This window comes from Methylobacterium frigidaeris, assembly GCF_022179185.1.
Taxonomy (GTDB): domain Bacteria; phylum Pseudomonadota; class Alphaproteobacteria; order Rhizobiales; family Beijerinckiaceae; genus Methylobacterium; species Methylobacterium frigidaeris.
Genome location: NZ_BPQJ01000020.1, coordinates 1 through 115036 on the forward strand (window position 1 = coordinate 1; position 115036 = coordinate 115036).

Below are 115036 nucleotides of genomic sequence, written 5' to 3' on the forward strand. Positions count from 1 at the left end.
CTGTGTCTCAAGACACGGGAGAGTCGGTCACCGCCAGACCTGCCAAGCACGTCAACGTTCCCTCATCACGAACACACCCTGGCGCGGGGTGGAGCAGCCCGGTAGCTCGTCAGGCTCATAACCTGAAGGTCACAGGTTCAAATCCTGTCCCCGCAACCAAGATCATGAACAAGCCCGTCGGCGAAAGCCGGCGGGCTTGTTCGCGTTCAGGCCAGCGACAGCCGCACGCGGCGGTTCTGCTTGCCCTTCTTCTCGATCGCCGTGACAGTCGCGGTGCCGATCTCAGCCGTACGGCGCACATGAGTACCACCGCAGGGCTGAAGGTCGAGGCCTTCAATCGCCACCAGCCGCACCCGGCCGCTGCCGACCGGCGGCTTCACCGACATCGTCTTGACGAGGCTCGGATTGGCCAGCAGCTCCTCGTCGCTGATCCAGTGCGTCGTCACGGCGGCGTCCTGGCCGATCATCTCCCGCAATCGTGCCGTCACTGCCTCCTTGTCGAGGCCCGCATCCGGAATGTCGAAATCGAGCCGTCCCTCTCCGTCGCCGATCGAGCCGCCGGTGACCGGGTAGGGGAGGGCGACCGAGAGCAGGTGAAGGGCCGTATGCACCCGCATGCGAGCGTGGCGCAGCGGCCAGTCGAGGAGGAGTCGGACCCGCTCGCCCGGAGCCGGCAGGGCCGCGTCCGGCGCGACGCGATGCAGGACCGTGCTCTTCTCGGGACCGTAGACGGTATCGAGGATGGCGATCTCGGTGCCGTCCTCCCGCACCATCCGGCCGCGGTCTCCGGGTTGGCCGCCGCCCTGCGCGTAGAACAGGGTCCGGTCGAGAACGAGACCGGTTATGTCCGCCACGACGATGCGGGCCTCGGCCTCGCGTAGATACGCGTCGTCACGGAAGAGGAGTTCGGTGGGCATGGGTGCCTTCAGGCTCTGATGCAGGGAGCCCGACACTGGCCCGCTGCCGCCGCGCCGTCGAGGTTTGGCGAGCATTAACCATCTCGGTTAGCGAAACCGCAGGGTGGTCGTGGGTAACCTCAGGTGAGTCCTGCGTCCGAGCCCGCGATGATCGCCACCCCGACCTTCCCGGACCTCTCGGCCCTCGTGGTCGACGAGAGCCTCTATATCCGCCGCATCGTGCGCGACATGCTGATGCGGGTCGGCATCAAGCGCCTGCTCGAGGCGCCGGACGGCGCGGAGGCGCTGGGCGTCCTGGCCGAGAGCAAGCCCGATCTCGTCGTGCTCGACTGGGACTTGGCGATCCTCTCGGGCGAAGAGTTCATCCGCCTCGCCCGCACCCCCGCCACCTCGCCGGCGCCGACCGTGCCGATCATCCTGATGCTGGCACAGCCGCGCCGGAACGTGGTCGACCGGGCGATCAATCTCGGGGTCAACGAGATCATCGCCAAGCCATTCTCGCCCAAGACCCTGTGGTCGCGCCTCGACGAGGTCATCAACCGGCCGCGGCCGTTCTCTCAGGTCAAGAGCCTGCTGCGGCCCCAGCCGCGCCTCGCCGCCGCAGCGGCCGTCAAGGGCATGCTCTGAGGCGGTCGGCGGAGCGCAGCGGTTTAATCCGCGAGTCTAAAGTCTTACCTCTCACACGGTAATCCGGCTTTCGGCCGGCTCGACCTTTGTCCAGTATCCCTGACCAAACCGGGCGCCCCAGCCGTCCGGATCGACAGGGAGAGAAGCATGCTCACGCGCCTCGCCGCAATCGCCGCCGTTCTGGCGGCCATCTCCGGCCCGGCCGCCGCCCAAGACGTCGTGCGTCTCGGCAACCTGAAATTCGCGCATTACGGCGCGATCTCCTACATGAAGGAGATCGCCGCGAAATATAACCTGAAGATTGACGAGAAGCAGTTCGCCAAGGGCGCCGACATCTATCCGGCGATGGCGGTGGACCAGATCGACATCGCAGCCTCCGGGGCCGACGGCGCGGTGGCGGCACGCGGCAACGGCGTGAAGCTCCTGGTCGTGGCAGGCTTCGCCAATGGCGGCGTGCGCATCCTCGGCCGGCCCGATCTCGGCGCCAAGACGCTGGCCGAGGTGAAGGGCAAGAAGGTCGCGGTGGTGCGCGGCGGCACCCAGGACCTGATGCTGCTGGCCGAGCTGGAGAAGAACGGCCTGACCTGGTCCGAGCGGCCCGGCAAGGACGTGCAGCTCGTCTACTTCAACAACTACGCCGACCTGAACCAGGCCCTGGCCCAGAAATATGTCGACGTGATCTGCCAGAGCGAGCCGCAATCGACGCAAGCCATCTCGAACGGCTGGGGCTACGAGATCGTCAAGCCCTACGACACCCCGGTCGGTGTGCCCTACCGCCCGCTGGTGATGACCGAGAAGATGTATACCGAGAAGCCCGAGGTCGCTGCCCGGGTGCTGAAGCTCTTCGTCGAGGCGACCAAGACCTTCATCGAGAAGCCGGACCTCGCCGAGAAATACGTGCGCGAGCAGGTCTTCAAGGGCCAGCTCAGCAGCAAGGACTTCCGCGATTCGATGGAGAACGCGGATTACACCTACGACATGCCGGCTGGCCACATGCAGGTCACTGCCGACCTGATGCACAAGTACGGCCTCGGCAAGATGGTCAACCCGCCGAAGGGTGACGCCGAGTGGGTCAAGCTCGACCTGCTCGAGAAGGCCAAGACGGAACTCGGCGCGAAAACGAACTGAGCCCTCACAGTGACCCGCCTCTCCACCTTCCGCGGCGCGCTGCTGCCGGTCGGCCTGCTGATCGTCTGGGAGATCGCCAGCCGGGCCGGCCTGTTCTCCGCCGTGGTGCTGCCGCCGCCGAGCGCGGTGGCGTCGCGCTGGTTCGCAAGCCTCGTCCCGGCCCTGCCCTACGACCCGGCGACGCAGAGCTACGCCGCCTGGCTCCTCTCCGGCGAGTTGCCGCACGACGCGGTGGCGAGCCTCGGCCGGGTGATCGCCGGCTTCGCCATCGGCGTCGGGCTCGCGCTGCCGGTCGGCCTGCTGATGGGCACGAGCGACCGGCTCTACGGCCTCGTCAACCCGCTCTTGCAGATCCTGCGGCCGATCCCGCCGATCGCCTATATCCCGCTCGCCATCGTGTGGTTCGGCCTCGGCAACCCGCCGGCGCTGTTCCTGATCGCGCTCGGCACCTTCTTCCCGGTCCTCGTCAACACGGTGGCGGGGGTGCGTCAGGTCGACTCGATCTACGTGCGCGCGGCGCGCAACCTGGGGGCGAATTCCTGGACGATGTTCCGGCGGGTGATCCTGCCGGCGGCGAGCCCCTTCGTGCTCGCCGGCATGCGCATCGGCATCGGCACCGCCTTCATCGTGGTGATCGTCGCCGAGATGATCGCGGTCTCGGACGGGCTCGGCTACCGGATCCTCGAGGCGCGCGAATACATGTGGTCGGACAAGATCATCGGCGGCATGCTGACGATCGGCATCCTCGGCCTCGTCATCGACGGGGCGATGTCGCGCCTCAACGACCACTTGCTGCGCTGGCACCGCGGCCTGGAGCGCTGAACATGACCGCGACCGCAACGCTCCACCGCCCCGAGCCCGCCACCCGGCCCGCGCCGGGCGCCGCCGAGATCACGATCAGTCATGCCTCGAAGGTGTTCGGCACCGGCGAGGGCGCCGTGGTGGCGCTGGAGGAGGTCACCGCCGCGATCCCGAGCGGGCAGTTCGTCTGCCTGCTCGGGCCGTCGGGCTGCGGCAAGTCCACCCTGCTCAACGCCATCGCGGGATTCTCGCCCCTCACCGCCGGGGAGATCCGCATGAACGGGCGCCCGGTCGTCGATCCGGGTCCCGACCGGGGCATGGTCTTCCAGGAATACGCGCTGTTTCCCTGGATGACGGTGGAGCAGAACATCCGCTTCGGCCTCGACATCAAGGGCGTGGCGCGGGCGGAGGCCGACGCGATCGTCGCCCGCATCGCCGGGACGCTCGGCCTGTCCGACTTCCTCGGCCGCTTCCCCAAGGAGCTGTCCGGCGGCATGCGCCAGCGCGTCGCCATCGCCCGCATCCTGGCGCTCGACCCGCCGGTGATGCTGATGGACGAGCCGTTCGGCGCCCTCGATGCCCTGACCCGGCGCACGCTCCAGGACGAGCTGCTGCGAATCTGGGCCGAGTACCGCAAGACCATCGTGTTCGTGACGCACTCGATCGAGGAGGCGATCTACCTCGCCGATCGCATCGTCGTGCTCACCTACCGCCCGGGCCGGATGAAGCGCGACCTGATCGTCCCGCTCGCGCGCCCCCGTGACACGGCGTCGGCCGAGTTCAACGCGTTGAAGCGCGAGCTCGCCGGGCTGGTGATGGAGGAGCAGCAGCGCTTCACGCAGGCCGAGCTGAAAGGGTCAGCGGTCGATTGATCGCGGAGCCGCCGGCGGTCGATCGACGGCAATCCGTTGGTCGGCCTCCGGATTGCCGCGGCGAGACAGCCGCCGCGGCACGATCGCTGCTTTGCGTTCCGCCCGGAGCCACGTAAGCTCCCCATCATGTGATGGATTGTTCCGGCCCGTGAGGGCGCGGATGTGAGGGATATCGGCCCTGCCGATGAGGGATGAGACGGTGGTCTCCGTGCCGGCGCGCGCCGCGGAGTACGCCGAGACAGCGCGCGCGACCGCGCCTCCGCCCCGTGCGGCGGGGGATGATGTTTCACGCCGGACGGAGCGGCGCGCCTACGCGGCGCTCGATCTCGGCACCAACAATTGCCGGCTCCTGATCGCCGAGCCGGCACCTTATGGGTTCCGGGTGATCGACGCCTTCTCGCGCATCGTGCGTCTCGGCGAAGGATTGGGCAGCACCGACCGGCTGAGCGACGACGCCATCGAGCGCACCGTCGACGCGCTCGCGGTCTGCCTCGGCAAGATGCGGTCCCGCGGGGTGGTGCGGGCGAAGTCGATCGCCACCGCGGCCTGCCGGCTCGCGGTGAACGGCCCGGCCTTCGTCGACAGGGTCCACCGTGAGGTCGGCCTCGACCTCGAAGTGGTGGACCGGCGTACCGAGGCCTACCTCGCCGTCACCGGCTGCGCGGCCCTCGCCGACCGGCACGCCGAGTCGGTGGTGATCTTCGACATCGGCGGCGGTTCGACCGAGATCGTCTGGCTCGACGGCAGCGCCGCGCTCGCCCGCAGTGCCGATCCCACATTGCGCATCCGCGCCTGGGACTCGCTGCCCGTAGGCGTCGTCACCCTGGCCGAGCGCTATGGCGGGGCCGACGTCACCCGCCCGGTCTTCGAGGGCATGGTCGAGGAGGTCGCCGACCGCCTGACCAAGTTCGCGCTGATCGCCGGTGCGGCGGCTCACGCACCGAACTTTCACCTGCTCGGTACCTCCGGCACGGTGACGACGCTCGCCGCCACCCATCTCCGCCTGCCGCGCTACGACCGGCGGAGGATCGACGGGTTGTGGATGCGCGACCGCGAGGTCACCGACGCCATCGACGGTCTGCTCGCGACACGGCTCTCGGACCGGGCGCAGAATCCGTGCATCGGTCGCGATCGGGCCGACCTCGTGCTCGCCGGCTGCGCCATCCTAGAGGCGATCCGCCGCGCCTTCCCGTCCGAGCGCCTGCGCATCGCCGATCGCGGCCTGCGCGAGGGCCTCCTGATGAACATGATGCGCGAGGACGGGGTCTGGCGCCGGGGCGTGCGGCCGGGCTGACGGCTTCCGGGCTTGCGCCCGGGGTCCTGCAAGAAGCTGGCTTGCGCCCGGGGTCCTGCAAGAAGCGGGCTTGCGCCCGGGGTCCTGCAAGAAGCGGGCTTGCGCCCGCATGCCCGGAGCGTCATCTGCCTTGCAGGGATTCGATCCATCGAAGGTCAAGGCATATGAGCGATCGTCGCGGCGGCGGCGTCCGGGGCGACCTGAAGCAGCGGGTGAAGACCGCGCGCGGGCGCACGGTCTCCTCCAAGCTCTGGCTGGAACGCCAGCTCAACGACCCCTACGTGGCCCGCGCCAAGCGCGAGGGCTACCGCTCGCGGGCCGCCTTCAAGCTCATGGAGATCGACGACCGCTTCCGGCTGCTGCGGCCGGGCCAGCGCGTGGTCGATCTGGGCGCCGCGCCCGGCGGCTGGTCGCAGGTGGCGGCCGCCAAGGTCGGCAGCCATCCCGGTGCGCCGTCGCCCCGCGGGCGCGTCGTCGGCATCGACCTCCTCGAGATCGAGCCGATGCCGGGCGTCGACTTCGTCACCCTCGACTTCCTCGATCCGACCGCGCCCGGGCTCCTGACCGAGATGCTGGGCGGGCCGGCCGACGTCGTCATGTCGGACATGGCCGCCAACGCCACCGGCCACAAGAAGACCGACCATTTGCGCATCATGGGGCTCGCCGAGACGGCACTGGCCTTCGCCCGCGAGATCCTGGCGCCTGGCGGCACCTACCTTGCCAAGGTGCTGCAGGGCGGTACCGAGGCCGGGCTGCTCACCGACCTGAAGCGCGATTTCTCCGCCGTGCGCCACGTCAAGCCGGCGGCGAGCCGGGCGGATTCAAGCGAGCTCTACGTGCTGGCGACCGGTTATCGCGGAGCCGAGGCTCAGGGCGGGCCGTATCGCGAGATCGACGACGACCAGGAGAACGGCGACGCGGAAGACGGGGCGTCGGGCTGGCGGCCGTGACGCCGGCGGCGGCCCTCGCGCGGGCCCGGATGCTGCTCCTGGCAGAGGGGTTCTTCGAGGTCGGCCAGGGCACCCGGGGCGAGAGCTTCTATTTCCGACTGCCCGGCGCGGCCGGGCAGCTACGGGTCGCCAATCATGCCCGCACGCCGCGCCAGCGGCTCAAGCACCCGGAGGTGGTGGCCAGTCTCGTCGTTGCGGGGCCTTTGTCGGAGGCGACGCTTCGGGAACGCTTGAGCGCCACCCTGCGGGATTTTCGAGCACGACAGGGGGCAGCCGACGCCGTTGATCAAGATCCCCTGGTGCCTGTGAGATAAGCGTGCATCGCCCCTCCCACGTGGACGAAGAGACGTGGTTCCGACCTCGATCAGCTTGGCTGCATGAGGGGCTGCTCCCGGCCCCATGCAGGACTTCGATCCCAGCACGAGTAAGGACCGCCTGGCAGAGCTGGCTGGCATAGCAACCAAGCCCGAGAGAACCAGCTCACCACCACCCATTAAGCAGGTCGGCGTTGGTGAACCTCTCGTGTCAATATGTGATAGGCCGTTCATGCTCCTGAACTCTGGAGCGGCAACCAAAGCGTGATTTCACATGGCAAGCCTGAGACAGGGGCTGCGAGAGCTTTACGAAGGCAATAGCGACCGAGCCCATCGATTTCGCTACGGTCTCCTCGCTTTTGATCTGACTACCCTGTTGTTCATCGTCTTATCCTCCTTCATGCCGCGCCAGCCGATGGTCGAGGGTGTCGATGTCTTGATCGGTGTCGCAGTGGCTGCTGACTTCCTCTCGCGGTTGGCGATCTGTCAACGACCAGCTCGGGAGTTCCTGCGGCCGACGACTTGGGCGGATCTGGCGGCGATCGGCTCGTTCCTGGCACCCATCGTCGGCGAAGGCGCTGGCTTCCTGCGCATCCTGCGCACGCTACGGCTGTTGCGGACCTATCAGTTGCTCGATCGGCTGCGAGTGGACTTTCCGCTCTTCCGCCGTAATGAGGAAGTGATCATCGCGGTGGTGAACCTCGCGGTCTTCATCTTCATCATGACAAGTATCGTCTACGCGACCCAGCACCGCTCGAACCCGAACATCGGCAATTACGTCGATGCGCTGTACTTTACCGTTACCTCGTTAACGACGACGGGCTATGGCGACGTCACGCTGCAGGGCACGGGAGGGCGCCTGATATCGGTCGTGGTGATGATTTGCGGCGTCACGTTGTTCCTCCGCCTCGCCCAAGTCTTGTTCCGGCCCTACAAGGTGCGCTTTCAATGTCCAGCCTGTGGCCTGCAGCGGCACGAGCCAGATGCAGTACACTGCAAGGCTTGCGGCACCCTGCTCAACATTCCCGACGAAGGTTCGGATTGAGCCGCATCAGCCCCGGTGCATGGCGCGTTTCTCATAGGACGAGAACCTGAACTGAAGCGCGCGGTGGCGTGTCGAGCTCGAGGCTGTCTGAGACGGTTGAGCGATGCGGAGGACCGATGTCTGATTGGCGAGCGCTGTTTGTGCCGGAGCACTCCCTAGTGGAGATCGCCCTGCGCGGCACCCTGATGTACATCTTCCTCTTCCTCATCCTGCGCTTCGTCATGCAGCGCCAAGCCGGTGCCGTGAGCCTTGCCGATCTGCTCGTCATCGTGCTGCTCGCCGATGTCTCGCAGAATGCATTCTCGAACGAGTACAAATCCCTCACCGAAGGCATCCTGCTCGTCCTGACGATCGTTGGCTGGAACTACGGCATCGACTGGCTTGCTTTCCATTTTCCCGCTTTTGAGCGCTTCATCACGCCGAAGCGACTCCCTCTTGTCGTCGACGGCCGCATCTGCTGGCGGAACATGCGCCGCGAGATGATCACCCATGCCGAGCTGATGAGTCAGCTTCGCCAGCAAGGCATCGACGATCCGAGTCTCGTGCGACTTGCCTCGCTGGAGGGTGATGGCAGCATCAGCGTCATCCGTCGCGATGATGAGGACACCGGACCCAAGCCGGAGAACCGCAGAGACCTGGCCTGATGCGGCGCGCACTTCCAGGGGGCAAACTGTCGGACGATCGGCGGTCACTCGTCTGTCGAAGCCGAAAGCCGGCGACGCGTGCGATACGGACAGGAGGATCGTCTCCCTCGAACGGCCGCTCCCCACCGAGACTGTGTGAAAACACAGCGGTTGTAGACGGATCCTGTCCTCATCCACCCTGGGCAGCAGCGGCATAGGCGCCTCGACGGCACCCGATCGCCACCCAGGATCCTCGAATGGCAGCAGCGCGGAAGATTGCTCTGCAAATTCGGCGCGCGCCCGAGTTTTCACGCGGCCTGCACCCTCAGCGGCCGTTCGCACGGTCAAGCTGCCTTGATCTCGCTTCCAGGGGCGAGAGCGTCACGCGTCCGAGTGAAGTGCGCGACGTCGTGCTGGCTGCTCGGCGCTCAAGGCAGGGTTCGGAACCGCGGCCACTTTCACGGGAGACCTTCGATTCCCTACCCGGTCCAGCACGGGGGTGGGGGCCGCGACTTCCGGGATAGCCGGGATCGGTCGCCGACCGAGGACGACGTAAAGCCCGATCACCCTGCCCGCTTCGCCGCATCCGCCAAAAATTCCGCCACCGCCTCGACGAAGGGCTGCCCATAGGCGTCGCGCTTGCGCTCGCCGACGCCGTGGATCGAGCGCAGGGCCCAGAGGTCAACGGGTTTCGAGCGGGCCATCTCGATCAGGGTGCGGTCGGGGAAGATCATGTAGGCGGCAACGCCCTCCTGGCGGGCGAGCGTCGCGCGCAGGCCCCTGAGGTGCTGGAACAGGGCCTCGTCGGCCTCCGACAGGCCGAGCGTGTCGTCGCGGTCGGACGCGGTGCGGCGGCGTTCCTTCGGGGCCTTCGGCTCGGGATCGGGGCGCAACTGCACCGGCTCGCGACCGAACAGGATCGCCTCGCCCTTGTCGGTGAGGGACAGGCCGCCGTAGCCGTCGCCGTTCTCCGCCACGGCGCCGGCCGCGAAGAGCTGGCGCAGGATCGCCCGCCACGCCGCCACCGGCTTGTCGGAGCCGACACCGAAGGTCTTGAGCTGGGAGTGGCCGTTGCGGCGGATCTGCTCGCTCTCCTTGCCGTGGACGAGGTCGCAGATATAGGCCGCGCCGAAGCGCTGGCCGGTGCGCACCACCGCCGAGAGCACCTTCTGCGCCGCCACCGTGCCGTCGATGAGCGAGACGCCGCCGCGGCAGAGGTCGCAGCGGCCGCAAGGCTGGCTCTGCTCGCCGAAATACCCGAGCAGCGACTGGCGCCGGCAACTCGCGCCCTCGCAGAGCGCGATCATCGCCTCGAGCTTGCGGCGCTCGACCCGGCGGCGGTCGTCCGGCACCTCCTTCTCGTCGATCTGGCGCCGGCGCAGCGCCATGTCGTCGAGGCCGTAGAGGGTCAGGGTATCGGCGGGCAGCCCGTCGCGACCGGCGCGGCCGATCTCCTGGTAATAGCTCTCGATCGTCGAGGGCATGTCGGCGTGGCAGACGTAGCGCACGTCCGGCTTGTTGATGCCCATGCCGAAGGCCACGGTCGCCACCACCACGACGCCGTCCTCCTGGAGGAAGGTGTCCTGGTTGCGCATCCGCACGCTCTGCTCCAGGCCGGCATGGTAGGCGAGCGCGTTGAACCCGTCCTGTTGCAGGATCTCGGCGATCTGCTCGGTGCGCTTGCGCGACGAGCAGTAGATGATGCCGCTTTCGGCCTTGCGCGGGCGCAGGAAGCGGGAGAGCTGGCGCGTCGGGTGCTCCTTCGGCGCGAAGGTCAGGCGGATGTTCGGCCGGTCGAAGGAGTGGACGAACAGCTCCGGCTTGCGGCCACGGGGAAACAGCCGCTCGGAGATGTCGGCCCGGGTCGCGGCGTCGGCCGTCGCGGTGAGTGCCACGGTCTGCACGTCGCCGAGCGCCTCGCGCGCGCGCGCGAGGTCGCGGTATTCGGGCCGGAAATCGTGGCCCCATTGCGAGACGCAATGCGCCTCGTCGACGGCGAGCCGCCGCACGCCGGCGCCCTGCAACGCCTCGATCAGGCCCTCCATCAGCAGCCGCTCGGGCGAGACGAAGAGCAGGCGCAACGAGTTTTGGCGGATGCCGCGCCAGGTCTCGCGGGCGCTCGATTCTGACACCGTCGAGTTGAGGGTGCCCGCTGCGACGCCGAAGGCCTCCATCTGCTTCACCTGGTCGTGCATCAGCGCGATCAGCGGCGAGACGACGACGGTCAGCGACTGCTCCACCAAGGCGGGGAGCTGATAGGTCATCGACTTGCCCGAGCCCGTCGGCATCACCGCGAAGACGTCGCGCCCGTCGAGCACGGCGCCGATCACCTCGGCCTGGCCGGGACGGAAATCCTCGTAGCCGAAGGTCTTGCGGAGGGCGGCGCGGGCCTCGTCGAGGCGGTCTGTCATCGTGGTTCTGCGGGCTCGTTGCGGGCGACGATCGAACGGCTTACGAGTGATTCGGATCGACGATAGCACTTCATCGCCGACGCGGGACGCCATCATGACGCTCGACATTCGCGATGAGGACGTGGACCGCCTCGCCGAGACGCTGGCATCGATGGCGGGACTCAGCAAGACCGAAGCGGTTCGTATGGCGTTGGCCAACGAACTGCAACGGCGCGAACAGTCGCTGGCCGAGTTCTGGGCGCGCATCAAGCCGATCCAGGACGCGATCGCGGCCACTCCGTCCACCGGACTGAAGGCGGACAAGGCCTTCTACGACGAACTGAACGGCCAGCCCTGATGTTCGTCGACGCCTCGGCGCTCGTCGCCATCCTGGCCCAGGAGCCGGGCTACACCGCAATCGGGGATCGCCTGCATGCCGCGTCCACCCGGTCGACGAGCGGCCTCGCCGTCTTCGAGGCGGTGATGGCCATCGCGCGCTTGAAGAGGCTGACGATCGCGGCGGCCCAGGCACATGTCGAGGAATTCCTGAACGCAGCGGCCATCGGGGTTGTGCCGATTGCCGACGCAGAGACACGGGAAGCCCTCGCTGCCTTCACGCGCTTCGGCAAAGGCCAGGGGCATCCGGCTCAGCTCAACATGGGCGATTGCTTCGCCTATGCCTGCGCACGGACACGGAGGGCGGAGTTACTGTTCGTCGGCAACGACTTCAGCCGTACCGATATCGTCTCGGTCACACCGTAATCACGTCGTGGCGACCCGGATCGCGCCCTCCGCCACCTGCACCACGTCCGCCCGCCCGCCCAGCTCCCCGAACATCGCCGGATCGGCCCCGGTCATCCAGACCTGCCCCGGCAGGGCCTCCAGCGCGTCGAACAGCCCGGAGCGGCGCCGGGGATCGAGATGGGCCGCGACCTCGTCGAGGAGAACGAGGGGCGCGAGCCCACTCATGCCGGTGACGAGGCGAGCGTGCGCGAGCACCAGGCCGATCAGCAGGGCCTTCTGCTCGCCGGTCGAGGCGGTGGCGGCGGGCACGTCCTTGGGACCGTGGCGCACCACCAGGTCGGAGGCCTGCGGCCCGGCGAGCGTCCGGCCGGCGGCGCGGTCGCGAAAGCGGTTCTGGCGTAGGGTCGCGCGGTAGCGGTCCTCGGCATCGACCGCGGGCCACACCGCCACGAGGTCGTCGATGTCGCCCTCGAGCCGCACGCTCGCCCAGGGGAAGGGCGAGGCCTCGTCGCGGGTGGACAGGATCAGGCTGTCGAGGCGCTCCACCGTCTCGCGGCGCGCCAGCGCCACCGCGACGGCGAGTTCCGCCACCTCGCGTTCGACGGCCTCGAGCCACGGCCCGTCGTCGGGCCGCTCCTCCAGGAGGCGGTTGCGCGAGCGCAACGCCCGCTCCATCGCGCTCACCCGGGCGCCGTGGCCGGCATCGACGGCCAGCACCAGCCTGTCGAGGAAGCGGCGGCGGTCGCCGGCCGGGCCGCGGAACAGGGCGTCGAGGTCTGGGGTGAGCCAGACCACCCGCACCTGCTCGGAGAAGGCCGTGGGGGAGGGAGCGGTTGCCCCGTCGATGCGGCAGAGCCGGCCGCCGCGCTCGTCGCGCCCCCGCGGCGGCTCCCAGGCGGTGCCGATGCGGTGGTCGCCGTTCGGCCCCTCCAGGGTCAGCGAAACCGCGAAGCCGCCGCCCCCCCCCTCGCGCGCCATCACCGAGAAATCCGCCCGGCGCAGGCCCCGGCCGGGGGCGAACAGCGACAGCGCCTCCAGGATGTTGGTCTTGCCGGCCCCGTTCTCCCCCACCAGCGCGACGAACCGGCGGCCGACCGCGAGGTCGAGGTCGGCATGGTTGCGGAAGTCGCGGGCGATCAGGCGGGTGACGCGCAGGGGATCGGGATTCGTCATCCGGACCTTGTGGCCCGGACGTCGGATTCAGACCAGTCCGGGGACGGAGATAACCCCCGCCCTCACACCCGCATCGGCATCAGCACGTAGAGCGCCGGCGCCCCCTCGCGGTCCTGGATCACCGTCGGCGAGCCCGGATCGGCGAGGCGGAACAGGGCGGTGTCGCCGTCGAGCTGAGCCGTGATGTCGAGGAGGTAGCGGGCGTTGAAGCCGATATCGAGGGGGCCGGCCTCGTAGTCGACGTCGAGCTCCTCGGTCGCCGAGCCCGAATCCGGGTTGTTGACCGAGAGCGACAGGCGCCCGTCGGTCATCGCGAGCTTCACCGCCCGGCCGCGTTCGGACGAGATCGTCGAGACGCGGTCGACCGCCTTGGCGAACTGGTCGCGCTCGACCGTCAGGCGCTTGTCGTTGCCGGTCGGGATGACGCGCTGGTAGTCCGGGAAGGTCCCGTCGATGAGCTTCGAGATCAGGGTGACGCCGGACGAGAAGCTGAACCGCACCTTGGCGGAGGAGATCTCGACCCCGACGGTCTCGCCGCCATCCTCGACGAGCTTCTGGATCTCGGCCACGGCCTTGCGCGGCACGATGATGCCCGGCATGCCGCCGCTGCCCTCCGGCGCCTCCATCTGGACGCGGGCGAGGCGGTGGCCGTCGGTGGCGACGGCCCGCAGCTTGAGCGAGCCCTCGGCCTCGATGGTGTGGAAGAAGATGCCGTTGAGGTAGTAGCGCGTCTCCTCGGTGGAGATCGCGAACTGGGTCTTGTCGATCAGGCGCTTGAGGTCGGCGGCCGGCAGCTCGAAGCGGTGCGGCAGCTCGCCAGCGGCGAGATCGGGGAAATCGGCCTCGGGCAGCGCGCCGAGGGTGAAACGCGAGCGGCCCGACCGGATCAGCATCTGACCGGTCTCGCCGCTGGTCTCGAGCGAGACTTGGGCGCCGTCGGGCAATTTCCGCACGATGTCGTAGATGACGTGGGCCGGCACCGTGATGGCGCCGCCATCGACCACGTCGGCGGGAATCGTCTCGGTCACCTCGATATCGAGGTCGGTGGCCTTGAGCTGGAGGCCGTCCGGCCCGGAGCGCAGCAGCACGTTCGACAGGATCGGGATCGTGTTGCGCCGCTCGACGACGCGGTGCACGTGGCCGAGCGACCGAAGAAGGGCCGCGCGCTCGACGGTGACTTTCATCAGGGTGATCCGTGTCTCGTACGACCGGCCGAGCAAGGCCGGCAAAAGCAACCGTGGCCCCGTGCACGCACGGGAGCGGAACTTTGGCGAAGGCGCTCTCCGATGGCAAGCCGGGGGCCCGTCGCCGGGCTCCCGCTCAGTCCTCGGTTCTCTCGCCGCGGTTCTCTCGTCCTCAATCCTGGAGCATGCGCTTCAGGAGCTCGACCTCGTCGCAGAGCGCCGTATCCTCGCCGATCGCTTTCTCGATTTTGCGCACCGCGTGCAGGACCGTGGTGTGGTCGCGCCCGCCGAAGCGCCGGCCGATCTCCGGCAGGGAGCGCAGCGTCAGCACCTTCGAGAGGTACATGGCGATCTGGCGCGGCTTGACCACCGCGGCGGTGCGGCGCTCGGAGAGGATGTCGGAGCGCGAGACGTTGTAGCGGCTCGCCACCAGCTTCTGGATGTCCTCGATCTTGACCCGCTTCGGCTCGCGGTTCTTCACGAGGTCGCGGATCGCCGTCTCGGCGGTGTCGAGGGTGACCGGCGCGCCGGTGAGCGTGGCGTGGGCCAGGAGCCGGTTGACCGCGCCTTCGAGGTCGCGGCCATTGGCGGTGATGGCCTTCGCGACGTACTCGGCCACCGCCGGACCGACCTCGAAGGCCGGATGCGAGGCCCGCACCGCCTCGAGGCGCGATTGCAGGATCGAGGCGCGCAGGGCCTCGTCCAGGGTGCCGATCTCGACCACCAAGCCGCCGGCGAGGCGCGAGCGCACCCGCTCGTCGAGGGATTCGAGTTCCGTCGGCGGCCGGTCGGCGGCCACCACCACCTGGCGCCCGGCATCGATCAGGGCGTTGAGGGTGTGGCCGAACTCGGCCTGGATCGAGCGGCCCTGGATGAACTGCACGTCGTCGAGGATCAGCACGTCGATCGCCCGCAGCTTCTCCTTGAAGGCCAGCGCGCTCTGGGTCTTGAGGGCGTTGACGAAGCCATACATGAAGCGGTCGGCGGTGAGGTAGATCACCCGCCGCCCGGCATTCTTCACCGCATGGCCGATGCCGTGGAGGAGGTGGGTTTTTCCCAAGCCCACGCCGGCATGGAAGTAGAGCGGGTTGTAGAGCGCGGGTCCGCCATCGTGCCGGGCGACTCGCTCGGCCGCGGCATGCGCGAGCGCGTTCGAGCGGCCGACCACGAAGCTCTCGAAGGTCAGGCGCGCATCGAGGGGGGCACCGCCCAGTTCGCCCTCGGGCGCGTTGCCGCGGGCGGCGCGCTCGGGCTCGGGCAGCTCGGCGGCCGGGCTGGCGGGGCTCGCGGCCGGGCGCGGGCCCGGCACCGGCTTCGTCAGCGCGGCGGCGCCCGGCCGGGCCGGCGCCATGGCGCCGCGCACCCCGACCTCCAGGCTCTCGATGCCGTCGGCCTCGCTGCGGAAGGTGGCGAGCACCCGGTCGAGGTAGTGCGACTCGATCCAGCTCTTCAGGAACCGGGTCGGGACGGTGAGGCGGGCGACCCCGCCGGAGACCTCCTGCAGCTCGAGCCGGGCGAACCAGCTCGCGAATACGTCCTCGCCGAGTTCCGCCCGCAGGCGGCGCTTCACCCGTTGCCAGGCTGCCGCGACCTCGCCGTTGCTGCGGCCGTCGTCGCCGTTGCCGCCACGGCCGGAGCCGACCCCTTCCGCCAAGCTGCCGTCCACACGCATGACTGGTCCCTTCTCGGCCCGGTGGCGGCTGCCCGCTCCCGGCCCGTACGCAGATACGCTTGCCGCCCTGGCCCCGGACGAGGGGCCGGGCGGCCGGGTCGAAGGCTTGGGAAGTCAATTCCTTCCCGGCCGTTTTCCCCGTGGTTCGTCCCGGTCTATCAACAACTGGTCTCGTTTCTCTTAAAGACCTCGGATCCCCAAATCCGCGAGGTGCCGCCGCAAGTTGGCGGCACGATGCGGCTGTCCCGCGGGCAGTGCGCCGCGATGTGGCAGGTCGGTCGATGAGAGCGGGACGAGACCCGCGCGAACGGCGGGTACAAGGGGAAAACTAGGCCTTCCCGGGGAAGCTTCGCAACAGGAACGATCGGTGGCAGGGTGAACCGATCGTTACGCCCTTCCATCGCCCACGCCCGATCCACAGCCTGTCCGGCGGCAAGATCCTGGAATCGTGACCGTTTCGTTGAAGTGTGCGTGCCGCTCGTGAAAGATCCGTGCGGGCTCAACGGCTTGTCGAGAACGGGGAGGGCGCCGGGGACAGGTCGGTGGAAACCGCCGCCGTGTCGTCCGCGCACTTGACAGGGGCTTGTCCCGCCCCAGCCCACGGGACCACCGTCAGCTCGGGCCAGAGCGCCCGCACCCGCTCGGCCTTGGCGGCGTAGGTGGGCCCATTGGCGATGGCGGGGTTGGGGCGCAGCACCAGCCCGAACAGGTCGGCGAGGCCGAACGGTGCGGCGATCGAGAGCGTGTCGTCGGGTTCGAGCCGCGCCCCGACCGCGTGGACGACGGCCGCGTATCGGGACAAGGCCGCGTCGGCGCTCGGGAGGGGAGGATAGGGGCTCCCGAAGCGGGCCTCGAACCAGAGATGGACCCGGGCCTGGTTGCGGATCTCGACCGGGCCGGCGCAAGGGCCAAGGGCGGGCACGGCGCGGCGCAGGACCGCGTCCTCGGCCTCCCAGGACAGGTCGGCGGCATCGAAGTAGATCAGGTCGTAGTCGCGGATCCCGTGCCCGCGCGGCCGGCCGGTCAGGACGTTCCAAACCGTCTGGTACAGGCAGCCGGCGACGAGGCGCCATTGCGGCAGGGCGAGGCCGCGGGCCGCGATGAGCAGCCGCATCAGGTCGGGATCGGCCCGGACGATCGCCGCGAGCCGCCGATGGTACACCGCCTCCTCGGCGCTCACGCGCCGGTATATTCCGCCCAGGACATCGGCGTCTCGAACACCTTGACCGAGGACAGGAGCGGCAGGGCCGGCCGGGTCTTCTCCCAGATCCAGACCGCGATGTGCTCGGCGGTGGGATTCTCGAGGCCCGGCACCTCGTTGAGGCAGTAATGGTCGAGGCGTTCGAGCACCGGCCCGAAGGCGGCCTCGACGTCGAAGAAGTCGACCACCCAGCCGGTCTCCGGGTCGACCGGCCCGTCGAGGGTCAGCTCCACCCGGTAGGAATGGCCATGCATGCGGTGGCAGCGATGGGTCGGAGGCACGTTCGGCAGCCGGTGGGCCGCCTCGAACGTGAAGGCCTGGGTGATCTTCATCTGCGGTCGCGTCTGGGGATCGATGTGGGCAGCCCCTTAGCACCGTTGGTCCGGCAGGCGAAACCGCGTGCGACCGGACCTACGGGATCCCGATCAGCTTGTGGGTCTGCAGGCTCAGGCGCCAGCGGGCGTCGCGCAGGCAATGGGCCACCGCCGCGCCGGTGTTGGCGATGCGGTCGGGACCGTCCATCGGCTGGAGCCAGAGGTGGCGGAAATCGAGCTCGGCCAGCGCGTCCGGGTCGAGGCCTGACTGCGGATAGACGAGCTTCAACTCGTCGCCGCGCGTGAGGCGCAACGGCGCGCCGGCCTTGGGGCTGACGCAGACCCAGTCGATCCCCGCCGGCGCAGCTTGCGTGCCGTTGGTCTCCACCGCCGCCTCGAAGCCCCGCGCGTGCACGGCGGCGAGCAGCGCTTCGTCGAGCTGCAGAAGCGGCTCGCCGCCGGTGAACACCACGTAGCGCCGACCGCGGGCCCCGTTCCAGGTCCGCTCGATCGCCTCGGCCAATGCTTCCGCATCGGCGAAGCGGCCGCCGCCGGTACCGTCGGTGCCGACGAAGTCGGTGTCGCAGAAGCGGCAGACGGCCTCTGCCCGGTCGGCCTCGCGCCCGCTCCACAGGTTGCAGCCGGCGAAGCGGCAGAACACCGAGGCGCGCCCGGCCTGGGCGCCCTCGCCCTGGAGGGTGTGGAAGATCTCCTTGACGGCGTAGCTCATGATGTCGGTCGTCGGGCGCCGCCGGTCGTCGGCGTCGCGCGTTGCTCCAAGTTGTTTCGAACGAGCGTCGTTTCGAACGATCGTCCTGCCGTGTCAGATGGGGATCGCGCCGGCAAGCGCACCGGGCGCAAGGCCCCTCCGCTTCTGTGGACGGGCCTGTGGGCGGGCACGGGATGGCAGCGCCGCCATGCTCCCGCCACGGATGGTGCGTTCATGGGTGTATCGCGCGGCGCTGTCAAAAGCTTCGCCGTTGCCCTACAATCACGGTCGGTCTGCCGTGCGGTGCCCGGGGCGGCGTGATCGGACGGTCTCACATCGGAGGCCGGACGGTTGCGGGAGGCGCCGCGGGCGGCACCGGCACGACGGGGACCCATCGGAATGTTCACAGCTGCGCTGCTGCCGCGCCTCGCCGGACGCCTCCTCGGCCTCGGCGCCCTCGTGGCTGCGGGATCCTTCGCCGCCGGAACGGCGGGGGCGGTCACCGCGCCGATGCTGGTCGTCGACGTCGATTCCGGCAAGGTGATCTACAGCCAGGGCGCCACCGATCCGTGGTTCCCGGCCTCGATCACCAAGCTGATGACGACCTACGTCGCCCTCGACATGGTGCGCCAGGGCCGCGCCTCGATGGACCAGCTGCTCACCATCTCGGAGGCCGCCGCCGCCGAGCCGCCCTCGAAGATGGGCTTCAAGCCCGGCACCCAGCTCACCCTCGACAACGCCCTCAAGATCATCATGGTGAAGTCGGCCAACGACGTCGCCTGGGCGATCGGCGAGAATCTCGGCGGCTCGATCGACGGCTTCGCCGCCCAGATGAACGAGACCGCGCAGCGCCTCGGCATGCGCGAGAGCCGCTGGACCAACCCCAACGGCCTGCCCGACCCGCGGCAATGGACCTCGGCCCGGGACATGGCGATCCTCGGCCGGGCGCTCCTGCGCGACTTTCCCGAGAACCGCGACCTGTTCTCGATCTCGGCGATCCAGTTCGGCCGCGCCGTGATGCCGAACCACAACGGCCTGCTCGGCCGCTACGCCGGCGTCGACGGGATGAAGACCGGCTTCATCTGCTCGGGCGGCTTCAACGTGGTGGCGAGCGCCAACCGCAACGGCCGGCGCATCCTCACCGTGGTGATGGGCCAGGCGAGCGCCCGCGAGCGCGACCTGAAGGCCGCCGACCTGTTCGACTACGGCTTCGGCCAGTCGACCTTCGGCTGGGGCGGCCAGACGCTCAACGAGATGCCGACCTCGGCCATCGCGAGCCCGCCGGACATGCGGCCCTATATCTGCGACAAGCGCCGGCCGATGCCGACGGATTCGGATTCCTCCGCCGTGACCGCGGGCGCCGCCGCCGGGGGCAACGCCGACAACGCCAACGCGCAGCTGATGGCCGTGGGCGCGCCGCCCTCCTCGGCGCTCGCCTTCGCGACCATGAACAGCGCCGCCCTGCGCAACCGCGCCCTGCCGCCCCGGGCGCCGCTGCAGCCGGTGCTGGTCTGGACCGGCCGCGACCCGGCGGAGAGCGCCATCGCGGCGACCGACGAAGCGGCCCCGGCCAAGCCCGTCACCCCGCGGGTGAAGGTGGCCAAGCCCGCGCCCCTCAGGCCCGGGCCCCACAAGCCCGCCCCGAGCCGCAGCATCGCGGCGACCGGCGCGACCGTGCCGCAGCCCAAGCTCCTCGCCCGCCAGAAGGGCGCGACGCCGGCCGCGGCCTCGGCCTTCGCCTCCACCGGCCCGGCCACGTCGGTGATCGCCGAGCCGAAAGCCCAGAAGGCCGCCGTGAAGCCCGCGGCGAAGCCGGCCGCCAAGCCGGCGGCGAAGCCCGCGCAGAAGGCCGAGGCCAAACCGGCGCCGAAGCCCGCGGTCAAGTCGGCGCGCAAGAAGGACGACTGAGCCCGTGTCCGCCGCGGCGCCGGTCTTCTGCCCGGACGACGCGCTGGCCTATCGCCGCAGCCGGACCCGCTTCGTGCCGGGCGAGGGGCTCATCCTCGACGAGACCTACCGCCTCGCGCACCTGCCTCTGGTGGCGCCCGATCATCCGGGCGTGATCCCCTCGAAGGAGGGCCGGTCTTACGCGCGCGGACGCCATCCTCGGGTCGTGTCGCTGGTGCTGCCGGTGCCGCATGCGCGCCTCGCCGCCGCCCCGGCCTATGCCGCGCTGGAGCGGGAGCTTCGCGCCGCGCCCTTCGCGCACAAGATCGCCTGGGACATCGCCGCCCGGCGCCGTGATCGCCTGCACGCGACCCTGTGCGGCTCGCTCGCGATCGGGCCCGACGCCGAACCGACGCCGACGCTTGAGCAGCGGGCGGCCCTCGCCACGCTCGGCCCGGTCGCGGTCGAGCTGCGCGGCCTGTTCTCGGGCACCGTCAATGTCGGCCGGCTCTATCTGCGGGTGTATCCCGAGTTTCGCGACGGCGCCGACCGGCTGGCGGAGATCCAGCGGATCATGGGCCGGCCACCGAGCGGCCTCTACGTCGTCGGCCTGCATGCGCTGACCGACGACCTCGACCCGGCGGAGGCCGCGTCCCTCGCCGACCTGATCGAGCGCTGGTGGAACCGGCCGATGCTGCACCTCTCGCTCGATGCCCTGTGGCTGCTCTGGGCCACCGACGACCAGGTGCTCGACGGCGGCGTGCTGGAACGGGTGCCGCTCACCGATGGGGCGGTGCACCGGGATTGACGTTCGGCGGTCGGATGCGCAGTTCGCGGGGAACAGTCCGACGAGACCGCCCGCATGACCGACACCCCCGGCCGCCCGGCCCCGATCCCGCTCACGATCCTCACCGGCTTCCTCGGAGCCGGGAAGACCACCCTGCTCAACCGGCTGCTGCGGGCGCCGGAGCTCGCCGACACGGTGGTGATCGTCAACGAGTTCGGCGAGGTCGGCCTCGATCACCTGCTGATCGAGACCGTGGACGAGGGGATGATCCTGCTCGGGGCCGGCTGCCTGTGCTGCACCGTGCGGGGCGACCTGATCGCGACCCTCGAGGACCTGCTGCGCAAGCGCGACAACGGGCGGATCCAGCCGTTTCGCCGGGTGGTGATCGAGACCACGGGTCTCGCCGATCCGGCGCCGATCCTGCACGCGCTCCTCTACCACCCCTACGTGGCGATGCGATACGCGCTCCAGGGCGTGGTCACCGTGGTCGACGCGATCAACGGCGACGGCACCCTCGACGCGCATCCGGAGGCCCTGCGCCAGGCTGCGGTGGCGGACCGCCTGGTCGTGACCAAAGCCGACCTCGCGGGCGGGCAGGCCGAGGCGTTGCGCGAGCGCCTCGCCCGGATCAATCCGGGCGCCGCGATCCTGGCGCCGGATGCGCCGGCGGACACGATGCTCGGCGGCTTGTTCGACCTCGACGGCAAGGTGGCCGACGTGCGGGCCTGGCTCGGGGCGGAGAGCCGGCACCACGATCATCATCACCATCACGGTCACGACCATCATCATCACGGCCACCACCACCACGACGTCAACCGGCACGACGCGGCGATCCGCGCCTTCCATCTCGTGAGTGACGAGCCGGTGCCGCGGGCGGCGTTCGAGATGTTCCTCGACCTGCTGCGCTCCGCCCACGGCCCGAAGCTCCTGAGACTGAAGGGACTGGTGGCCCTCGCCGACGATCCCGGCCGGCCGGTGGTGGTGCACGGGGTGCAGCACGTCGTCCACACGCCCGCCACCCTGCCGGCCTGGCCCGACGGCGACACGCGCTCACGGCTGGTGCTGATCGTGCGCGACCTCGATCCCGCCTTCGTGCGCCGGCTGTGGGACGCCTTCCTGGGTCGCCCGGCGATCGACGCGCCGGACGCCGCGGCGCTGACCGGCAACCCGCTGGCGATCCCGGGCGGCTGATCGGCGGGGCTGATCCCGCATCGGGCCGGCACGGCGCTTGAAGCGTCCCACCCGGCGCGGCCGCTGGGGCCGCGCCCCTGTCCCGTTCCGGGACGGGTGACCCGGAACGAGGCTGCGATGAGCACTCCCTTCACGCTGATCGAGGGCGGGCTGGCCGGCGCGGTGACCCTGCGGGCGGAGCTGCGCCATCCCTCCTCGCTGCGCGAGCCCGAGGTGGAGGCCTGGCGCAGCCTGATGGCCCGGGCGCTCGAGCCGAGCGTCTACGCCGACCCCGACTTCACCCTGACGATGGCGCAGCACCTCGCCGACGGGCAGACCCTGGCCCTGCTGCTGGTCTGGCAGGATGGCCTGCGCACCCCGATCCTGCGCGGCGTGCTGCCGCTGCGGCTGCCGGCCCGGCAGGGCCTCGCCGGTCGCGCGCGGCTCTGGCGCCTGCCCCTCGCCGGCAGCGCCGAGGCGGCGGTCGATGCCGACCACGCAGCGGCGGTCCTGCGCGCCGCCCTCGACCACTTGCGCCGGTCGCCCTTACGCCTCGTCGACCTGCACTGGCCGGACCTGAGGCCCGATTCGGCGCTCGCGGTCGCCCTCGGCGAGGTCGCGGGCAGCACCGGGCGACGCCTCGCGGTGGCCGACCAGGCCGAACTGCCTGCGCCCGCCCCGGCGCCCCTGACCCTGCCGGCCGGGCGGACCTCGCTGGAGCGGGTGCGCGATCCGGTGCGCCTGCGCGACGCCGTCGAGCATTTCCTGGTGCTGGATGCGCGGCGCGGTCCCGACAGCCTGCTCGCCGATCCGGCGACCGCGACGGCCTTCCGGGTGGTGACCCGGCGCTTCGCCCGCCGGCGGCAGGCCTGGGTCGATCTGGTGCGGCGGGACGGGGAGGTGGTGGCGGCGGCCGTGCACCTCGCGACCGGGCGGCACGACACGATCTGGCGGCAGGCTGGTCTCTGCCTGGCGCAAGGCCCGGCCCCCGCGCCGGCGCCCCGCATCGAGGCCGTGGTGACGGTGGAGGCGGCAGGCGCCGCCCACCCGAAGCCGGAGCGGACGGGCCTGCGCCGCCTGATGCGCCTGCGGGCCTGAGGCCTTCAGCCCTGAAGGTCCCTACTCGTCCTCGCCGAAGCGGTTGGCGAGGAGGGCGGTGATCGCCTCCATGCACGAATCCTGGTCGGGCCCGAGCGCCGTGACCCGGATGCTGGTTCCTTGCGCGGCCCCGAGGGTGAGCAGGCCCATGATCGAGCGCCCGCCCACCGTCTCGCCGCCCCGGCTGACCGTGACCTCGGAGCCGAATTTTTCCACCGTCTGGACGAACTTGGCGGAGGCCCGGGCGTGCAGGCCGCGGCGGTTGATGATCGGCAGGTCGCGGGCGCTGGCGCCCTCGGGAACCGGCGGCAACTCGCCGTCCTCGTCGTCTGTGTCGGCAAAGGGCGTCATTCGTTGGGGTACCTGCTCGGATCCGGTTCAGACCGCGCGCGCGGTCGTCCGGCTCTCTCGCGTATCGTCGGGAATCGGCCGTTACGGTAACCGGGCGTCCGCAGAAAGCTAGAGCGGACGGCGCGAGAATCGAGGTGGGACGCGAGGGCGCGACCACTCGCCCGGCCTGCCTGGCGGACCCGCTTGCTCGCCGGACCTGCCTAGCCGGACCTACTTGCCGGCGAGGACCCGCGAGGCGACGTTGATGTACTTGCGCCCCGCCTCCTGGGCGTGGAGCACCGCCTCGCCCAGGGATTCCTCGTCGCGCACGCTGGCGAGCTTGATCAGCATCGGCAGGTTGATGCCGGCGACCACCTCGACCGAGCCGCCATTCATGCAGGAGAGCGCGAGGTTCGAGGGCGTGCCGCCGAACATGTCGGTCAGCACCACGACGCCGTCGCCGGAATTCACCCGGCACACCGCCGACATGATGTCCTTGCGACGGACCTCCATGTCATCCTCGGGGCCGATGGTGATCGTCTCGAGCTGCTCCTGCGGCCCCACGACGTGCTCCAGCGCGGCTTTGAATTCCGTCGCGAGCAGACCGTGGGTGACGAGCACCATTCCAATCATCGACACGAGTTCCGACGCCCCGTTGGAGCCGAGCCGCCATTTTGTGCAGCGCAAAGGCGAGCGCAAGAGCAATGCGGCGAAATCCGCATCAATCGGTCATCATCATGACACGGAGGCGGCGCCAACGCCACAACACCGTTGTGGCCCGGCCGGGATCCGGCGACAGGACCATTCTCGGCAGCGCCACTCCCTGGAGAAGGATCGTCCCCGTCCCCGCCTCGGGCATCCGCGGGACGGCCTCGGCGAGGTCGACGACCAGGCGCAGGATCGCGGAAGATACCGTGGCGTCAACGGGTTGCAGGCCGAGGCCGCGGATCTCCAGGAGCCCGGCGAGGGCCGGGTGCGGGGCGGCGACGAGGCGCCCATGCCGCTGCGTCAGGGTCACGCGGTCGTCGCCGACCAGCGCCGCGAAGAGGCCCGAGATAGCGCCGAGCCGCAGCAGGTCACGTACCAGTGTCGATTTGCCGCTCCCCGACGGGCCGCGAATCAGGATCCCGTCCTCGCCCAGCACGACGCAGCTGGCGTGAACGGCACCCACGGACTAGCGGCTCTGGGCCGGGATGCGGACGATGAAGCGGGCCCCCAGGACCGCAGGCTCGCCGTCCTCGCCGAGCGGCCCCAGGCGGTTCTCGGCCCGGATCGTGCCGCGATGGGCCTGGACGATCTGGCGCGAGATCGAGAGGCCCAGCCCCGAATTCTGCCCGAAGCCCTGCTCCGGACGGTCGGTGTAGAAGCGCTCGAAGATCCGCTCCAGGGCGTGCGGCGGGATGCCCGGCCCGTCATCCTCGACGGTCAGCTCGACGGCGTTGCGCCGGCGCCGCAGTGCCACCCGCACGCTGGCCCCTTTCGGCGAGAACGAGCGGGCATTGTCGAGCAGGTTGTTGACCACCTGGCCGAGCCGACTGTCGTGACCGAGGATCGCGAACGGGTCCTCGATGCCCGCCGGCGCCGGCTCGACCGCGAGGTCGATGGCGGCGTCGCCCCGGCGCCGGCGCTCGTTGGCGACCGACACCACGGTGGTGATGAGCTTCCTGAGGTCGACCCGGCCCGCCTCGGCCCGGGCGAGCTCGGCGTCGAGGCGCGAGGCGTCGGCGATGTCGCTGATCAGCCGGTCGAGGCGCTTCACGTCGTGCTGGATCACCTGCATCAGCCGGCCGCGCGACTCGTCGGTCTTGGCGAGCGGCAGGGTCTCGACGGCGCTGCGCAGCGAGGTGAGCGGGTTCTTGAGTTCGTGCGAGACGTCCGCGGCGAAATTCTCGATCGCGTCGAGGCGGCGGTAGAGCGCCTGGGTCATGTCCCGGAGTGCGCCCGAGAGGTGGCCGATCTCGTCGGTGCGCCGCGTGAAGTCGGGGATCTCCTGGCGCGACTTGATGCCCGTGCGCACCCGCTCGGCGGCCTCCGCCAGGCGCCCGACCGGGCCGACGATCTGGCCGGCGACCAGCATCGACAGCACCACCATCACCAGGGCCGCGATGATGAACACCTGCAACAGCGAGAACCGCTCCGCCGCGATGATCTTGTCGATGTCGCCTTCCTGGGTCGAGAGCAGCAGGGCGCCGCGGACGGTGCGGCCGCGCTGGATCGGCACCGCCACCGACACGATGGTCTCGCCCGGGCCGTTGCGGCGCACCAGCGTGCCGCGGGCGCCGGCCAGCGCCCGCTGCACCTCCGGCAGGGTGCGCCCGTCGGCCGGGCCCGGCTCGTCCGCCGAGGAGGGTCGGCCGAGGCCCGGCACATGTGTCCGCACGGCGTTCCAGGCCTGCTCGATCAGGCTCGGGCTGTCCTTGCGCGCCGGGGGCGGGTCGCGGCTGAGGTCGCCGCGGATGTAGAGGCCGCGCGAGTCGATCAGCATCGTTCCGTCGCGGTCGTAGACCCGGGCGCGGGTGCCGGTCGGCGTGATGAGGCGGCGCAGGAGCGGGGCCACGCGCTCCGGGTTGAGGGAGAATTCGAGGCCGGACGGAGTCTCGTCGCTGAAGGCCCCGCCCTCGCCGGCCTGGAGCTGGAGCAGGCGGTCGGGGTCGATGGTGATCGCGTCGGTATCGACGGTCGCCGAGGCCGCGATGGCGCCGGCGATGATGTCGCCCTGCGTCAGGAGACTCTGCACCCGGGCCTCGATCAGGCCCTGGCGGAACTGGTTGAGGTAGAGGAAGCCCAGCAGCAGCGCGATCAGCCCGGCGAGGTTCAGGACCACGATGCGCCGGGTCAGGCTCGAGGCGAAGCGCTGCGCGATCCAGCGCCGCACCGTCCGCGGGCCGAACGGCTCGCGCGCGGCCTCCGCGTCCGGGTCGATCTCGCTCGACGGTTTCAGGGCCGAGGCGCCGAGGAAGCGGCCTCTGGCCAAACCCGTGTTGGCAAGCAGGCGGCGCACGGCGCCGAGAGCCGATCCGTCGCTCACGCGGGCAAATCTCTGATGGTCAAGCGTCTCACATTTCCTTGAAGCGGTAGCCGACGCCGTACAGCGTCTCGATCATGTCGAAGCTGTTGTCGGTCACCTTGAACTTCTTGCGCAGGCGCTTGATGTGGCTGTCGATGGTGCGGTCGTCGACGTAGACCTGGTCGTCGTAGGCCGCATCCATCAGGGCGTTGCGGCTCTTCACGACGCCGGGGCGCTGGGCCAGGGCCTGCAGGATCAGGAACTCGGTCACGGTCAGCGTCACCGGCTCGCCCTTCCAGGTGCAGGTGTGGCGCTCCGGGTCCATCATCAGCTGGCCGCGCTCCAGCGAGCGGGCGGCGGCGGCCTCCGCCTCGCGGGCCGAGGCGCCCGGCCCCGCCTCCTTGGCGGCGAAGCGGCGCAACACTGCCTTCACCCGCTCGACCAGCAGGCGTTGCGAGAACGGCTTCCGGATGAAGTCGTCGGCGCCCATCTTGAGGCCGAACAGCTCGTCGATCTCCTCGTCCTTCGAGGTGAGGAAGATCACCGGGAGGTCGGATTTCTGGCGCAGGCGGCGCAGAAGCTCCATCCCGTCCATGCGCGGCATCTTGATGTCGAAGATCGCGAGGTCGGGCGGCGAGTGCTTCAGGCCGTCGAGGGCCGAGGCGCCGTCGGTGTAGGTCTGGATCCGGTAGCCCTCGGTCTCCAGGGCGATCGACACGGAGGTCAGGATGTTGCGGTCGTCATCGACGAGGGCGATGGTCGGCATGGGCATTCCCTGGGGCGCGGGCGTCGCCCGCAGGACATACCGGCCCTGCTGAACGTCACCCGACTGAAACCGGTTCCGGACCCGGCAGATCTTGCGTGCCGCGGTCCCGTCTCCAAAAAGGCTGGACAGTGGCCACGACGCCACGATTCGGACTCCCTTAAGACCATCCCGCCGAAAAAGCGAGCACCCGTGGCGAAGTGGCCACAGGCGGAGCGGGTCCGGGTTCGCGAGCCGCGGCGTCGCGCGGCCTGGACGGGCCTGCGCGCCGGCGTCAAGTTAGGGCGCATCGTGCGCCAGGCGAGGGAGGATGTATGGCCGAGGCAGGGGAGAAGCAGGCTGCGCCGCTGCCGGCCGCCGAGGCGCCGTTCGACGCCGTCGGCCTCGCCAAGGCGCTCCTGCGAAAAGTCCGCTCGGGCGCCCTCGCGACCCTGGAGCGGGAGGGTGGCGCTCCGTTCGCGTCGCTCGTCACCGTGGCGACGGATGTCGACGGAACGCCGCTGCTGCTGCTCTCGCGCCTCTCGGCCCACACCCTCAACCTGGAGGCCGATCCGCGCTGCTCGATCCTGCTCAGCCAGGGCGGCAAGGGCGATCCGCTGGCCCATCCGCGCCTGACCGTGACGGGGAGCGCGGAGCGCAGCGCGGAGCCGCGGCTGCGGGCACGCTTCCTCGCCCGCCATCCGAAGGCCGCGCTCTACGCCGACTTCCCGGACTTCGCGTTCTTCCGGCTCGAGATCCGGGCCGGGCACCTCAATGGCGGCTTTGCCAAGGCGGCGACGCTGACGGCCCAGGAGCTCCGCACCGATCTCTCCGGGCTCGAGGCGCTCGCCGAATCCGAGCCCGGCGCCGTCGCCCACATGAACGAGGACCATGCCGACGCCGTCGCGCTCTACGCCACGCGGCTCGCCGGCGAGGAGCCCGGGCCCTGGCGCCTGACCGGGTTCGATCCGGACGGGCTCGACCTGATGGCCGGCGAGCGCACCGCCCGCGTCGCGTTCCCGGAGCGGCTGGCCAGTCCCGCCGCCTTGCGCCCCGCCCTGGTGGCGATGGCCGCGCAGGCGCGTGCCGTCCCCAGCTCATGACACAAAGTCGAGCGTGTCAGGGGCGTCACGGGCGAATTCGATTGAACCGTGAAGGTTCGCCACCTACTAAAGCAGCCCACCGAGGCCCGTTGATCGGCCTCGGCGCGGGGGCGCGCGACCTGCTAGGACAGGCACGGTCGCCGCGCCGGACGCGAGGGTTAAGTCATTCGGCCCGACCCGGACCGGCAGACGGCCGGGGTTTCCACGGTCGGCGCCAGGAGGAACAGGCGTGAACGACATCGGCGTATTCAACGAGGCGTTCGGCGCCGACAAGATCGGCTTCCGCAACCTCAAGCGCGTCAACTGGAACCTTGAGGCGCCGAGCCTCTACGAGCACGCGCTGCAGCGCGGCGAGGCCCAGCTCGCCGCCGGCGGCGCCCTGGTGGCCGAGACCGGTATCCATACCGGCCGCTCGCCCAAGGACAAGTTCGTGGTCCGCGACGCCGACACCGAGAACGAGGTGTGGTGGGAGAACAACGGCGGCATCACGCGGCCCCAGTTCGAGACCCTGCTGGAGGATTTCCTGGCCCATGCCGAGGGTCGTGAGCTGTTCGCGCAGGATCTCGTCGGCGGCGCCGAGGTCGGTCACCGGGTCCGTACCCGGGTCTTCACCGAGTATGCCTGGCACTCGCTGTTCATCCGCAACCTGCTGATCCGCCCGGAGCGCGAGACCCTCGCCGGCTTCGAGCCGGAGCTGACCATCATCGACCTGCCGAGCTTCCGCGCCGACCCGGCCCGGCACGGCTGCCGCACCGAGACCGTCATCGCGGTCGATTTCTCGCGCAAGATCGTACTGATCGGCGGCACGTCCTATGCCGGCGAGATGAAGAAATCGGTCTTCACCTACCTGAACTACGTGCTGCCGAAGGCCGGCGTCATGCCGATGCACTGCTCGGCCAACGTCGGCCACGAGGGTGACTCGGCGCTGTTCTTCGGCCTGTCCGGCACCGGCAAGACCACCCTGTCCTCCGACCCCAACCGCGTGCTGCTCGGCGACGACGAGCACGGCTGGAGCCCGAAGGGCATCTTCAACTTCGAGGGCGGCTGCTACGCCAAGACCATCCGCCTGTCGCGGGAGGCCGAGCCCGAGATCTACTCCACCACCGAGCGCTTCGGCACCGTGATGGAGAACGTCGTCATCGATCCGGTCACCCGTCAGCCCGACTTCGACGACGCCTCGCGCACCGAGAACACCCGCTGCGCCTACCCGCTGCCCTTCATCAGCAACTCGAGCGCCACGGGCCAGGCCGGGCACCCGAAGAACATCGTCATGCTGACCTGCGACGCCTTCGGGGTGCTGCCCCCGATCGCCAAGCTGACCGGCGCCGAGGCGATGTACCACTTCCTCTCGGGCTACACCGCCAAGGTGGCCGGCACCGAGAAGGGGCTGAAGGGCCCGGAGGCGACCTTCTCGACCTGCTTCGGCGCGCCGTTCATGCCACGGCACCCCTCGGTCTACGGCAACCTGCTGCGCGACCTGATCGCCCGCCACCACGTCGATTGCTGGCTCGTCAACACCGGCTGGACCGGCGGCGGCGTCGGTGTCGGCCGCCGCATGCCGATCCGGGTCACCCGCCGGTTGCTGACCGCGGCCCTCGACGGCTCCCTCGCCAAGGCGGATTTCCGCCGCGACCCGTATTTCGGCTTCGCGGTGCCGACCTCGGTGCCGGGCGTCGAGCCGCACATCCTGTACCCGGTCAAGACCTGGCAGGACAAGGCGGCCTTCGCCGAGACGGCCAAGAGCCTGGTCGAGATGTTCCAGAACAACTTCAAGCGCTTCGAGGCCCATGTCGACGCCGACGTGCGCGCCGCCGAGCCGACCATGTCGATCGCGGCGTGATCGCCGGCGTTCGGTGATCCTGAGGGCCCCTCTCCCCGGAGAGGGGCCTTTTTTGTTGTAGTGTCAGAACGAAGAATCAGGAGGAGCGGCCGATGATGGTGCTCGTCGTCGGTGCCGGCGTGGTCGGCCTCGCGATCGGTCGGGAACTGGCTCTGCGTGGCCACGAGGTGATCGTCGCCGAGGCGGAGGGCGGCATCGGGACCGGCGTGTCCTCGCGCAATTCCGAGGTGATCCATGCCGGGATGTACTATCCGACGGGCTCAGCCCGGGCTCGCCACTGCGTCGAGGGCAGGCGCCGGCTCTACGCCTTCTGCCAGAGCCACGGGGTGCCCCACGCCAAGATCGGCAAGCTGATCGTCGCGGCGACCGAGCCGGAGGGCGCCAAGATCGCGGCGATCCACGCGCAAGGCGTCGAGAACGGCGTCGAGGGCCTGTCGCTCCTCGATGGGACGCAGGCCCGGCGCCTCGAGCCGAACCTGACCTGCAACGCGGCGCTCCTCTCGACCGAGACCGGCATCGTCGACAGCCACGCTCTGATGCTGGCGCTCCAGGGCGACATCGAGGAGGCAGGGGGCGCCCTCGCCTTCAACACCCCGATCACCCGCCTGACCCGCTCGCCCGAGGGGTGGGTCGCGCGCTTCGGCGACGACGAGATCACGGTCGATGCCGTGGTGAACGCCGCGAGCTTCGGCGCGCAGACGCTCGCCCGGGCGACCGAGGGCTACCCGGAGACCCGCGTGCCGCGCCTGGTTCTGGCCAAGGGCAACTATTTCGGCTGCATCGGCCGGCCGGCCTTCTCGCGGCTGATCTACCCGGCCCCGGTCGAGGGGGGGCTCGGCATCCATCTGACCCTCGACCTCGCCGGGCGGATGCGCTTCGGCCCCGACGTCGAGTGGATCGACGTACCCGATTACGAGGTCGATCCCGGCCGCGGCGCCCTGTTCTACGCCGCGATCCGCCGCTACTGGCCCGGGCTCCCCGACGGGGCGCTGGTGCCCGACTATGCCGGCATCCGCCCGAAACTGTCCGGCCCGAGGGAGGGGGCCGCGGACTTTCTCATCGACGGGCCGGCGGAGCATGGCCTGCCGGGCCTCGTCCACCTGTTCGGCATCGAGAGCCCGGGGCTGACGTCGAGCCTGTCGCTGGCTGAGGACGTGGCGGACCGGCTGGGGGCGTGACGAAGCCGGGCCCGGCCCGCAATCGAGGGGATCCGCGGCCGGCAGCCGCCTTGTTGCCGGCCTGGCCCGCTGCTATCTCGCGGCTTCAGATATCCGAGAACCCCCGTGCGCCGCGTCCCCTGCTGCGCCTGCGCGCCGGAGACAGCCCCACGATGACCGCGTCCCCCATCGACAACATCCGCAACTTCTCGATCGTCGCCCATATCGACCACGGCAAGTCGACGCTCGCCGACCGGCTGATCCAGATCACCGGTGCGGTGGCGGCGCGCGACATGAGCGAGCAGATGCTCGACTCGATGGACATCGAGAAGGAGCGCGGCATCACCATCAAGGCGCAGACCGTGCGCCTGGAATACAAGGCGCAGGACGGGCGCGACTACGTCCTCAACCTGATGGACACTCCCGGCCACGTCGATTTCGCCTACGAGGTGTCGCGCTCGCTCGCCGCCTGCGAGGGCTCGCTGCTCGTCGTCGACGCCTCCCAGGGCGTCGAGGCGCAGACGCTGGCCAACGTCTACCAGGCGCTGGACGCCAACCACGAGATCGTCCCGGTCCTCAACAAGATCGACCTGCCGGCGGCCGAGCCCGACCGGGTCAAGGAGCAGATCGAGGAGGTGATCGGCATCGACGCCAAGGACGCGGTGCCGATCTCGGCCAAGACCGGTCTCAACATCGAGGCGGTGCTGGAGGCGATCGTCACCCGCCTGCCGCCGCCGAAGGGCGACCGAACCGCGCCGCTCAAGGCGCTGCTGGTCGATTCCTGGTACGACGTCTATCTCGGTGTCGTGGTGCTGGTGCGCATCGTCGACGGCGTGCTCAAGAAGGGCATGACGATCCGCATGATGGGCGCGGACGCGGCCTACGGCGTCGAGCGCCTCGGCGTGTTCCGGCCGAAGATGCAGGACGTCTCCGAGCTCGGGCCGGGCGAGGTCGGCTTCTTCACCGGCTCGATCAAGGAGGTGGCCGATACCCGCGTCGGCGACACCATCACCGAGGACAAGCGCCGGACCAAGGAGGCGATGTCCGGCTTCAAGCCGGTGCAGCCGGTGGTGTTCTGCGGCCTGTTCCCGGTCGACGCCGCGGACTTCGAGTCCTTGCGCGGCGCGATGGGCAAGCTCCGGCTCAACGACGCCTCGTTCTCCTACGAGATGGAGACGTCCGCCGCGCTCGGCTTCGGCTTCCGGTGCGGCTTCCTGGGGCTCCTCCACCTCGAGATCATCCAGGAGCGGCTCGAGCGCGAGTTCAACCTCGACCTGATCTCGACCGCGCCGAGCGTGGTCTATCACCTCAACATGCAGGATGGGGAGCAGCGCGAGCTGCACAACCCGGCCGACATGCCCGACGTGATGAAGATCGAATCGATCGAGGAGCCGTGGATCCGCGCCACCATCATGACGCCCGACGAGTATCTCGGCGGCGTCCTGAAGCTGTGCCAGGACCGGCGCGGCACCCAGATCGACCTCAACTACGTCGGTAAGCGCGCAATGGTCGTATACGACCTGCCGCTCAATGAGGTCGTGTTCGATTTCTACGACCGGCTGAAGTCGATCTCGAAGGGCTACGCCTCGTTCGACTACCACATCTCGGATTACCGCGAGGGCGACCTCGTGAAGATGTCGATCCTGGTGAATGCCGAGCCGGTTGACGCGCTGTCGATGCTGGTCCACCGCACCCGCGCCGAGCATCGCGGCCGGGCGATGTGCGAGAAGCTGAAGGACCTGATTCCGCGCCACCTGTTCCAGATCCCGGTCCAGGCGGCGATCGGCGGCAAGATCATCGCCCGCGAGACCATCCGGGCCCTGTCGAAGGACGTCACCGCCAAGTGCTACGGCGGCGACATCTCCCGCAAGCGCAAGCTCCTCGACAAGCAGAAGGAGGGCAAGAAGCGCATGCGCCAGTTCGGCAAGGTCGAGATCCCGCAGGAGGCGTTCATCGCCGCCCTCAAGATGGATTCCTGACGCCGCTTGCCGCTCTCAGGCGCGGCGTGCGATGAGGGGACCCCGCAAGACGATGAGCCGCCGCAACGCGGCGGCCGGGATGTGACGACCGTGTCCGTGCTGAGCCTGAAGCCCCGCCAAGAAGACGTCGACGCGCTGATGCGCGAGATCGGCCGGCGCGCCCGCGCCGCCGCCCGTCGGATGGCGCTGGTCCCAGGCCCGGCCAAGGACGCCGCCCTGCGCGAGGCCGCGTCCTCGCTGCGGGCTGCGAGCGCGGCGATTCTGGCGGCGAACGCCGCCGACCTCGACGAGGGCAGGGCCAAGGGCCTGTCCGCCGCCAGCCTCGACCGCCTGGCGCTCAGCCCCGCCCGGATCGACGCGATCGCCGAAGCCCTGGAGAGCATTGCCGGCCTGCCGGATCCCGTCGGGCGCACGCTCGCTACCTACGAGCGGCCGAACGGCCTGACGATCGAGCGGGTGGCGACGCCGCTCGGCGTCGTCGGGGTGATCTTCGAGAGCCGCCCCAACGTGACGGCGGATGCCGGCGCGCTCTGCCTCAAGGCCGGCAACGCCGCGATCCTGCGTGCCGGCTCGGAGAGCCACCGCAGCGCCACCGCCATCGCGAGCGCGATGACCGAGGGGTTGACCCGCCACGGCGTGCCGGCGGACGCGATCCAGCTCGTCCCGACCCGCGACCGCGCGGCGGTCGGCGCCATGCTCGGCGGCCTCGACGGCGCCATCGACGTGATCGTGCCCCGCGGCGGCAAGGGCCTGGTGGCCCGGGTGCAGCACGAGGCGCGGGTGCCGGTCTTCGCCCATCTGGAGGGGATCTGCCATGTCTTCGTGCATGCGGGCGCCGACCTCGCCATGGCCCGCAGCATCGTGCGCAACAGCAAGATGCGCCGCACCGGCATCTGCGGCGCCGCCGAGACCCTGCTGGTCGACCGCGCCTGCGCCGGCACCCACCTCGCCCCGCTGGTGACCGACCTCATCGAGGCCGGATGCGCCGTGCGCGGTGACGCGGCGACCCAGGCGGTCGATCCCCGGGTGACGCCGGCGACCGAGGAGGATTGGCGCACCGAGTATCTCGACGCGGTCATCTCCGTCAGGGTCGTCGACGGGCTGGACGCCGCGATCGACCACATCGAATCGTACGGCTCGCATCACACCGATTCGATCCTGACCGAGGACCGGGCAGCGGCCGAGCGCTTCCTGGCCGAGGTCGATTCGGCGATCGTCGTCCACAACGCCTCGACGCAATTCGCCGATGGCGGCGAGTTCGGCTTCGGCGCCGAGATCGGCATCGCCACCGGGCGGATGCATGCCCGCGGCCCGGTCGGCGTCGAGCAGCTCACCACTTTCAACTACCGGGTCCGCGGCACCGGGCAGATCCGCCCGTGACGGCCTGAGACGGGGGACGGCAGGGTCGGATGCACCCGTGATCGTGCGCCTGCCGCCCCTCGCGCCGGGCTTGCGGGTCGGCCTCTATGGCGGCTCGTTCAACCCGGCCCATGCCGGCCACCGGCACGTCAGCCGGCTGGCCCTGCGCCGCCTCGCCCTCGACCGGGTCTGGTGGCTGGTGAGCCCCGGCAACCCGCTGAAGGACCGCAGCCACCTGCCCGACGCCGCCTCCCGCGCCGAGGGCGCCCGGGCGGTGGCGCGCGATCCCCGGATCGCCGTCACCGACTTCGAGGCAGCTCTGGAAGTCCGCTACACCGTCGAGACCCTGTCCTGGCTGACGGACCGCCACCCGGAGATCCGCTTCGTCTGGATCATGGGCGCCGACAGCCTGGCGAGCTTCCACCGCTGGCGCGGCTGGCGCGAGATCGCCGCCCGGATGCCCTTCGCGGTGATCGACCGGCCGGGCTATACCCTGCGGGCGATGGCCTCCCCGGCCGCACGGGCGCTCGCCGCCTCCCGCATCGACGAGCCCGCGGCGGCGACCCTGGCCGATCGGCGACCGCCGGCCTGGGTCTTCCTGCACGGGCCGCGCAACAGCCTGTCCTCGACGGCGCTCCGCGCCGTCACGATCCGATCTGCATCCTGATCGCCTTCGATTGGCCGGATTCGCGCGCGTCCAGCTTGAAAATCCGCCATTGGTTCGCCACTGTCTTCGGTCAATGGCATCGGCACCGCGCATGCCGCGGGCAACATCGTCTCGTGGCGCCACCGGGTGCCTTCATCGACAGGGGTCGGCACTGAACGACGCAATCTCTCACGAAGCTCAGGACAACGAGCTTCCCGTGCAGCCCGAGGCGCAGGAATCCCGGATCGACGCGCCCGAGGCCGCGGACATGAGGTCGGTTGCCCTCGCCTGCCTCGAGGACATGAAGGCCGAGGAGACCGTCGAGATCGATCTCGTCGGCAAGACCTCCATCGCCGACGCCATGATCATCACCTCCGGCCGCTCGCAGCGCCATGTCGGCTCGATCGCCGACAAGGTGATCCAGGAGTTCAAGACCCGCGGCTTCGGCAATCCCCGGGTCGAGGGTATGCCGGCCTGCGACTGGGTGCTGATCGACGCTGGCGACATCCTGGTCCACATCTTCCGGCCCGAGGTGCGGCACTTCTACAACCTCGAGAAGATCTGGGGCGCCGACCGGCCGGCCGACCGCCTCGCCGGCTGATCGCGCGACGCGCAGACGGACGGACACGCCGCCATGCGGCTCGCCCTCGTCGCGGTGGGTCGCCTCAAGCGCGGCCCCGAACGCGATCTCGCCGAGGAGTATCGCGGCCGCGCCGACGCGCTCGGGCGTAGCCTCGGCTTCTCCGCCGTGAACCTCACCGAGATCCCCGAGAGCCGAGCCCGGCGCGCGCCGGACCGCTGCGCCGAGGAGGCGGCCGCGATCCTGGCGGCGATTCCGCCGGGCGCCGCTGCGCTCGTACTCGACGAGGGGGGCAAGGCGGTGACGAGCCTCGGTTTCGCCGATCAGCTCGGCGCGTGGCGCGACGGCGGCCGGCCCGGTCTCGCCATCGTGATTGGCGGCGCCGACGGCCTCGATCCTAGTGTCAGGGCCAGGGCCGATCTCATTTTCGCCTTCGGCGCCGCCACCCTGCCGCACGGGCTCGTCCGGGTCCTGGCCCTCGAGCAGCTCTACCGGGCCATGACGATCCTCTCCGGCCACCCCTATCACCGCGGCGCCCCGTGACCCGAGCGCTCCTCTCCGCCATCCTGACCGCCACGGCCCTCGCCTGTGCCCTCCCGGCCGTTGCCCAGCCGGCGTCGGACCCGGCCGCCGACCCGGTGGCGAAGGCGCAGGCCGAGAAGGACCGGCGCGCGGAGAGCCTGCGGGCGATCGAGACCGCGCTTCAGGCCAGCACCGAGAGCCGCGCCAAGCTCGAGCGCGAGGTGGCCGAGATCAAGGGCGACGGCGCCCGGCTCAACCAGGCCCTGATCGACGCCGCCCGCAAGGCGCAGGAGGCGGAAGACCGCATCTCCGAGCTCGAGGCGCGTCTCCAGACCATGGCGGGCAGCGAGACGGCGCTCCGCCGCTCGCTGGAGGCCCGCCGCGGCGTCATCGCCGAGGTGCTGGCGGCGCTCCAGCGCATGGGAAGGCGGCCGCCGCCGGCGGTGCTGGTGCGGCCCGAGGACGTGCTCGCAGCGATCCGCACCTCGATGCTGCTCGGCGCCGTGGTGCCCGAGTTGCAGGGCGAGGCCGAGACCCTGGCCGGCGACCTCGCCGAGCTGGTGCGCCTGCGCGGCCTCATCGCCGCCGATCAGGAGACCCTGCGCGGCGACATCAAAGGCTGGGCCGCGGAGCGCCAGCGCCTCACCGCCCTGATCGCTGCCCGCCAGTCCCGCCTCGGCGAGGCCGAGAGCGGCCTGTCGGCGGAGCGCGAGCGCGCGACCGGCCTCGCCGGCCAGGCCCGCAGCCTCAAGGACCTGGTCGATCGCCTCGACGGCGACCTGGCGAATGCCCGCCGCGCCGCCGGCGCCGCCAAGGAGGCGGCCGAGGCCGAGACCCGCGAGACGCGCGAGCGCTTCGCGGCGGCGGCCCTGCGCGATCCCGCCCGGCTGGCGCCGAAGGTGCCCTTCGCCCAGGTGCGCGGCCTGGTGCCACGCCCGGTGAGTGGCGAGGTGGTGCGGACCTTCGGCAGCCCCGACGGGTCCGGGGGAACGAGCCGCGGCATATCGCTCATGACGCGCCCGCGGGGCGTCGTCTCCTCTCCGGCGGATGGCTGGGTGGCTTATGCCGGGGCGTTTCGCTCCTACGGTCGTCTCTTGATCATCAACGCGGGCGACGGCTACTATCTGCTCCTGGCGGGCATGGACCAGATCAACGTCGAGGTGGGTCAGTTCGTGCTCGCGGGGGAGCCGGTCGCCGTGATGGGAGACATGGGCTCCGCACCTTCGGCAGGAGCCGGCGGGCGGAACGATCCCGTCCTGTACGTCGAGTTCAAGAAAGACGGTGGCTCCATCGACCCGGATCCTTGGTGGGCCAAAGGGTCAAGCGAGAAGGTTCGCGGATAATGCGCAAAGTTTCCCTCGTCCTGTTCGGAGCCATGCTGGGCGCCGGGACGGCCACGGTGGCGACCCAGACCCACCTGCTCTCGAGCACGAGCGCCGTCGCCGCCTCGGCCGAGACCTACCGCCAGCTCAGCCTGTTCGGCGACGTGTTCGAGAAGATCCGTACCGACTACGTCGAGAAGCCCGACGAGGCGAAGCTGATCGAGGCGGCCGTCAACGGCATGCTGACCTCCCTCGACCCGCATTCGAGCTACATGGACGCCAAGAGCTTCCGTGACATGCAGGTCCAGACCAAGGGCGAGTTCGGCGGCCTCGGCATCGAGGTCACGATGGAGGACGGCCTGATCAAGGTCGTCACCCCGATCGACGACACGCCCGCGGCCCGGGCCGGCCTGCTCGCCAACGACATCATCACCCAGATCGACAACGATCAGGTCCAGGGCCTGACCCTCAACCAGGCCGTCGACAAGATGCGCGGCCCGGTCAACTCGCCGGTGAAGCTCAAGATCACCCGCAAGGAAGCCAAGGACCCGATCGAGGTCACGCTCAACCGCGACCTGATCCGGATCAAGCCCGTGCGCTCGCGCACCGAGGGCGGCGATATCGGCTACATCCGCCTGACCCAGTTCAACGAGCAGACCTATGACGGCCTGAAGGCCGCCGTCGACAAGCTCTCGACCGACCTGCCGGGCGACAAGCTCAAGGGCTTCATCATCGACCTGCGCAACAACCCGGGCGGCCTGCTCGACCAGGCGGTGATGGTCTCCGACGCCTTCCTCGACCGCGGCGAGATCGTCTCCACCCGCGGCCGCAACCCGGACGAGACGCAGCGCTTCTCGGCCAAGTCCGGCGACCTGACCAAGGGCAAGCCGATCGTCGTGCTGGTCAATGGCGGCTCGGCCTCGGCCTCCGAGATCGTCGCCGGCGCGCTCCAGGACCACAAGCGGGCGACCGTGCTCGGCACCCGCTCCTTCGGCAAGGGCTCGGTGCAGTCGATCATCCCGCTCGGCGGCAACGGCGCCCTGCGGCTCACCACCGCGCGCTACTACACCCCGTCGGGCCGCTCGATCCAGGCCAAGGGCATCGAGCCGGACCAGGAGGTGCTGCAGGACGTCCCCGACGAGCTGAAGGGCAAGGACGAGACCAAGGGCGAGGCCGGCCTGAAGGGCCACCTGAAGCAGAAGGACACCGAGGAGCGCGGCGGCTCATCGGCCTACGTCCCGCCGGACCCGGCCAAGGACAAGCAGCTGACCGCCGCGGTCGACTTCCTGCACGGCGTCCAGAAGGGCGCGGCCAACACCGCGAAGACCACCGTCCCGAATCCGAACTGATCGTGCGTCTCGCCGGGCGCCTCCCGCACCCGCTTTAACGCCGCGTTTACCACGAAGGCCCGCAATACCGGTTGAACGACCGGCGCTGCGGGCCTTCCGCTTTGTGGCAGCGACACGGTCGCGGGACCTCACGCCTGTGCCGCTCGCGTCCGACACCATCCTGACCCGTCCCCTCGGGCTGAGGGACGAGGCGACCGCCCGCGTCAAACACTGGCGCGCCGCCCTGCAACCCCGGCTGCTCGCCGCCATCGCCATCGCCTTCGGCGCGGGCGCCCTGGCGCTTGCCGCTTTCCTCGTCCTCGGCGACGACCCGCTCGCGGGAGAGCCCTACGCGATCGCCGCGATCGAGGTCCGGAGCCTGAGCGCGCCGGTGCCGGAACCGGCCGTTCCGGCCCGTCCCGATCCCGCGAGCCGCAGCGCCGGCGAGGTCGAGCGGGCCTCCGGCGTCGCGGTGAGCCGGCCGGACGGCACCAGCGCGCCGGATTCGGTGGTGATCCGGGTGCCGGGCAACGGCCCGATCCAGCTCAACCCTGCCCCCGACGCGCGGCTGAGCGAGCGTGGCCGCTACGGCGCGCTGCCGAAGATCGGCCCGGACGGCGCCCGGCCCCTCGACGTCTATGCCCGCCCCGAGGCCTCGGGGCTGGAGCGGGGCGGGGCGGTCGCCGGCCGCATCGCCCTCGTGGTGTCCGGCCTCGGCATCGGGCAGGCGGCGACGCAGGATGCGGTGCAGCGCCTGCCGCCGGCGATCACCCTGGCCTTCGCACCCTACGGCGCCGACGTCACCCGCAGCGCTGCCCGCGCCCGCGAGGCCGGGCACGAGGTGCTGGTGCAAGCGCCGATGGAGCCGTTCGACTATCCCGACAACGATCCCGGCCCCCAGACCTTGCTGGCGGCGGCCAAGCCCGGCGAGAACCTCGATCGCCTCGCCTTCGTGCTCGCCCGGGTGCCGGGCGCGGTGGGCGTGATGAACTTCATGGGCGCGCGCCTCACCGGCGAGGCCGCGGCCCTGGAGCCGGTCCTGCGCGAGATCGGCGGCCGCGGCCTCGGCTTCCTCGACGACGGCACCTCGCCGCGGTCGCTCGCCCGCGAGATCGCCCGCAAGGCCAAGGTGCCGGTGGCCCGGGCCGAGATCGTCGTCGACGCGGTCCCGCGCCCGGACGCCATCGACCGCGAGCTCGCCCGCCTGGAGGAGGCGGCGCGCAAGTCGGGTTTCGCGCTGGGCGCGGCGACCGCCCTGCCGCTCTCCATCGACCGCATCGCCCGCTGGTCGCGGGACCTCGAATCCCGCGGCATCCTCCTGGTCCCGGCGAGCCGGGCGCTGCGGTCCGGCTCCTGACGCATTCGCGTCGCTCGCGCGGCATTTTCCTCAAGGGTCCGGTCCCCTGCACGGGAAATTGCTCTAAGGTCGCTTCATGGCATCGCTTCACCGCCCCGAGGCTGCGCTGGCCAGCCTTCCCTACCGGCCTTGCGTCGGTATCGCCCTGTTCAACCGCGACGGGCTGGTCTTCGCCGGCCACCGGCGGCACGATTCAGGTGATCTCGGCGCCCATGCCTGGCAGATGCCGCAGGGCGGCATCGACGAGGGCGAGGCGCCGCGGGACGCCGCCCTGCGCGAGCTCTACGAGGAGACCAACGTCGCCCCGACCTCGGTGCGCCTGCTGGCCGAGGCGCCGGGCTGGTACTCCTACGACCTGCCGACCTTCGCGGCCGGCAAGCCCTGGAAGGGGCGCTTCCGTGGCCAGACCCAGAAATGGTTCGCCTTCGCCTTCGAGGGCGACGAGCGCGAGATCGACATCCTGCGGCCGGGCGGCGGCGCCCACAAGGCGGAGTTCGACGGCTGGCGCTGGGAGCCGCTGGCCCACCTCGCCGACCTGGTGATCCCGTTCAAGCGCCCGGTCTACGAGCAGGTGATCGCCGCCTTCGCCCACCTCGCGCGCCCGGCGTGACCGGCCTCGCACGCTTTCCCGCCGGCGAGCCCGCATGACGCGCTGGTGGCTCGCAGCCCTGGCGGTCCTGCTCCTGTGGATCGCCTACGGTGTCTCTCCCTACATCGCGCTCTACCGCCTGTCGCAGGCGGTGCAGGCGCATGACGCGGCGGCCGTAGCGCAACGGGTGAACTTCCGTACCCTGCGGCTGTCCCTGACCAAGCAGGCGCTCGCCGCGGCCGTCGACGGCATCGCCGCCCGCCGCGACCTGTCGCCCCGGGAGCGCACCATCCTGACCGAGGCGAGCGGGGCCCTGGCCGAGCCGCTGGTCGAGTCCCTCGTCACGCCCGAGACCCTGATCGATCTCCTCGACGACGGCTGGCCGGTGCGCGCCGGTCTCGCCCGCGAGAGCGCATCCGGCGACGGGACGCCCGCCAGTCGCGAGGGTCCGCGCGAGATCCCGAAAGCCAAGGACGGCCTCGGCCTGCACGCCTCGACGATCAGCCAGCTCTTCGCCCTGTTCCGCTCGGCCGAGCCGCGAGGCTTTCGCGGCATGGTGGTGAGCTATCCGCCCGACCGCCCGCTCGAGAACCGCTTCCGCCTCCGCCTGCGGCTACGGGGCTGGACCTGGCGTCTCGTCGATCTGGAACTGCCGAGCGCGCTGCGCCAGCGCATCAGCCAGCGTCTCACCGGGGCGATGCAGCGCTGAGCGCGCTCCGAAGCGCCGCGCTTCCCCTTGATGTGGGGCCCCGCGCCCCTCATATCCCGGCATGGGCCGGCGGAGTTGCGGTCGGCCCCGACGGGCGCTGCCGAGGCGGGCCCGGATCTGACCGAAGTGCCTCCGCAACAGGGCTTCGCCGACACCATGACGCGTCCCTCGCCGTTCGGGCATCCGTTCCTGCTGGGCTTCGACGAGATCGAGCAGGCGCTCGACCGCGTCGCCAAAGCCGCCAATGACGGCTACCCGCCCTATAACATCGAGCGCCTGCCCCGCACCGAGCAGGAGCCGGAGCGGCTGCGCATCACCCTGGCGGTGGCCGGCTTCACTCGCGACCAGCTCGACGTGACCCTCGAGGAGAGCCAGCTCATCGTCCGCGGCCGCCAGGCCGATGACAAGAGCCGGACCTTCCTGCACCGGGGCATCGCCGCCCGGCAGTTCCAGCGCGCCTTCCTGCTCGCCGACGGCATGGAGGTGCTGGGCGCCGATCTGTCGAACGGCCTGCTCTCGATCGACCTTGCCCGGCCGGAACCGGAGCGCATCGTGCGACGGATCGACATCGGGTCGCGCGACATCGTCTGACCGTCCCCATATCGTGTTCACCCCGGTCGGCGGGCCGCTTCGGGGCTCGGTCGATCCACCGTCCTGCTGCCTTTGAGAGGAGGGCGCATCATGTCCGACACCAATCTGAATCTTGACCTCGACCCCTCCGCGCTCGCGGCCCTCGGCGAGGGCCACGTGGCCTATGTCCGCGCCATGCGCTCGGAGGAGGTCAAGCGCCTCTTCCCCGAGGCCCCGGACCTCACTCCCGGCCTCGATCTGTTCGCCCTGCTCTCCGCGAGCGGCGCGCCGATCCTGCTGACCGACAGCCGGGATGCGGCCTTCGCCAATGCCTGGGCGCACGACCTGCAAGCATTGAGCGTGCATTGATCCAGCAGAGTTCCGGGACGCCGAGGCAGCGACGCGATCTCGGGCCTTCCCGGGATTGCCGCGACGGCTGACCCAGGTCGGATTGTTGCCATTGGCCCGGAGGTCGGTGATCTCCGACTTGCCGGGGTGGCGACGATGCGAGGCGATGTTCGCGGTCATTCCCTGTTGACCGGCATTATCACGCCGCGGCATTAAGCTAAGCCGAGCGAGCGGTCGTTCGCTTGTCAGTCTCTCTACGCGTGCTGTGTCGGCGGACAGGCGGCTTCGCACCTCATCTCGACCTGATCCCGACTTCTTCTGCTCCGGTGCCGTCAGGCAAGCCCGTGAGCGGGGAAATCGTGAGGGGGGCGATCCGCCGGATCGCCCCCTTTTTCTTTACATCGCCGTCGGCCGTCCGGCCGCCACCACCAGCAGCTTGCCGTCCCCGAGGGTACGGGCCGCCGCGCGGCGGATATCTCCTTGCGTGACCGCGCCGATCAGGCCGTTGCGGCGGGCGATGTAGTCGATGCCCAGGCCCTCGAAGGCGATCTGGACCAGCTGGTGGGCGATCTTGGTCGAGGTGTCGAAGCCGAGCGCGTAGGAGCCGGTGAGGTAGTCCTTGGCCTTCTGCAACTCGTCGTCGGAGGGTCCGTCGCTGGTCAGGCGGGCGATCTCGTCGGCGATCACCGTCAGGCACTCGGCGACGCGCTCGTTCTTGGTCGCGGTGTAGCCCCAGGTCATCGAGGCGGCGCGGTGGCTCACCAGCGAGGTGCCGACCGAATAGGCGAGGCCGCGCTTCTCGCGCACCTCCTGGAACAGCCGCGAGGTGAAGGCGCCGCCCCCCAGGATGTGGTTGAGCACGTAGGCGGGGATGAAGTCGGGATCGCGCCACGGCACCCCGTCGGTGCCGAAGCGCAGCACCGATTGCGGCACGTCGAGATCGACGACGATGCGCCGGCCCAAGCCCGTGATCGAGGTCGCCGGCACGGCCGTCAGCTCGCCGCCCTCCGGCAGGGCGCCGAAGGCGGCGTCGAGGGCGCGCACCAGCGCCTCCTCATCGATGGCGCCGACCGCCGCGACCTTGACCCGGCCGCGGGCGAGGAGCCGGCGATGCATCGCCACGAGGTCGTCGCGGGTGATCGACGACACGCTCTCGATCGTGCCGGAGGAGGGCCGGCCATAGGGGTGGCCCGGATAGGCCTCGGCGAAGAAGCGCCGCGAGGCCATCACGCCGGGATCGTTCTGCTGGTAGCGCAGGCCGGCCAGCATCTGTCCCCGCACCCGCTCGATCGCCGCCTGGTCGAAGCGCGGCTGGGCCAGCGCCAGGGCCAGGAGCTCGATCGCCTCGTCGGTGTGCTTGACCAGCATCTTGAGCGAGCCGCCGATGGCGTCCGGCCCGGCATGGAAGCTCAGCTCGATGGCGCGGGCGGCGAGCCGTTCCTGGAAGGCGTCGGAATCGTGCGGGCCGGCGCCCTCGTCGAGGAGGCGGGCCAGCATCTGCGCGGTGCCGGCCTTGCCCTCGGGATCCTGCGCGGCGCCGCCCTCGAAGGTGAAGGCCAGCGCGATCAGCGGGACGACCGGCGACGCGACGTGCCAGGCCTCGATGCCGCGGGCCGAGAGGACGGGACGCGCCTGGGTCGGCGAGGAGGACGAAGTGGCGGCAGTGCGGGAGACGGCGTCGGCCGGGGTCATGAGGACCTCTTGTTATCTCTCAGAAGAAAAAGATCCGCCCGGCGGCACGAGGCCCCGGGCGGTGTCCGTACGGAAGGGCTCAGGCGGCGGCCGCGGCCGCTTGGCCCTTGGTCAGGTAGCCGGTGACCGAGCGGGCCGGGACCAGGTAGCGCTCGGCGACGGCCGCGAGGCGGGAGGCCTGCATCGCCTCGATCTCGGCGGGCCAGCGCCGCACCTCCTCGATGCTCTCGCCGATGGCGAGCGCCGAGCCGAAGATGCGGGCGAGCGAGGACTGGCTGTCGGAGGAATAGACCGTCTCGGCGACGAGGCGGGTCTTCGCCCGCTCGATCGCGGTGGCCGACAAAGCCTCGGAGGGCGCGCGGGCGAGCGCCCGGTCGAGGGCCTCCTCCAGCTTCTCCAGGCTCACGCCCTCCGCCGGCACGGCGTAGACCGAGAAGCGGGTGTCGTCGATCGCCGAGCCCATGTACCAGGCGCCGGCATTCACCGCGACGCCCTGCTCCAGCACCAGGCTGCGGTAGAGGTAGGAGGTCGGGCCGCCGCCCAGAACCTCGGCGAGGAGCTCGAGGGCATGGCTCTCGCCGTCGCGGGCGGTCATGCAGGAGGGGGTGAGGTAGAGCCGCTGCAGGGTCGGCTGCTCGACCTTCGGGTCGGCGACGCTGAGGCGGCGCGCCGCCCGCGGCTCCGGCTCCCGCGGCCGCACCCGCTGCGGCCGGGCGCCCCGGGGCGCCACTGCGCCGTAGGTGTCGTCGGCCAGCCGCCGGACCTCGTCGGCGGTCACGTCGCCGGCGACCACCAGGATCGCGTTCTCCGGGGTGTAGAAGCGACGGTAATAATCGAGGGCGTGGGTGCGGTTCAGCTCCTCGATCTCGTGCATCCAGCCGATGATCGGGATGCCGTAGGGATGGTGCACGAACAGCGAGGCCGCCATCGCCTCGGAGAGCTGCGCCGCCGGGTCGGTCTCGACCCGCATGCGGCGCTCCTCCAGCACCACGTCGCGCTCGGGGGCCACCACGGCGTCGTCGAGGATCAGGCCGGTCATCCGGTCCGCCTCGAAGCTCATCATGGTCTTCAGGTTCTCGCGGGCGACGCGCTGGAAATAGGCGGTGTAGTCGAACGACGTGAAGGCGTTCTCCTGGCCCCCCAGGCTCGACACCGCCTTCGAGAAGGCGCCGACCGGGTGGGTCTCGGTGCCCTTGAACATCAGGTGCTCGAGGAAGTGGGCGATGCCGGACTGGCCGAGCGGATCATCCGCCGAGCCGTTGCGGTACCAGACCATGTGGGTGACCACCGGGGCCCGGTGATCGGGCACCACCACCACGTCGAGGCCGTTGTCGAGCACGAAGGACGCCACTTCGGGACCGCCCGCCTCCGCACGGCCGAAGGGCGCCGCGTCGGTGCGCAGGGTGGCGCTGACGGGGCAGACGAGGCCGGGGGCGGGGCGCATCCTGTTTGGGGACATCCTGATCTACCTTAGCCGGGCGGCCGGACGGGCCACCCGCGTTGGATCGTGAACCGGCTCACTTAAGAGAGGCTTGCGGCTCATGCGAGTCACGGGCCAGCGGGCGTCCGAGCCGGCCGGCGGGCCGGCCACCGGGGTCGCTGACCGTTAGAGACCCTGTTCTAGAGCATTTTGTGGCAGGGGGGACCCGAGAACTACGGAGAAATGCACCCGGCGCAGATCGGATGGGTTCTGGCCCAGTTGAAGCGTGGCCGTGAATCCATCCGAAGCTTGGCCTCCCATCCGCCTGGGCGGCCCTTAGGGCAATCCGGGCCGCAGCTCTGCACGGCGAGCGGGTCTCGACCAAGCAAAACCCCGGGCCGCTGGTGCGGCCCGGGGCATGGCACTCCCGACGATCTCGGAAACGTTACTGGCGCGAGCGGAGGTAGACGCCGGGATCGGCCTGCTCGCGGTCGCTGATCATTCCATTCGGGCCCCGCTCGGTGCGGGCGAGCTTGCCGTTCGGCGGCTTGCGGTAGCCGGTCGGCGGCTCGGTCAGCGAATCGCGCGAGGGCTCGACGTCGGGGAGGTTGACGTCGTCGTCCTTCTTGCCGGCGAGGAGCTGCATCGGGTTGAGCCAGAACGATTCCTTCACGTTGTCGCCCGGCTTGTAGGTCGGCTCCGTCGTCAGGCTCGCGCCCTCGCGCCGGCCGGCCCGCATTTCCTGGATCGGCAGCGTGGCGTTGTTGTCGCTCATCCGGCCGCCATAGCCGCGGGTGATTGGCTTGCGGTCCTCGGCGGCGCGGCGGTCGCGGGCGGCGGTCTCGGGATCGGTCGGCCATTGCGGGTTGGCCTCGCGCACGGCGCGGCGGTCGACGGGCGGCGGCAGGGCGGCCTTGTCCATCTTCGGCGGCAGCACCAGCGGCGCGCGCTCGCGGTAGGTGATGGTCGGCCGCTCGGGCTCGATGAGGCCGATCGACGACAGGGCGTTCTTCATCGCGACGCCCTCCTGGGCGTGCGCGCCGCAAGAGACCGTGAGGCCGGCGGCGAGGCCCGCGACCGTCACCGCGGCGAGTATCGTACGCTTGTCGAGCATGCTGGCCCCCTGCCTGTTCCGCCCCGTCGTTACCAGCTTGGGTGGTGGCGGTTTCGGGCGAAGGTATGGCGTGGCAATGGGCGCGCGCAACGCCGGTCGGTGGCGTTGCGCGCGTGACACACAGGGCGTTTCAGGTCTGCTTGCCGGTTGCCACGTCCCGCCGGCGCTCCAGCACCAGCCCGTCATAGAGCAGGCCGACCACGCCGAAGACGATGCCGGCATCCGCCACGTTGAACACGTACCAGGACCAGCCGCCGGCATGGAGGTGGACGAAGTCGAACACCGCCCCGTAGGCGGCGCGGTCGATGGCGTTGCCGATCGCCCCGCCGACGATGAGGCCGAGCGACCCGGCGAGCCAGCGGCTGCCGGCCCGCGCCATCCACAGCGAGAGCGCGACGGAGGCCACCAGTGACACGCCCACCAGCACCCAGCGCCCGAGCGCCGAATCCTGCTGGAACAGCCCGTAGGAGACGCCGCGGTTCCACACCACGATCAGCTGCGCGAAGGGCGCGAGCACCACGGGCTCGCGCACAGGCAGGTCGGCGACGAACAGGAGGCCGAGCTTCGTTCCCTGGTCGAGGACCAGGGTGATGAGGGCGACCAGGAGGCCGAAGGGGAGGGGACGCATTACTTTTTCCTCGCCCGTTTCCTTGCCCCTTACTCGGCAGCCTTGGCGTGGAGCGCGTCCCACTCGCGCAGGGCCTGCGCATCGCGGGGCGTCACGTCCGGATAGTCCGGATCGCTGCCGACGCTGGGCAACACCTTCCACGAGCGGGCGCATTTGCGGCCGGCAGCCAGGGCCGGCACCACCGCGACGCCCCGGATCTCGTCGAGCCGGAACGCCTCGGCCGGTCCCTCGCCGGCCTCGACCGCGATGTCGGAGGTGATGCAGACCTCCGCGAAGTCGATGCCGTCGAGGCTCGCCAGCAGATCGGAATCGGCGACGAAGACCCTCGGGGCCGCCTCGAGGCTCGCGCCGATGCGCTTGGCGGCACGCTCGATCTCCAGCGCGCCGGTCACCACCCGGCGCACCCGGCGGATCTTGGCCCAGCGTTTCGCCAGGGCCTCGTCGCGCCACGCGGACGGCGTCTCCGGCAGGGTCTCGGTATGGACCGAGCCGGTCTCGGAGGGGGTGCGCGCGAGCCAGGCCTCCTCCGCCGTGAAGGCGAGGACCGGGGCGAGCCAGACCGTGACGCGCTTGAAGACCTCGTCCACCACGGTGAGCGCCGCCCGCCGGGTCTCAGACGAGATCGGATCGCAGTAGAGCGCGTCCTTGCGCACGTCGAAGTAGAACGACGACAGGTCGCCGGTCATGAAGCCGTTCAGCAGCGCCACCACGCGCTTCGTATCGAAGGTGCGGAAGGCGTCGCGGATCTCGCCATCGAGCTCGGCCAGCCGATGCAGGATGAAGCGTTCCAGCTCCGGCATGGCGTCGGCCGCCACCCGGTCCTCGGGCCGGTGATGGGCGAGCGTGCCGAGCATCCAGCGCAGCGAGTTGCGCAGCTTGCGGTAGGTCTCGGAGAAGGTCTTGATGATCTCCGGGCCGATGCGCAGGTCGTCGGTATAGTCCGAGGCCGCCACCCACAGGCGCAGGATGTCGGCGCCCGAGCCCTTGATCACGTCCTGGGGTGCGACGACGTTGCCCTTCGACTTCGACATCTTCTCGCCCTTGGGGTCGAGGACGAAGCCGTGGGTCAGCACCACGTCGTAGGGCGCACGGTCGCGGGTGCCGCAGGATTCGAGCAGCGAGGAGTGGAACCAGCCGCGGTGCTGGTCCGAGCCCTCGAGGTACATCACCGTGTCGTCACCGCCGTCGCGGCGGCGGCGGATGCCGGCGAGGCCCGGAAACTGCTCGGGGTCGTCGAGCGTGAAGGCATGGGTCGAGCCGGAATCGAACCACACATCGAGGACGTCGGTCACCTTCTCGTAGGCCGCCGGGTCGTGCTCGGGCGCCAGGAACCGGGCGCCGTCGGCGTCGGTGAACCAGGCATCCGCGCCCTCCGCCGCGAAGGCGGCGTGGATGCGGGCATTGACCGCCTCATCGCGCAGGATCTCGCCGGTCTCGCGGTGGACGAAGACCGTGATCGGCACGCCCCAGGCGCGCTGGCGCGACACCACCCAGTCAGGGCGGTTGGCGATCATGCCGGTGATGCGGTTCTGCCCCTGCGGCGGCACCCAGTGCGTGACGGCGATCTCGCGCAGGGCCACGTCGCGCAAGGTGGCGTCGTGGAGCGTCGCCACCGGCTTGTCGAGGGCGATGAACCATTGCGGCGTGTTGCGGAAGATGACCGGCTTCTTCGAGCGCCAGGAATGCGGGTAGCTGTGCTTCAGCGTGCCGCGGCCGACCAGCGTCCCTGCGGCGGTGAGCGCGGCGATCACCGCCTTGTTGGCGTCGCCCTTCTGGCCCTTCTCGTCGAGGACGCGCTTGCCGGTGAGGCCGGGCGCGGCCTCGGTCAGCACGCCGTCGGCATCGACGGTGTAGGGGATCGCCGTCTCGATGCCGCGCTCACGGAGCTGGCGGCCATTGGCCATCCAGACCTCGAAATCCTCGCGGCCGTGGCTCGGCGCGGTGTGGACGAAGCCGGTGCCGGCCTCGTCGGTGACGTGCTCGCCCTCCAGCATCGGCACGGCGTGGCGGTAGCCGTCGTTCCAGCCCGCCAGGGGATGCGCGAGCGTCAGGCCGGCCAGCGCCTCCGCGGAAACGTCGCTCAGTCGCTCGTAGCTCTCGACGCGCGCTGCCTTGAAGACGTCGCCCGCCAGTTTGTCAGCAACAACGTAACGAACACCAGGTTGAGACCAGTTTTCTTGAGGAGCAGCAACGACACGATAGAGTCCGTACGAAACTTTTCGGGAATAGGCGACCGCGCGGTTGGCGGGGATCGTCCAGGGGGTGGTGGTCCAGATGACGACCCGGGCGCCCTGCAGGTCCGGGGCCGATCGGGCCTCGACGACCGGGAAGGCGGCCCAGATGGTGTCGCTGACGTGGTCCTCGTACTCGACCTCGGCCTCGGCCAGCGCCGTCTTCTCGACCACCGACCACATCACCGGCTTCGAGCCGCGATAGAGCTGGCCGGTGGTGGCGAAGGTCATCAGCTCGCGGGCGATCGCGGCCTCGGCCGGGTAGGCCATGGTCAGGTAGGGATGGTCCCAGTCGCCGGTGACGCCGAGGCGCTTGAACTCCTCGCGCTGCACCGACAGCCAGTGCTCGGCGAAGGCCCGGCACTCGCGCCGGAACTCGACCACCGGCACATCGTCCTTGTTGCGGCCGGCGGCGCGGTACTGCTCCTCGATCTTCCACTCGATCGGCAGGCCGTGGCAGTCCCAGCCCGGGACGTAGTTCGCGTCCTGCCCGAGGGCTCCCTGCGTGCGGACGATGATGTCCTTCAGGATCTTGTTGAGGGCGGTGCCGATATGGATGTGGCCGTTGGCGTAGGGCGGGCCGTCATGCAGGACGAATTTCGGCCGCCCGGCCGCCGCCTCGCGGATACGGGCATAGAGGTTGGTGCGCGCCCAGCGCTCCAGGATCTCCGGCTCGCGCTGCGGCAGGCCGGCCCGCATCGGGAACTCGGTGACCGGCAGGAACAGGGTCTCGGAATAGTCGCGCCCGGCGGCGGGCTTTTGCTCGGTCATGGGGGTCAAGGCTCGTCTGACGGGCACCAAGCCGGCACGAACCGGCCCGGGCCTTGAGGGAATCGCGGCGGAAAACGGCAGCAACCCGGCCTTCCGCGCGGCCGCGAGCGGCCCTCAGGCGGAAGCCGGGCTCGTAATTCGCCGGATGGCGACGCAGCGCGGGTGCGATTCGGTCATCCGGCGCTTCTAGCAGCGGCGGGCGGGCGGGGGAAGCGGGGTGATGCGGCGGAGCGGCCGGCGACCGTCGGTCCATGGTGCGAGGCATGCTATCGTTACGTCACTCTCGACCGCGTCGCCGCTCGCGACGGCCGATGCCGGACATGGAACCTCGCTACCCATGGAACCTCGCCACCCGTGATGCCTGCCGATATCGCGCTCGTCCGCCTCACGGCGCTCGGCCCCGCCGCCGAACCTCTGCGCGTCGACGGCGCGTCGCGCGGCATCGACTTCGTGCGCCGCCTGTTCGAGGACTGGATGTCGGGCGCGAACCGGTTCGACCAGCCCGGAGAGGCATTGCTGGGAGCCTGGCAGGGCGACCGCCTGGTCGGCGTGGGCGGCCTGAACCGCGATCCCTATGCGGCGGATGAGGGGGTCGGCCGGCTCAGGCACGTCTACGTGCTGGCGTCGCACCGGCGCCTCGGCATTGGTGAGACGCTGGTGCGGCGCCTGCTGCGGGAGACCGAGGGGCATTTCCGGGTCGTGCGCCTGCGCGCGGTCTCGCCGGAGGCGGCGGCCTTCTACCGGGTGCTCGGCTTCTCGGACTGCGCCGAACCGGCCGCCACGCACGTCATCCCCGTGACACCTGACCCGTGACTCACGATAGCGTCCCCGCCTCGACCAGCACCATCGCGCCGATGCCGATCAGCACGAACGGCGTCGCCACCCGGCCGATCCGCCGGATCGGGGCGCCGAGGCCAGGATGGTGCACGAGCCCGTGGGCGATACCGAGCCAGAGCGCGACCATGACGGCGAAGACGGCGACGATCAGGACCAGCCGGGGTCCCGGGCTGGTGGCGAAGACCGGCGTGTAGATGCCGAGATTGTCGCCGCCATTGGCGATCGTCACGCTGGCGACCGCGAGCGTGTTCCCGAGGGAGGTGGGCTCGATCGCGACCTCATCCTCGTCGTCGCGGCGCAGAGCGAGGAGGCCGCGAACCCCGAGTACGATCGGGACGAGGCCGAGCAGGCCGAGCCAGGACGGGGCAACGACCAGGGACAGCAGCGAGCCGGCGAGCGAGGCCAGCACCAGGACGGCGATGCCGAGAGATTGGCCGATGACGATCTGGCGCGGGCGGTAGCGCGGATCGGAGAAGAAGCCGATCAGCACGACGATGTCGTCGATATTCGTCGAGGCGAACAGGGTGATCGCCACGCTCAAGGTGGCCAAGGTCTCCATCTCAAGCGGTCCATGTCGGGCGGTCCGTCATCCGTCCGGACCGTCCCACCGGAACGGAGCGGGGCATCGCGCGGTTAATCGGAAGGCTCATCGAAATCGGGAGACCGCCATGCGGATCCTGCTCTCCGCCGTCGCGCTCGCCGCGCTCCTGACCGCCCCGGCCGTCGCCCGCGAGCTTCGCGCGCCGCCGCGGCCGGTGCCGGAGGACATCGACGCCACCGGGACCGTCACGCCGACCGACCCCTTGCTGATCCCCGACGAGGAGAGCGGCCCGGTGCGCCGGATGAAGCGTCCGCGCGAGCGGGGCACCGACGCCGAGGCGCCGATCCGCGAGTTCATCCCCGAATAGCCCATACCCTAACTTGCGTTTCACCCCGGTCCAGGCGCGCCGACCCGGTCACCCCAGCATCGAGGGGGTGTGGTCCCCGGCCAGCAGGCGGCGCGCTTCCGCGGCATCCTCGTGCATGCGGGCGACCAGGGCCTCGGCACTGTCGAACCGCGCCTCGCCGCGGATGAAGCCGACGAACTCGACCGCGATCCGCTGGCCGTAGAGGTCACTGGCGAAGTCGAACAGGTAGGTCTCGAGGAGCGGCGCGCCGTCGTCGAAGGTCGGGCGGCGGCCGTAGCTCGCGACGCCGTCGCGCACGCTGCCATCGCCGAGACGGGCGCGCACCGCGTAGATCCCGAGGGCGAGCGCGCAGGCATCGAGTGCCACGTTGGCGGTCGGGAAGCCGAGGGCGCGGCCGCGCTTGTCGCCATGGCGCACCTCGCCCTCGACGAACCAGCGATAGCCCAGGAGGTGGTTGGCGGTGGCGACGTCGCCCGCCTCCAGCGCCGCCCGGATCGCGCTCGACGAGACCGGCGCCTCGCCGCCCCCCGCCGCCACTGCCGGCACGATCCGGCAGGCGAGGCCGTTCTCGGCGCAGAGCGCCTCCAGCATCGCCGGCGTGCCCTCGCGGCCACGGCCGAAATGGAAGTCGTGCCCGATCACCACGCCCGACAGTCCGAGCTCGCCCTTGAGGGTGTCGGCCACGAAGGCCGCCGCCCCCGTGCCGGCGAGCGCCGCGTCGAACCGGCGCACGAAGGCGCCGTCGATGCCGAGCCGCCGCAGCACCGCCAGCTTCTCGCCCTCGCCGGTGAGGCGGAACATCGCCGTGTCGGGAGAGAAGAAGGCGCGGGGATGCGGCTCGAAGGTGAGGACGGCGCTCGGCCGGCCGAGGGCGCCCGCCATCTCCCGCACCGCCGCGATCAGAGCGCGGTGGCCCTGGTGGATGCCATCGAAATTCCCGAGCGCCGCGACCGCGCCCTTCAGGCCCTCGGGCACCGGCTCGCCGTCGCGGTGGACAGGAAAGGGCGACGCGACGGGGCGCGGGGCAGTCTCGTCGCGCGGCATTCAGGGTCCTTGGCTGACGAAGCGGGGGGCTCTGTGAAGGCGGCCGGACCCTGTCGAAATCCGCCCCGTGGGTCAAGCCGCAAGAGAGCGGCCGGGACAGGACAGTCGAGGCGGTCGGGCCGCGACCGGGTTGGCGGCGCCTGCGCGGGTTAACCCCTTCTCAAGGGGGGTGGAATTACAAGCTGAGACCAGAAGCGCCACCCGGCGCTTCCCCTGATGATCCAAGCGGGGTTCGTCGCGCACGGGGATGCGTCGCGCCCGCGAACGGAGCCGTAAGCCATGGCCCTTGACCTCGGCATGCCGATCCTCGTCGTGGACGATTACCAGACGATGGTCCGCATCATCCGCAACCTGCTGAAGCAGCTCGGCTTCGAGGACGTCGACGACGCCTCGGACGGCACCGGCGCCCTGGCGAAGCTGAAGACGAAGAAGTACGGCCTCGTGATCTCCGACTGGAACATGGAGCCGATGACCGGGTACGAGCTGCTGCGCCACGTCCGGGCCGACGACGCCCTGCGCACCACGCCGTTCATCATGGTCACCGCCGAGTCGAAGACCGAGAACGTCATCGCGGCGAAGAAGGCCGGCGTGAACAACTACATCGTGAAGCCCTTCAACGCCCAGACGTTGAAGACCAAGATCGAGGCGGTCTGCGGCGCGTGATGCCGCCGGCTCGGTGACGAGGCGGCGTCTCCCGGGCGCGGGATCGAGCGGCCAGGGCCGAAAGGCCGGCCGCGCCTCCCGCGCCGGATCGCCGCGCTGCGCGCTGTCGCTCGAGATCCTCGCCAGGGATCGTCGTCGAATGATCCTCGCCGAGAATACGCGCGCCCGGAACGCCCGATCTCAGGACGTCCAATCCGATAACAACCCATTCGCGGGGAGCGATCACGTGCTCAGGCAGATGACGGCGGGACCGCGATCCGCCCTCAACCGGCTGCTGGGAGGCCAGGAGGCGCCGTTGGAGGCGCCCGTGCCTCGCGCGACCAAGGCCGACGCGGCGAGCCAGGCGATGGCGGTGAACGAGCTGCGCGAGATCGCCGATTACATCACCAAGCTCAAGCGGGGCATCGCGGCCCTGAGAGCCCAGGAGCTCACTCGCGACCGCATCCCGATGGCGCATGACGAGCTCGGCAGCGTCGTCGCCGCCACCGCCAGCGCCACCAACCGGATCATGGAATCGGCCGAGGCGATGCTGGCCATCAAGGCCAAGACCCTGGACGAGTACCGCAACCAGGTCGAGGCGCATATCGGCGACATCTTCGAGGCCTGTACGTTCCAGGACATTACCGGCCAGCGCATCTCCAAGGTGGTGGAGGCCCTGGGGCAACTCGAGAAGCGCCTGTCGCAATTCTCCACCGTGGTGAACGTGCGCGACGGCGAGGCCGAGCACGACCCGGAGGAGGCCCGCCGCAAGGCCCGTGCCGAAAAGCTGATGCTCAACGGCCCCCAGCTCAAGGGCCCGGCGACGCCGCAGGACGCGATCGACGCCCTGTTCTCCTGAGCGATCGACTCCGAAACCGGGATGCGGCTGGCCGCGCCCCGGCCTTTCGGCGTGCCTGTTCGATTTGGATGTCGGCTACGCTACCAGCGCAGCAGGTCGATCACGGCGTCCGGATGCTTGGCCTGCGCCTCGAGCCAGTGGGCAATGTCGCCGAGCGGCGCGCCCGCGGCGACGCCCAGCTCCTCGGCATGGATGCCGCGCGCCACCAGCAAGGACGCGATGCCGAAGGCCCGCGCGCCGGCGATGTCGGTGCGGATCGCGTCACCGACGGCGAGCACCCGGTCGCGGGGGAGGGGAGCGCCGCCGTCGAGCGCCTCCGCCGTCGTCAGCGCCGCCTCGTAGACCGGGACGTGCGGCTTGCCGGCATAGACCACCGGGCCGCCCATCTCCTCGTAGAGGGCCGCGATGGCGCCCGCGCAGGGGATCAGCCGCTCGCCGCGCTCGACCACGAGGTCGGGGTTGGCGCAGATCAGGGTCACCCCGCGGGCCGCCCAGGGTTCGAGCACGCCGCGGTAATCCGCTGCCGTCTCGGTCTCGTCGTCGAGGAGGCCGGTGACGACCACGTGGGAGGCCTCGTCCGGCCCGCCGCGGGTGAGGTCGAGGCCGTCGAAGATCGGCAGGTCGCGGTCGGGCCCGAGATGGTGCATGGCTGCGTCCGCCCGCTCCGCCATCAGCCGGCGGGTGAGGTCGCCCGAGGTGACGATGGTGTCGTAGGCGGTGCGAGGCACGCCGAACCCGTCGAGCTGTGCCAGCACGGCGCTGCCGGGACGCGGCGCGTTCGAGACCAGCACCACCCGGCGCGGCCGCGCGCCCGGAAGGGCGCGGAAACGCGTCAGCGCCTCGCTCGCCCCCCGATGGGCGTGGACGCCGTCGTGCAGCACGCCCCAGACGTCGCAGAGGATCAGGTCGAAGCCGGACGCGACATCCGCAATCCCGTCCAGGATCGCGACCTCGCCCGGATGGCTTGCGCGAATCATCTCGGCCATCTCTGCCACCCTTGCCCGCCCCTCTCGTGCTGCATCGCAGCAGGGAAGCGCATCGGGCTTAAAGGCGGTTCGCCCCGAACGCAACGTGTCGGGCGATCGAATGTGAAATCGTTTACAGGCAGGGGCCGTCACAGGATCATCATGCGGTCGACGTCGACGAGGCCGCGATCGGTGATCTTCAGGTGCGGGATCACCGGCAGCGGCAGGAACGCGACCTGCAGGAACGGCTCGGGCAGGGTGCAGCCGAGCCGGCGGGCGGCGTCGCGCAGCGGCGGCAGGGCGTCGCGCACCGCCTCGAAGGGCAGATCGCTCATCAGGCCGGCGATCGGCAGCGCCAGCTCGGCCAGGATCCCGGTCTCGTCGGCCACCACGAAGCCGCCCTGCAGGTCGATCAGCCGGTCGACCGCCCGCGCCATCGCCTCCGGGTCGGCGCCGACGACGCAGAGATTGTGGCTGTCATGACCGACAGAGGAGGCGATGGCGCCGCGCCGGAGCCCGAAGCCCTGGACCAAGCCGCGACCGATGCTCCGCGTGCCGTGGCGCGCCACCACGGCCACCATCGCCACGTCCTGGCCCAGGTCCGGCACGCCGTCGAGCGTCAGGCGCCGGTGCTCGGTGATGATCCGGCCCGGCACCACGCCGATCACCGAGGCCTCGCCCGCGGGCACCGGCACCGCGAGGTCGGCGGCCGTCACCGCCTCGGCCCGCACGCTGTCGCGGCCCGGCGGCGGGGTGACCGTTCGGGCGGCGAACAGCGCCGCGTCGACGAGGCGGCCGGCCGAGACCACGGACGAGACGGTGCAGGATTCGAGGTCGTCGAGGAGCACGATGTCGGCCCGCTTGCCTGGCGCGATCATGCCGCGATCGGTGAGCCCGAAGGCCGTGGCGGCACTGAGCGAGGCGGCGCGGTAGGCGGCGAGGGGCGGCACGCCGAGGCGAATCGCCGTGCGGATCAGGTGATCGAGATGACCTTCCTCGGCGATGTCGAGGGGGTTGCGGTCGTCGGTGCAGAAGGCGAGGAACGGCGCGGTCCGCTCGGTGAGAAGGGGGCTGAGCGCGTGCAGGTCCTTCGAGACCGAGCCCTCGCGGATCAGCACCGTCATGCCCTTGCGGATCTTCTCCAGCGCTTCCTCCGCGCCCGTCGCTTCGTGGTCGGTGCGGATGCCCGCGGCCGCGTAGGCGCTGAGTGCCGCCCCAGACAGGAGCGGCGCGTGGCCGTCGATGTGGCGCCCGGCAAAGGCCGCGAGCTTCGCGAGGCACCCCGGGTCGGCCGCGACCACGCCGGGAAAGTTCATGAACTCGGCCAGCCCCAGTGCGCGGGGATGGTCGCGATACGTCAGGAGATCGCCGGCTTCGATCCGGGCGCCGGCGCTCTCGAGGTCGGTCGCCGGCACGCAGGAGGAGAGCTGGACCCGGATGTCCATCACGGTCTCGCCGGCGGCCGCGAGCGCGTAGTCGAAGGCGGCGGTCCCGAGCACGTTGGCGAGTTCGTGCGGGTCCCAGATCGCCGTGGTGACCCCGTGCGGCAGCACGCAGCGGTCGAATTCGTGCGGGGTGATGAGGGAGGATTCGACGTGCAGGTGGGTGTCGATGAAGCCCGGAACGGCGATGCGCCCTCCGGCATCGACCACTCGGGCGCCCTCGTAGACGCCATACGTCCCCACCACCGTGTCGCCGCAGATCGCGATGTCGGTCTCCACCAGCTCGCCGGTGACGAGATCGAGGAGGCGGGCGCCGCGGATCACAAGGTCGGCGGGCTCGCGGCCCGCTCCTTGCGCGATCCGGCGGGCGATGAGGTCCGACATCGGAGGCCTTTCCTGCTGCGAGGGTTCCCGATGCTAGGCCGTCATACGCCGGCCCGCTACCGCTTCGTTGCCTGCCGGCCGAACGCATATTTCAAAATAGAGCGCGTTTCCCGTCTCCCGCATGGGAAAGAGGTCAGGGGTGAGGATTGCACGCCTGCGTGTAGAACTCGAAACGTTGTGCTGGCCGCTCGACGCTCACCGTTTGGTTCTGACGCGTGTCATCTCGCGCGATCTTCGATCGCGCCTACCCCTCTCGCACATTTTGCCGCGATGCCGGGCGAGCCCGGCATCGCGTGGGAAGGAGGGATCCCGCGACTTGCTTCGGAGAAGGGGAACTTACCCGAGAGCGACTTCCTACACCGCTCTGCGCAGGGTGTCCCGGAAGGCGCGGCGCACCGGCGGGGGCGGGTCGTCCGCCGGCGGTGGCGGCTCGGGCGCGGGCGGCGCGGCGGGGGGCGAGAGCACCTCGGGACGCACCACGCGGGGGGGCGAGAACACCGTGCCTTGCGCGAGCGGCAGGTCGAGGTCGATCAGGTCGGGCACGTCGGCCTCACGCTCGACGCCCTCCGCCACCAGCCGGATTCCGGACTGGGCCAGGGAGATGGCGAGCGCCGCGCCGTGCTCGCCGAGCAGGGTCTCGAGGCCGACCTTGGCGTAGCTCGCCCCGCGAGCCGCGAGCGCGGCGGCGTCGAGGCGCGGATCCATGACCCGGTCGACGGCGAGCCCGATCCGCTCGCGCAAGGAGCGGAGCGCGCTCGCCTGCTCGGCGTCGAGGCTGCGCCAGCTGCGCTCCGGCAGAGCCAGGATCAGCCGGCCGGCGAGCTCCGGATGCAGGTCGATCAGCCGGCCCACCGCCCGCAGGAAGCCCGGCTCGAACAGCGAGCCCGGCGACAGGGCGTAGGCGACCGGCGTCTCGCTGCCGCGGGAGGCGAGGTGCTGACCGATGGCCGTCACGCGGGCGAGCATCAGCCGGTCGAGTTCGGTGGTGCGCCCGTGCCGCTCCAGCACCCGGACGAACTCCGCTGGGGACAGCAGGGCATCGCCGACGCGCAGGCGGGCCAGGGCCTCGTAGAACGCGACCTTGCGCTGCGGCAGGCTGACGACCGGCTGCAGGTGGACCTCGAGCCCTTGGGAGAGGGCGGCGAGGATCTCGGCCTCCGGGTGGGCCTCGGCGGCGGGCTCGGGCACGAAGGGCCGGCGTGGCGCCGGGGCGGCCTCCCGCGGCAGGATCGGGTCGGCCGGGAACGACGAGAGCGAGGGGGAGGGCGCGACGGACGGGGCCGGCGACGCGGCTGCGGCCTCGACCGGCCAGGACGGAGCAGCCTGCACGGGTGCGGGCGTGACGAACGGGGCTGCGGCATGGGCCTGCGGCGGCCGGGTCGGAGTGGCGCGGGGGGCCGGCAGGGGAGCCGCCGCGGCTTCGGCGGCACCCGGATGCGCGACCGGAGCAGCCTGCGCCGGCGGCGCCTGGACCGGTGCCGGCGGCGCCTGAATGGGGGCGGGCTGGGCGGCGGCACCCGATCCGGCCTTCAGGCGGGTCAAATCCTCGTCCTGGGCCGCCACCGCCATGGCCAGCTCGCGCACGATGCCGCCCAGCAGGCCGATCTCGGCCGTGACCTCGGACAGGCCGTTCTCCAGGTTCGCCGCTGGCACGGCCGGTACTTCCCGCTGCTCCAACGTCAGCAGGCGGCGCGAGAGCAGGTCGATCTCGCCCGACAACGTCTCGACCTGGCGGGCGAGGCGGCCGGCACGGCGCAAGGAGAGCATTGCGGCCACCCCGCCGAGGGCAGCCGCGGCGAGCGCGGCCCCGGCTACCGCCCCGAGGACGGGCGCGGACACGAAGGCGACCGCGAGGCAGAGACCGCCCGCCAGGAGGAAGCAGAGGCTGAGGGCAATCCGGCTCACCGACGACCCGCCGGCGCGCCGGCCGGTGATGAGGGCCATCGCAATTCCTCTTACGCGTCGAGGACAGGCCGGGTTCCGCGAAGTCCGACCTTCCCGGTTGTCGCCGAGGCGCCGAAGACCCGCAAGACGCCGCCACCGGCTGCCCACGGTTTTCGCGGCGCCCTTGTCCGCACAGCCCCAGTACCCGAGATGGCTTGCGCGGCCCTGGTGCGCCGCGGCGGGACAAGGAGCGAGGCGATGACGGATCGGTCCGGCGAGCGGATGGAACTCCTGATGAAGGTCGAGGGCATGACCTGCCAGGGCTGCGTCGCGGCGGTGACGAAGGCGGTGCAGCGCCTCGACCCTGCGGCGCAGGTGAGCGTGGACCTGGGCAACGGCCGGGTCGCGATCGTCACCGACGCCCAGGCCCTCGACGTGGCCCAGGCGCTCGGCCGCGCCGGGTACGAGGCCGAGGCCATGACGGGGTGAGGTGATGACGGGGTCAAGATCGCACCCGAGCGCGAGCGACCGGGGACAAGATTCGCGGCACCCGCGCGCTCTAACGTTCGTTTAAGCCGGCTCTGCGAGGGTTTCGACAGTTCGCAGTGTAGGGGCGCCGGGGCCGCGAGGTCTCCCGCGCTGGCGTGGCGGTGTGCGTATCAACAGTGCCTTTGCGTCCCTGATCGATGCCCGGCTGACGGGCCTCGTCCACGATTCCGCCGCGGGCGACCCGGCCGAGCGGGCCCGCCACGAGCGGTTCCTGATCTCCCGGCTCGCCACCGGCGCCGTGCTGATGGCGATGCTGCCGCCCTACCTCCTCTGGCGTGGCGTTCCGACGCTGGTCGAGGCGGCGGCGGCGGCCTGCCTGATGCTCCCGGTGGTCGCGGCCCTGCTGCTGGCGCGCACCGGCAACCTCACGCTCGCCCACGGCCTGTCCTCGGCGGCGCTGACCGGGCTCGTCGTCTGCCTGGCGAGCCTCACCGGCGGGCCGACCTCGGCCGCCAGCATCTGGCTGGTGATGATCCCGGTCGAGGCTCTGCTCGCCGGCTCGCACCGGGCCGCGCTGGTGGCGGCCCTGTTCGCGACGCTGGGGGCGGTGGCGGTCGCGGTGATCGAGCCCGCCCCGGGCCTCGGCTTCTTCGTCTGGCCCGCGACCCTCGCGATGCCGGTCTTCGCCATCACGGCGATCTGCCACGTGCTGGCGCTCTCCCTGGAGCATCGCCGCCGCGAGGGCCGCTGGAGCGACCGTCTGCACGCCGCGACGTTGCGCGACGCCCTGCTCCTCGATGCCATCGACGACCTCGTCACCTGGCACGACCGCAACGGCAGCGTGCTGCAGGCGAGCCCGGCCGCCCGGGCGCTCGCCGGGACGACGCCGGATGCGCTGGAGGGCCGCGGCCTGTTCAACCGCGTCCACGTCTCCGACCGCCCGGCCTTCCTGACCGCGCTCAGCGACGCGGCCGGCCAGGCCCAGCCCGTGACGGTGCAGTTCCGCCTGCACGCCGCCGGCGAGGCGGGCGAGGCAGGCCGGGTGATCTGGGCCGAGATGCGGGCCCATCGTGTCCCGGGGGCGGCGATGCCGGCGGCCGTCGGCGAGGCCGCCGTGGTGGCGGTGACCCGCGACGTCTCGGAGCACAAGCGCCGGGCCGAGGAGCTCGACCAGGCCCGGGCCGCGGCCGAGCGCGCCGATGAGGTCAAGAGCCGCTTCCTCGCCACCGTGAGCCACGAGCTGCGCACGCCGCTCAACGCCATCATCGGCTTCTCGGAGATGCTGGAAGCCGAGACCACCCTGGCCCTCGGCCCCGAGCGGCGTCGGGAATATGCCGGCATCATCCACTCGTCCGGCCAGCACCTGCTGGAGGTGGTCAACGCGCTGCTCGACATGTCGCGGATCCAGAGCGGCAATTTCGACTACGCACCCGAGCCGTTCGACCTCGCGGGCCTTGCCCGCGGCGTGTGCGACCTGATGCAGATCCGCGCCGACCAGGGCGGCGTGCGGCTGCGGCGCGAGATCGCCGCCGATCTGCCGGAGGTCACGGCGGATGCCCGCGCCTGCCGGCAGATGCTGATCAACCTCCTGTCGAACGCGGTGAAGTTCACGCCGCGCGGCGGCGACGTCGTGCTCTCGGTGCGCCGGGTGTTCGACCGGGTCGAGATGGCGGTGGTCGATACGGGCATCGGCATCGCCGAGGCCGACCTGCCGCGCCTCGGCGACCCGTTCTTCCAGGCCGGCCTCGGCGCCGGCGCGGCCTATGGCCGCCCGCACGAGGGCACCGGCCTCGGGCTCTCGGTGGTGCGCGGCCTCGTCGGGCTGCATCACGGGGAATTGACCGTCGAGAGCAGCCCGTCCTGCGGCACGCGGGTGGTCGTCACGCTGCCGCTCGATTGCCGTGGCGCCCGCGCCGTCCCCGGCAGCCCGGTGCCGATCCGCACCGGGGGCCTCGCGCGGACCTTCCGCGACGAGACGCCCGCCACGATGCGGCTGACGGGCTGACGTGGCCGATTCCCCCTCGGCCCCTCCACCCCTGGTCCGTTCCAAGGCGGACCGATCGAAGGCGGATCGCTCCAGGACGGATCGATCACTGCCGGAAGGAGACGCGATGTCCGAGGCGCCGGCCCGGAAACCCGTCGAGGCGACAGCCCGGCGACACGATTCCGACGTGGCACTGACCGCCGAGGGGCGGCCGGCGCCGCGCCCGCGGCCGGCTCCCCGGGCGCCGCGCGTGCCGAGGAGCGCCCCACGTCCCGCCGGTCCCCTCGATCGCCTGCGGCTACGGGCCGACCGGATCCTGCGTCACCCGGCCGGCATCGTCGGCGGCCTTCTCGCCCTCGGGGCGGTGGCGGCGGTGGCGGCGAACGCCCTGAGTTTCCAGACCGGCCGCCATCCCGCGCCCTTGTTCGCCAAGGCGCCGCCGCTCCCGGCGGCCGAACCTGCCGACAAGGCTGCGGCCACCGCGTCGGCCCGGGCCGACACGTCGCGCGCCTCGGGTGACACGGTGCCGCGCAGCCCGGGCGATGCTGCGCCCAGGCCCGCCAAGTCGGACGGAATCGGCGCGCTGATCCGGGGCGAGGATCACGCCACCGCCTCGGTCAACCCGAAAGCCGCGCCGGCCAGGGCCGCGGCCGCGAAGACAACCCCGGCGAAAGAGGCTCCCGCCAAGGACGCCGCGGACAAGGCTGCGCCTGTCGCCCACGCACCGGTCCGGGAGGCGAGGGTGGCCGAGCCCGTCAGAGCCTCGGCGCTTCACGCCGCGCCGGCCGCCGGGGCCAAGCCCGACACCAAGCCCGACAAGGCGGTCGCCTACGCGCAGCGCGCCCTGGTCAAGCTCGGCTACGGCCCGCTCACCGTCGACGGCATCGCCGGCCCGAGCACCCGCGCGGCGCTCGCCCGCTTCGAGCGCGAGCGCCGCCTGCCCGGTGCCACCGTGGCGCGCCGGACCCTGCAGGAGCTCGAGGCGCGCTCGGGACTCAAGCCGGAGTGAGGTGGGGTCTGCTTGCTGTCGCGGGTCGGGTCCAGCCGAGACGACACCCGCTCGCGTCGATCCGGGCCTCGCTACGCGGCTTCGGAGTGACACGCTTCCGAGGAAAGCTCGGGCCATCGTGCTGGCCGCTCAACGCTGCGTGCTCGACACAGAACCGTAGCAGTCTCGCCTCCGGCTCCTCTCCCAAACGGGAGAGGGGAGGGGCGCTTCATCCTTATTCGATTGTGCCAAGCAAAAATCAAAAAGTTCTGTGAAACATTGAGCTGAAGCGCAGTCCTAGGCTCTGTCGCGCTCAAGCCTTGCTTGGCTCGACAGTAAGAAAAACCTCATCGCCTTGCAGCGGCTCAAGCCGACCCTTCAAGACATCGAACGTCTCCGGTGCGATGTACAGGCTGCACGCCGCCTGCCGGTTGCGCGCCGCCACCCGCCGCCGCGCCTCATCGTCCGGACATGCGATTCTGTAGAGGAGCGCGCGGGCCCCGCATTGGTCGACGAGGTAGCGGACATGGTCGCGCTCGGCGCGCCGCCAGAACCCGTAATCCAGCACGACATCGACGCCGAGGCGCAGGCAGCGGGTCCAGATCGGCTCCATCAGGTCGAGGATCGCTGCAGCCCGCTGCGGGAAGGTGTCGGCGGGCGGGTCCGCGCCAAACAGGCGCGCCATCCACTCGTCAGGCGTGAATTGCACGGCCCCGTGCCGGTGCTCGAGGTCCCGCGGCAGGGTGGTCTTGCCGGCGCCCAGGAAGCCGAACAGGAGGTGAGCGGTCGCCATGGCTCGAACCTCGGAGAAGGCGTTCAGGATCGCAACCGGATTTGTTCCATCATGGAAATGGTTTGGCTTCGGTTCTAGGCAGAATGCCCGTCCCGACCATCGAGTTCGTTCATATAGTTCTGGATTGAACGGGCCGTCGCCTCGGCGCGCTCCTCTTGTTCGGTGCAGATATCCAGGCCAATAAATTTGCGTTCAATATCTATAAAAATCCAATCATATGCTGAAGCGACGCGCCATGACGTAGATCGCTTGCCGCCTTGAGTAGAGAGGTGTCATATTCATCAGCGAATGGCTTATCGTTCCACTCTTCGCCTGCCGCAAGGAGACCGATGGGGTCCCACTCTCTCCAACAATATCCCGCAAGCTGGACAGCTCGATGGGCCGATCGTTGCTCACCGGTTCCCTCCATCAAGCGGCAGGGTCTTTCTCGGCCGCCGTTCCTACGATCAAGCCAATCTGGCCCGGTCCTCACTCCAGCCCCAACCCCCGCCGCAGCCACGCCGCGTAATGCTCGCTGATGTAGCTCAGGCGCCGGCGCTCCGAGGCCGGGTCGTACCAGGCGCCGCCGGCGCTGGCATTGGTGGCGGAGAGCTGGGGGTGGCGCAGCAGCACGGTGCCGGCGCGGTCGACCACCAGGGCCTCGCCCTCGAGGTAGTCGCTGTTGGTGGCGTTGCCGCCGCCGAAACGCATCTCGCTGCCGGCATAGGGGTTGAACGAGACGCCGGTGACCCGCACGACGAGCGCCGGGCCGGGGCCGCCGACGCGGTCGGCGAAGTTCTTCGCGAGCGCCGCCTGCAATTCGCCCCGCACGGCCTCCGCATAGGGGCCGAGGCCGCGGGCGAGGAGGGGGCCGACATCGACCCGGATGGCGGAGAACCGCGTTCCCGGCGGCAGGGTCGCGTCCTGGGCGCTCGCCGGCCATGCGGCCGCCACCAGGGCGGCCGCGATCAGGGACTTGCTGATCAGGGACTTGCACCTGCGCAACATCGGCGTCGTCTCCACGGCGCCCGACGGGGCCACCTCGTGACGGCCGAAATAGCCTCGGGATGCCGTTCCGGCAACGCTTCGATCCGCCGCCGGGCGTCCTGGGTGCTCAGGCGCCGAACTGGATGCCGACGATCTCGTAGGACTTGCCGCCGCCCGGGGTGACGACCTCGACGGTGTCGCCGACGGCCTTGCCGATCAGCGCGCGGGCGATCGGCGAGGTGATCGAGACCCGGCCGGCATGCACGTCGGCCTCGGGCTCGCCGACGATCTGGTAGGTCTTCTCCTCCTCGGTGTCCTCGTCGATCAGCTTGACGGTGGCGCCGAACTTGACCTTCGAGCCGGAGAGCTTCGCGACGTCGATGACCTCGGCGCGGGAGATCAGGCTCTCCAGCTCCAGCACCCGGCCCTCGTTGTGGGACTGCGCTTCCTTGGCGGCGTGGTACTCGGCATTCTCCGACAGGTCGCCGAGCGCGCGGGCCTCCGCGATCGCCTGGATGATCCGCGGACGCTCCTCCTGCTGGCGGCGCTTCAGCTCCGCCTCCAGAGCCGCGAATCCCCGTACCGTGATCGGAACCTTGTCCATCGTCGTCGTCTCGCGTCACAAATAATCGGCCCGGCGGGAGGTTGAGCCTCCCGACCGGGCCTGTTTCCGATTGTCTCGCGCGGGCGCGAGGGGATGAGATAGGGCTCGTCCGCGGTCTTACGACTTCAAGCCGCGAAATATTCCTGCAGGGCCCGCACCTCGAGATCACCCCCGAGATAGGCCTTGATCCCCTCGGCGGCCGCCATCGCTCCCGCGAGAGTGGTGTAGTACGGCACTTTATGCAAGAGGGCGGCCCGGCGCAGGGACCGGGAGTCGGACAGCGCGCCCGCTCCTTCGGTGGTGTTGAACACCAGATGGATCTCGCCGTTCTTGATCGCGTCGACCACGTGCGGCCGGCCCTCCAGCACCTTGTTGATGCGGGCGGCGGGCACGCCGTTCTCGGCGAGGTAGCGCTGCGTGCCGGCGGTGGCGAGCACCGTGAAGCCGACCTCGGCGAGGAGCTTGATCGCCGGCAGGATGCGCGCCTTGTCGTCGTCGCGCACCGAGACGAAGACCGTGCCGGCCTTCGGCACCTGGGTGCCGGAGCCGAGCTGGCTCTTGGCGAAGGCGACGCCGAAGCCGCGGTCGAGACCGATGACCTCGCCGGTCGAGCGCATCTCCGGCCCGAGCAGCACGTCGACCCCGGGGAAGCGGGCGAAGGGGAACACCGCCTCCTTGACCGCGATGTGGGCTAAGGTCTTGGGCTTGAGGCCGAACGAGGCCAGCGGCTCGCCGGCCATGATCCGGGCGGCGATCTTGGCGATCGGCTCGCCGATCACCTTGGCGACGAACGGCACGGTGCGCGAGGCCCGCGGGTTCACCTCCAGGACGTAGATCACCCCGTCCTTGATCGCGTACTGCACGTTCATCAGGCCACCGACCTCCAGCGCCAGCGCCAGACCGCGGGTCTGGCGCTCCAGCTCGGCGATGGTCTCGGGCGACAGGGAACGCGGCGGCAGCGAGCAGGCCGAGTCGCCCGAGTGGATGCCCGCCTCCTCGATGTGCTCCATGATGCCGGCGATGAACACGTCCTTGCCGTCGGAGACGGCGTCGACGTCGACCTCGATCGCGTCCGACAGGTAGCGGTCGAACAGGAGCGGGTTCTTGCCCAGCACCGTGTTGATCTGGCCGGTCTTGTCGTTGGGGTAGCGCGCCTTGACGTCCGACGGGATCAGGCTCGGCAGGGTGTCGAGCAGGTAGTCGGCGAACTGCGTCTCGTCGCGGATGATCGCCATCGCGCGCCCGCCGAGGACGTAGGAGGGCCGCACCACGAAGGGCAGGCCGAGATCGGCCGCGATGAGCCGGCTCTGCTCGACCGAGTAGGCGATGCCGTTCTTCGGCTGCTTCAGATGCAGCTTATCGAGCAGGCGCTTGAAGCGGTCGCGGTCCTCGGCAAGATCAATGGCGTCCGGCGAGGTGCCGAGGATCGGCACGCCGGCCTCCTCGAGCGCGCGGGCGAGCTTCAGCGGAGTCTGGCCGCCGAACTGCACGATCACGCCGTGCAGCGTGCCGGCCTGGCGCTCGGTCTCGATGATCTCCAGCACGTCCTCGGCGGTCAGCGGCTCGAAGTAGAGCCGGTCCGAGGTGTCGTAGTCGGTCGAGACCGTCTCCGGGTTGCAGTTGACCATGATGGTCTCGTAGCCCGCATCGGTGAGCGCGAAGCAGGCGTGGCAGCAGCAATAATCGAACTCGATGCCCTGGCCGATCCGGTTCGGGCCGCCGCCGAGGATCACCACCTTCTTCTTGTCCGAGGGCTGGGCCTCGTCGACCACGCTGCCGGCGAAGGGCGCGACGTAGGTCGAGTACATGTAGGCGGTCGGCGACTTGAACTCGGCCGCGCAGGTGTCGATCCGCTTGAACACCGGCCGCACCTGGAGCGCCCGGCGGGCGGCGCGCACGGCGCCCTCGTCCGTGCCGGCGAGCACGGCGAGGCGCGCGTCGGAGAAGCCCGCCGCCTTGAGCTGGCGGAAGGCGCCCTCGGTCTTCGGCAGGCCGAAGCGCTTCACCTTGGTCTCGAGGTCGATGATGGCCTGGAGCTGCTCCAGGAACCACGGGTCGATCTTGCAGGAGGCGTGGACCTCTTCGTGGCTGACGCCCAGCCGCAGGGCCTGCGCCACCTTCAGCAGCCGGTCGGGGGTCGGGGTGCCGATCGCGGCCTTGATGGCGTTGCGGTCGTCGCCCTTGCCCAGGCCCTCGATCTCGATGTCGTCGAGGCCGGTGAGCCCCGTCTCCAGCGAGCGCAGGGCCTTCTGCAGCGATTCGGCGAAGGTGCGGCCGATCGCCATCGCCTCGCCGACCGACTTCATGGCGGTGGTCAGCGTCGGCTCGGCGCCCGGGAACTTCTCGAACGCGAAGCGCGGGATCTTGGTGACGACGTAGTCGATCGTCGGCTCGAACGAGGCCGGGGTGGCCCCACCCGTGATGTCGTTGGCGATCTCGTCGAGGGTGTAGCCGACGGCGAGCTTGGCCGCGACCTTGGCGATCGGGAAGCCGGTCGCCTTCGAGGCCAGCGCCGAGGAGCGCGAGACGCGCGGGTTCATCTCGATCACGATCATCCGGCCGGTGGCCGGGTCGACGGCGAACTGCACGTTCGAGCCGCCGGTCTCGACGCCAATCTCGCGCAGGACTGCGAGCGAGGCGTCGCGCATGCGCTGATACTCCTTGTCGGTCAGCGTCAGCGCCGGCGCCACGGTGATCGAATCGCCCGTGTGCACGCCCATCGGGTCGAGATTCTCGATCGAGCAGACGATGATGCAGTTGTCCGCGCGATCGCGGACGACCTCCATCTCGTACTCCTTCCAGCCGAGCACCGATTCCTCGATCAGCACCTCGTTGGTCGGCGAGGCGTCGATGCCGCGCTCGACGATGTCGAGGAACTCTTCCCGGTTATAGGCGATGCCGCCGCCGGTGCCGCCCATGGTGAACGAGGGCCGGATGATCGCCGGCAGGCCGACCTCGGCGAGCGCGACGAGCGCCTGGCCCAGCGCGTGCTCGCCATAGCGCTTGCGCCGGTCGTTCTCCCCGGAGGCCCACTTCTTCTCGAACGCGGCGAGCGCGGCCTTGCGCGATTCCGGGTCGCTCTCGGCCGCCTCGATGCGGGCCACCTCGGCCAGGTACTTCTCGCGATCCGCCTTCTTGGCGGCGGAGGCGTTGGCCAGCGCCGATTTCGGGGTCTCGAGCCCGATCTTGGTCATCGCGTCGCGGAAGAGGCTGCGGTCCTCCGCCTTGTCGATCGCCTCGGCGGTGGCGCCGATCATCTGCACGCCGAACTTCTCCAGCACGCCCATCCGCTTGAGCGAGAGGGCGCAGTTGAGCGCGGTCTGGCCGCCCATGGTCGGCAGGAGGGCGTCGGGCCGCTCCTTCTCGATGATGCGGGCGACGATCTCCGGGGTGATCGGCTCGACATAGGTCGCGTCGGCGAGATCCGGATCGGTCATGATCGTCGCCGGATTCGAGTTGACCAGGATGATCCGGTAACCTTCCTCGCGCAGGGCCTTGCAGGCCTGCGTCCCGGAATAGTCGAACTCGCATGCCTGCCCGATGACGATCGGACCCGCGCCGATGATGAGGATGGAGGAGAGATCGGTGCGCTTGGGCATCTGACGATTCAGACTCGTGCGGCGCGCTGCCTCGTTCCTCGGATCCGGCGTCAACGGCCCGGGAGGGCTTCGAGGCGGGAGCGGAACGTGCGGAAGCGGCGGGGATTGCGTTGGGCGCCCTTAGCATAGGCGTGCAGATCAGGGGAAGGGTGTGGCCGACGACGTGAACACTGGGGGAGATGCGCGCTGGACGCTGGTCACCGGCGCGTCGAGCGGAATCGGCGTCGAGATCGCCCGGGCCTTCGCTGCGCGAGGCCGACCGCTGGTGCTGAGCGCCCGGCGGGTCGAGCGCCTGGAGGCCCTGGCCGCGGAGCTGCCGGTGCGGACGATCGTGATCCCGGCCGACCTCGCGGCTCCGGGCGCCGCCGAGGGGCTCGTTGGCGCGATCGAGGCCCATGGCATCGTCCTGCACACGCTGGTCAACAATGCCGGCTTCGGCCTGCGCGGCCGCCTCGCTGCCCTGCCGGCCCGCGACCAGGCCGAGATGGTGGCGGTGAACGTGACCGCGCCGACGGTTCTCAGCCGCCTGGTCCTGCCCGGCCTGATCGCGCGGCGGAGCGGCGGCATCCTCAACGTCGCCTCGGTGGTCGCCTACCTGCCGGGCCCCAGCATGGCGGCCTACTATGCCAGCAAGGCCTACCTCCTGTCGCTGTCGGAAGCGCTCTACGAGGAGGCGCGGCCGCACGGCGTGACCGTCACGGCCGTCTGTCCCGGCGCCACCGCGACGGAATTCTCGAAGCGCGCCGATGTCGGCGGCACCAAGCGCTTCACCGGCAACGTCATGGCGCCGGAGGCGGTGGCCGAGGCCGCCATCGCCGGCCACCTCGCCGGACGGGCGGTAGTGATCCCGGGCGCCGCCAACCGGGCGGCGGTGATCGGCGCCCGGCTGATGCCGCGCTGGCTCAGCCGAAAGGTGGCGGCTCGCCTGCAAGGATGAATGGACGTCGCCGCTTTCGGGTCATCTTCGGTTCAGTGCCAAGCGCTAGACAGGAAGCGGGGCGGCATCGGCCGCCTCGATGATCCGTGACATGGTCGAGTTGCGTCGTGGTGACCGAACCGAGATCGAAGCCGCGGAAGGCCGCTGCGCTGGCGTCCCTCGCGCGGCAATTCCTCGCTTACGTCGGGGTGAGCCTCGCGGCGCTCGCCGTCCATTACGGCGTGCTCGCCGCCCTGGTCGAGGCCGGCCGCGCCGACCCGGTACGGGCGGCGCTCGCCGGCTACCTCGCCGGCGCCGTGGTCTCCTACGGGCTCAACCGCCGCCTGACCTATGCGAGCGCGCGGCCCCACGCCGAGGCGACCTGGCGCTTCGGCATCGTGGCGGCGATCGGCTTCGGGCTGACCTGGCTGATCATGGCGGGGCTCACCCGCGGCTTCGGCCTGCCCTACCTTCCCGCCCAGGTGCTGGCGACCGGGGTGGTGGTGTTCTGGAACTTCCTCGGCCACCGGGCATGGACCTTCGCGGTCAGGCCGGTGCCGGTGCTGTCGGAAGAGGCGTCGGGGGTGCGATGAGAGACCATCCGGTCCCACCCGCCACCTCATCCTGAGGTGGCGGGTGGGATACGTTTTGCGAGGCAGTCATCCGGGGCAAGCCGCTCCGGCTGCAACCTCACGACTCCATCTCCGCCGCCTCCCGCCCCATCACCGCCCGCTTCATCCGCACCTCCGCCTTCCCCTCCCGGGCGATCGCCGCCGCGAACAACCCCCGCAGGGTGGTGGCCAGCGTCGTGAGGTCGTGGTGTCGGGCGACGCGGGCGCGGCCCACCCGGCCCATCGCGGCGAGCGTCGCGTCGTCGGCCCGCAGGATGTCGCGCAAGGCGCCGGTCAGGGCAGCAGCATCGCCCGGGGGCACGATGCGGCCGCATCGGTCGTCGACCAGTTCCGGGATCCCCGCCACCGTCGTGGTCACCACCGGCCGCTCCAGGGCCAGCGCCTCGAGGAGCACGATCGGCAGGCCCTCGGCGAAGCTCGGCAGCACGAGGGCGCGGGACTCGGCGATGGCCGTGCGCACCTCGGCGCTGCTGCGCCAGCCGCGCAACTCGATCAGGTCGCCGACGCCGTGGCGGGCGATCTCGGCCTCGATCGCCGGGCGGCTCTCGCCGTCGCCGATCAGCACCAGGCGGAACGGCGCCTCGGTCGCGCGCAACGCCGCCACCGCCGCCGGCAGATAGACTTGCCCCTTCTGCGGGCAGAGCCGGCCGACGCAGATCAGCGTCCGGCTCTCCCCCGCTGGCCGCTCCGAGGGCACGAAGTCCTCGAGGTCGAGGCCGCAACGCGCCACCGCGATGCGGTCGCGGTGCTGGGCCCCGCCGAAGCGCAGGAGCTGCCCGCGGCAGAAATCCGAGATCGCCACCGCGAAGGCGGCGCCGGAGAGTTTCAGGGCGAGGCCGTCCTCGGCGGCGGTCAGGAACTCGTCCGGCCCGTGGGCGGTGAAGCTGTAGCTCGGCCCGCCCATGGTCCGGGCGATGAGCGCCACGGCGGCGGCATTCGACGAGAAATGCACGTGGGTGTGGGCGATCCCCTCCCGGCGCAAGGCACGCAGGAAGTACACCGCCTCGAGGAAATAGGCCGCGTGCCGCACCGCCCCGCCGGCCGAGCGGCCGAGCCGCGCGGCGAGCCAGGCACCCCTGGCGAAGGCGGCCGGTCCGATGACCGCCTGTCGCAAGGCGGCGAGGGCGAGCCCGCGCAGGTTGCCGCTGAGGATGTAATGGGTGCGCGCCTGGTCGGCGACGTCGCCGGGATCGACGAGGGGCTGGTGCCAGCGCCGCAGCGCGAAGCGCCGCACCGTCACGCCCTGCGCCTCCAGCGCCGCCATCTCGCGCCGGATGAAGGTCGAGCTCGTCACCGGGGCGGTGTTGACCAGGTAGGCGACTGTCATTGATCCGGTTGTCATCGATCCGGTTTTCATGGGGCCGGTTGTCATGGACGGCAACGCTCCCGAGTACCGTCGCGCGCACGAATGGCGTTCCCGCGCCGCGCGATCATTGACGAACAGCCTAGGGGCTGCCCCGCGGCGCGGGAGCGGTTGAATTCGGCGGCATCCCTGCCCAGAAATGCGGGCGGGTTACGCCTTTCGGAGGTCCCGGCGCCGACGATTGCGACGCTTACCTTGCGGACCGGGCCGGCTAGCCTGATCGGAGCCGTGGCACGACCCGGCCCAGCTTCGGCAAAGCCATGCAGCGTCCCCTGATCATCCTCGGCACCGGCGGCAACGCCCTCGACATCCTGGATCTCGTCGAGAGTCGGTCCGGTCCCTGGCGGGTGGCCGGGTTCCTCGACGACGCCCGGCCGGCAGGCGACACCGTCGCCGGGCTGCCGGTGCTCGGCCGCCTCGGCGAGGCGCGGCTGTTCGCCGAGGATCCCGAGACAGGCTTCGTCAACGCCATCGGCAGCGAGGCCAGCCACCGCGAGCGGCTGGCGATCGTCGCCCGGACCGGGCTCGACTCCGAGCGCTTCGCCACGCTGGTCCATGCCGGTGCGGCGGTCTCGTCCCGGGCCGTCCTCGGCCCGGGCACCTGCGTCCATGCCGGCGCCAGCGTCGCCGGCAACGTCGTGGTGGGCCTCCACGTCGCCATTGGGCCCGGCACGATCGTCGGGCACGACACGGTGATCGAGGACGGGGCGGTGCTCGCGCCGGGCTGCATCGTCAGCGGCTTCGTCCGGCTCGGGCGGACCTGCTATGTCGGAGCGGGCAGCGCCCTGCGCCAGCGCGTCGCGATCGGCGATCGGGCGCTGATCGGCCTTGGCGCCGTCGTCCTGCGCGACGTACCGGCCGGTGCCACCGTGGTGGGCAATCCCGCCCGCACCCTGCGGATGGGAGCGTGAGCGCCATGATGCGCGGGCCTCGCGTCTCGGTCGTTCTCCCGCTCCGGGCGGGTTGTTCCGCCGAGCCGGCGCTGGACTCCATCCGCGCCCAGACGTTCGGCGATTACGAGGTCCTGGCGGTCGGGGAAGGGGCGGGCGACGTCGCGGCCCTCGCCGCCGACCCGCGGGTGCGGGCCCTGCGCGACGGAGAATCCGGGCGCGGTGCCGCCCGCAACCGCGGCGTGACCGCCGCCCGGGCCGAGTGGGTGGCGTTCCTCGATCCGGGCGATGCGTGGCGGGAGGACCATCTCGCCGAGCTCGTCGCCGCGACCCGCTTCGGCGACGCCGTCGCGGTGTTCGGCAACCCGGTCCTGGGGGAGGGCGGCCGGCCCTTGCTGCCGATGAGCGTGCCGTCGGGGCGCGTCTCCGACCCGTTCGACTTCGCGCTCCGGATCGGCGCCGCCCCGTTGCGGGCGAGCGCCGCGCTGATCGAGCGGGCGGCGGCGATCGATGCCGGGCTGTTTCCCTGTCGCTGCGGCGGCGGGCCGGAGCTCGATCTGTGGGGCCGCCTCGCCCTGCAGGGGCCGTTCCGCTACGTCGCCCGGCCGACGGCGGTGCTGGGGCCGGCCGTCGCGTCGCGGCGCGTACCACCGCCGCCGCTGCTCGCCGCCACCCTCGCGCGGCTGCTCGACAAGGGCGCGGTGCCGGCCGAGCTCGCACCCTCCGCCCGGCGCTGCCGCAACCGGCTGATGCTCGACCATGCCCGCCGGCTCGCCGATCTCGGCCGCCCGGCCGAGGCGCGGGTCGTGCTGATGCGGGACTGCGTTCCGGGCCTCGATCCGGCGCGCTACCTCGCGGCGCTCGCCCGCATCTGGCGCGCCGGCCGGGCCTGGCCGGCGCCCGGGGCGCTCGCCGGCTCACCCTGAACCACCCGCGCCCACCACGCCCAACTCAAGGGAATCTTGATGAGCCTCGTCAAGCGCGCCGTCCTGCTCGTCTCGGGCGAGCGCTACCTCGTCCTCTCGATCACCCTGTGCCAGACCGCCCTGGTCTCGCGCCTGCTCACCCCGGAGGAGGTCGGCCTGTCGATGCTCGGGGTCGCGCTGGTGCAGGTCATCGACGGCCTGCGCGATTTCGGCACCACCAACTACATCATCCACGAGCCGACGACCTCGCAGCAGAGCGCCCGCACCGCCTTCACGGTGCTCCTCGCCCTGTCGCTCTTCTTCGCGGTGGTGCTGTTCGCCTCGGCCGGCCTGTGGGCTCAAGCTTACGGCCAGCCCCTGCTCGAATCCTACCTGCGGGTGCTCGCCGCGAGCTTCCTGCTGGTGCCGTTCTCGGGGCCCCTGATGGCGCTGATGCGCCGCGACTTCCAGTTCGCCGCCCTGATGTGGGTCAATGTCGGCACCTGCCTGACCTACGCTCTGGTGCTGATCGCCCTGGCGCTCCTCGGCTTCGGGGCGATGAGCTTCGCCTGGGCCACGGTGGCGAGCGCCGCCGCCACGGTGGTCCTGAGCCTGGCCGGCCGGCCGGAGCCGGGGGTCTATCGTCCCTGCCTCCAGGGCTGGCGCACGGCGCTGGCGATCGGTGGCTGCTCCAGCGTGACGACGCTCCTCAACCGCGCCTACGACCTCCTGCCGATCTTCCTTCTCGGCCGCGCCGGCGGGCCCGACCTCGTGGGCCTCTACGGCCGGGCGCAGGTGGTGAGCCAGCTCCCCGACAAGATGATCCTCGGCAGCCTCGGCGCGGTGATCCTGCCGATGTTCGCCGCCGACCGGCGCGACGGGCGGGCGCTGGCGCCGACCTACCTCGCCTCCATCGGCAACATCACGGCGGTGCTCTGGCCGGTGGCCCTGCTGCTCGCGCTCATCGCCCAGCCGGTGGTGCTGGTGCTGCTCGGTTCGCAATGGCTCGCCAGCGTGCCGATCGTCCAGGTCCTGTCGCTCGCCTCGATGCTGACCTTTCCGGCGATGCTCACCTATCCCGTCCTGCTCGCGAGCGGGGGCTTGCGCGACACACTGACGGCGAGCCTGATCGGCCTGCCCCCGAGCGCCGCCATCATCGCCGCGGCGGCCTCCGGCGGGCCGCTCGCCGTGGCGGCGAGCCAGTTCGTCACCGTCCCGCTCCAGGTCGGGATCGCCCTCTACTTCATCCGCCGCCGGGTGCCGTTCAGCCTCGCCGATCTCGCCGGTGCGCTGCGGATCAGCGCCCTCGTCACCATTGCGACGGCCCTGCCGCCGCTCGCCGTCATCGCCCTGTCCGGCCGGGGCTTCGCGCTGACCATCCCGCAGGGCGTGCTCGCCGGCTTCGGCGGCGCCGGCGCCTGGCTCGTCGCCATGCTGCTCCTCGACCATCCGGTCGCCGGCCATGTGCGGGAGACGATCCGGCCGGCGGTGATGCTGCTGCGGGCGCGGGTGGTGCGGGTGGGGCGATGAGGGGCCATAGGGCCCGTGCCAAGCGGCCCACGCCAAGTCCCTCGACCCATTCACGTCCATACCGGGCTCTCGCCAAGTGGCGAGCCTCGGGAAGGACGTTGAGCGGGTTGCGGATACAAATTTCTACGCGATTGGCTTCGACAGCATCGAAGCCCTCCTGAATCATTCCTGGGCTCCGCTGTGCGGCCCAGGAATGACGGCAGGATGTCATGTCAGGCAGCCAAGCCGTCTCCGGCAGGGCGTCACATGCTCTCTCCTCTCACGGCTCCCGGATCCCCTCATCCGCCACCTGCATCAGCGGGTACAGGAAATACGCGATCACCCGCTTCTGGCCGACCCGGACCTCGCCCTGCACCGCCATGCCGGGGATCAGGCCGGCCCCTTGGGGGAGGGCGCGCAAGGCCGTGTCGTCGAGGCTGATGCGGGCGCGGTAGAACAGGGCCTGGGGCTGGCCCGGTCCGGGATTGCCGCGGCCTTCCGTGTCGGACGGGAAGGCGTCGCGGCTCACCGTACGGACATGGCCCGAGACCGTGCCGTGCTTCTGGAACGGGAAGGCGTCGAGCTTCACCCGCGCCGTCTGACCCGCCGCGACGTGGCCGATGTCGCGGGGATGGATCATCACCTCGGCCTCGAGCGGGCTGCCCGCCGGCACCAGGGTGAAGAGCGGCTCGGCCTGCTTGGCCACCGAGCCGGCGCCGCGCTGGGCGATGTCGAGCACGACGCCGTCGGCGGGGGCCGTCAGCGTCACGAGCTGGCGGCGCAGGGTCGCCTTGCGCAGCTCCTCCGCCGCGACCGTGCGCTTCTCGCGGGCTTCCGCCAGCGCTTCGAGCACGGTGCGGCCGGTCTCGTCGAGGAAGGCCTGGCGCTGCGCCGTGGCCTTGGCGAGGTCGTGGCGCGCCTCCACCTGCGCGCCGCGGGTGCGCACCAGGGACGCCTCGACGTCGAGGCGGGCGTCGCGGGTCTGGAGCAGGTTGAGCTTCGACCCGATCTGCTGCTCCAGGAGCGTGGTGCGCATCCCCTCGATCTCGCGCAGGCCGTCGAGGCGGGCGAGCAGCACCGTCTCCTCGCGGCGGTTGCGGGCGAGGCTCGATTCGGCCCGGGCCAGCTCCTCGTCGAGTCCGCGCAGGCGGCTCTCGCGCAGAGCCTTGCGCTGGCGGGCGAGGCGGGCTTCCAGCGCCTGCTCCGGACGGGTCACGTCGAAGGCGGCGTCCCGGTCCGCGTCCTCGGCCTCGAGCCGCCGCACCAGGGCCTCCGCCGCCGCGAGCCGGGCGGTGAGCTGCTGCACGTCGGCCTCGCTGAAGGTCGGGTCGAGCACCGCGAGCGTCTCGCCCGCCTTGACCGACTGGCCGACCGCGACCGCGATCGAGCGGATCGCCGCCGTCTCCAGGGGCTGGACGACGATGTTCGGCACCGTCGTGACGAGCCGGCCCCGGCTGCTGGCGATCTCGTCGATCTCCGACAGGCACGACCAGGCGACGCCGGTCGCGAGGAGCGCCGCCACGGTGTAGAGCGTCGCCCGGGCGACCCGCGGCGGGGCCCGCTCCTCCACCGCCAGCGCGTCGGGCTGGAAGTCCGAGACCACCGCCGGCCGGCGCCGGCCGGGCAGGATCACGACCTCGCCGCGGGGAGGGGCCTTCTCGGGGGCCGGCTTGGTGGCCGGCTCCGACGCCGGCACGGAGGCGAGGGTGGGCCGGGCCGTCTCGTCGGGATTGTCCTGGGACCTGGGGGCGCTCATGCGGCCTGCCTCGTCTGCTGGTTCCACAGGTGGCGGTAGGTCGTGCAGGAGGTCAGCAGCTGGTCGTGGCGCCCGGTCGCTACGAGGCGGCCGCCGTCGATCACCAGGATCGCGTTCGCGTCGACCAGGGTGGCGAGGCGGTGCGAGACGATCAGCACCGTGCGGCCCCGGGCGATCCGGCGCAGGTTGCGCCGGATGATCGCCTCGCTGTCGGGATCGAGCGCGCTCGTCGCCTCGTCGAGGATCAGCAGCCGCGGATCGGTGACGAGGGCCCGGGCGATGGCGAGGCGCTGGCGCTGGCCGCCCGAGAGATTCGAGGCGTTCTCCTCCAGCATCGTCTCGAAGCCCCGCGGCAGGCGCTCGATGAACTCGTCGGCGCCGGCGGCGCGGGCGGCCTCGGCGATCTCCTCGAAGCTCGCAGAGGGCTTGGCCGCCGCGATGTTCTCCCGCACCGTGCCGCGGAACAGGAAGCTGTCCTGGAGCACCACGCCGACTTGGCGGCGCAGGTGCGCGAGGTCGATCTCGCGTATGTCGTGCCCGTCGAGGCGCACCAGCCCCTGCTGGACGGGATAGAGGCGCTGGATCAGCCGGGTGATCGTGGTCTTGCCCGAGCCGCTGCGGCCGACGACGCCGACGATGCTGCCGGCCTCGAGCGTGAACGACACCGAATCGAGGGCGGGCGGCCGGTCCGGCCCATAGGCGAAGCGCACGTCCTCGAAGGTGATCTCGCCGCGTACCGGCGGGCACAGGCCGCGGCTCGGTCCTTCCGCTTCCGGTGCCCGATTCATCACCTCGCCGAGCATCCGCACCGAGAGCGCCACTTCCTGGTACTCGTGCGCCATGGTGAGCATCTGGACGAGCGGGCCCGAGACGCGGCCGGCCAGCATGTTGAAGGCGACGAGCGCGCCGACCGTCATCGAGCGGTCGAACACGTCGAGCGCGCCGAGCCCGATGATCGCCACGGAGGTGAGCTTTTCCAGAAGCCCCGTCACGGCCTGCGCGATGGCCGAGATCCGCTCGACGCCGTAGCGCATCTGCACGGCCTGCGCCGAGGAATCCTCCCACTGGCGGCCCTGCAGCGGCTCCATCGCCAGGGACTTGATGGTGCGCATGCCCTGGACCGATTCGACGAGCAGCGCCTGGCGCTCGCCTTCCGCGTCGTAGAGCGCCTGGAGCCGGCGCCGGAACGGCCCGATCAGGGCCAGGATGGTGAGCGCGACGAGGCCCGTGAAGGCGAGCACCACCAGTGTCAGCTTCGGGCTGTAGAGCAGCAGCACCGGCACGAAGACGAGGAGCGAGCAGGCGTCGAGCGCCGTCGTGAGGAGCCGCCCGGTCAGGAACTCGCGCACCCGCGAGGCCTGCTGCATGTGCTTGACCAGGATGCCCGCCGGCACCTGCTCGAAATGGGCGAGCGGCAGGCCGAGGAGATGCGCGAAGGTCTTCACCGCGACGCGGATGTCGATGCGGTTCGAGGCGTAGAGCAGCAGGTAGCGCCGTAAGAACGTGAAGCAGGCCTCGAAGACCAGGGCCAGCACCACGCCGCCGGCGAGCACCGTGAGGGTGGCGTAGGATTCGTGGGTCAGCACCCGGTCGATGACGAGCTGCGAGAACAGCGGCACCGCGAGGCCGACGGCGTAGAGCGCGAGCGCCGCCACGATTACGTCGGAGAAGAGCCGGCGCTGGCGCAGGATCTCGGGGACGAACCACAGGAGCCCGAACGGCCGGCGGCCGTCGGGGGTGCGCCGGCGGGCCTTGGGGCGCATCAGCATCACCGCGCCGCCCCAGGCGGCGCAGAAGGCGGGCTCGTCGAGGAGGAACGGCTCGTGCCGGGCGGCCTTCGGGTCGAACACGATCAGCCGCGGGGTCTCGGCATTCCGGTCGGTGCCGGTGATGACGACCCAGTTGCCGTTCCTCAGGTGGGCGAGCGCCGGGAAGGCGCCGCCGAGATCGGTGAGGCTCTCGAAGGACAGGCGGGTGCGGCCGGCCCGGAGGCCGACCTCCCGCGCCATCCGGGTCAGGCGCGGGGCCGAGACCGCCTCGTCCCCCACCGCGTAGGCGTGGGCGAGGCGCTCGGCATCGAGGTCGACGCCGTGGTGGCGCGCGACGGCGACGAGGCAGTGCAGTCCGGTATCCACGGCGGCGCCCGAGTGTCTTGGAGGTCAGGAGATCAGGAGAAGTTCGGCGAGGTGTTGCGCCCCGGGCGCCCCCCGGCGAAGGGCACGGCGTCCCTCGGCGCGAGGCCCTGCACGGCCTGACCCGGATGGATGACGCCGGATTCGATCAGGCTGTTCTTGACCTGCTGCATCAGGTCGGCGGCGTTGGCGAAGGCGTCGGCCGGCAGGATCAGGCGCTGGCGGACCACCGGCACCGGGTTGCCGTTGGCGTCACGCTCGGACGGCGACAGGCTCATCAGGTCGACCCGGACGATCGAGCCGGTCACGGTGATCTCGCTGATGCCGTCCGTGTAGGTTTCGGTGATCATAGGATTTTCTCCGGTGAAGAAACGTATCGTGACAGCCTCGGCGGAGGTGGCATCCACCGCGTCATTCCGGGCTCCGACGCTCAAGCCGCCGCCGACGGGTTGAAGACGACGTCGACCCAGTAATTCGTCTTGTTGTAGGTGTTGGTCGGGAACAGGCTGGAACTGCCATAGGCGTAGACGCCGTTCCCGGCCGACGGCGCGGTCAGCGGACCGCTCGTCACCGCGTTGGCGAAGCCGTTGGCGGTCTGCGAGTAGCGCCCGGCATTGGTGTGGTAGGACGCCGTGTAGGTGGCGCCCGGGGTGAGCGAGACCGGGTTCGAGAAGGTGGCGGTCTGCCAGCCGCTCGCGGTCTCGTTGGTGAAGGTCGCGGTGGCGAGCTTCTGCCCGGTGCTCGACCACAGCGTGCCGGTATGGGTGCCGGTATCCTGCGTGCCCTTGTAGAACTTGACGGCGCTGACCGAGCCGGCGCTGGAGGCCTGGAACTGCACCCCGAGCTCGACCGGGTTGAGGTCGTTGGTGTTGGTCGCCGCCGGCGTCGACGACGAGGAGAACAGGCTGACCGAGCCGGTGCTGGGCGCGAGCACCGTCAGCGCCACGCTCGCCGACGACGTACCCCCACGCCCGTCCGAGATCGCGTAGGTGAAGCCGGCCGGGCCCGTGTAGCCGGTCGTCGGCGTGAAGGTGATGGTGGAATTGGTGGTGTTGAGCGAGGCGGTGCCGTTCGTCGCTCCGTTCACGCCCGTCACCGTCAGCGGATCGCCGTTCGGGTCGGTGTCGTTGGCGAGCAACGTCGAGGTCGCGAAGGTGACGGCGGTGTTGCGGGTCACCGCCGGACCGGTGTCGTTGACCGCGGTCGGCGCCTGGTTGGCGGCGTTGCTGTTCGGGTTGAAGACGACGTCGACCCAGTAATTGGTGTTCTGGTAGGTGTTGGTCGGGAACAGGCTGGAATTGCCATAGGCGTAGACGCCGTTGCCGGAGGACGGCGCGGTCAGCGGGCCGTTCGTCACCGCGCTCGAGAAGCCGTTCGCCGTCGTCGAGTAGCGGCCGGCATTGGTGTGGTAGGACGCCGTGTAGGTGGCGCCCGGCGTCAGCGTCACCGGGCTCGAGAAGGTGGCGGTCTGCCAGCCGCTCGCGGTCTCGTTGGTGAAAGTGGCGGTGGCGAGCTTCTGGCCGCTGCTTGACCACAGCGTGCCGGTATGGGTGCCGGTATCCTGTGTGCCCTTGTAGAACTTGATTGCGCTGACCGTGCCGGCGCTGGAGCTCTGGAACTTCACCCCGAGCTCGACCGGGCTGGTGTCGTTGGTGTTGGTCGCCGCCGGGGTCGCCGAGGACGAGAACAGGCTGACCGGGGCGGTGCCCGGCGCCGACACCGTCAGCGCCACGTTGGCCGACGACGTACCCCCGCGCCCGTCCGAGATCGTGTAGGCGAAGCCGGCCGGGCCCGTATAGCCGGTCGTCGGCGTGAAGGTGATGGTGGCGGCTTGGCTGTTGAGGGAGATGGTGCCGTTGGTCGCGCCGCTGACGTTCGTGACCGTCAGCGGATCGCCGTTCGGGTCGGTGTCGTTGGCGAGCAGGGTCGAGGCCGCGAAGGTGACGGCGGTGTTCTGCGTCACCGCCGGGCCGGTGTCGTTGACCGCGGTCGGTGCCTGGTTGGCGGCGGCGGAACCGGGATTGAAGACGACGTCGACCCAGTAATTGGTGTTCTGGTAGGTGTTGGTCGGGAAAAGACTCGAGCTGCCATAGGCGTAGACGCCGTTGCCGGAGGACGGCGCGGTCAGTGGGCCGTTCGTCACCGCGCTCGAGAAGCCGTTCGCCGTCGTCGAGTAATGCCCGGTATTGGTGTGGTAGGACGCCGTGTAGGTGGCGCCCGGCGTCAGCGTCACCGGGCTCGAGAAGGTGGCGGTCTGCCAACCGCTCGCGGTTTCGTTGGTGAAGGTCGCGGTGGCGAGCTTCTGGCCGGTGCTCGACCACAGCGTGCCGGTATGGGTGCCGGTATTCTGGCTGCCCTTGTAGAACTTGATCGCGCTGACGGTGCCGGCCGACGAGGCCTGGAACTTCACCCCGAGCTCGACCGAACTGGCGTCGCTCTCGTTGGCGACCGCCGGGGTCGCCGAGGATGAGAACAGGCTGACCGGAGCGGTGCCCGGCGCCGACACCGCCAGCGCCACGTTGGCCGACGACGTACCCCCGCGCCCGTCCGAGATCGTGTAGGCGAAGCCGGCCGGGCCCGTGTAGCCGGTCGTTGGCGTGAAGGTGATGGTGGCGGCTTGGCTGTTGAGGGAGACGGTGCCGTTGGTTGCGCCGCTGACGTTCGTGACCGTCAGCGGATCGCCGTTCGGGTCGGTGTCGTTGACGAGCAGGGCCGAGGTCGCGATGGTCGTGGCGGTATCTTTCGTCACCGCCAGGCCGGTATCGCTGACCGCGGTCGGGGCCTGGTTCGTCGTGGTGCCGCCGGGGTTGAACAGCACGTCGACCCAGAAATTGGTGTTGCTGAAGGTCTGGGTCGGGAACTGGCTCGTGCTGCCGTAGGCGAAGACGCCGTTGCTGCCGCCCGCAGCGGAGAGCGGGCCGCTGGTCACGGTGTTGTTGAAGTAGTTCACGTCGCTCGAGTAATGCCCGAGCGTCGAGTAGTAGGACGCGGTGTAGGTCGCGCCCGGGGTGATGGCGACCGGGTTCGAGAAGGTGGCGGTCTGCCAGCCGTCCGAGGTCTCGTTGGTGAAGGTCGTGGTGGCGAGCTTCTGCCCGGTGCTCGACCACAGCGTGCCGACATGGACCCCGCGGTCCTGGCTGCTCTTGTAGAAGCGGATGCCGCTGATCGTGCCGGCGCTGGAGCTCTGGAACCTCACCCCCAGCTCGACCGCCGAGCTGTCGACGGTGTTGGTGACCGTGGGCTTGGCCGAACCAGGGAACAGGGTGAGGGAGGGCGATGCCGTCACCGTCAGGCTGCGCCCGGCCGACGGCGTCTCCATGTTGACGCTGTCGTCGGTGGCCCGGGTGCGGATCTGGTAGGTCCCGGCGACCTGCGGCGCGAAGGTGTAGCTCCAGTTCTCGTCGCCCTTCGCGGCGCGCCAAGTCGCGCCGTTGTCGGTCGAGACCTCGACGCCCGCGACCACGCCGCCGCCGGCATCCGTCGCGGTGCCGGTGATCGTGACCGGGGTGAAGGCCGCCACGCTGGACCCGGCGGTCGGCGTGGTGACGGTCGAGGTTGGCGCGGTGTGGTCGGTCGAGGCGGTGGCGGGCTTGAGGTTCGGGTCGAGGGTCGCGGGCTGCACGCCCATATCGGCGAGCAGGTTGACCATCGCCTGCTGGATCCGTGGATCGGTCGGCGTCGCCTCGTTGTCGTGGTTGGCCGACAGGCCCCAGGACCAGTAGACGGTGCCGGCGCCGAAGACGAGGGCGCCGCTCGGCGCGCGGTAGAGCGTCAGGCTGTGGGTCGCCGTGCCCTTGCCGGTGGTGTTGCCGTAATCCTGGAGATAGGTCGTCTCGTCGAGCGTGGTCGAGGACAGCCGCACCAGCCCGGCCGGGGCGGTGGCGTTGTCGGGTGCCTCGTCCCACTCGTAGCCGAGATAGTTCTTGTTGAGCGAGGCGGTCTGGCCCGGCTGCAGGTTGGCGACGCTGGTATTGCGCCAGAAGCGCTGGTTGGCGTCGTCGTACGGCACCGTGATGGTGTCGAGCACGTAGGCGTCGACCTGGAACATCGTGCCCGTGAGGGCATTCTCGGGATCGTTGTTGCCCACCGTCCCGGCCGGCCCGCGGGGATCGCGCCAGGTGCCGGTCCATTGGTTGCTCGGGTCGGCGTTCTGGTCGGCGTCCCAGGTCTCCTTGTAGGAGACCAGCGTGCGGTACGGCGTGGCGTCGCTGCTGATGCTGTTGGAAAACCGCGTGCGCCAGTAGACCTCGTTGCCGCTCCAGAACGCCAGGTTGACGCCGGCGTCGCGCGCCGCCTCGACGTTGTCGCGCTGCGGACCCGACCAGTACTCGTCGTGGCCGACGTCGAGGTACATCTTGTGGTTCTTGAGCAGGCTGCCGTAGCGGTCGGCATCGACGCCCGACATGTACGAGACGTCGTAGCCGTTCTGCTCCAGCCACATGATCGCCGGGAACTCGGCGCCGTAGATGTAGTCCTGCGGACCGGCGGCGAGGCCGCCGCCGCGGGTGGTGATCGGCCGGTTGTAGCTGACCGCGTAGGCGCGGCCCGCGCCCTGGCCGGTGGCCGGGCCGTTGCCGCCGTAGAAGTTGGCCCCGCCCCAAGGGTTGTAGGCCTGCCAGGTCTGGTCGGCAGTCTGGAAGATGATGTCGCTGTGGCTCGAATCGTCCCGGACGATGAACGGGATCTCGTTCTCGCCGGCTACGCCGTCCTGGCGCGTCAGCTTGGCGATGTAGACGCCCGAGACCGCGTCCGTCGGCACGGTCCACGAGGCCGAGATCGACCAGTTGCCGGCATCGACCATGCCGGTCGCCGCGTCGCGCAAGGGATTCGGCTGGTTCTGCACCCCGGTCCGCTGGATCGTGTCGATCTTGCGCGCCCCCAGACCCCCGTAATAGCCGAGCCGGTAGATGTCGATGCGGTAGTTGTTCGAATCGGTGTTGATCTTGAAGTTGACCGTCTTGCCGATATTCGTGCTGATGTCGGTGGCGAACCCCTCGATGTTGTCGCTGCCCGATCCGTCGATGCCCCACTCGCTGACCGGGTTGCCGACCTTCTGGTTCTCCAGGACGATCTTGTTGGTCGCCGAGGCGGTGGCGGTGCCGCTGGCGGTCAGCGAGTTGGGGGCCAGGATGTTGGTGGTGACGGATTTCGACGGGGCCACCGCATTCGTGACCGGTCCGCTCAGCTTGGCGATCTGGGACTTGCTCGGGCCGGTCGTGGCGGTCTCCGCCCCGCCGGGCAGGGTGGTGACGGCGCCCACCGGCGCGCTGCTGCCGTAGCCGGGCAACTGCCCGCTCGTCGACAGGATGGTGCTGGCCGGCAGGTCGAGGATCCGGGACGGGCAGTTCACGTAGCCGCAACTGCCGCAGCAGAAGATCGCGTTCGACGCCGCGGACGGGCCCGACTTTATCGTAAGATCCTGGATCGTCTGGGCGGGGGCCGCCGCGTCGGGCGTGCCGCTCGAGCCGACGGGCGTCGCACCGAGGAGCGCGGCGACTTGGCTTGCAGAAGCCGGGTCTTCCGCCGCCGCACTCGTCGCGGCGCTTCTGGCGGCCGGCGGTTCGATCGATCCAGGCGCCGAGGACGATGCATTGACGCCGGTCTGAACGGGATTGAACGCCGGATCGACGGTCGTCTCGTCGGAATAGAGCATGGCGTCTGCTTTCGACAAGAAAGATTCGCGGTGAACGGCACTGTCACACCTGGACCTGGATTGTGGAAGGAGCCTTAGGCCGGCTGCGCACACAGCCTTTCGGTGCGGACGACAACTGTCGCCTACGCCTTTTGAAGGACCTTCACGACTGATCCACGCGGTGCTTGTGTCACCGGCAAGCTGCGTCGGACCGGATCTGGGAGGCCCAAAGGATAGGGCGATTTTCGCAAGTCGTCGCAGGTAGCGGTTCGTGGATCATCGTCGTGCCGGCAATCGTCGAGGCCGGACCGACTGCATGCAATGCCCGGATGGTCTGCCGGGAGCCGATGCGCCGTACAATCGACGCGCAGCTTCGCCGTATTCAAGGCCGTCTCTCATCGCCGGCCGTCAAGGCCTGTCTCATATCGGGACGATCATTCATCTTATGTACGGCGCCGTATGTTGACAGTCGGACAGCTGTGCAGACCAATCCGCGCGCTCTCAATACGGCCGAGTTGCTGCACTGCATCATGGCGCCGAGAGTTGTCGCCCCCGATCTCTTGGCTCAGCGACCTCCCGCTGCCGCACGGATCGTCATTCACTGCACAAATTTTGCCGGAAAGAAGCGGCGAATCACCGGGCCACCCTGAATCGTTGTAGAATTATTTGATGAAGTATCGATAAGACTATGGTTATTAACACAGGCTTGACAGGCAAACGTTGCTACTTATTGTCCGGCTCGCACATCGGATCGGGCCCCGGACGGGCGCTGATCTTCTCACGATGACGCATCCATGCCGCCGCTGCCTGCGGTCCGGCGACCATTCCACAGAATCGGAAGTGATACATGGCTTTTCAAACGGTCGCGCAGCCTTTTGCGCCGAGCAGCATTTGGAACACCCCGATCGGGTCGAACGCCCAGTTCCAGGCTGCATCCGGTGCGCAGACCGCCTCCATCCAGCATCAGGCCGGCGTGAACACCTGGATCGGCCAGGACGCGATTCCGATCTATCAGGCCAAGTCGACCGACCCGATGGCGACCTGGAGCTACGACAGCCGGGGCACCAACGCCGACTGGACCTTCGGCAACACCTCGTCGATGAACGGCACGTTCCAGATGCGGACGCCGACCGACGTGCAGTTCAAGACTGGCGACGGCTGGGCGATCATCGTCTCCGAGGACGGCCAGCACTACATCGAGACCTGGCTCGGCTCGAAGACCGGTGGCAACAGCTACCACGCCAACTACGTCGTCGAGAACACCGTGACGGGTGACGGCATCGCCAACGTGCCGGGCGCGCACGAGGGCATCCGCGCCGCCGGCATGTCGCTGATGGGCGGCGTGGTGCAGAAGGAGGATCTCGACACGCTCAACATCGACCACGCCGTGGCGATGGCGATCTCGACGACCCAGGCCGGCTCCAGCAGCACGCCCTACGTCTGGCCGGCGACCACTGCCGACAGCTTCAGCGGCAGCTACTCGGGCAGCATCCCGCTCGGCTCGCTGTTCGCGATCCCGAAGGACGTCGATCTCACCAAGATCGGCATCACGACCCAAGAGGGCATGGCGCTGGCCAAGGCCTACCAGAACTACGGCGGCTACGTCACCGACACTGCCGGCCCGAACACGCTGCAGCTCGCCTATCTCGAGAAGGGCGTGAGCCAGGGCCAGGTCGACAACCTGTTCAAGGACATGGGCGCGATCCGCTCGCACCTCGAGATGGTGACGAACAACACCGCCGCGACCCCGGCGGGCGGCGGCGACCACAGCGCGCCGAGCACGCCGGTCACGACGACGCCGGTGACGACGACCCCCGCGGCGCCCCCCGCGACCACTCCGTCAACGGGCGGCACGGCGCAGCCGAGCGTCAGCCTCGGCAGCGGCTCCGACCAGCTGCTGCTCAAGATCAGCCAGGACGCCTATAACGGCAACGCGCAGTACACCATCTCGGTGGACGGCAAGCAGATCGGCGGGGTCCAGACCGCGAAGTCCCTGCACAGCGCCGGTCAGTCCGACCTGATCTCGGTGCGCGGCGACTGGGGCCAGGGCGACCACGACGTGGCGATCAAGTTCCTCAACGATGCGTGGGGCGGATCGGACGCGAAGGACCGCAACCTCTACGTCGACAGCGCTACCTATGACGGACAGAACGTCCAGAGCGCCCACCTGACCCTGGCCGATAGCGGTACCAAGCACTTCACCTTCCACGACTACCTCGTCTGAGGCTCGTGACGCCCCGCCCGCCCCTCGGCGGGCGGGGTCCTCCGCGCGTCCCTCCCGCATCCGCTGCGCCGCCCGCAACCACCCCGTCGCCGCGCGCCGCCGAACGGAGCCCAGCCACCCCGTGACATCTCTCGATCCCCGCTCCGATCCCCGCTTCCCGGTGACCGGCACCGTCCGGCGCGCCCGCGACGCCGCCCTCGGTCTGGCCGCACCGGCGCTGCACCGGGTGCGCGGCCGCCTCGCCTCCGCAGGGGAGGCCGGCGCGGCCGGGCCCGGCGAGGCGGGCATGCCCAGCCAGGATGGTCTTCGCCAGGACGCCTTGACGGCCTTCGGCCTCGGGCGGTCCCGGGCCGCCTCGGCGCCGCCGATGGTGGCGGCTCTGGCGCGGCTGCGCCACGTCATCCTCGGCGTCGCGGTGCTCAGCGGGGCCGTGAACCTGCTGGCGCTCGCCGGCTCGTTCTACATGCTCGAAGTCTACGACCGGGTGATCCCGAGCCGCAGCGTGCCGACGCTGGTGGGCCTGAGCCTGATCGTGCTGGTGCTCTATCTCGGCCAGGGCTTCTTCGACCTGATCCGGTCGCGCCTGCTGCTGCGGGCCGGCAAGGCTTTCGACGAATCCCTGAGCCGGCAGGTCTTCCGCGCCGTCGTCACCCTGCCCCTGCGCGGCCGGGCGGAGGCCGACGGCCTGCGCCCGATGCGCGACCTCGACCAGATCCGCTCCGCCCTCGCCGGCGGGGGCCCGGGCGCGCTGTTCGACCTGCCCTGGATCCCGGTCTATCTCGGCCTGCTCTTCGCCTTCCACGTCTGGATCGGCCTCACCGCACTCCTCGGGGCGGTGGCGCTCGTCGGCCTGACGGTGCTCGCCGAGATCCTCACCCGCCACCACGCCCGCGACGCCCGCGAGGCCTCCGCCGCCCGGGGCTTCGTCGCCGACGCGAGCCGGCGCAACGCCGAGACCGTGCGGGCGATGGGCATGGAGCCCGACCTGGCCGGCATCTGGTCCCGGGTCAACGCCGCCTCGCACGCCACCCAGGAGCGCACCGCCGAGATCACGGGAGCGATCCACAACGCCTCGAAGGTCCTGCGCGTGCTGCTGCAATCGGCGGTGCTCGGCGTCGGCGCCTTCCTGGTGATCCGCCAGGAGGCCACCGCCGGAGTCATCATCGCCGGCTCGATCCTGAGCGCCCGGGCGCTGGCGCCGATCGACCAGGCGATCGGCTACTGGAAGACCTTCTCCGCCGCCCGCGAGTGCTGGCGCCATCTCGGCGCGGCCCTGTCGGCCGCCGGTCCGGAGCCGGAGGGCCTGACCCTGCCGGCGCCGCGCGCGTCGCTCACCGTCGAGCAGGCGAGCGTCGGCCCGCCCGGCAGCCAGCGCCTCACCGCCCTCGACGTCGGCTTCACGCTCGTGCCGGGGCAGGGGCTCGGCATCGTCGGCCACAGCGCCTCGGGCAAGTCGTCGCTCGCCCGCCTGCTCGTGGGGATCTGGCCCGCGGACCGCGGCGCGGTGCGCCTCGACGGCGCCCGCCTCGACCAGTGGCGGCCGCAGGATCTCGGCCGCCATGTCGGCTACCTGCCGCAGGAGGTCGAGCTGTTTCCCGGCACGGTGGCGGCCAACATCGCGCGCTTCCGGCCCGGGGCCGAGGCCGACGGGATCATCGCGGCGGCCAAGGCGGCGCGGGTCCACGACCTGATCCTGTCCCTGCCCGAGGGCTACCAGACCCAGATCGGCGAGCGCGGTGCGCTGCTCTCCGCCGGCCAGCGCCAGCGCCTGGCCCTCGCCCGCGCCCTCTACGGCGACCCCTTCCTGGTGGTGCTCGACGAGCCGAACTCGAACCTCGACCAGGAGGGCGAGGCGGCGCTCACCGAGGCGATCGCCGGGGTGCGGGCGCGGGGCGGCATCGTGGTGGTGATCGCCCACCGGCCGAGCGCGCTGGCGGCGGTCGACCAGGTGATGGTGATGGCCCACGGCCGCGTCCAGGCGCTCGGCCCCCGCGACGAGATCCTGCCCGCCCTCAACCGGCCGCGCCCGATGCCGGCGGAGCGGCCGATGCATGCCGGCTCGGCGAGCTTCGCGCCCGGCTTCACCCTCAAGGTCGCCCAGGGAGGGCGCGCGTGATGAGCCCGATCACCCCCGAGGCCGGAATGTCCCCCGCGACGCGCGCCTCGATCCGCCGTCACCTGCTCGCCGGTGCGGTGGGTGGCGCGCTCCTGTTCGTCGGAGCCGGCGGCTGGGCCGCGACGGCGGAATTCTCCGGCGCCGTCGTCACCGCCGGCTCGCTGGTGGTCGAATCCGACGTCAAGAAGGTGCAGCACCCGACCGGCGGCGTCGTCGGCCAGCTCAAGGTGAAGAACGGCGACCGGGTCGCCGCCGGCGACGTGCTCCTGCGCCTCGACGAGACGGTGCTGCAAGCGAACCTCGCCATCGTCACCCGGTCGATCGACGAATCGACCGCCCGCCGCGCCCGCCTCGAGGCCGAGCGCGACGGGGCCTCCGACGTCGCCTTCCCGGACGATCTGACGCGCCGCGCCGCCGACCCGGTGGTGGCCGGGCTGATGAACGGCGAGCGCCGCCTGTTCCAGACGAGGGTCAGCGCCCGCGAGGGCCAGAAGTCCCAGCTCGCCGAGCGGGTCGGCCAGCTCGACGAGCAGATCCGCGGCCTCGACGAGCAGATCGCCGCCAAGGCCCGGGAGATCGTCCTGATCGAGCGGGAGCTCGGCGGGGTGCGCGACCTATGGGACAAGAAGCTGGTGCCGATCCAGCGAGTGAGCGCGCTGGAGCGCGACCTCGCCCGGCTCGAGGGCGAGAAGGGGACCCTGATCTCCACCATCGCCCAGGTGCGCGGCCGCATCACCGAGACGCGGCTGCAAATCCTGCAGATCGACCAGGACCTGCGCACCGAGGTCGGCAAGGAGCTGGCCGAGATCCGCAGCAAGGTGTCGGAATATGCCGAGCGGCGCATCACCGCCGAGGACCAGCTGAAGCGCGTCGAGATCCGGGCGCCGCAGGACGGTCTCGTGCACCAGCTCGCGGTCCACACGGTGGGCGGCGTGGTAGCGCCCGGCGCCGAGATCATGCAGATCGTGCCGACCGCGGATCACCTGACCGTCGAGGCCAAGCTCGCGCCGCAGGACATCGACCAGGTCCATGTCGGCCAGGCGGCGTCGTTGCGCTTCTCGGCCTTCAACCAGCGCACCACGCCGGTGATCATGGGGACGGTCTCGCGGATCTCCCCCGACCTGACCACCGATCCGCGCACCGGTCAGGGTACCTACACGACCCGCGTCGCGGTGCCGGAAGCGGAGCTGAAGCGCCTCGGCACGGTGCGCCTCACCCCCGGCATGCCGGTGGAGGCCTTCATCCAGACTCAAAGCCGCACAGTCCTGAGCTTCTTCACCAAGCCGCTCGCCGACCAGGTCGCCCGGGCCTTCCGGGAGAAGTGAGGGGCGAGGCCCGTCCCCGGGACGGGTCTCGCAATGTTTCTACTGCGCGCCCACGAGGTTGCCGGAGGCGCCGACGACGGCCACCAGCAGCCCGCAGGCCAGGACACCGATCATCGCATAGGTGATGGTCTTCAGCATCAAGGGTCCTCGCTGTGCCGGGTTGGTCGATGTCCGCCGCCGATGCGCTCACGCGCCCTCGGTCAGTGGGGGACTGCAGGGTAAAACGGCGGACGCAGCGGAAAGTTCACCGCATTGCACAAATCCCGCATGCCCGATTGAGACGAGGGCGTCGGGATGTGCGCCGGCGCACCTCATCGGAAGCGCGGCTTGTGTGCCGGGGCTTTGATCCCGGCTCTCCGTCACAAGGACTTGCCGGGGGTGTGCGGGTGGAAGAAAAGTCGCGGTTCTCCTCTCCCCGCGGGCGGGGAGAGGAGAACCGCGCGCCTCATCCGAACCCTGACGGTCCCGTCGCTCCCCGAGCGGGACGCTCCTGTGCCCCCACCGCAACGCTTCCCGAAATCCCTGTGCACCGCCCCCCGATTCGGCTTGAGGCAACGCCCCGTTGAGTGCGAGCGCGGCAGGATGGCCGTCTGGCCGGAGCGGGAGTTTGGATGGGTATCGAGGGGTTCGTTGTCGATGGCCTGACGCAGGCGGCGCAGCGGCGGGCGGCGGATCCGCGGGCCTCGGCCTGGGTGTCGGCCAATGCGGGGGCGGGCAAGACCAAGGTGCTCACCGACCGGGTGGTGCGCCTGCTGCTGCACGGCGCGGCCCCGGCCAAGATCCTCTGCCTCACCTTCACCAAGGCCGCCGCCGCCAACATGGCGATCCGGGTCTTCGAGCGCCTCGGCCGCTGGGTCACCCTCGACGAGGCGGCGTTGCGCGAGGAACTGACGGCGCTGGAGGGCGGGGTGCCGGACGGCGCCACCCTGCGCCGGGCGCGGCGCCTGTTCGCCCGAGCGGTCGAGACGCCGGGCGGGCTCAAGATCGAGACCCTGCACGCCCTGTGCGAGCGGCTGCTGCACCTCGTGCCGTTCGAGGCCAACGTGCCGGCTCGCTTCGTGGTGCTGGACGAGGCCCAGACCCGCGAGGCGATCGACCGGACCATCGACAACGTGCTCGCCGACGCGGTCGATGCGCGCCACCCTGAGCTGGCCGCGGCGCTCGCCCTCGTCGCTCCCGAGGCGGCGGGCGAAGCCTTGCGCCGGGCGATGATGGCGGCGGTGCAGAATCGCGGCCTGATCGGGCATCCGGACGGGCTGCCGTCCCGTCTCGCCGCCCTGCGGGGCGCCCTGGGCCTGGAAGCCGACGAGACCCTGGCGGCGATCGAGGCCCGGATGCTCGACGGTGGACCCGGTTTCGCCGGGTTGATCGAGGCCCTGCGCACCGGCAAGGCCAATGACGAGAAGCGCGCCGACGCCCTGGCCCTCGCCGCTTCGGCCACCGGCCCGGCCCGGCTGACGCTGACCCTCGCGGCCTTCTTCAAGGACGAGGGCGAAGGCGACCCCTACGCCGCCGCCTCGCTCGGCACCAAGGCGGTGCCGGCGGCGACCAAGGAGGCCTTGCTCGCCGAGCAGGCCCGGCTCGCGGCCTTGCGCGACCGGCTGAAGGCCGCCCGGGCCTTTGCCCGCACCGAGGCCCTGTTCACGCTCGCGGCCGAGATCCACCGCCGGGTCGAGGCCCAGAAGGCGCGCCTCGGCGCCCTCGATTTCGACGACCTGATCCACAAGACCCTCGACCTGCTGACGCGGGTCGACTCGGCCTGGGTGCTCTACAAGCTCGACCGCGGCGTCGACCACGTGCTGATCGACGAGGCGCAGGACACCAACCCGCAGCAATGGGAGATCCTGCGCCGGATCACCGAGGATTTCTGCGCCGGGGAGGGGGCCCGCGAGGCGGGGAGCGGGCTCGCGCGCACGCGATTCGCCGTCGGCGACCCGAAGCAGTCGATCTACAGCTTCCAGGGCGCGGCGCCGGAGGAGTTCGAGACCACCCGCCGGGCCTGGCAGCGCGACGCGGAAGGGGCGGGCCTGCCCTTCGCCGATGTCGGCCTCACCCTGTCGTTCCGCTCGGCGATCGGCGTGCTGCGGGCGGTCGATGCGACCTTCGCGATCGACGCGCATTACCGGGGTCTGTCCTTCGGCGACACCACCATCGGCACCGTGCATTCCACCGCCCGGGTGCGGGCGCCGGGCCAGATCGAGCTGTGGCCGGTCGAGCGGCCGAGCGCCGAGGAGGAGCCCGACGCCTGGACCCATCCGGTCGACGCGATCGAGGCCGGCGCGCCGGCCCTGGTGACGGCGCGCCGGGTCGCGAAGGCCGTGCGGCTCTGGACGACGACCGGCGACGAATCGGGCCGGATCTGGCGGCCCGGCGAGGTCTTGATCCTGGTGCGCAAGCGCTCGGCGGCGTTCGAAGGGGTGATCCGGGCGCTCAAGGCCGAGGGCGTGCCGGTGGCCGGCCAGGACCGCCTCGACATCGCCGCCCATATCGCGGTCCTCGACCTCGTGGCGGCCGGCCGCGCCGCCCTGCTGCCGCAGGACGACCTGACGCTGGCCACCGCGCTCAAGACGCCGCTCGTCGGCCTCACCGACGACGACCTCGTCGGCATCGCGGCGGAGCGTGACCCGGCCGAATCCCTGGTCGCGGCGTTGCGCCGCCACGCGCAGGCCGGCGATCCGGCGGCTCAACGCGGCATCGCGGCTCTCGACGGCTGGGCGGCGCTCGCGCGGGCGCACGGACCGTTCGGCTTCTACGCCGAACTCCTCGGGCCCCTGGGCGGCCGGGCGCTGCTGGTGCAGCGCCTCGGCGGCGAGGCGGGGGACGCCATCGACGTGTTCCTCACCGCCGCGACCCAGGCCGAGGCCGGGCCCGACGCGCCCTCGCTCTCCGGCTTCCTCGCCCGCTACGCCCCGAGCGGCGGGCGCGATGCCGGCGGCCACACGGTGAAGCGCGACCTCGATTCCGCCCGCGACGAGGTGCGGGTGATGACGGTGCACGGCGCCAAGGGCCTGGAGGCGCCGCTGGTGCTGGTGCTCGACGGTTGCGACGCGCTCGGACGCGATCCGCCGCTGATCCCGATGCGTCTCAAGGACGGCAGCACCGTGCCGGTCTGGTCGAGCGCCAAGGCCCATGACAGCCCGGCCGTGGCGGCCGCTCGCGACGCCCTGCACGCCAAGGCCGGCGAGGAGCACAACCGCCTGCTCTACGTCGCCATGACCCGGGCCAAGGACCGGCTGGTGATCGCGCCGTATGCCGGCAACGACAAGGAGACCCCGGCGGAGGCCTGGTGCGAGATGATCCGCCGCGGCCTGGTGCAAGCCTTCGGCGGCGTCGAGGTGGCGGAGATGCCCTACGGCCCGGCCGAGAGCTGGCGCGAGGGCGCCGCGATCCCGGAGCCCCCCGCCACCGCCGTGCCGGCGCCCGAGCCCGAGGCCGTGCCGGACTGGCTGCACCGCCCGGTCGCGCCCGAGGCCGAGCCGCTGCCGCCGCTTCGTCCCTCCGGCCTCGGCGCCGCCGACGAGCCGCGCCGATCGGAGGCCCGCTCCAGCGACCCGGCGGCCCGCCGCCGCGGCGTGCTGGTCCACGCTCTGCTGGAGCACCTGCCGGCCCTGGCCCCCGAGCGACGCCCGGCCGCGGCGGAGGCCCTCGTCGCCGCCCGCGCCCCGGGCCTCGACCCAGGGCCGCGCGCCGCCATTGCCGCGGAGGCCCTGCGGCTCCTCGCCGATCCCGATCTCGCGGTGCTGTTCGGACCCGGGGCCCGAGCCGAGGTGACCCTCGCCGGCAGCCTCCTGGTCGGCGGGGTGTTGCGCCCGGTGCATGGCCGGGTCGACCGCATCGCGGTGACGGAGGAGGCGGTCTGGCTCGTCGATTTCAAGACCGGCCGCCCGCCGGCGCCCGGCGCGCCGACCCCGCGGGGCCAGGCGGCGCAGGTCGCGCTCTACGCGCGACTCCTCGCGACGATCTATCCGGGCCGGACCCTGCACCCGCTCCTGATCTGGACTGCCGGACCGGTCTTGCGCCGCCTGACGCAGGAGGAGTGCGACGCGGCGCTCGACACGCTGGCGTGAACCGACGTGCGGGAACGCACGGGCAGAACGGGGATGGCTTGGCCGTTGCGCTTGATCGGCCCCCGCCCGGTTCTTACCTTCCCTCTTACGCGGGCCGGTCCGCGGCGTCGGCCGGCTTCATGACGAAAGGATTTTTTGCGATGGCAACCGTGAAGGTGACCGACGCGAGCTTCGCGCAGGACGTTCTGCAATCGGCCGAGCCCGTCGTGGTGGATTTCTGGGCCGAGTGGTGCGGCCCCTGCCGCGCGATCGGCCCGGCCCTGGAGGAGATCTCCAGCGAGATGAACGGCCGGGTGAAGATCGCCAAGGTCAACGTGGACGAGAACCCCGAGATCTCGGCCAAGTACGGCATCCGCTCGATCCCGACCCTGATGATCTTCAAGGGCGGCGAACTCGCCGGCCAGAAGGTCGGCGCCGCCCCGAAGGGCGACCTGTTCCGCTGGATCCAGGCCAGCGCCTGACCTGCTTCAGGATGGTTGATGACGGGGAGCCCGGCCGAGAGGCCGGGCTTCTCAATTTTGGATGACCATCGAGACCTTCGCCGCGTGTCGACGATCGATGGGACCACGCGATCACGACATCGACGCCCCTCCGAGTCATCCCGGAGCCGCGTAGCGGAACCCGGGATCCATGATCGCTGAGCTTTCAGGAGCAGGCGGATCGCGTTCCGCTCCATTCTCTTGTGTCAGCGTTTATGGATCCCGGGGGGGCGTCGACGTGACTTTCCGCCCGACCGCCTGCCCTGATCGAAACTCTCTCACCCCCGCCGTAGCAACTGCAGCCGGCTTCCCGGCCCGTACGCCACCCAGATCGCGTCGCAGGTCGCCCGCTTGTCGCTCCGCAACCGGCCGTCGAGATCGTCGAGGGCGGCCTGGAGGCGAACCGAGCGGGGCTTCTGGAAGAAGTCGGCGTGGTTGAGCTGGACCTGCGACGAGAACGCCCGGAAGTGCTCGGCATCGATCCGGACGCCGTCGCAGCGGCGGCTGGCGAGGTCGGCCTCGATGCCGGAGAGAAGCACGGGATCCTGGGGAGAGGCCTGGTCCCGGTGCGGCTGAGCCGTGAAGCAGAAGGCTGCCCAGGCGGCAGCCACGATGAGAGGCCGGACAATCATGGCAGCGCTCGTGCGAGGGCACGGGGTGATCCTGCGCCGAAAAATCGTCGGCGCCGACCCGCGTTCCCGCTGCTGCCTCCCGTCATGTGCGCGAGCGCACGAAGGTCCGCGGCCTCAGACCGGGTCGCGCTCGATCCAGGCCGGATCCATCGCCGTCACCTCGTCGTCGAAGGGCGGCGGCTCAGGGGCCGCGCCGTGGATCAGGCTCTCGGCCTCGTTGTGGTCGACGTCGCGCATCTGCTCGGCCAGCAGCGCGAGGTAGCTCGCCGCCGCGGCCGTGCCGAACAACTCGGCGAAGCGGGCATGGGCGACCGCCGTCATCGTCTCGACCACCGCCTCGGGCGGGCTGCCGGCCTCGACGGCGTTGTCGAACACCGCCCGCCAGGCGCGGGACAGGCGCTCGCGCAGTTCGAAGGTATCGTCCACGGGTCGGCCTCTCCGGGCCGGGAACGGCCATGCCGGAGTATGGGCCCACCAGCCCGCGGTTTCCAGGCGGCGAAGGGACAGCAAGGGGTGCCAACCGGCCCGTCCGGTGCGATACCGCGCCGGCGGTTCTGAGCCGCAGGGAGACCCACAATGAAACTCTACGGCACCAGCCTGTCGCCCTTCGTCCGCAAGGTGCTCGTCGTCCTCGCCGAGAAGGGCGTCGAATTCAAGCACGTGCCGTTGCGCTTCCACGATCCCGATCCGCGGTTCCGGGCGGCAAGCCCGTTCGGCAAGATCCCGGCGCTGGAGGACGAGGATTTCCGCCTCGCCGATTCCTCGGCGATCATCCATTACCTGGAGCGCAGGCACCCGGAGCCGGCCATGCTGCCGCGCGAGGCGCGCGATCTCGGCCGGGCGATCTGGTTCGACGAGCTCGGCGATACCGAGCTGTTTCCGCTGCTGGTCAAGCCCTTCGTGCAACGGGTGCTGCGGCCGCGATTCATGAACCAGCCCTGCGACGAGGCCGTGGTGGCCCGGTGCATGACCGAGGAATTACCGCGGGTGTTCGATCATCTCGAGGGCGCGATCGACGGGCCCGCCCTCGTCGGTGGCGCCTTCGGCCTCGCCGACATCTCGGTCGCGACCGGCTTCCACAACCTGCATCTCGCCGGCGAGGCGGTCGAGCCCAAGCGCTGGCCACGGCTCGCGGCCTATGTCGCGGGGATCCTGGAGCGCCCGTCGTTCCAGGCGGCGATCGCGGCTCGGCAAGGCTGAAGAAGGAAGGAAGAAGGGGCGGCGACCGTCCCCTCTCTCAGCGTCCCTTGGCGCTGCGGCGGTAGAAGCCGTCGACCTGGGACTGGGCCTCGGCCCGGTCCCGCTCGTTGGCCGCCGCCATCGCCTGTTCCTGCAGGGTGACGATCCACTGGTCCTTCGGCCCCTCCGCGGCGTCGCGGGCGAGCGTCAGCCAGGCGAGCCCCCGGGCACGCTGCACCGTGACGCCCTGGCCGTTGATCAGGAGCTGGCCGAGCAGCGCCTGCGCGGCCGGGTGCCCCTTCTCGGCGGCGAGGTTGAACCAGCGCGCCGCCTGGCGCGGATCCTGGGTCACGCCGGTCCCGTCGAGGTAGAGGCGGGCGAGGTTGTACTGCGCGTTCGGGTCCCCGTAGTACGTCGCCGCGTAGTTGAACATGTCGTAGGCGCGCTCGACGTTCGGGCGCACGTAGGACCCCTTGATCCCGTCGAGGAAATAGCGCCCGAGCGCCGTGAAGGCGCTCGCCACCACCCCCGCATTGGGAGCCTCCGGGCCCTCGTCGGCGTTCTCGTCGGCGATCTTCGAGAAGAACTCGAACGCCTTGAGGTCGTCGTGCGGGACGCCGTCGCCCTCCGCGTACATGCGGCCGAGCTTCCACAGGGCCAGGGCGTGGCCCTGGCCGGCGGCGTATTCGAGGGCGCGGGCGGCGCCCTCCTTGTCGCCGGCATTGTAGTCGCGCATGCCCGTCCGCATCGCCTCGCGGGCGTTGCGGTAGCCCGCCGTGGCGGGCACCGGGGTCCGCACCGCGGCGTCGAGCGCCGCAGCGGGTCCTGCCCCGGCCATGACGAGGCCGAGGAGCGCGAGGAGGAACCGGCGGCCCGCCCGAGAGGGCAGGCCGGCCTCAGATATCCGCATAGGAGAGCGTCTCCTGGGCCCCGCCCGGATGCGTCACCGCGCCCGTCACCGCCGGGCCGACGGTCTGCGCGTACTTCCACAGGTAGCCCGAGGTCGAATCGTTGGCCCGCGGCTGCCAGGCCGCGCGGCGCTGGGCCAGCTCCTCGTCCGTGAGGTCGACCGAGAGCGTGCCCTGGATCGCGTCGATGCGGATGAGGTCGCCGTCCTTGAGGAGGCCGATCGGGCCGCCCACCGCTGCCTCCGGCCCGACATGGCCGATGCAGAAGCCGCGGGTGGCGCCCGAGAAGCGCCCGTCGGTGATGAGCGCCACCTTGTCGCCCATGCCCTGGCCGTAGAGGGCGGCGGTGGTCGCCAGCATCTCGCGCATGCCGGGGCCGCCGCGCGGGCCCTCGTAGCGGATCACCAGGACCTCGCCCTCCTTGTACTGGCGGTTCTTCACCGCGTCGAAGCAGGCTTCCTCGTTGTCGAAGACCCGGGCCGGGCCGGCGAAGGTCTGCTTCTCCGGCGGCATGCCGGCGACCTTCACGATCGCGCCCTCGGGCGCGAGGTTGCCCTTGAGGCCGACGACGCCCCCGGTCGGGGTGATCGGTTGGCTCGACGGGCGCACCACGTCCTGGTTGGTGTTCCAGGCCACCTTGGCGAGGTTCTCGGCGATGGTGCGGCCGGTGACGGTGATGCAGTCGCCGTGGAGGTAGCCGCCGTCGAGCAGGGTCTTCATCAGGAGCGGGATGCCGCCGACCTCGAACAGGTCCTTGGCGACGTAGCGCCCGCCGGGCTTCAGGTCGGCGATGTAGGGGGTGCGCTTGAAGATCTCGGCGACGTCGAACAGGTCGAATTCGATGCCGCATTCGTGCGCGATCGCCGGCAGGTGCAGCGCCGCGTTGGTCGAGCCGCCGGAGGCCGCCACCACGGTCGCGGCGTTCTCGAGCGCCTTGCGGGTGACGATGTCGCGCGGGCGGATGTTCTTGGCCAGAAGCTCCATGACCATCTCGCCGGCGGTGGCGCAGAACCGGTCGCGGATCTCGTAAGGGGCGGGGGCGCCGGCCGAGTAGGGCAGGGCGAGGCCGATCGCCTCGGAGACGGTCGCCATGGTGTTGGCGGTGAACTGCGCGCCGCAGGCCCCGGCCGACGGGCAGGCGACCTGCTCCAGCTCGTCGAGGTCGTCGTCGCTCATCGTGCCGACCGAGTGCTTGCCGACCGCCTCGAACAGGTCCTGGATGGTGACCGGCTGGCCCCGGAAGGTGCCGGGCAGGATCGAGCCGCCGTAGATGAAGACGGACGGCACGTTGAGGCGCACCATCGCCATCATCATGCCGGGCAGGGACTTGTCGCAGCCGGCGAGGCCGACCAGCGCGTCGTAGGCGTGTCCGCGCATGGTCAGCTCGACCGAATCGGCGATGACCTCGCGGGACGGCAGCGAGGCGCGCATGCCGCGATGCCCCATGGCGATGCCGTCGGTGACCGTGATGGTGCAGAATTCCCGTGGCGTGCCGCCGGCAGCGGCCACGCCCTTCTTCACCGCCTGGGCCTGGCGCATCAGCGAGATGTTGCAGGGCGCCGCCTCGTTCCAGCACGAGGCCACGCCGATCAGAGGCTGGTGGATCTGCTCACGGGTGAGGCCCATGGCGTACAGGTACGACCGGTGCGGCGCGCGCTCGGGACCCTCGGTCACGTAGCGGCTGGGCAGCTTCGATTTGTCGGTGGTGTGACGCGCGTCCATGGCCCTGTCCCGTACCCGTAGTTTCTTGAAAGGCCGGTTTTTCCCCGGTCCCGCTCCCTGCGCCGCCCTGGGACGGCTCCGCGAAACGAACCCGTTTCCGGGTCAATCCGCCAGCGCCGCCCGCGATCCCCGGGAACCCGGAAACACCGCGATAAATCACTGTGGGGACAGTCGTTTAACGTGGCCGTTGAGGTGCCGTCGGTTTATGGCGGGAACGCGGCGGAGCGGGGGGCGGTCTGGGGCAAAGCTGGGATGCTTTCGCGGTGTTGCGACCTCGCCACAGCTAAGCTTGCGGTGAAGATCTGACATGCGATGCGGTCGGTCGGCGGCATGGGCGGGAGATGCCGGCTCTTTGTGCCCGGGGTGAGGCGACGACCGTGCCGGAATGTGGCTCGTCGCGCGACTGCGTCCCCTGATCGTGCGAGGACGGGCGCGGTTTCACGTCGTTCCGGAGGGTCTATTCTGAGGAAAGAGCCCGCCGCGCAGCGTCATCCAGGGGGCGGCACGGCGGGGTCTGGGAGCCAGAACCGCCGGTCGTGCAGAACGAAGCGGAGCGCTGTCCACCCTTTCGCTGAACATCTTGCGGTTCTGGATTCCGGGCTCCGCTGCGCGGCCCCGGACTGAACCAGGGGATCTCAGGACGATGGGTCGGATGTCGATAATTCTGTTCTCATACCGAGCGCGGCGCCGCCACCCGATGGCGCAGGCCGGCGATCACCGCCCGCAGGGTGCCGGCCTCGGCCTCCGGCGCATCGGTGCGGGCGTAGATGCGGTCGTGCACGAAGGACAGCTTGCCGATCGTCGCCGGGGTCATCCGGAACGGGTACAGGTCCGGCTGGCCCATGCTGCGGTTGAGCGAGTTCATGGCAAACGTCAGCGGCAGCCAGGCCTCGATCAGTCGGCCGAAATCGGGGCTGTGATAGGGGTCGAAATCGACCTTCGCCGCGAGCGTGATCGGCGCGTGGAGCGCGGGCCCGGCCTGGAGCTTCGGTTGGACCCGCACCCCGAACTGGCTGGCCGTCTCCAGCGTGTCGACGATGTGCATGTAGTGGGCCCAGGTCTCGGCGAAGTCCTCCCACGGATGGGAGGTGGCGTAGGCCGAGACGTAGGTCTCCTGCCAGCCCTCCGCCGGGCCATGGGCATAATGGCGCTGGAGCGCCGCGCCGTAATCGGCCCGCTCGTCGCCGAACACCGTCCGGAACGCGTCGAGGCAGGGATCGGCCCGCACCAGCACGTTCCAGAAATAGTGCCCGATCTCGTGGCGGAAGTGCCCGAGAAGCGTGCGGTAATGCTCGCCGAACTGCGTGCGCCGGCGCTCGCGCTCGACGTCGTCGGCCTCGGCGATGTTGAGGGTGATGAGGCCGTTATCGTGCCCGGTCAGCACCGGCGGGCCGATCAGGTAGGATTCCGCCGGGTCGACCAGGAAGTCGAAGGCGAGGCCGGCCGGGTTCTCGCGCCGCGAGGCCAGCGGCAGGCGCAGGCGCAGCATGGCGTAGAACAGCCGACGCTTGGCCGCCTCGACCTCGCGCCAGCGGGTCCGGTTCCAGGGGATCGACAGGTCGGGCACCACCCGGTTGTGCCGGCAGGCAAGGCAGTAGGTCTCGCCCGAGCCCGTGGGGACGAGCCAGTTGCAGCCCCCCGACTCGCGGTTGGCGCAAGCGCGGTACCGGCGGCGCGGGTCGGCGAGGCCGCGCCAGCGCGAGCCGGCCCGGAGCATCGCCGTCATGTCGGCGAGGTCGGGGTCATAGCCGAGGCGGCACTCGCAGCTCTCGCAGGCATCGGCTTCGAAATGGGCCGGCTGCGCGCAGGCTTGGCACTGGAAGATCTTCATCGCGGCGTCCGGGCCCCGCGGGACATCCGGGTGTGTACCCGGCGGGGCCTGACCTCACCAAGGACTTTCCCCGCCGGAAGTTCCGTCCCTGACGGCACGGGACTTGCCTCATTTTTTCGCCCTGCCGCCCGCGACGAGGCTTCGAGATGACGCAGAGAGACGCGAGGCCCGTGCAAGGACCCCCATTCATCGAGCGATGCGGCGGCTGACGCGGGCCCGGCCAAGGTGTAGAAGCCCAAGGTTGGAATCCACGGCACGCGCACGGACAGGCCGGCGGGCTCACCCCCTCATCGAAGTAGAAGGTTCGGAGTCGTCGTGTCGATCAAGGCCGCCCTGCACCACGTCACGTCCTACACCTACGACCGGCCGATCGCCCTCGGGCCACAGGTGGTCCGCCTGCGGCCGGCGCCGCATACGCGCTCGCGGATCGAGAGCTACGCCCTCAAGGTCACGCCGGCCAACCACTTCGTGAACTGGCAGCAGGACCCCAACGGCAACTGGCTCGCCCGGCTGGTCTTTCCCGAGAAGACGACGCAGTTCCGGATCGAGGTCGATCTCGTCGCCGACATGGCGGTGATCAACCCGTTCGACTTCTTCGTCGAGGATTACGCCCAGACCCGGCCCTTCGCCTATCCGGACGAGCTGAAGGCCGAGCTCGGCCCCTACCTCGCGGTGGAGGAGGGCGGACCGGAGATCGACGCCCTGATGGCGCGGCTGCCGGCCGAGCCCAACACCGTGCAGTTCCTGGTGGCGCTGAACGCCCTGGTGCGCGACGCGGTGAACTACGTCGTGCGGATGGAGCCGGGGGTGCAGACCCCCGCCGAGACCTTGAGCAAGGGCAGCGGCTCGTGCCGCGACTCGGCCTGGCTGATGGTGCAGGTGCTGCGCCGCCTCGGCCTCGCCGCCCGCTTCGTCTCCGGCTACCTGCTCCAGCTCGTGCCCGACACCACGGCCGTCGACGGGCCGGCCGGCACCTCGACCGACTTCACCGATCTCCACGCCTGGGCCGAGGTCTACGTGCCGGGCGCCGGCTGGATCGGGCTCGACGCGACGTCGGGCCTGCTCTGCGGCGAGGGCCACATCCCGCTCGCCGCGACCCCGCATTACCGCTCGGCGGCGCCGATCGCCGGCCTCGCCGAACCGGCCGAGGTCGATTTCGACTTCGCCATGAACGTGACCCGCGTCGCCGAGGCGCCGCGGGTGACGAAGCCGTTCTCGGACGAGGCCTGGGCCGCCCTCGACGCGCTGGGCGACCGGATCGACCAGGATCTCGCCGACCAGGACGTGCGCCTGACCATGGGCGGCGAGCCGACCTTCGTGTCGGTCGACGATTTCGAAGCGCCGGAGTGGAACGCCGCCGCGGTCGGGCCGACGAAGCGCGGCCTCGCCGACCAGCTGATCCGGCGGCTTCGCGACCGCTTCGGCCCCGGCGGCTTCCTGCATTACGGCCAGGGCAAGTGGTATCCGGGCGAGAGCCTGCCGCGCTGGGCCTTCGGCCTCTACTGGCGCAAGGACGGCGAGCCGGTCTGGCGCGACCCGGGCCTCATCGCCTCCGAGACCGGGCCGCGGAACGCCGGGATCAAGGAGGCCGAGGCGCTGGTCCGGGGGCTCGCCCGCCGTCTCGGCCTCGAACCCTACATCCAGCCGCTGTTCGAGGATCCCGAGCACTGGGACCGCAAGGTGGCGGACCTGCCGATCAACGTCACGCCCCTCGACCCGAAGGTCGGGGACGAGGAATCGCAGCGGCGGATGGCTCGGGTGTTCACCCGCGGGCTCGAGAATGCGGTCGGCTACGTGCTGCCGCTCGCCAACGTGGCGGTCGGTGCCGATCGGCACTGGGTCTCGGAGCTGTGGCAGCTCAAGCGCGGCGCGATCTACCTGGTGCCGGGCGATTCGCCGGCGGGCTTCCGCCTGCCGCTCGCCTCTCTTCCTTACGTGCCGCCGGGCGCCTATCCCTACTACGTGCCGCAGGACCCGCTGGAGCAGCGCGGGCCGCTCTCCACCGTCGTCACTGCCCCGCCGCGCCCGCCGGTCCCGATCGGCGTCGCGGTGCGGACGGCGCTGGCGGTCGAGCCGCGGGACGGTGTCATCTGCGTGTTCATGCCGCCGATCGAGCGGGTGGACGAGTATCTGGGCCTTCTCTCGGTCCTGGAGGAGGCCGCCGCCGAGATCGGCCAGCCGCTCCACGTCGAGGGCTACGAGCCGCCCTACGATCCGCGCCTGTCGGTGATCAAGGTCACGCCCGATCCCGGCGTGATCGAGGTCAACGTGCAGCCGGCCAAGACCTGGCGCGAGGCGGTCGAGATCACCACCGGCCTCTATCAGGACGCCCGCCAGACCCGGCTCGGCGCCCAGAAATTCATGACCGACGGGCGCCACACCGGCACCGGCGGCGGCAACCACGTCGTGCTCGGCGGCTCGACCCCGGCCGATTCGCCGTTCCTGCGCCGGCCGGACCTGCTGAAGAGCCTGGTGCTCTACTGGCAGCGCCACCCGTCGCTGTCCTACCTGTTCTCCGGCCTCTATGTCGGCCCGACCAGCCAGGCGCCGCGCATGGACGAGGCGCGCCACGACGGGCTCTACGAGCTCGAGATCGCGCTCGCCCAGGTGCCGCCTCCGAACGGGCCGGAGGTGCCGCTCTGGCTCGTCGACCGGCTGTTCCGCAACATCCTCACCGACGTCACCGGCAACACCCACCGGGCCGAGATCTGCATCGACAAGCTCTACTCGCCCGACGGCCCGACCGGGCGCCTCGGCCTCCTGGAGTTCCGCTCCTTCGAGATGCCGCCCGAGGCGCGGATGAGCCTCGCCCAGCAGGTCCTGCTGCGCGCCCTCGTCGCCTGGCTGTGGCGCGAGCCGCAGGAGGGCGGCTTCGTGCGCTGGGGCACGGCGCTCCACGACCGCTTCATGCTGCCCCACTTCCTGTGGGAGGATTTCCAGTCGGTGCTCGGCGACCTCGACCGCGCCGGCTACGCCTTCGATCCGGCCTGGTACGAGGCACAGGCCGAGTTCCGCTTCCCGCGCTACGGCGAGGTCGAGCGCGGCGGGGTCAAGCTCGAGCTGCGGCAGGCCCTGGAACCCTGGCACGTGCTGGGCGAGGAGGGCGCCATCGGCGGCACGGTGCGCTACGTCGATTCCTCGGTCGAGCGCCTGCAGGTCAAGGTGTCGGGCTACGTGCCCAGCCGGCACGTCGTCACCTGCAACGGCCGGCGCCTGCCGATGACCGATACCGGGCGCTCCGGCGAGGCGGTGGCGGGCCTGCGCTTCAAGGCATGGCAGCCGGCCTCGGCCTTGCACCCGACCATCCCGGTCCACGCGCCGCTCACCTTCGACGTGCTCGACACCTGGAGCGGGCGGTCGCTCGGCGGCTGCGTCTACCACGTCGCCCATCCGGGCGGACGCAACTACGAGACCTTCCCGATCAACACCTATGAGGCGGAAGGCCGCCGCCTCGCCCGCTTCCAGGAGAACGGCCACACCCCGGGCCGGGTGAGCGTGCCGCCGGAGGAACCCCGGCGCGAGTTCCCCCTCACCCTCGACCTGCGCACGCCCAATCCCCGGTGAGCGAGGCCCCGATGAGCGCGGCCCTGGCGCAGGCGGACATCCCGGCGCCGGCCCCCCGTGAGGACGGGCCGGAGGAGCGGCTGGCGCGCTGGACGGCGGGCTACGCCGCCCTGCCGGGCCTGCCCGACGAGCTGCTCGCCCCGGACGGGTCCAGGCGCCCGGCCTGGGACCGATTCCTGCGCCGCCTCGCCGGGCTGCCGGACGCCGAGATCGCCGCCCGCCTCGCGGCGGCCGGGCGGCACATCCACGAGACCGGCATCGCCTACCGGGCCTATGGCGAGGCGACCGAGCGCGACTGGCCGATCGGTGCCCTGCCGCTCCTGATCGAAGGATCGGAGTGGCAGGCGATCGCCGCGGGGGTGGCGCAGCGCGCCGAATTGCTGGAGGCGGTGCTGACCGACCTCTACGGCGAGGGGGCGCTGGCCCGGGCCGGCCTGCTGCCGGCGGCGGCGGCGGCGGGCGACCCGGAATTCCTGCGTCCCCTCGTCGGCGTCTCGGCTCCGGGCGGGCGCCACATGCATTTCTACGCCGCCGATCTCGCCCGCGGGCCGGACGGTGCCTGGCGAGTGCTGGCCGATCGGACCCAGGCGCCGTCCGGCGCCGGCCACGCCCTCGAGAACCGCCTGGTCATGGCCCGGGCCCTGCCGGAGGTCTACGGGGCGCTGGACGTCGAGCGCGTCGCCTCGTTCTTCCAGGCGTTTCGCGACGGGCTCGCGGCGGCGGCGACCCGGGCCGAGCCGCGCATCGGGCTGATGACGTCGGGCCCCTACAGCGACACCTACGTCGAGCAGGCGGTGCTCGCCCGCTATCTCGGCTTCTCCCTCGTCGAGGGCGACGACCTCCTGGTGCGGGACGGGATGGTGTCGATCCGCACCGTCGCCGGCCTGAAGCGGGTCGACGTGCTGTGGCGGCGCGTCGACGGCGACTTCGTCGACCCGCTCGAGCTGAACCCCGCCTCCCGCCTCGGCGCCCCCGGGCTCGTCGAGGCCCTGCGGACCGGCGTCGTGGCGATGGGCAACATGCCGGGCACCGGCCTCGTCGAGAGCGCCTGGCTCACCGCCTCGCTGCCGGCCCTGTGCGAGCGGTTGCTCGGCGAATCCCTGCGCCTGCCCGGCCTGCCGACCTGGTGGTGCGGCGACCCCGTGCAGCGGGACGCCGTGATGGAGCGGTTCGATTTCCTCGCCTTCCGCCCGGCGGCGGCGCCGGCGCAAGGCGCCTTCACCAGCCGGGCCTTCGGCGAGGGGCGCGACGCGGCCGAGACCGCGCGCCTGCGCGCCGTCCTGCGCGACCGGCCCGGCGACCTCGTTGCCCACGAGCCGGTGCGGCTCTCCACCGCCCCGGTCTGGGACGGCACGCGGCTCGTGCCCCGGCCCTTCGTGCTCCGGGTCTTCGCCGCCGCGACCCCGGACGGCTGGCAGGTGATGCCCGGCGGCTTCTGCCGCATCTCCGAGACGCCGGACGTGCGCCCGGTGGCGATGGGGGCGGGCGTGCGCGCCGCCGACGTCTGGGTGCTGTCCGCCAGTCCCGTCGCCGCCCAGGCGAGCCTCCTGCCCCCGAGCGACCGGGTGACGGTGCGCCGGGTGCCCGGCCTGCTGCCGAGCCGGGCCGCCGACAACCTGTTCTGGCTCGGCCGCCACCTGGAGCGGGCCGAGGCGGTGATCCGCCTCACCGCCTGCTTCCTCGACGGCGCCGGCGCCGTCTCGATGGCTACGGAGGACCGCGCCACCTCGGCCCGCATCCGGGCCCTGCTGCATGCCTGGGGCGCCGTGCCCTCCGCCGAGGGGCCGGCGGCGGCGCTCGCCCACCACGCCCTCTCGGACGGGGGGCAGTGGGGCTCGGGGCTGGCCCACGCTCTCTCGGCCCGGCGCAACGCCGCATCCTTGCGCGAGCGCCTGTCGGGCGAGGCGTGGCGGGCGCTCTGGGCGCTGCGCGCCGTCCTGGAGGCGCCGGCGGAGGGCCTGGATTCGGAAGCCGCCCTCCTCGACCGGGCCGAGCGCGCGCTCTCCCTCACCGCGGCCCTCGCCGGCCTCGCCCAGGAGAACATGAACCGGGCCGGCGGCTTCGCCTTCGTCGACATGGGCCGACGCGTCGAGCGGGCGGTCAATGCCTGCCGCTTCGCCCTCGAATTCGGGGCTGCGGGGGCGAGCACCGACGATCTCGGGGTGCTGCTCGACCTCGTCGATTCCCGCATCTCCTACGGCGCGCGCTACATCCTCGGCGTCGCCCTGGCGCCGGTGCGCGACATGGTGCTGCTCGATCCCTACAATCCGCGCTCCCTCGCCTTCCAGGTCGAGCGGCTGGCCGAGCGCCTGGCCGTCCTGCCGTCCTTGCGCCAGGACGGGGTGGCGGAGCTGCCGGTGCGGCTGGTGGCCGGCCTGTCGGGCGAGATCGCCGCGGCGGAAGCCGCGACCCTGCCGCTCGGAACGGTGGCGGATTGGGAAATGCGGCTGTGGGAGATCGCCGAGGCGATCGGCGCCCGCTACTTCCCGGGCGGGTCGGATGCCGCCCGGCCCGAGAACCTCACCACCCTGGCGTGATCTCACCGCACCGATGCTGTACCGCCTGCGTCACCTGACGGCCTACGCCTACCGCAACCCGGTCGGCTTCGCCCGCTGCACCTTACGCCTCGCGCCGGCGGCGGGGGAGGGGCAGGCGCTCCTCTCGCACGAGATGGTGGTCGAGCCCGCGCCGCCGACGGCGACCGAGCGCGCCGACTTCTTCGGCAACCGCGCGGTGTCACTCACCGTCGACACGCCGCACCGGGAATTCCGCATCGACGCGCGCTCCCGCGTCCGAGTCGAGCGGCCACCGCTGCCCGACCCCGGGACCGGTCCGGCCTGGGAAGAGGTGCGGGCGCAGGTGCTGACCTGGCCCGGCCTCGGCCCCGACGCGCCCCTGCACTTCGCGGCGCCGAGCCGGCGGGTGCCGCTCCTGCCCGAGATCACCGACTACGCCCGGGCGAGCTTTCCCGCCGGCGGCGGCGCCTATGCGGGCGCCTTCGACCTGATGCGCCGCATCCGGGCCGATTTCGCTTTCGATTCCGAGGCGACCGAGGTCGGCACGCCGCTCGCCGAGTCCTTCGCCGGACGCCGCGGCGTGTGCCAGGACTTCTCGCACATCATGATCGCCGCCCTGCGGGGCCTCGGCCTGCCGGCGGCCTATGTCAGCGGCTATCTGCGCACCCTGCCGCCCCCGGGCCAGCCCCGGCTCGAGGGGGCGGATGCCAGCCATGCCTGGGTCTCAGTCTGGTGCGGGGAGGGCTGGATCGGCCTCGATCCCACCAACGGCATCGGCGTGCAGGACGACCACATCGTCGTCGCCCGCGGCCGCGACTACGCCGACGTCGCCCCGGTCGCCGGCATCATCGCCGGATCGGGCGCGCAGAGCCTGCGGGTCGCGGTGGATGTGGTGCCGGAGGACGAGAAGGCGGGCGGGCCGGGCTGATGCGCTGAACTCGGGGAGACGAGGTCCCGGCCCGCGGATGCGACACCAGCCGAGTGCCGTCGTTCGGACGGGACAGGGCCGGCGTGGCGAAGGGGACACTGGGCCGGTTCTGGGCCCCCGTCCTCAACCTGAATCAATCTTCGGCGATTTCGGGATGGCTGGGCGGCAATCCCAGCGTCATCATCCTCGGAATGCGATGGGTGTCGATCGTGCGACGCCACAGGCTCTGTTTTCACAAGGTCAAGCGCGTTTCCCTCTCCCAGACGGGAGAGGGAAACGCGCGACTTTGCCCGATGAGGTCCTTGCTGAAGACGAGGGCGCGGAGTCAGGCTACCGCGGCGCCCCCCGCCCCGGCTCGCCCGCTCCCGTCGCGCTGCCGCCGGCACGCTCGCCAGGCGGCACCGCCGCCGCGCCGGTGGTGCCGGTGCTGAGGCTGCTGTGACCGGCGCCCTTGCCGCTGTCCTGGCTGATGCCTGGTTGCCCGGCGGCGCCGGTGCTGTTCGGGCTGCCGGAGCCCGCGCCCAGCGTGCCACCGCCGACGCCGCCCCCGCCGGATCCGCCCGCCCCCTGTGCCGCGGCGAGTCCGGTGCTGCCGACGACGAGTGCGACGGCAATCGTCATGACATCGGTGATCCTGGCCTTCATGTCCGGCTCCTTCGTGAAGCGCCCCGCTCCGAGGCGGGCATCACGGGCAATCGGCGCCGGCTACCCCCGTTCCGGGAGGCGGCCATTCCCGCCGGGAGGCAGCCATGCCCGGAACGCACCAGAACCAAGCAAGCCGCGCCTCGTTGCCCCGCTATGGAACTCACGCTCCAGCCGGTGCGCGTCAGGACTGGAAGCGAGGCCGAGCAGGGATTGCTCGTCTTCGTCGACGGTACCCTCGCGGCGGTACTGGTCTGCCTCTCCGACGAGTATGGTGACGAGGCGGGCCTGTGGTTCCTCGAAGCGGGCTTCGGCAGCCTGGCCTCGCCGCAGGCGGAGACCTTCGTGGATCTCGATGCGGCGGAGGCCTGGATCGCGCGGCGCCTCGCCGCCGGGCTTAATCCTCGTCCTCCTCCGTGACGGTGTCGGAGAACGGCACGGTCATCACCAGGTGGCCGCCCTCGTCCGTCACCTCGAAGGTGCAGGAGAACCAGTCCCGCACCGCGTGCAGCCGCACCCGGGCGATCAGGTCGCGGGCGACCGCGAGGGCATGGTCGCGCGCCGCCTCCGGGCCGGCCAGCTCGTCCCCCTCCAGGTCCTGCGCCAGGCCGTTCGGGTCGGGGCCGTGCCGGAGATGGAAGAAGTAGAGCGGCATCAGGCGCCCTCGATCAGCCGGGCATATTCGGCTTCCGGCGTGCCGTAGCTGCCGTTCGTCAGCGCCAGGAGCTTGCCGCGGTCGAGCACCTCGATCCGGCGTCGCTTGGCCCGGATGCGGCCGGCGCCCTCCAGGTTCTGGATCGCCAGGGTCACCCCCGCCCGCTGCACCCCCAGCATCATCGACAGGAACTCGTGCGTGAGGACCAGCTCGTCGCTGTCCGACCGGTCGTGGCACATCAGCAGCCAGCGCGCGAGGCGCCCCTCGAGGCTCAAGGAGGCGTGGGCGTAGGCGGTCTGGGTGATCTGGACGATCAGGGTGTGGACGTAGCGCAGCAGCAGCCGGCGCAGGGCCGGGCTCTCGGCGATGGCGGCGCAGAACGCGTCCCGGCCGATGCTCAACCCCTCGCCCGAGAGCTGGACGAAGAAGACATGCGGCGTGGTGGTGCAATCGAGCGCGACCGGCACCGCGCCGACCAGCCCCTCGCGGCCGATCAGGCCGACCTCGATCCGGCGCTCGTCATGGGCGGTCGAGATCGAGACCATGCCGGTCTCAAGGAAGAACAGCTCGTCCACCGGCGCGTCCGGGGCGATCACCACCTCGCGCAGCTGCAGCGCGATGGGATCGAGATGCGGCTGAAGCCGCTCGAAATCGTCGGGCGCCATGGCCCGCAGGAGGCGGTTGCGTAGGATTGATTGCCGGGTCTGCGGCACGGATCCCTCCTCGCCGGTCGACAGCCGAGGCGTGCTGTCCCAACAGGAATCCTCGTCGCCGATTAGCAGGAAGTTTCTAATAACCCAAACCGATAGCATCAAACAACAAATGATCATAACAAATGATATATAGAATGTCATTTGACAACCGAAAATAATATATTCGATATCCTGCGCTAATTTGGGAACCGCCATCGTGTGCTGCAATTGTACGATACAACACCGAACTGCGCGATCTCTTACGTGTGCGGTATCGTGCGCCTATAACTCTTGGCAACGGCGCGCATCCGCGGGTCGAGACCGGGGGCGAGCGTGCGACAGGACGACCACCATCCGATGGTGCTGCTGATCGAGGAGGATCCGCTGGTCGGCCTCGCGGTCGGCGACACGCTCGCGGAGGCCGGCTACCGGGTCGCCGGGCCGCTGACGAGTCAGGCCGAGGCCCTGGCCTGGATGGCCCGGAGCGCGCCCGACCTCGCCGTCCTCGATCTTCCGCTCCGGGACGGCGACGGCAGCCGCCTCGCCCGGGCGCTGCGGAGGAGGGGCGTGCCGTTCCTGGTTCACGCCGACGATGCGTGCGACGCTGCCGCCTGCGCCGAGCTGCGCGCCGCGCCCCGATTGACCAAGCCGGCCTGGCACCGGGACCTCGTCCTGGTGCTCGGTCAGCTCGCCCGCGAGGCGCGACCATGACTGCGACGTCCACGACACTGACGATGCACCATCCCGCCGCACCATCCCCGGGCGGGCACCTGCTCCACCCGATCGTGCGCAAGCTCTCCGCCTACGGCCCCCTCGACCCGGAGGAGCACGCGGCGCTCACGGGTCTCGGTGCCGGAGCGCAGCGGGTCGAGGGGCGCCTCGACCTCCTGGTCGAGGGCAGCGCCCCCGACAGCGCCGTCCTGGTCCTGGAGGGGGTGGTCTGCCGCTACCGCCACCGCCCGAGCGGAACCCGCCAGATCACCGCCTACCTGGTGCCCGGGGACCTCTGCGACCCCGACTTCGTGCATCTGAGCCGGTTGAACCACAGCGTCGGCACCCTCGGGCCCTGCCGGGTGGCGCGGGTCCCGCGGGAGGTGCTGGCGGGCTTCACCGAACGGCATCCCGGCATCGCCCGGGCCTTACGTTACGCCAAGCTCGCCGAGGAGGAGACGACCCGCGAGTGGGTGATGAATCTCGGCTGCCGCTCGGCGATCGAGCGGGTGTCGCATCTCCTGTGCGAGCTGCACGAGCGGCTGCGCGCCGTCGGCTGGGCAACGAGGGCCGGCTACGACCTCGCCCTGACGCAGCAGGACCTCGCCGACACGACCGGCCTGTCGAACGTGCACGTCAACCGGGTGCTGCGGCAGCTGCGCCTGATGCGGCTGGTCGAGGTCGGCGGCAAGCGGGTCGAGATCCTCGACCTCGCCGGCCTGCAGGCCATCGCCGAGTTCCAGGCCGATTACCTCCGGCCCGCCGCCGGTTGATCAGCCGAGATCGAGTTCCACCGTCACCGGCACGTGGTCGGAGGGCTTGTCGAGCCCGCGCAGGTGCTTCTGCACCGAGGCCGAGACCAGGCGGTCGAGGGCTTGCGGCGACAGCAGCAGGTGGTCGATCCGGATGCCCTGGTTGCGCGGCCAGCAGCCGGCCTGGTAGTCCCAGAAGCTGTAGACGCCCGGCCGCCCGTCGCAGGCGCGCAAGGCATCGGTGAAGCCCTCGTTGAGGAGGGCGCGGAACGCCGCCCGGGTCTGGAGCAGGAACAGCGCGTCGCTCGTCCACGCCGCCGGATCGGCCACGTCCTCGGGCTCGGGGATCACGTTGTAGTCGCCGGCGAGCACCAGCACCTCCTCGCGCGTCCGCAAGGCCACGGCATGGGCCTGGAGCCGGCGCATGAAGGCGAGCTTGTAATCGTATTTCGGGGTGGCGACGGGGTTGCCGTTCGGCAGGTAGATCGAGGCGACCCGCACCGGCACGGTCGCGGTCGGGATCACCGCCTCGATGTAGCGCGCCTGCTCGTCGCTCGCGTCGCCCGGCAGGCCGCGGCGGATCTCCTGCAACGGCAGCGGCCGGCGGGCGAGCAGCGCGACGCCGTTGAACGCCTTCTGGCCGTGGGTCGCCACGACGTAGCCGGCTTCCTCGATCTCGGTGCGCGGAAACGCGTCGTCGACGCATTTCAGCTCCTGGAGGCAGACCACGTCGGGCTGCGCCTCGGCCAGGAAGGCCAGGAGATGGGCTAAGCGCTGCTTGACCGAATTGACGTTCCAGGTGGTGATCCGCATCGCGTCTCGCGCCGCTCGCAACCGCACTCGTGTGTGAGGCGCCCGTCATCGGGGTTTCGCGCAGCGCTGGCAAGCCGCGGGGGGCGGCGAGGTGGGGACCGGGCAGCATGGCGTCGGAATGGTGGGAGCCGTTGCGCGACTACTGCGAGCGCTCCGGGCCGGGGCTCCTCGCCGAGCCGTCGAACGCGGTCTCGAACGCCGCCTTCGTGATCGCGGCGATCCTGCTCCTGCGGCGCGGCCGGGCGCCGGACCCGGTCGCCGACGGCTTCGCCTGGCTGATCGGGGTGATCGGCCTCGGCAGCGCGGTCTTCCACACGCTTGCCGTGCAATGGGCGATGCTCGCCGACGTGATTCCGATCACGCTGTTCATCCACGCCTATTTCTTCCTCGCCCTGCGGCGCTTCCTCGGATTTTCCGCCCTGGCGGCGCTCGCCGGCACCCTCGCCTTCGCGGCGGCCGCGGCCTTCTTCGAACCTGCCCTGTCGCGCCTCGCCGGGCAGCCGTTCGGGGCCCTCAGCAACGGCTCGGTCGCCTACGCGCCCGCCGCGCTGGCCCTGTTCGGCGTCGGCGCGGCATCGTGGCGGTTCGGCAAACGGGATGGCGCCGCGCTGATCGGGATCGGGGCGCTGTTCCTGGTCTCGCTGACGGCGCGCACCCTCGACGCCGCCCTCTGCCCAATCCTGCCGCTCGGCACTCACTGGCTCTGGCACCTGCTGAACGCCTGCGTGCTCTACGGCCTGGTGCGGGCGGCCCGCCGCGCGGGACCTGCCTGACCGAGGCCTGCCTGACCCGAGGCCTGCCTGACCTAGGTGTCCGCTTCCTTGCACGGGTCCGGAAACCGTTGCAGAAGGACCCGGCTGCGGGGCCGCGACATTCGGGCCCGGCGCCTGACTGCCCGGATTGTTCGCCATGACTCAAGCCCTCCGCCTCGGCATCGCCGGTCTCGGCACCGTCGGAGCCTCCGTCGTCCGTATGGTCGCGCGCCGCGCCGAGGCGATCGGCGCCACCGCCGGGCGGCCGGTCCGGGTCACCGCCGTCGCGGCCCGCGACCGCGGGCGCGACCGCGGCCTTGACCTCCAGGGCGTGACCTGGTTCGACGATCCCGTCGCGCTCGCCCGCTCGGGCGAGGTCGATTGCGTGGTCGAGCTGATCGGCGGCGCGGAAGGCAAGGCGCGGGAGACCGTCGAGGCGGCGCTCGCGGCCGGCAAGCATGTGGTCACCGCCAACAAGGCGCTCCTCGCCCGGCACGGCCCGGCCCTCGCCCGCGCGGCGGAAGCGGCCGGCGTGGCGCTGGCCTTCGAGGCCTCGGCGGCGGGCGGCATCCCGGTGGTCAAGGCCCTGCGCGAGGCGCTCGCCGGCAACCGGATCTCCCGCGTCTACGGAATCCTCAACGGCACCTGCAACTACATCCTGAGCCGGATGGAGCTGGAGGGCCTGACCTTCGAGGCCTGCCTGAAGGACGCGCAGGCTTTGGGCTACGCCGAGGCCGACCCGACCTTCGACGTCGAGGGCTTCGACACCGCCCACAAGCTCGCGATCCTGACGAGCCTCGCCTTCGGCACCGAGCTCGACGCCGAGGGCGTCTCGGTCGAGGGCATCTCGGCGATCACCCCCCTCGACCTGCGCATGGCCGACGAGCTCGGCTACCGGATCAAGCTGCTCGGCGTCGCCGAGGCGACGGCGGCCGGCATCGAGCAGCGGGTCCACCCGACCATGGTGCCGAAATCCTCGGCCATCGCCCAGGTGATGGGCGTGACGAACGCCGTCACCATCGACACCGATGCCCTGCGCGAGCTGACCCTGATCGGCCCCGGCGCCGGCGGCGAGGCCACCGCCTCGGCGGTGGTCGCCGACATCGCCGACGTGGCCGCGGGCCGCACGCCCCCGACCTTCGGCCGCCCCGTGGCGAGCCTCACGGCCCCAGCGCGGGCGGAGATGCAGCGCCACGAGGGCGGCTACTACATCCGGCTGACCGTGCACGACCGCCCCGGCGTCGCCGCCGGCGTCGCGACGAAGATGGCGGAGCGCGAGATCTCGCTCGAGAGCATCCTGCAACACCGCTCCGAGAGCGCGGCGGCCCGCGACCGCCACGGCCGCTCGGGCTTGCCGGTGCCGCTGGTGCTGATCACCTACGCGGCGACCGAGGCGGCGATCCGCGCCAGCCTCGACGCGATGGCGGCGGACGGCCTCCTCTCCGAGCCGCCCCAGCTCATCCGCATCGAGCGCGAGTGAGTCCGGCGGGTGGTCCCAGCAAGTCGCCATCCATCGTGGCGACGGATTGACCGGACAACCATCCCGCGCAATCCACCGCTAACCGACCCGGTCATTGACAAAATTCAGTTCAGCGGCGCCGGTTTCTCCTCTAAGACCCGGGCCTAAGGACGAGCACGAGGATCACGAACGCATGTCGGACGCCAAGAAGCCGGGACCGAGCCAGGTCATCGAGCGCATCCTGACTCTCGAACTGGTGCGCGTCACCGAGCGGGCCGCCGTGGCGGCGGCGCGCCTGCGCGGCCAGGGCAACGAGAAGGCCGCCGACCAGGCCGCCGTCGACGCAATGCGCCGCGAGCTGAACCGCCTGCCGATCGACGGCACGGTCGTGATCGGCGAGGGCGAGCGCGACGAGGCCCCGATGCTGTTCATCGGCGAGACCCTCGGCAACGGCTCCGGCCCGAAGGTCGACATCGCGGTCGATCCGCTGGAGGGCACCACCCTCTGCGCCAAGGACATGCCGGGCTCCGTCGCCGTGATGGCGATGGCCGAGGGCGGCACCCTGCTCGCCGCGCCCGACGTCTACATGCACAAGATCGCCATCGGCCCGGGCTACCCGGCCGGCACGGTGCATCTCGACGCGTCTCCTGAGGAGAACATCCACGCGCTCGCCAAGGCCAAGGGCGTGCCGCCGGCCGAGAT

Annotated in this window: 98 protein-coding genes and 1 tRNA gene (1 of these 99 cut by a window edge); 58 read left to right on the top strand and 41 right to left on the bottom strand. The window is 70.9% G+C overall.

The window, feature by feature from the left end; all coding sequences use genetic code 11:
- Positions 1–82: 82 nt before the first annotated feature.
- Positions 83–159: transfer RNA gene (locus MFF64_RS20240), tRNA-Met, on the top strand.
- A gap of 47 nt (positions 160–206) precedes the next feature.
- On the opposite strand, the gene MFF64_RS20245 is transcribed toward MFF64_RS20240, so the two are convergent.
- Positions 207–917 (bottom strand): alanyl-tRNA editing protein, encoded by a 711-nt coding sequence (locus tag MFF64_RS20245; protein WP_099905251.1) that lies wholly within the window; start codon positions 915–917, stop codon positions 207–209.
- A gap of 147 nt (positions 918–1064) precedes the next feature.
- Here MFF64_RS20245 and MFF64_RS20250 point away from each other — a divergent pair, with 147 nt between their 5' ends.
- From MFF64_RS20250 to MFF64_RS20290, 9 genes are all read left to right on the top strand, one after another.
- Positions 1065–1544 (top strand): response regulator, encoded by a 480-nt coding sequence (locus tag MFF64_RS20250; protein ID WP_048427611.1) that lies wholly within the window; start codon positions 1065–1067, stop codon positions 1542–1544.
- Positions 1545–1691: 147 nt separating this feature from the next.
- Positions 1692–2672, top strand: a complete 981-nt coding sequence (locus MFF64_RS20255) for an ABC transporter substrate-binding protein (RefSeq protein ID WP_099905253.1) — start codon at positions 1692–1694, stop codon at positions 2670–2672.
- A 39-nt stretch (positions 2673–2711) separates the two neighbouring features.
- A complete protein-coding gene (locus MFF64_RS20260) occupies positions 2712–3494 on the top strand; it encodes an ABC transporter permease (protein WP_425324392.1) in 783 nt (260 codons plus the stop codon).
- A gap of 2 nt (positions 3495–3496) precedes the next feature.
- Positions 3497–4345 carry an ABC transporter ATP-binding protein gene (locus tag MFF64_RS20265; RefSeq protein ID WP_099905257.1) on the top strand — a complete coding sequence of 283 codons (849 nt, stop codon included), beginning with the start codon at positions 3497–3499 and terminating at the stop codon, positions 4343–4345.
- Positions 4346–4529: 184 nt separating this feature from the next.
- Complete coding sequence (locus MFF64_RS20270) at positions 4530–5639, top strand: Ppx/GppA phosphatase family protein (protein WP_099905259.1); 1110 nt, start codon at positions 4530–4532, stop codon at positions 5637–5639.
- Positions 5640–5803: 164 nt separating this feature from the next.
- Positions 5804–6589, top strand: coding sequence for an RlmE family RNA methyltransferase (locus MFF64_RS20275; RefSeq protein WP_099901001.1), 786 nt, complete (start codon positions 5804–5806; stop codon positions 6587–6589).
- A 29-nt stretch (positions 6590–6618) separates the two neighbouring features.
- A complete protein-coding gene (locus MFF64_RS20280; RefSeq protein WP_099901003.1) occupies positions 6619–6903 on the top strand; it encodes a hypothetical protein in 285 nt (94 codons plus the stop codon).
- Positions 6904–7177: 274 nt separating this feature from the next.
- Positions 7178–7948, top strand: a complete 771-nt coding sequence (locus tag MFF64_RS20285; protein WP_238192219.1) for a potassium channel family protein — start codon at positions 7178–7180, stop codon at positions 7946–7948.
- A gap of 116 nt (positions 7949–8064) precedes the next feature.
- Positions 8065–8592, top strand: a complete 528-nt coding sequence (locus MFF64_RS20290; RefSeq protein ID WP_438823085.1) for a DUF421 domain-containing protein — start codon at positions 8065–8067, stop codon at positions 8590–8592.
- A gap of 542 nt (positions 8593–9134) precedes the next feature.
- Here the strand turns inward: MFF64_RS20290 and recQ are convergent.
- On the bottom strand, positions 9135–10982 hold the full coding sequence (recQ, locus tag MFF64_RS20295) for a DNA helicase RecQ (RefSeq protein ID WP_238192223.1): 1848 nt from the start codon (positions 10980–10982) through the stop codon (positions 9135–9137).
- Positions 10983–11076: 94 nt separating this feature from the next.
- On the opposite strand from recQ, the gene MFF64_RS20300 reads away from it, so the two are divergent.
- Positions 11077–11319, top strand: a complete 243-nt coding sequence (locus tag MFF64_RS20300; RefSeq protein ID WP_099904660.1) for a type II toxin-antitoxin system VapB family antitoxin — start codon at positions 11077–11079, stop codon at positions 11317–11319.
- Positions 11319–11723 carry a type II toxin-antitoxin system VapC family toxin gene (locus MFF64_RS20305; protein WP_099904658.1) on the top strand — a complete coding sequence of 135 codons (405 nt, stop codon included), beginning with the start codon at positions 11319–11321 and terminating at the stop codon, positions 11721–11723. Before MFF64_RS20300 ends, MFF64_RS20305 begins: the two co-directional genes overlap by 1 nt.
- Here the strand turns inward: MFF64_RS20305 and recF are convergent, their stop codons facing one another.
- The 6 genes from recF to queE form a co-directional block, all read right to left on the bottom strand.
- Positions 11724–12878 carry a DNA replication/repair protein RecF gene (gene recF, locus MFF64_RS20310; RefSeq protein ID WP_099904656.1) on the bottom strand — a complete coding sequence of 385 codons (1155 nt, stop codon included), beginning with the start codon at positions 12876–12878 and terminating at the stop codon, positions 11724–11726.
- A 62-nt stretch (positions 12879–12940) separates the two neighbouring features.
- Positions 12941–14062, bottom strand: coding sequence for a DNA polymerase III subunit beta (gene dnaN, locus MFF64_RS20315; RefSeq protein WP_099904654.1), 1122 nt, complete (start codon positions 14060–14062; stop codon positions 12941–12943).
- A 172-nt stretch (positions 14063–14234) separates the two neighbouring features.
- The gene (gene dnaA / locus MFF64_RS20320) at positions 14235–15734 is read right to left on the bottom strand and encodes a chromosomal replication initiator protein DnaA (protein ID WP_238192225.1); all 1500 of its coding nucleotides are present in this window, start codon (positions 15732–15734) and stop codon (positions 14235–14237) included.
- Positions 15735–16233: 499 nt separating this feature from the next.
- Positions 16234–16914, bottom strand: coding sequence for a nucleotidyltransferase family protein (locus MFF64_RS20325; RefSeq protein ID WP_238192227.1), 681 nt, complete (start codon positions 16912–16914; stop codon positions 16234–16236).
- Complete coding sequence (queD, locus tag MFF64_RS20330; RefSeq protein ID WP_099906393.1) at positions 16911–17267, bottom strand: 6-carboxytetrahydropterin synthase QueD; 357 nt, start codon at positions 17265–17267, stop codon at positions 16911–16913. The genes MFF64_RS20325 and queD overlap by 4 nt, the downstream gene beginning before the upstream one ends.
- A gap of 79 nt (positions 17268–17346) precedes the next feature.
- Positions 17347–17979, bottom strand: a complete 633-nt coding sequence (queE, locus tag MFF64_RS20335) for a 7-carboxy-7-deazaguanine synthase (protein WP_099906391.1) — start codon at positions 17977–17979, stop codon at positions 17347–17349.
- A 378-nt stretch (positions 17980–18357) separates the two neighbouring features.
- Between queE and MFF64_RS20340 the strand changes: the two genes are divergently transcribed.
- The 4 genes from MFF64_RS20340 to MFF64_RS20355 all read left to right on the top strand — a co-directional run bounded on the left by MFF64_RS20340 (position 18358) and on the right by MFF64_RS20355 (position 22900).
- A complete protein-coding gene (locus tag MFF64_RS20340) occupies positions 18358–19866 on the top strand; it encodes a D-alanyl-D-alanine carboxypeptidase family protein (protein ID WP_207768207.1) in 1509 nt (502 codons plus the stop codon).
- 4 nt (positions 19867–19870) lie between these two features.
- Entirely contained in the window at positions 19871–20653 is a 783-nt protein-coding gene (locus MFF64_RS20345) for a hypothetical protein (protein ID WP_099906389.1), read from the top strand.
- Between the two features lie 54 nt (positions 20654–20707).
- On the top strand, positions 20708–21823 hold the full coding sequence (locus MFF64_RS20350; RefSeq protein WP_099906387.1) for a CobW family GTP-binding protein: 1116 nt from the start codon (positions 20708–20710) through the stop codon (positions 21821–21823).
- Between the two features lie 117 nt (positions 21824–21940).
- Positions 21941–22900 (top strand): GNAT family N-acetyltransferase, encoded by a 960-nt coding sequence (locus MFF64_RS20355; protein ID WP_238192229.1) that lies wholly within the window; start codon positions 21941–21943, stop codon positions 22898–22900.
- A gap of 21 nt (positions 22901–22921) precedes the next feature.
- Here the strand turns inward: MFF64_RS20355 and MFF64_RS20360 are convergent, their stop codons facing one another.
- The 5 genes from MFF64_RS20360 to MFF64_RS20380 form a co-directional block, all read right to left on the bottom strand.
- Positions 22922–23251, bottom strand: coding sequence for an HPr family phosphocarrier protein (locus tag MFF64_RS20360; protein WP_099904387.1), 330 nt, complete (start codon positions 23249–23251; stop codon positions 22922–22924).
- 210 nt (positions 23252–23461) lie between these two features.
- Positions 23462–23863, bottom strand: coding sequence for a PTS sugar transporter subunit IIA (locus MFF64_RS20365; RefSeq protein ID WP_048432106.1), 402 nt, complete (start codon positions 23861–23863; stop codon positions 23462–23464).
- 88 nt (positions 23864–23951) lie between these two features.
- Positions 23952–24401, bottom strand: coding sequence for an HPr kinase/phosphorylase (locus MFF64_RS20370; RefSeq protein ID WP_099904389.1), 450 nt, complete (start codon positions 24399–24401; stop codon positions 23952–23954).
- A gap of 3 nt (positions 24402–24404) precedes the next feature.
- Positions 24405–26105, bottom strand: coding sequence for a sensor histidine kinase (locus tag MFF64_RS20375; protein ID WP_238192293.1), 1701 nt, complete (start codon positions 26103–26105; stop codon positions 24405–24407).
- A 181-nt stretch (positions 26106–26286) separates the two neighbouring features.
- Positions 26287–27003, bottom strand: coding sequence for a response regulator transcription factor (locus MFF64_RS20380; protein WP_048430384.1), 717 nt, complete (start codon positions 27001–27003; stop codon positions 26287–26289).
- A 311-nt stretch (positions 27004–27314) separates the two neighbouring features.
- Here MFF64_RS20380 and MFF64_RS20385 point away from each other — a divergent pair, with 311 nt between their 5' ends.
- The 15 genes from MFF64_RS20385 to MFF64_RS20455 all read left to right on the top strand — a co-directional run bounded on the left by MFF64_RS20385 (position 27315) and on the right by MFF64_RS20455 (position 42409).
- Positions 27315–28082: a HugZ family pyridoxamine 5'-phosphate oxidase gene (locus MFF64_RS20385; RefSeq protein WP_099901118.1), complete on the top strand. Its 768-nt coding sequence runs from the start codon at positions 27315–27317 to the stop codon at positions 28080–28082.
- 229 nt (positions 28083–28311) lie between these two features.
- Complete coding sequence (locus MFF64_RS20390; protein ID WP_238192233.1) at positions 28312–29922, top strand: phosphoenolpyruvate carboxykinase; 1611 nt, start codon at positions 28312–28314, stop codon at positions 29920–29922.
- A gap of 92 nt (positions 29923–30014) precedes the next feature.
- Positions 30015–31100 (top strand): NAD(P)/FAD-dependent oxidoreductase, encoded by a 1086-nt coding sequence (locus MFF64_RS20395; protein WP_099904251.1) that lies wholly within the window; start codon positions 30015–30017, stop codon positions 31098–31100.
- Between the two features lie 152 nt (positions 31101–31252).
- A complete protein-coding gene (gene lepA / locus MFF64_RS20400) occupies positions 31253–33058 on the top strand; it encodes a translation elongation factor 4 (protein WP_238192235.1) in 1806 nt (601 codons plus the stop codon).
- A 90-nt stretch (positions 33059–33148) separates the two neighbouring features.
- A complete protein-coding gene (locus MFF64_RS20405) occupies positions 33149–34438 on the top strand; it encodes a glutamate-5-semialdehyde dehydrogenase (protein ID WP_099906202.1) in 1290 nt (429 codons plus the stop codon).
- Between the two features lie 37 nt (positions 34439–34475).
- Positions 34476–35084 carry a nicotinate-nucleotide adenylyltransferase gene (locus tag MFF64_RS20410; RefSeq protein ID WP_099906196.1) on the top strand — a complete coding sequence of 203 codons (609 nt, stop codon included), beginning with the start codon at positions 34476–34478 and terminating at the stop codon, positions 35082–35084.
- Positions 35085–35331: 247 nt separating this feature from the next.
- Positions 35332–35664 carry a ribosome silencing factor gene (rsfS, locus tag MFF64_RS20415; RefSeq protein WP_099906200.1) on the top strand — a complete coding sequence of 111 codons (333 nt, stop codon included), beginning with the start codon at positions 35332–35334 and terminating at the stop codon, positions 35662–35664.
- A gap of 33 nt (positions 35665–35697) precedes the next feature.
- Positions 35698–36186 carry a 23S rRNA (pseudouridine(1915)-N(3))-methyltransferase RlmH gene (gene rlmH, locus MFF64_RS20420; protein ID WP_099906194.1) on the top strand — a complete coding sequence of 163 codons (489 nt, stop codon included), beginning with the start codon at positions 35698–35700 and terminating at the stop codon, positions 36184–36186.
- The gene (locus MFF64_RS20425; protein ID WP_207768201.1) at positions 36183–37508 is read left to right on the top strand and encodes a murein hydrolase activator EnvC family protein; all 1326 of its coding nucleotides are present in this window, start codon (positions 36183–36185) and stop codon (positions 37506–37508) included. Before rlmH ends, MFF64_RS20425 begins: the two co-directional genes overlap by 4 nt.
- Entirely contained in the window at positions 37508–38836 is a 1329-nt protein-coding gene (locus MFF64_RS20430) for a S41 family peptidase (RefSeq protein ID WP_099906192.1), read from the top strand. Before MFF64_RS20425 ends, MFF64_RS20430 begins: the two co-directional genes overlap by 1 nt.
- 136 nt (positions 38837–38972) lie before the next feature.
- Complete coding sequence (locus MFF64_RS20435) at positions 38973–40172, top strand: divergent polysaccharide deacetylase family protein (RefSeq protein ID WP_238192237.1); 1200 nt, start codon at positions 38973–38975, stop codon at positions 40170–40172.
- 76 nt (positions 40173–40248) lie between these two features.
- The gene (locus MFF64_RS20440; RefSeq protein ID WP_238192239.1) at positions 40249–40782 is read left to right on the top strand and encodes an RNA pyrophosphohydrolase; all 534 of its coding nucleotides are present in this window, start codon (positions 40249–40251) and stop codon (positions 40780–40782) included.
- A 34-nt stretch (positions 40783–40816) separates the two neighbouring features.
- Positions 40817–41470, top strand: a complete 654-nt coding sequence (locus tag MFF64_RS20445) for a DUF2939 domain-containing protein (RefSeq protein WP_238192241.1) — start codon at positions 40817–40819, stop codon at positions 41468–41470.
- A 156-nt stretch (positions 41471–41626) separates the two neighbouring features.
- Positions 41627–42061, top strand: a complete 435-nt coding sequence (locus MFF64_RS20450) for an Hsp20 family protein (RefSeq protein WP_099900687.1) — start codon at positions 41627–41629, stop codon at positions 42059–42061.
- A 90-nt stretch (positions 42062–42151) separates the two neighbouring features.
- The gene (locus MFF64_RS20455) at positions 42152–42409 is read left to right on the top strand and encodes a BQ00720 family protein (protein ID WP_238192243.1); all 258 of its coding nucleotides are present in this window, start codon (positions 42152–42154) and stop codon (positions 42407–42409) included.
- 375 nt (positions 42410–42784) lie between these two features.
- Here the strand turns inward: MFF64_RS20455 and MFF64_RS20460 are convergent, their stop codons facing one another.
- The 5 genes from MFF64_RS20460 to ileS all read right to left on the bottom strand — a co-directional run bounded on the left by MFF64_RS20460 (position 42785) and on the right by ileS (position 50244).
- Positions 42785–44080, bottom strand: coding sequence for a M16 family metallopeptidase (locus MFF64_RS20460; protein ID WP_099902238.1), 1296 nt, complete (start codon positions 44078–44080; stop codon positions 42785–42787).
- A gap of 79 nt (positions 44081–44159) precedes the next feature.
- Positions 44160–45524 carry a M16 family metallopeptidase gene (locus MFF64_RS20465; protein ID WP_238192245.1) on the bottom strand — a complete coding sequence of 455 codons (1365 nt, stop codon included), beginning with the start codon at positions 45522–45524 and terminating at the stop codon, positions 44160–44162.
- A 421-nt stretch (positions 45525–45945) separates the two neighbouring features.
- Complete coding sequence (locus tag MFF64_RS20470; RefSeq protein WP_099902870.1) at positions 45946–46614, bottom strand: hypothetical protein; 669 nt, start codon at positions 46612–46614, stop codon at positions 45946–45948.
- Positions 46615–46744: 130 nt separating this feature from the next.
- Positions 46745–47242, bottom strand: a complete 498-nt coding sequence (gene lspA / locus MFF64_RS20475) for a signal peptidase II (protein ID WP_099902868.1) — start codon at positions 47240–47242, stop codon at positions 46745–46747.
- Positions 47243–47271: 29 nt separating this feature from the next.
- Positions 47272–50244, bottom strand: a complete 2973-nt coding sequence (gene ileS, locus MFF64_RS20480; protein ID WP_238192247.1) for an isoleucine--tRNA ligase — start codon at positions 50242–50244, stop codon at positions 47272–47274.
- A gap of 357 nt (positions 50245–50601) precedes the next feature.
- Here ileS and MFF64_RS20485 point away from each other — a divergent pair, with 357 nt between their 5' ends.
- On the top strand, positions 50602–51057 hold the full coding sequence (locus MFF64_RS20485) for a GNAT family N-acetyltransferase (protein WP_099900606.1): 456 nt from the start codon (positions 50602–50604) through the stop codon (positions 51055–51057).
- A gap of 1 nt (position 51058) precedes the next feature.
- Here the strand turns inward: MFF64_RS20485 and MFF64_RS20490 are convergent, their stop codons facing one another.
- A complete protein-coding gene (locus MFF64_RS20490; RefSeq protein WP_238192249.1) occupies positions 51059–51640 on the bottom strand; it encodes a cadmium resistance transporter in 582 nt (193 codons plus the stop codon).
- A gap of 109 nt (positions 51641–51749) precedes the next feature.
- Between MFF64_RS20490 and MFF64_RS20495 the strand changes: the two genes are divergently transcribed.
- Positions 51750–51989, top strand: coding sequence for a hypothetical protein (locus MFF64_RS20495; RefSeq protein ID WP_099901575.1), 240 nt, complete (start codon positions 51750–51752; stop codon positions 51987–51989).
- Positions 51990–52037: 48 nt separating this feature from the next.
- Here the strand turns inward: MFF64_RS20495 and MFF64_RS20500 are convergent, their stop codons facing one another.
- Positions 52038–53033 (bottom strand): bifunctional riboflavin kinase/FAD synthetase, encoded by a 996-nt coding sequence (locus MFF64_RS20500; protein ID WP_099901573.1) that lies wholly within the window; start codon positions 53031–53033, stop codon positions 52038–52040.
- Between the two features lie 279 nt (positions 53034–53312).
- Between MFF64_RS20500 and MFF64_RS20505 the strand changes: the two genes are divergently transcribed.
- Both MFF64_RS20505 and MFF64_RS20510 read left to right on the top strand, forming a co-directional pair.
- Positions 53313–53696, top strand: coding sequence for a response regulator (locus MFF64_RS20505; RefSeq protein ID WP_048452414.1), 384 nt, complete (start codon positions 53313–53315; stop codon positions 53694–53696).
- A 346-nt stretch (positions 53697–54042) separates the two neighbouring features.
- Positions 54043–54534 carry a protein phosphatase CheZ gene (locus tag MFF64_RS20510; RefSeq protein ID WP_099902385.1) on the top strand — a complete coding sequence of 164 codons (492 nt, stop codon included), beginning with the start codon at positions 54043–54045 and terminating at the stop codon, positions 54532–54534.
- 80 nt (positions 54535–54614) lie between these two features.
- On the opposite strand, the gene MFF64_RS20515 is transcribed toward MFF64_RS20510, so the two are convergent.
- From MFF64_RS20515 to MFF64_RS20525, 3 genes are all read right to left on the bottom strand, one after another.
- Positions 54615–55520: a TIGR01459 family HAD-type hydrolase gene (locus tag MFF64_RS20515; protein WP_099902382.1), complete on the bottom strand. Its 906-nt coding sequence runs from the start codon at positions 55518–55520 to the stop codon at positions 54615–54617.
- A gap of 128 nt (positions 55521–55648) precedes the next feature.
- The gene (gene ade, locus MFF64_RS20520; protein WP_099902706.1) at positions 55649–57325 is read right to left on the bottom strand and encodes an adenine deaminase; all 1677 of its coding nucleotides are present in this window, start codon (positions 57323–57325) and stop codon (positions 55649–55651) included.
- Positions 57326–57679: 354 nt separating this feature from the next.
- Positions 57680–59269 (bottom strand): EAL domain-containing protein, encoded by a 1590-nt coding sequence (locus MFF64_RS20525; protein ID WP_238192251.1) that lies wholly within the window; start codon positions 59267–59269, stop codon positions 57680–57682.
- Positions 59270–59467: 198 nt separating this feature from the next.
- On the opposite strand from MFF64_RS20525, the gene MFF64_RS20530 reads away from it, so the two are divergent.
- The 3 genes from MFF64_RS20530 to MFF64_RS20540 all read left to right on the top strand — a co-directional run bounded on the left by MFF64_RS20530 (position 59468) and on the right by MFF64_RS20540 (position 62691).
- The gene (locus MFF64_RS20530; RefSeq protein WP_238192253.1) at positions 59468–59698 is read left to right on the top strand and encodes a heavy-metal-associated domain-containing protein; all 231 of its coding nucleotides are present in this window, start codon (positions 59468–59470) and stop codon (positions 59696–59698) included.
- A 163-nt stretch (positions 59699–59861) separates the two neighbouring features.
- Positions 59862–61703 (top strand): sensor histidine kinase, encoded by a 1842-nt coding sequence (locus MFF64_RS20535; protein ID WP_238192255.1) that lies wholly within the window; start codon positions 59862–59864, stop codon positions 61701–61703.
- A gap of 106 nt (positions 61704–61809) precedes the next feature.
- Entirely contained in the window at positions 61810–62691 is an 882-nt protein-coding gene (locus tag MFF64_RS20540; RefSeq protein WP_099899186.1) for a peptidoglycan-binding domain-containing protein, read from the top strand.
- A 292-nt stretch (positions 62692–62983) separates the two neighbouring features.
- Here MFF64_RS20540 and MFF64_RS20545 read toward each other — a convergent pair whose 3' ends face one another.
- From MFF64_RS20545 to carB, 4 genes are all read right to left on the bottom strand, one after another.
- Positions 62984–63463: a P-loop nucleotide/nucleoside kinase family protein gene (locus MFF64_RS20545; RefSeq protein ID WP_099899184.1), complete on the bottom strand. Its 480-nt coding sequence runs from the start codon at positions 63461–63463 to the stop codon at positions 62984–62986.
- A 468-nt stretch (positions 63464–63931) separates the two neighbouring features.
- The gene (locus MFF64_RS20550) at positions 63932–64450 is read right to left on the bottom strand and encodes a hypothetical protein (protein WP_099899182.1); all 519 of its coding nucleotides are present in this window, start codon (positions 64448–64450) and stop codon (positions 63932–63934) included.
- Between the two features lie 106 nt (positions 64451–64556).
- The gene (greA, locus tag MFF64_RS20555) at positions 64557–65033 is read right to left on the bottom strand and encodes a transcription elongation factor GreA (RefSeq protein WP_099899180.1); all 477 of its coding nucleotides are present in this window, start codon (positions 65031–65033) and stop codon (positions 64557–64559) included.
- A gap of 125 nt (positions 65034–65158) precedes the next feature.
- Complete coding sequence (gene carB, locus MFF64_RS20560) at positions 65159–68632, bottom strand: carbamoyl-phosphate synthase large subunit (RefSeq protein WP_099899178.1); 3474 nt, start codon at positions 68630–68632, stop codon at positions 65159–65161.
- A 151-nt stretch (positions 68633–68783) separates the two neighbouring features.
- Between carB and MFF64_RS20565 the strand changes: the two genes are divergently transcribed.
- Together MFF64_RS20565 and MFF64_RS20570 are read left to right on the top strand one after the other, a co-directional pair.
- On the top strand, positions 68784–69569 hold the full coding sequence (locus MFF64_RS20565; protein WP_238192257.1) for an SDR family NAD(P)-dependent oxidoreductase: 786 nt from the start codon (positions 68784–68786) through the stop codon (positions 69567–69569).
- Between the two features lie 110 nt (positions 69570–69679).
- Positions 69680–70141, top strand: coding sequence for a GtrA family protein (locus MFF64_RS20570; protein ID WP_238192259.1), 462 nt, complete (start codon positions 69680–69682; stop codon positions 70139–70141).
- A gap of 97 nt (positions 70142–70238) precedes the next feature.
- On the opposite strand, the gene MFF64_RS20575 is transcribed toward MFF64_RS20570, so the two are convergent.
- Positions 70239–71507: a glycosyltransferase family 4 protein gene (locus MFF64_RS20575; RefSeq protein WP_238192261.1), complete on the bottom strand. Its 1269-nt coding sequence runs from the start codon at positions 71505–71507 to the stop codon at positions 70239–70241.
- A 296-nt stretch (positions 71508–71803) separates the two neighbouring features.
- Here MFF64_RS20575 and MFF64_RS20580 point away from each other — a divergent pair, with 296 nt between their 5' ends.
- The 3 genes from MFF64_RS20580 to MFF64_RS20590 are packed head-to-tail and all read left to right on the top strand — an operon-like array spanning position 71804 to position 74868.
- The gene (locus tag MFF64_RS20580; protein WP_099899173.1) at positions 71804–72454 is read left to right on the top strand and encodes an acetyltransferase; all 651 of its coding nucleotides are present in this window, start codon (positions 71804–71806) and stop codon (positions 72452–72454) included.
- 5 nt (positions 72455–72459) lie between these two features.
- Positions 72460–73359, top strand: coding sequence for a glycosyltransferase family 2 protein (locus tag MFF64_RS20585; RefSeq protein WP_099899171.1), 900 nt, complete (start codon positions 72460–72462; stop codon positions 73357–73359).
- Positions 73360–73398: 39 nt separating this feature from the next.
- Positions 73399–74868: an oligosaccharide flippase family protein gene (locus MFF64_RS20590; protein WP_238192263.1), complete on the top strand. Its 1470-nt coding sequence runs from the start codon at positions 73399–73401 to the stop codon at positions 74866–74868.
- Positions 74869–75127: 259 nt separating this feature from the next.
- Here the strand turns inward: MFF64_RS20590 and MFF64_RS20595 are convergent, their stop codons facing one another.
- The 4 genes from MFF64_RS20595 to MFF64_RS20610 form a co-directional block, all read right to left on the bottom strand.
- A complete protein-coding gene (locus MFF64_RS20595) occupies positions 75128–76603 on the bottom strand; it encodes an HlyD family type I secretion periplasmic adaptor subunit (RefSeq protein ID WP_238192265.1) in 1476 nt (491 codons plus the stop codon).
- A complete protein-coding gene (locus MFF64_RS20600; RefSeq protein WP_238192267.1) occupies positions 76600–78738 on the bottom strand; it encodes a peptidase domain-containing ABC transporter in 2139 nt (712 codons plus the stop codon). The genes MFF64_RS20595 and MFF64_RS20600 overlap by 4 nt, the downstream gene beginning before the upstream one ends.
- A gap of 32 nt (positions 78739–78770) precedes the next feature.
- Positions 78771–79085 (bottom strand): hypothetical protein, encoded by a 315-nt coding sequence (locus tag MFF64_RS20605; RefSeq protein ID WP_099900618.1) that lies wholly within the window; start codon positions 79083–79085, stop codon positions 78771–78773.
- A gap of 80 nt (positions 79086–79165) precedes the next feature.
- A complete protein-coding gene (locus tag MFF64_RS20610) occupies positions 79166–84388 on the bottom strand; it encodes a DUF4082 domain-containing protein (RefSeq protein ID WP_238192268.1) in 5223 nt (1740 codons plus the stop codon).
- 826 nt (positions 84389–85214) lie between these two features.
- Between MFF64_RS20610 and MFF64_RS20615 the strand changes: the two genes are divergently transcribed.
- From MFF64_RS20615 to trxA, 5 genes are all read left to right on the top strand, one after another.
- Positions 85215–86591 carry a carbohydrate-binding domain-containing protein gene (locus MFF64_RS20615; protein WP_238192270.1) on the top strand — a complete coding sequence of 459 codons (1377 nt, stop codon included), beginning with the start codon at positions 85215–85217 and terminating at the stop codon, positions 86589–86591.
- Between the two features lie 367 nt (positions 86592–86958).
- Positions 86959–88707, top strand: a complete 1749-nt coding sequence (locus tag MFF64_RS20620) for a type I secretion system permease/ATPase (protein WP_425324414.1) — start codon at positions 86959–86961, stop codon at positions 88705–88707.
- A complete protein-coding gene (locus MFF64_RS20625) occupies positions 88707–90032 on the top strand; it encodes an HlyD family type I secretion periplasmic adaptor subunit (RefSeq protein ID WP_238192274.1) in 1326 nt (441 codons plus the stop codon). The genes MFF64_RS20620 and MFF64_RS20625 overlap by 1 nt, the downstream gene beginning before the upstream one ends.
- Before the next feature lie 611 nt (positions 90033–90643).
- Entirely contained in the window at positions 90644–94099 is a 3456-nt protein-coding gene (addA, locus tag MFF64_RS20630; protein WP_238192276.1) for a double-strand break repair helicase AddA, read from the top strand.
- Between the two features lie 140 nt (positions 94100–94239).
- The gene (gene trxA, locus MFF64_RS20635) at positions 94240–94560 is read left to right on the top strand and encodes a thioredoxin (protein ID WP_099904546.1); all 321 of its coding nucleotides are present in this window, start codon (positions 94240–94242) and stop codon (positions 94558–94560) included.
- Positions 94561–94856: 296 nt separating this feature from the next.
- Here trxA and MFF64_RS20640 read toward each other — a convergent pair whose 3' ends face one another.
- Complete coding sequence (locus MFF64_RS20640) at positions 94857–95210, bottom strand: hypothetical protein (RefSeq protein ID WP_099904544.1); 354 nt, start codon at positions 95208–95210, stop codon at positions 94857–94859.
- Between the two features lie 114 nt (positions 95211–95324).
- Complete coding sequence (locus MFF64_RS20645; RefSeq protein ID WP_238192278.1) at positions 95325–95636, bottom strand: hypothetical protein; 312 nt, start codon at positions 95634–95636, stop codon at positions 95325–95327.
- A gap of 150 nt (positions 95637–95786) precedes the next feature.
- Between MFF64_RS20645 and MFF64_RS20650 the strand changes: the two genes are divergently transcribed.
- Positions 95787–96410: a glutathione S-transferase family protein gene (locus MFF64_RS20650; RefSeq protein ID WP_238192279.1), complete on the top strand. Its 624-nt coding sequence runs from the start codon at positions 95787–95789 to the stop codon at positions 96408–96410.
- Positions 96411–96447: 37 nt separating this feature from the next.
- On the opposite strand, the gene MFF64_RS20655 is transcribed toward MFF64_RS20650, so the two are convergent.
- The 3 genes from MFF64_RS20655 to MFF64_RS20665 form a co-directional block, all read right to left on the bottom strand.
- Complete coding sequence (locus MFF64_RS20655; RefSeq protein ID WP_438823086.1) at positions 96448–97299, bottom strand: tetratricopeptide repeat protein; 852 nt, start codon at positions 97297–97299, stop codon at positions 96448–96450.
- The gene (gene ilvD, locus MFF64_RS20660) at positions 97286–99019 is read right to left on the bottom strand and encodes a dihydroxy-acid dehydratase (RefSeq protein ID WP_099903238.1); all 1734 of its coding nucleotides are present in this window, start codon (positions 99017–99019) and stop codon (positions 97286–97288) included. Before ilvD ends, MFF64_RS20655 begins: the two co-directional genes overlap by 14 nt.
- 670 nt (positions 99020–99689) lie before the next feature.
- Entirely contained in the window at positions 99690–100850 is a 1161-nt protein-coding gene (locus tag MFF64_RS20665; RefSeq protein ID WP_238192280.1) for a zinc-binding metallopeptidase family protein, read from the bottom strand.
- 315 nt (positions 100851–101165) lie between these two features.
- Between MFF64_RS20665 and MFF64_RS20670 the strand changes: the two genes are divergently transcribed.
- The 3 genes from MFF64_RS20670 to MFF64_RS20680 are packed head-to-tail and all read left to right on the top strand — an operon-like array spanning position 101166 to position 107858.
- Positions 101166–104414: a transglutaminase family protein gene (locus tag MFF64_RS20670; protein ID WP_099904807.1), complete on the top strand. Its 3249-nt coding sequence runs from the start codon at positions 101166–101168 to the stop codon at positions 104412–104414.
- A gap of 11 nt (positions 104415–104425) precedes the next feature.
- Positions 104426–106951 carry a circularly permuted type 2 ATP-grasp protein gene (locus MFF64_RS20675; RefSeq protein ID WP_238192281.1) on the top strand — a complete coding sequence of 842 codons (2526 nt, stop codon included), beginning with the start codon at positions 104426–104428 and terminating at the stop codon, positions 106949–106951.
- 13 nt (positions 106952–106964) lie between these two features.
- Positions 106965–107858, top strand: a complete 894-nt coding sequence (locus tag MFF64_RS20680) for a transglutaminase family protein (protein WP_238192282.1) — start codon at positions 106965–106967, stop codon at positions 107856–107858.
- Positions 107859–108188: 330 nt separating this feature from the next.
- Here MFF64_RS20680 and MFF64_RS20685 read toward each other — a convergent pair whose 3' ends face one another.
- The gene (locus MFF64_RS20685; RefSeq protein WP_099898927.1) at positions 108189–108503 is read right to left on the bottom strand and encodes a hypothetical protein; all 315 of its coding nucleotides are present in this window, start codon (positions 108501–108503) and stop codon (positions 108189–108191) included.
- Between the two features lie 153 nt (positions 108504–108656).
- On the opposite strand from MFF64_RS20685, the gene MFF64_RS20690 reads away from it, so the two are divergent.
- On the top strand, positions 108657–108920 hold the full coding sequence (locus MFF64_RS20690) for a hypothetical protein (protein ID WP_099898925.1): 264 nt from the start codon (positions 108657–108659) through the stop codon (positions 108918–108920).
- Here MFF64_RS20690 and MFF64_RS20695 read toward each other — a convergent pair.
- Positions 108898–109155 (bottom strand): DUF6894 family protein, encoded by a 258-nt coding sequence (locus tag MFF64_RS20695; protein WP_099898923.1) that lies wholly within the window; start codon positions 109153–109155, stop codon positions 108898–108900. The two genes, MFF64_RS20690 and MFF64_RS20695, sit on opposite strands and share 23 nt — an antisense overlap.
- Positions 109155–109868: a Crp/Fnr family transcriptional regulator gene (locus MFF64_RS20700; protein WP_099898921.1), complete on the bottom strand. Its 714-nt coding sequence runs from the start codon at positions 109866–109868 to the stop codon at positions 109155–109157. Before MFF64_RS20700 ends, MFF64_RS20695 begins: the two co-directional genes overlap by 1 nt.
- Positions 109869–110180: 312 nt before the next feature.
- On the opposite strand from MFF64_RS20700, the gene MFF64_RS20705 reads away from it, so the two are divergent.
- Together MFF64_RS20705 and MFF64_RS20710 are read left to right on the top strand one after the other, a co-directional pair.
- On the top strand, positions 110181–110558 hold the full coding sequence (locus MFF64_RS20705; protein WP_133122965.1) for a response regulator: 378 nt from the start codon (positions 110181–110183) through the stop codon (positions 110556–110558).
- Positions 110555–111331 carry a Crp/Fnr family transcriptional regulator gene (locus tag MFF64_RS20710; protein ID WP_238192283.1) on the top strand — a complete coding sequence of 259 codons (777 nt, stop codon included), beginning with the start codon at positions 110555–110557 and terminating at the stop codon, positions 111329–111331. The genes MFF64_RS20705 and MFF64_RS20710 overlap by 4 nt, the downstream gene beginning before the upstream one ends.
- On the opposite strand, the gene xth is transcribed toward MFF64_RS20710, so the two are convergent.
- Positions 111332–112123, bottom strand: a complete 792-nt coding sequence (gene xth, locus MFF64_RS20715; RefSeq protein ID WP_099898915.1) for an exodeoxyribonuclease III — start codon at positions 112121–112123, stop codon at positions 111332–111334.
- A gap of 107 nt (positions 112124–112230) precedes the next feature.
- Between xth and MFF64_RS20720 the strand changes: the two genes are divergently transcribed.
- The 3 genes from MFF64_RS20720 to glpX all read left to right on the top strand — a co-directional run.
- The gene (locus tag MFF64_RS20720) at positions 112231–112896 is read left to right on the top strand and encodes a ceramidase (protein ID WP_238192284.1); all 666 of its coding nucleotides are present in this window, start codon (positions 112231–112233) and stop codon (positions 112894–112896) included.
- A 136-nt stretch (positions 112897–113032) separates the two neighbouring features.
- The gene (locus tag MFF64_RS20725; protein WP_099898911.1) at positions 113033–114355 is read left to right on the top strand and encodes a homoserine dehydrogenase; all 1323 of its coding nucleotides are present in this window, start codon (positions 113033–113035) and stop codon (positions 114353–114355) included.
- A 172-nt stretch (positions 114356–114527) separates the two neighbouring features.
- Positions 114528–115036, top strand: partial view of a class II fructose-bisphosphatase gene (glpX, locus tag MFF64_RS20730; protein ID WP_099898909.1) — the 5' portion only. The gene runs 490 nt beyond the window's last position; only the first 509 of its 999 coding nucleotides appear in the window; its start codon is at positions 114528–114530; the stop codon falls past the right edge of the window.

Coding starts and splice junctions, on each gene's coding strand:
- MFF64_RS20665 (WP_238192280.1), bottom strand. CDS start 100,850: ATGAAGATCTTCCAGTGCCAAGCCTGCGCGCAGCCGGCCCATTTCGAA.
- MFF64_RS20485 (WP_099900606.1), top strand. CDS start 50,602: ATGCCTGCCGATATCGCGCTCGTCCGCCTCACGGCGCTCGGCCCCGCC.
- MFF64_RS20365 (WP_048432106.1), bottom strand. CDS start 23,863: ATGATTGGAATGGTGCTCGTCACCCACGGTCTGCTCGCGACGGAATTC.
- MFF64_RS20515 (WP_099902382.1), bottom strand. CDS start 55,520: ATGGCCGAGATGATTCGCGCAAGCCATCCGGGCGAGGTCGCGATCCTG.
- MFF64_RS20590 (WP_238192263.1), top strand. CDS start 73,399: ATGAGCCTCGTCAAGCGCGCCGTCCTGCTCGTCTCGGGCGAGCGCTAC.
- carB (WP_099899178.1), bottom strand. CDS start 68,632: ATGCCCAAGCGCACCGATCTCTCCTCCATCCTCATCATCGGCGCGGGT.
- queE (WP_099906391.1), bottom strand. CDS start 17,979: ATGAGCTACGCCGTCAAGGAGATCTTCCACACCCTCCAGGGCGAGGGC.
- MFF64_RS20355 (WP_238192229.1), top strand. CDS start 21,941: ATGAGCACTCCCTTCACGCTGATCGAGGGCGGGCTGGCCGGCGCGGTG.
- addA (WP_238192276.1), top strand. CDS start 90,644: ATGGGTATCGAGGGGTTCGTTGTCGATGGCCTGACGCAGGCGGCGCAG.
- rlmH (WP_099906194.1), top strand. CDS start 35,698: ATGCGGCTCGCCCTCGTCGCGGTGGGTCGCCTCAAGCGCGGCCCCGAA.
- greA (WP_099899180.1), bottom strand. CDS start 65,033: ATGGACAAGGTTCCGATCACGGTACGGGGATTCGCGGCTCTGGAGGCG.
- MFF64_RS20720 (WP_238192284.1), top strand. CDS start 112,231: ATGGCGTCGGAATGGTGGGAGCCGTTGCGCGACTACTGCGAGCGCTCC.
- MFF64_RS20595 (WP_238192265.1), bottom strand. CDS start 76,603: ATGAGCGCCCCCAGGTCCCAGGACAATCCCGACGAGACGGCCCGGCCC.
- MFF64_RS20505 (WP_048452414.1), top strand. CDS start 53,313: ATGGCCCTTGACCTCGGCATGCCGATCCTCGTCGTGGACGATTACCAG.
- MFF64_RS20525 (WP_238192251.1), bottom strand. CDS start 59,269: ATGGCCCTCATCACCGGCCGGCGCGCCGGCGGGTCGTCGGTGAGCCGG.
- MFF64_RS20285 (WP_238192219.1), top strand. CDS start 7,178: ATGGCAAGCCTGAGACAGGGGCTGCGAGAGCTTTACGAAGGCAATAGC.
- MFF64_RS20280 (WP_099901003.1), top strand. CDS start 6,619: ATGCTGCTCCTGGCAGAGGGGTTCTTCGAGGTCGGCCAGGGCACCCGG.
- MFF64_RS20615 (WP_238192270.1), top strand. CDS start 85,215: ATGGCTTTTCAAACGGTCGCGCAGCCTTTTGCGCCGAGCAGCATTTGG.
- MFF64_RS20250 (WP_048427611.1), top strand. CDS start 1,065: ATGATCGCCACCCCGACCTTCCCGGACCTCTCGGCCCTCGTGGTCGAC.
- MFF64_RS20460 (WP_099902238.1), bottom strand. CDS start 44,080: ATGACCCCGGCCGACGCCGTCTCCCGCACTGCCGCCACTTCGTCCTCC.
- MFF64_RS20500 (WP_099901573.1), bottom strand. CDS start 53,033: ATGCCGCGCGACGAGACTGCCCCGCGCCCCGTCGCGTCGCCCTTTCCT.
- MFF64_RS20430 (WP_099906192.1), top strand. CDS start 37,508: ATGCGCAAAGTTTCCCTCGTCCTGTTCGGAGCCATGCTGGGCGCCGGG.
- MFF64_RS20640 (WP_099904544.1), bottom strand. CDS start 95,210: ATGATTGTCCGGCCTCTCATCGTGGCTGCCGCCTGGGCAGCCTTCTGC.
- MFF64_RS20585 (WP_099899171.1), top strand. CDS start 72,460: ATGATGCGCGGGCCTCGCGTCTCGGTCGTTCTCCCGCTCCGGGCGGGT.
- MFF64_RS20470 (WP_099902870.1), bottom strand. CDS start 46,614: ATGCTCGACAAGCGTACGATACTCGCCGCGGTGACGGTCGCGGGCCTC.
- lspA (WP_099902868.1), bottom strand. CDS start 47,242: ATGCGTCCCCTCCCCTTCGGCCTCCTGGTCGCCCTCATCACCCTGGTC.
- MFF64_RS20725 (WP_099898911.1), top strand. CDS start 113,033: ATGACTCAAGCCCTCCGCCTCGGCATCGCCGGTCTCGGCACCGTCGGA.
- MFF64_RS20710 (WP_238192283.1), top strand. CDS start 110,555: ATGACTGCGACGTCCACGACACTGACGATGCACCATCCCGCCGCACCA.
- MFF64_RS20605 (WP_099900618.1), bottom strand. CDS start 79,085: ATGATCACCGAAACCTACACGGACGGCATCAGCGAGATCACCGTGACC.
- MFF64_RS20680 (WP_238192282.1), top strand. CDS start 106,965: ATGCTGTACCGCCTGCGTCACCTGACGGCCTACGCCTACCGCAACCCG.
- recF (WP_099904656.1), bottom strand. CDS start 12,878: ATGACGAATCCCGATCCCCTGCGCGTCACCCGCCTGATCGCCCGCGAC.
- MFF64_RS20490 (WP_238192249.1), bottom strand. CDS start 51,640: ATGGAGACCTTGGCCACCTTGAGCGTGGCGATCACCCTGTTCGCCTCG.
- MFF64_RS20265 (WP_099905257.1), top strand. CDS start 3,497: ATGACCGCGACCGCAACGCTCCACCGCCCCGAGCCCGCCACCCGGCCC.
- MFF64_RS20360 (WP_099904387.1), bottom strand. CDS start 23,251: ATGACGCCCTTTGCCGACACAGACGACGAGGACGGCGAGTTGCCGCCG.
- MFF64_RS20440 (WP_238192239.1), top strand. CDS start 40,249: ATGGCATCGCTTCACCGCCCCGAGGCTGCGCTGGCCAGCCTTCCCTAC.
- ileS (WP_238192247.1), bottom strand. CDS start 50,244: ATGACCGAGCAAAAGCCCGCCGCCGGGCGCGACTATTCCGAGACCCTG.
- MFF64_RS20575 (WP_238192261.1), bottom strand. CDS start 71,507: ATGACAGTCGCCTACCTGGTCAACACCGCCCCGGTGACGAGCTCGACC.
- recQ (WP_238192223.1), bottom strand. CDS start 10,982: ATGACAGACCGCCTCGACGAGGCCCGCGCCGCCCTCCGCAAGACCTTC.
- MFF64_RS20675 (WP_238192281.1), top strand. CDS start 104,426: ATGAGCGCGGCCCTGGCGCAGGCGGACATCCCGGCGCCGGCCCCCCGT.
- MFF64_RS20650 (WP_238192279.1), top strand. CDS start 95,787: ATGAAACTCTACGGCACCAGCCTGTCGCCCTTCGTCCGCAAGGTGCTC.
- ade (WP_099902706.1), bottom strand. CDS start 57,325: ATGTCGGACCTCATCGCCCGCCGGATCGCGCAAGGAGCGGGCCGCGAG.
- MFF64_RS20275 (WP_099901001.1), top strand. CDS start 5,804: ATGAGCGATCGTCGCGGCGGCGGCGTCCGGGGCGACCTGAAGCAGCGG.
- MFF64_RS20395 (WP_099904251.1), top strand. CDS start 30,015: ATGATGGTGCTCGTCGTCGGTGCCGGCGTGGTCGGCCTCGCGATCGGT.
- MFF64_RS20305 (WP_099904658.1), top strand. CDS start 11,319: ATGTTCGTCGACGCCTCGGCGCTCGTCGCCATCCTGGCCCAGGAGCCG.
- MFF64_RS20450 (WP_099900687.1), top strand. CDS start 41,627: ATGACGCGTCCCTCGCCGTTCGGGCATCCGTTCCTGCTGGGCTTCGAC.
- MFF64_RS20580 (WP_099899173.1), top strand. CDS start 71,804: ATGCAGCGTCCCCTGATCATCCTCGGCACCGGCGGCAACGCCCTCGAC.
- MFF64_RS20545 (WP_099899184.1), bottom strand. CDS start 63,463: ATGGCGACCGCTCACCTCCTGTTCGGCTTCCTGGGCGCCGGCAAGACC.
- queD (WP_099906393.1), bottom strand. CDS start 17,267: ATGAAGATCACCCAGGCCTTCACGTTCGAGGCGGCCCACCGGCTGCCG.
- ilvD (WP_099903238.1), bottom strand. CDS start 99,019: ATGGACGCGCGTCACACCACCGACAAATCGAAGCTGCCCAGCCGCTAC.
- dnaA (WP_238192225.1), bottom strand. CDS start 15,734: ATGCGTGTGGACGGCAGCTTGGCGGAAGGGGTCGGCTCCGGCCGTGGC.
- MFF64_RS20465 (WP_238192245.1), bottom strand. CDS start 45,524: ATGCGCCCCGCCCCCGGCCTCGTCTGCCCCGTCAGCGCCACCCTGCGC.
- MFF64_RS20245 (WP_099905251.1), bottom strand. CDS start 917: ATGCCCACCGAACTCCTCTTCCGTGACGACGCGTATCTACGCGAGGCC.
- MFF64_RS20510 (WP_099902385.1), top strand. CDS start 54,043: ATGGCGGTGAACGAGCTGCGCGAGATCGCCGATTACATCACCAAGCTC.
- MFF64_RS20610 (WP_238192268.1), bottom strand. CDS start 84,388: ATGCTCTATTCCGACGAGACGACCGTCGATCCGGCGTTCAATCCCGTT.
- trxA (WP_099904546.1), top strand. CDS start 94,240: ATGGCAACCGTGAAGGTGACCGACGCGAGCTTCGCGCAGGACGTTCTG.
- MFF64_RS20290 (WP_438823085.1), top strand. CDS start 8,065: ATGTCTGATTGGCGAGCGCTGTTTGTGCCGGAGCACTCCCTAGTGGAG.
- MFF64_RS20530 (WP_238192253.1), top strand. CDS start 59,468: ATGACGGATCGGTCCGGCGAGCGGATGGAACTCCTGATGAAGGTCGAG.
- MFF64_RS20380 (WP_048430384.1), bottom strand. CDS start 27,003: ATGCCGACCATCGCCCTCGTCGATGACGACCGCAACATCCTGACCTCC.
- MFF64_RS20300 (WP_099904660.1), top strand. CDS start 11,077: ATGACGCTCGACATTCGCGATGAGGACGTGGACCGCCTCGCCGAGACG.
- lepA (WP_238192235.1), top strand. CDS start 31,253: ATGACCGCGTCCCCCATCGACAACATCCGCAACTTCTCGATCGTCGCC.
- MFF64_RS20540 (WP_099899186.1), top strand. CDS start 61,810: ATGTCCGAGGCGCCGGCCCGGAAACCCGTCGAGGCGACAGCCCGGCGA.
- MFF64_RS20385 (WP_099901118.1), top strand. CDS start 27,315: ATGGCCGAGGCAGGGGAGAAGCAGGCTGCGCCGCTGCCGGCCGCCGAG.
- MFF64_RS20445 (WP_238192241.1), top strand. CDS start 40,817: ATGACGCGCTGGTGGCTCGCAGCCCTGGCGGTCCTGCTCCTGTGGATC.
- MFF64_RS20620 (WP_425324414.1), top strand. CDS start 86,959: ATGGTGGCGGCTCTGGCGCGGCTGCGCCACGTCATCCTCGGCGTCGCG.
- MFF64_RS20550 (WP_099899182.1), bottom strand. CDS start 64,450: ATGTTGCGCAGGTGCAAGTCCCTGATCAGCAAGTCCCTGATCGCGGCC.
- MFF64_RS20455 (WP_238192243.1), top strand. CDS start 42,152: ATGTCCGACACCAATCTGAATCTTGACCTCGACCCCTCCGCGCTCGCG.
- rsfS (WP_099906200.1), top strand. CDS start 35,332: ATGAGGTCGGTTGCCCTCGCCTGCCTCGAGGACATGAAGGCCGAGGAG.
- MFF64_RS20255 (WP_099905253.1), top strand. CDS start 1,692: ATGCTCACGCGCCTCGCCGCAATCGCCGCCGTTCTGGCGGCCATCTCC.
- xth (WP_099898915.1), bottom strand. CDS start 112,123: ATGCGGATCACCACCTGGAACGTCAATTCGGTCAAGCAGCGCTTAGCC.
- MFF64_RS20350 (WP_099906387.1), top strand. CDS start 20,708: ATGACCGACACCCCCGGCCGCCCGGCCCCGATCCCGCTCACGATCCTC.
- dnaN (WP_099904654.1), bottom strand. CDS start 14,062: ATGAAAGTCACCGTCGAGCGCGCGGCCCTTCTTCGGTCGCTCGGCCAC.
- MFF64_RS20655 (WP_438823086.1), bottom strand. CDS start 97,299: ATGCGGATATCTGAGGCCGGCCTGCCCTCTCGGGCGGGCCGCCGGTTC.
- MFF64_RS20685 (WP_099898927.1), bottom strand. CDS start 108,503: ATGAAGGCCAGGATCACCGATGTCATGACGATTGCCGTCGCACTCGTC.
- MFF64_RS20270 (WP_099905259.1), top strand. CDS start 4,530: ATGAGGGATGAGACGGTGGTCTCCGTGCCGGCGCGCGCCGCGGAGTAC.
- MFF64_RS20625 (WP_238192274.1), top strand. CDS start 88,707: ATGAGCCCGATCACCCCCGAGGCCGGAATGTCCCCCGCGACGCGCGCC.
- MFF64_RS20690 (WP_099898925.1), top strand. CDS start 108,657: ATGGAACTCACGCTCCAGCCGGTGCGCGTCAGGACTGGAAGCGAGGCC.
- MFF64_RS20695 (WP_099898923.1), bottom strand. CDS start 109,155: ATGCCGCTCTACTTCTTCCATCTCCGGCACGGCCCCGACCCGAACGGC.
- MFF64_RS20340 (WP_207768207.1), top strand. CDS start 18,358: ATGTTCACAGCTGCGCTGCTGCCGCGCCTCGCCGGACGCCTCCTCGGC.
- MFF64_RS20495 (WP_099901575.1), top strand. CDS start 51,750: ATGCGGATCCTGCTCTCCGCCGTCGCGCTCGCCGCGCTCCTGACCGCC.